Below are 114,016 nucleotides of genomic sequence, written 5' to 3' on the forward strand. Positions count from 1 at the left end.
GGTTTCCTTCGCACCTTGACGTGCCAGCCGCAGTCGACGTGGACGCAGCCCTCAGCGAGACAGTTGATTACTGGACCCGTTGGGGAGAACACTGCCGCCAGGATGGGGACTATGGGGGCGCGGTGAAGCGATCGTTGCTGGTGCTGCGTGCTCTGACGCACTATCAGACGGGCGGCATTGTCGCTGCCCCGACAACGTCCTTGCCTGAGGATTTTCGGGGTTCACGCAACTGGGACTACCGGTATTGCTGGCTTCGCGATGCCGCTTTGACGCTCGAAGCCATGCTGACCCATGGCTACGAATCGGAGGCACTTAAGTGGCGGAACTGGCTGTTGCGGGCCCTTGCCGGTGATCCGGAAGACATCCAGATCATGTACGGAGTGGCTGGCGAGCGGGATCTGCCGGAGAAAGAGCTGCGTCATCTCCCTGGTTACCAGAATTCGAAGCCGGTGCGGATCGGAAATGCAGCAGTCGACCAGTACCAGGCGGACGTCGTGGGCGAAGTCATGGTCGCCCTCGAAAGGCTGCGTCTGGCCGGGGGCAAGGAAGACTCCTTTTCCTGGGCGCTTCAGCAGGCACTCCTCGGCTATGTGGAAAAGCACTTTGATGACAAGGACTGCGGCTTGTGGGAGATTCGGGGCACCGCCGAATACTTCACGCACTCCCGGGTCATGATGTGGGCAGCATTCGACTGCGGCGTTCGGGCGGTACGGGACCACGGGATGTCTGGCCCCATTAAGCGCTGGGAGGAACTTTGCGAACGGTTGCGGGCCGAAATCATGGATCAGGGGTTCAACCGCGAGTTGAAGTCCTTTACTCAGACCTATGGAGGGCGACATGTAGATGCGGCTTTACTGGTCTTGCCTCAGGTTGGTTTCCTTGCTTACGATGACGAAAATATGCTCGGCACCGTTGCCCTTCTGGAAAAGGAGCTCCTGACTGAGGAAGGGTTGCTGATGCGATACCGTACTGAAACTGGAATCGACGGGCTTGAACCGGGCGAGCACCCATTTCTCGCCTGTTCCTTCTGGCTGGTGGAGCAATATGCTCGCGCAGGCCGCTGGGCCGAAGCCACAAGGCTGATGGACATGCTCTTGGGTTTCTCCAATGAACTTGGCCTGCTTAGCGAAGAGTATGCGGTGAAGGAGTCGAGGATGGCGGGCAACTACCCCCAAGCATTTTCCCATCTAGCCTTGGTTCGGGCCGCGGACGCAATGCACCGAGTGGATCGCCTCAGTCTCGCAGTCCAGAAAACCGCGTGAATGTGAATAACCGAAGGTCTCGTCAATTAGAGGGAGAGACGTACTAATCTCGGGCCTTGACGCCTTCCACCGGTCTTAGCGAGGGCGCCACGTTTGTTGAGCGTCAGCTTGATGGGACCGGTGTTGAACCCGACGTATCTGGTTCCGTAACTCTTGGCCACGGTCAGGCCGTGACCGAGATAGAACTGCTTGCTTGCGGCCACATCCGTGACGCCGAGCTGGAGCACGATCGCCTCGATCTGCCGAATGGCCGAACCGGTGCCCTTCTTCGATGAGTACGCGACCGTCCAGATCGTGCCGTCCGGGGCCTACCCCTTCAGCGATTGCAACGGGCCGCGGAAATCGTCGCCGGCGACGTCTCGTGAGCGGACAGTGCGGGCATGATTGCCGCGCACGTCGTGAAACGATAACAACGGAATTCTGTGGACAGGTGATTGGTCATCCTGGATCAGGTACCGGCGTAGCCCGCGTATTGCTACACCAGAGACTGGTGGTGCAGAGCCGGACAGACGTTTCGCCGCTTTCGGCCTGGTCATGTGCGAGTGTGCCTAAACAGCTCATGAGATGGGTGAAGGAGGTGTCGTCGCCGTGAAGTTCTTCTTTGGCGGGTGGGCCTCCCGGCCAGTGAATGCTTCATCCCTTGCAGGCGGCACTACCCACGACAACGGACGGGGCGAACCCGTCCCCGGCCGAACTCTCCCACGCGCAAAGAGAAACCACGTTCCCTCAGTGGGGGAGCGCGCGGTTGGCGTGGGGCGTTCATAGAAGGCCCAATTTGGGCTGTGCACATTGTGCACACTTTGCGTCTCGGACTGGGTCGTACAAGGGTCGGATCGGGCCGGATTCGACATGTTTCCGGGACTTCCCAACGTTTGCAGGGGAGGGAATGCAGTTCGAGTCCCACCTCGGGCACGCATTCCCCCTCGTCAGAGGGGTTTTGCTTTAACGTGTGTACATTGACCCTCCGCGGGTCTCTCTGACTGTGGCCGCGGCCTGTGCCTGGCGCCGCGGTGACCTATGAAGTTATGTGGGTGGCGGGATCAGGGTCCTGGCTGCTGGGCCCTCCGCCTGCAGGGTACAGGGCTACTTGTCCTCACTTTCTGGGTTGTTCTGATGGTCGTGGTTGGCCATCACTCATTCATGGCGATGGGTTGTGCTGACGACAGGACCAAGGCAATCTGGCTTCCAAAATCTTCGTCGGAAGGCTGCTTCCTTCGGGCGCCCAGCGTGCGCTCATCGCGTGTTTGTCCGGCCAAAGCCGTGTGCACGTTGTGCCCACTATGAGTTGGCGGGCGACTGTTCGGCTTACATCGTGATCCCGTTCCGCAGACTTTGTGGCTGATAGCAGTTCATGCGTCCGGCCATCCCTGGGTGCATGACCTGCAGGGATCCCGGGCGCAGGGGAGACCCCGGAAAGCCCACAACGGATGCTGGCGTGTGGGACCGACACTCGTGGGGGGGCCGCAGTGTTGTCGCAGCTCAGGGGGATTTGAGGTCCGGCGTGTGTACAGATTCCGGTGAAGCGTGGACGAAGCTCGCGCGTTTTCTTCGCTGTGCGCGGATTCACCAACGAGGCAAGCTCTCCCACGGGGAGGTCCGGCCCGGCACTTCGGTTCGCTGGAGCATTGGCCGATACAGCAGGCGGTGTGCCGCGCTCTGCGGAAAAAGGGATCCGTTACTTTCATTCGGCGGCGTGCTGACATGTGCTCGGAGCACGTGCATCCCGGAGGACCAGCAATTGTTGGAAGGCGTGATTGACGCGACCGTCATGGCCGGACCGATACTCGCTGAACGGCCGCCTTGAGATCCTCCGGTGACGGCAGGCCAGCCAAACCGCCGGCATGCCGATAGAGCCTGCAGGTCAGGGCTGGTGCTGCCGAAGATGGGAACAGATCCATCCCCGAGGCAATGAAAGACGGTGAGCCGTGGAAGCCCAGCGTCTGGGCTTGTTCCTCGCTGCCCAGCTCGACAACCACAACGTCGCCCTCGACGCCCTCGGCTGCCAGGACCTGGACGAAAAGGTCCAGGGCAGCGGCGCTGTTGGGGCAGTCCGCGATGATCCGCAGCTCGTAGTCCATGAGTTCATCATGGCAGTCCCCGGTACAGGTTTGCGTGAATACATCGAGGAATGTACTTTTGTGCCATGGAAACGCTCACGCAGGCACCGGTGCTGGCCCGGTTCGGGTACGCGGTCTCGGACCCGACCCGCGCCAGGATACTTCTGGCCCTATCGGATACCCCGTCTTATCCCTCCGATCTGGCGGATGCCCTGGGCGTGTCCCGGCAGAGCATGTCCAACCACCTGACATGCCTCCGTGGCTGCGGCCTGGTCGTGGCCGTCCCGGACGGGCGGCGGACCCGCTACGAGCTTGCGGACGCCCGGCTGGGTCATGCGATCAAAGACCTGCTGGGGGTTGTCCTGGCCGTGGACCCGGCCTGCTGCGCCCCGGACGGGGAGTGCTTCGCATGACGGCGCTGACGCAGGCGCCAACTTCGGAACGCCGGGCCGTACTGAACAGACGGATCCGGCTGTTCGCGGCCGCGACCATTACCTACAACCTCATCGAAGCCGTAGTGGCGCTCTGGGCCGGCAGCGTTGCCGATTCCTCTGCGCTGATCGGGTTCGGCCTGGACTCGATTATTGAGGTGGCCTCCGCCGTGGCGTTGTCGTGGCAGTTCTCCGCGAAGGACCCGGAACGCCGTGAGCACCTGACCCTGCGGATCATCGCCGTCTCGTTCTTCGCCCTGGCCGCGTTCGTGACCTTCGAGGCTGTGCGGGCTTTGACGGGCGGGGAAGAAGCCCGGCACTCCACCCCGGGCATCGTGATCGCTGCGCTGAGTCTGGCGATCATGCCGGTGTTGTCTTGGGCCCAGCGCCGGGCTGGACGGGAGCTTGGATCCCGGACGGCAGTGGCCGATTCCAAACAGACGCTGCTGTGTACCTACCTTTCTGCGGTCCTGCTGCTCGGCCTGGTCCTGAACAGCACGCTGGGCTGGTGGTGGGCTGATTCCGGCGCCGCACTGATCATCGCCGGTATCGCCGTCCGGGAGGGCATCAGCGCCTGGCGCGGAGAAGCCTGCTGCGCCCTTCCGCACACCGACGACACCCACGGCCATGGGCGTGGGCATGGCGAAGAAGACGATGACTACTGCGCACCCGTAACCACCGTGACCATCGCGGCAGCACCGGGAGCTCTTGCTGATGCTGAGCAGGAAGGTGCCTGCTGCGCCGGGTGCCAGTCCGATGCCAAGCCTGCGCCGGTGACCTTGACTCTCGGGACGAAACCGGTGAATCGTTGAGCGCCGTCTCGACGGCCCGGAACGTCCGGATCGCCGTCTGGACCATCCTCGCGGTCCTCCTGACCGCCGGCGTGATCTGGTACGCGGTGTTCACCGTGAACAGGCCCGCACCCGCCGCGCCCGCGGCAGCAACGGATGCGCAGCTGGTCAGGGAAGACAGCCACTGCGTCACGGCCCCCGCGTCGGAGAAGGCCCAGCTGGTGGAGTTCCTGGACTTCGAATGCGAATCCTGCCGCGCCGCCGAACCCCTCGTGCAGGAACTAAAAAAGGAGTACGGGGACCGGATCACGTTCATCCACCGGTACTTCCCGCTGCCCGGACACGCCAATTCCGGAACCGCGGCCCTGGCCGTGGAAGCCGCAGCCCTGCAGGGCAAGTACGAGCAGATGACCGCCAGGCTTTTCGCAACCCAGCCGCAGTTGGGGTGAACGGCAGGACTCCCAAGCCCCACTGTTCAGGACCTACGCCGAAGAACTCGGCCTGGACCTGGCCCGGTACGACACGGATGTCGCGGCCGAAGCAACCAAGGAACGGAATCCGCCAGGACATTGCAGACGGGAAAGCCCTCGGCGTGACCGGAACCCCCACCTTCTTCCTCAACGGGGAAAAGCTCACCCTGAACAGTGAAGAACAGTTCCGCAACCTGCTCGACGACGCTGCACGATAACCTCGCGCCGGTTCCCCGGTTCCCCGGTGCGAAAGCCGGTCCCGCGAAGACTAGAGGAACGCGACCGCCATCCCTTAACCGAAAAGGCTCCCTAAAACGCTGACGATACAGTATTCTCTTATTCCATGGAGTCATGGAATAAGAGCCCGGCGGGTGGGGAGAAGCTGGAAGTCTTCGATCAGCTCGCCAGGGTGGCGAAGGCGATGTCCAACGGCAAGCGGCTGGAGCTGATCGAATTGCTCGCCCAGGGCGAGCATCCAGTCGAAGAAATCGCGGCAAAGCTGGGGATGGGGGTGACGACCGTCTCGGCCCACCTGCAGCAGCTGAAGCAGGCGGGCCTGGTGGATACCCGGCGGGTGCGGACCAGCATCCTGTATCGGCTCGCGGGCGATGACGTCGCGGCGATGTATCTGGCCATCAAGCGTGTGGGCATGCTGCGTTCCCCGGCCCTGCGGGAGGCACTTGCGTCCTACCTCTCTCCCCGCGGCTCGGAGCCGGCCAGCACGATCGATCCGGCAGCTGTCACCTCCGAGATGACCGTTATCGATGTCCGGCCCCGGTCCGAGTACGACACAGCCCACTTCCCGGGCGCGGTCTCCATCCCGCTGGCGGAGCTGGCGGAACGCTACGGTGAGATCCCGTCAGGGAATCCCGTCGTGGTGTACTGCCGTGGCGAGTTCTGCAAACTCGCCCGGGACGCCGCGGCGTGGTTGTCTGCCCGCGGCATCCCGGCGATGGCCATGGACGAAGGCGTCATCGAATGGCGGGCCACACACCTGGTGGATCTCGATGCCACCGCGTGAGCCGATGGTGCTGCTCGGGGAGAGAATCCGCGCCGACGCAGCCGTTCAGGAAGTCCTGCACCGCCGGACCCTGACGGTGGTCGCCGCCAGCCAGGTCCTGGGCGGGGCAGGCCTTGCCGCCGGCGTCACCGTCGGGGCTTTGCTGGCCCAGGACATGCTCGGCGGGAACGCCGCCGCCGGTCTTCCCGCGGCCCTGTTCACCCTCGGCTCCGCACTGGCGGCCTTCCTGGTCGGCGCCGTCACCCAGCGCCTGGGCCGCCGGACCGGTCTGGGCCTGGGCTTCGCCGCCGGGGCCCTCGGGGCGCTCGGCGTCGTCGCAGCGGCCGTCCTGGACAGCATCCCGCTGCTGTTTCTGTCCTTGTTCATCTACGGGGCGGGCACCGCGACGAACCTGCAGGCACGCTACGCCGGTACCGATCTGGCTCCGGCGTCCCGCCGGGGCACGGCCGTCAGCATCGCCATGGTCTTCACCACCCTCGGCGCGGTCCTCGGCCCGAACCTGGTCGATGTGCTGGGCCGGTTCGCCGAAAGCCTCGGCATTCCCGCTCTCGCCGGCCCGTTCCTGCTCGCAGCAGCCGCATACGCCTCCGCCGGGGCCGTGCTGTTCGTCCTGCTCCGGCCGGACCCGTTCCTGCTCGCCCGGGAACTCGAGATTGCCACACCTCCACCGGGAACCTCCGACACCCCGCCCGCACCGGTCCGGGCGGGCACCGGGGTCTACGTGGGGGCCGCGGTCATGGTCCTTACCCAGATCGCTATGGTCGCCATCATGACCATGACACCGGTCCACATGCGCGCCCACGGCCACCACCTCTCCGAAGTCGGCCTCGTCATCGGAATCCACATCGGCTCGATGTATCTGCCTTCCCTGTTCACCGGCGTCCTCGTGGACCGCATCGGCCGCACCCCGATGGCCATCGCCTCCGGCCTGACCCTGCTCGCGGCCGGCCTCACCGCAGCTACGGCACCCGCGGACAATCTCGGGCTGCTCATCGTGGCTCTGGCCCTGCTCGGGCTGGGCTGGAACATGGGCCTCATCTCCGGAACCGCACTGGTCGTGGACGCCACCGTCCCCGCACACCGTGCCCGCACCCAGGGAGCCGTCGATGTCCTCATCGCCGTCGCCGGCGCCGGCGGCGGCGCGATGTCCGGGCTCGTCGTGGCCCAAACCAGCTATGCGGTGCTCTCGATCGTCGGCGGGGTCCTGGCCCTGCTGCTGATTCCCGTCATCTTCTGGGCCCGAACCCGGTCCGGGACGCTGGCGGCTGCCTGATCCCGCAGCCACAAACATCCTGACTGCCATGAAGCCACCGGGCAATCACGGTCGCGGATCCGGGGTACGGCTGGGTTGGCGGCAGAACCTGGCCCAGTTCGTGCTCCTCGTCGCGGTAAACACACGGCTACGCCAGACTCGAGGCAGCATCCCACGTTCCCGCCAACGCCGGCAACCACGCCCAGCTGACCAGCCGCGACGTGTTCATCCTCACCAGCTTCCGTGACAGGTCACTGTCGTCGGTCTGCCACGCCGGCATGGTCAACAACCTCAACGACGGCCTGGCCTGGGGCCTTTTCCCCGTCCTCTTCGCCTCTGCCGGGCTGGCCGTCGACAGCATCGGCATCCTCGCCGCCGCGTACCCGGCCGTCTGGGGAGCTGGGCAGCTCCTCACCGGCGCACTCTCGGACCGGATCGGGCGCAAACATCTGATCACCGGCGGCATGCTGGTCCAGGCCGCGGCCCTGGCCATGATCGCCGCCGGGCAGGGCTTCGGGATCTGGCTGGCCGGGGCGGTCCTGCTCGGCGCCGGTACCGCCATGGTCTACCCAACTCTTCTGGCCGCTATCGGAGACGTCGCCCACCCCCAATGGCGTGCCCGGTCAGTGGGTATCTACCGTCTATGGCGCGACGGCGGATTCGCCGTCGGGGCCCTGATCTCCGGAATCATCGCCGACACCCTGGGCATACCGGCCGCCGTCACCACAGTCGCACTTCTCACCGGCGCCTCCGGCATCGTCGTGGCCCTGCGGATGCGCAGCACCGACCACCTGCCACGGTGACGACCGGCTCCTGACCGGCCAAAACTTCATCCACGACCGTGTTAACCCCCTCGAAAATCCGGCACAAACGGTGCCAAAACAAAGCCGTTGACACCCCTCCCGGCCCGGCGTGTACTTGAATCGGCGCCTGTATTAACAGAAGCCAAGCCACGGAGCGGCCTGACCTTTCCGTGAGGCCGCCAAAGACGGAGGTCTAAAAATGGGACAAGCACGCGAGGCAATGGACCGCTTAACCGCAGCCGTGACGGCGAGGGACAAACAGACACAGGCAGCGTGTTACTCAGCTGATGCGGTGGCCTTCACGCCCGAGGAGGGCAAACTCGTTGGGCCCGAAGCCATCAGCAACTACCTGTCGCAGTTCGGGGAATCGTTCCCTGACATCACCTACGAGTACGCCGACAGGTACGAAGCCGGAAATGTGGCGATCGATGAGGGCTTTGTCGTCGGAACCAACACAGGACCGCTGCTCATGCCGTCCGGTGAAAGCCTGCCTCCCACCGGAAAGAGCATCCGGGTCAGGAGCTGCGATGTCGCCCACGTCGAAGATGGCCTGATCACAAGCCACCACTTCTACTTCGACCAGATGGAGTTCCTCGGACAACTCGGGCTGCTTCCCGAATCCCTGTCCAAGTCCTGAACCCGCAGGGCGGAGCCCGCGGCCGCGTTAAGTTCAGGGATGCAACGACGACGACCGGCAGGTCCGCCCTTCCCACCACGCGGACACCTCCCGGTCATCCCGGGCGCAGGACCGTCCTGCCCGGTCGGGGCGACCAGCCCCACCCGGACGTCAATGGAGAGATAAAGGTGACGGCATTGACCGGAGGTTCCCTGATCCGGCGCGGGAAGGAGGTCTACGAGAACCTCCCGCTGCCGTTCCCTGTTGTCGCCGCGATTGTCCTGGACCTCCTCCTCGCCAGGCTCCGTCCGGTGCCGCTTCCCGGTCCCCGCGCCCTCCACCGGACCGCGGGGGCGGGACTGCTGCTCGCCGGCGTCGGCCTGAATATTTGGGCGCTGGCTGAACGGCGGCACCGCACTACTGGCGCGTTCGCGCTGGAGCGGCCGGAGGACCTGGTCACCACCGGCCCCTACACCATCACCCGCCACCCGATGTACATCGGATGGTGGCTCATCCAACTCGGAGCGGGAACCTTGGCCGGCTCATCCTGGGTCCTCGCGACCTTGCCTGCCGAACTGCTGGTCGAGCACCGCGCTGTCCTGGATGAAGAGGCCACGCTTGCCGAGCTCTTCGGCCGCGCCTACCTCGAATACTCCGACAGCGTTCCCCGCTACCTCGGATCCCCCTTCCGGGCACAGAGCCCGTTCGATTCGAACAGCTGAAACTCCGCACCCAAGCGACCGATCCAGGGCCGCTGGCGACAACCTAAGAAGGCATTGCCGCACCGTTGCAAACCCCAATGGGAGAAGCCGATTCCAGAACAGAGTGTCGAAACCGTCGTCATCGGCGGCGGCCAAGCCGGCCTGGCCACGGCCTTCCACTTGGGCGGACGTGGCCGTGACTTCATCGTTGTGGATGCAAACCGCGACATCGGCGACAGTTGGCGGTACCGCTGGGATTCGCTGCAACTGTTCACGCCCGCCGGATTCAGCCACCTGCCCGGCCTCAAGTTCCCGGCGCCACGGGCAGACAGGCCGACAAAGGACGCAATGGCTGACAGGAGCCGAAATTGCCCTTGATCTTGCCAATCCAGATGACGCTGGGCACCATCGCTGGGTGTATCTCGCCGGCCGCGACGTTGGCTATTTGCCGGCGCTGGGCACGTGGACCTACCCGCTCCTGCGACTACTGGGCAGGGCAGGCTCTGAACTGTCCCAACGCGCCCTGAAGGGCGGAGCGGAACCAGTCGGCAGAATCCGCCCCGGCGCACTGGAAGCAGCTGGCATCACCCGGATACCGAATATCACCGGCTCGCAGAACGACTTCCGGTAACCGAAGACGGAAGGACCGTCAACGTGGACGCGGTGGTGTGGTGTACCGGGCTCCCTCCCGACTACCGATTCATCAAACTGCCCGTCTTCGACCACGCCAGCCACCTCACACACCTCAGGGACTTACCAGCGAACCAGGACTCTACGCCGTCGGCACACCACACCAGTCCTCCATCACATCCCACCTCGTTGGGGGTGTCGGCAAAGACGCCGAATACATCGTCAAACACATCACTGATGAGTTCCAACTTCGCCTTCGAAAATCCGCGCAACGGAACCCCCGGTGGAGGCGCCGCCTAACGACCCAAACAGAAGGGCCCGGTGCTGGGTGTGGAAGCATATCCGCAGTTGGCGATGAAAGCGGCGGCTCTGATGGAGTCTGTGGCTCGGTTCAGTCCGCTGATCGACGGCAATAAGCGGACTGCGTGGACGCTGATGGTTTTGATGCTCTGGATAAACGGCTGCCGGAATGACTTCATCACTGATGAGGCGTTCGATCTGGTCGTGGGCGTGGCCGCCAGCGATATCGGGTTGGGGACAGCGCGGGGATGATTGCCGCCCACCTCGTAGAACGATAGCCAGATATTTCTGTGGCCGAGTTGGTGATGCTGGGCTCACGCACCCAAAATGCTGTGCGTGTCCGCTACAGCCGGCGCGCCGGTCCTGGTGCGAGGCTGGATTCCCGCATCGCCGTTTTGGGGCGACATGACTTTGAGGTCCAGACCGTCGGTTTCGTAGGAGGTTCCGGGTTCAGCGGGAACGTTTTTGGGGCCATTTGGGTGCAGGGTGAGAAAACAGGCCTCGGTCACTGCGGCGCGGACCGTCCACCGGGAGATCTCGAACGCAGCGGCGGTTGCGGAGATGGCCGGGCCGGAATTGATGACCGCGTCCCCCAGATGAGCCGGAACGTGATTAGCCAACGCCCGTCGCCCGAACGTGCGAGGCGCGTCAGGCCCCGAACCAGCGGGCGCGTCGCACCGCGCCGAACTCCGCCTTCTCATCGGCGTACGCCGGCGACGGCCCCAGGAGCGGCGCGGTCGGCCCTCCGTCAGCGTGGAAATCGACGTCGACGCGACCGACGTCGCCGTGGCCGAACTCCAGGTAGCAGAGCCCGGTGCCCCCGGATGCAAGTCCGCCGGCGCCTCGGATGCTGCGAACGATGCCGTCCGCGACGACGTGGGCCGCGCTCTCGGCGAAGGTGCCGGCCTTCGGGATCCCGGTCTCGGCGCAGTCGCCGATCGCATACACCCCGGCGTACGGCGTTTGCAGCGTCACGGGGTCGACCGCGACCCAGCCGTCCCGCGCCAGACCCGCCTCGACGAGCACGTCGGGCACCCTGTGGGTCGGGATGCCAATGAACAAGTCGTACGGCTCGTCGTGGTCCTTGAACTGCGCGACCCGCGCGTCCGGGTCGATCCCGTGGATCCGGTGGCGTTTCGTGTACCCGATCCCACGCTCGGCCATCGCGCGTTCCAGCGCGGCCGATGCCTGGGGTGAGACCGGGATGGGCGACGGCTGCGGACTGACCAAGTGAAGGTTGCTGCCCTCGCGGATGCCGCGGGCGACGAGCCGGTCGTGGAGCAGCAGGATCGCCTCGTATGGCGCGGGCGGGCATTTGAAAGGGATGGAGAGCACGGCAAGCATCACCCGGCCGCCGCGGAACGCCGCCAGTTCGTCGCGCAGCCGCTCGGCGCCTGCGACCGTGTAGTACTCGAACCCTCCTTCGGCGAAGCCGGGTGTCGCGGCGAAGTCGTAGTCGGCACCGAGGGCGACAACGACGAAGTCGGGATCGTAAACCGCAGCATCGGTGACGACGTGCCGCGTCCCCGGGTCGATCGCGAGCACCCGCTCCTGGCGGAATTCCACGCCCGGCGTGCGGATCTCGCTGTAGAGGATCCGCACCTGTTCCGCGTTCTGGTGCCCGAAGAGGACCTCCAGCTTGGAGAAGCCGAACACGAAGGCGTCGTGCTGGTCGACGAGGGTGACGTCGACCTCGCCGGCAAGGCGCTCCGACAGTGTGCTCGCGAGTTCCAAACCTCCGAAGCCGGCGCCGAGGACCATGACGGTTGTTGTCATACACCTCATCTTGCGCTTTGGACGACCTTGCGTCCATGCCCGATGGGTGATGCCCGTCGAGCCGGTGGGCACCGGGTGCCGCCCTAGGAGCAGAAGACACAACACTCACAGGGCCGGGGGTTTGCTGGTTGCACCGCAGGCGGTGCAACGGTAGAAATAGACGCACGCGTTCGTCGGCAGAGACCGTATTTCCGTGCTGCCACAGTCCGGACATGTCAGGGTGCTGGTCAGCCGTTGGCTGCTCATTGGGCGGTTGTCGCAGTTCCGGTCAGGCGTTGAATCAGTTTGAGGCGGGCGGGTGTTCCGGGCCAGTGCTGGTCCAGTGGTCCTATGCCCGCTTTGCCGATGGTCGAGCGGAAGACCAGGGGCACAACGATGACGTCATCGGCCTATCCGATGACCGGACAAAATGACGGGCTCGCTTGGGGCCCGTTCCCAGTACTGTTCGCCGCGGCAGGCCTGACGGTTGAGAAGATCGGCATCCTCGCAGCCGCTTACCCCGCGGTCTGGGGAGCCGGCAGCTCGTCACCGGCGCCCTTTCTGACCGGATCTGGCGCAAACCCCTGATCGTCAGCGGGATGCTTGTCCAAGCCGGCGCATTGGCTATGGTCGCCGTCGGGCAGGACTTCTGGATCTGGCTTGCTGCAGCTGTGCTGCTCGGGGTCGGCACCGCCATGGTCTACCCAACACTTCTCGCCGCGATCGTTGATGTCGCCCACCCAAACTGGCGGGCCAGATCCGTCGGCACCTATCGGTTTTGGCGCGACAGCGGGTTCGCCGCAGGTGCCCTGATCTCAGGGATTTATCGCCGATGCTTACGGCCTAACCGCAGCCGTGGGGGGTCGTTGCCGCCCTTACCGGAATATCTGGCATCATCGTTGCCGTACGAATGCCGCATCGACCACAAACCCATGCACCTGAGACAGACACGTCCTCCCTGAGGAAGCAATAAGCCCCGCTCGGACTGCCCGGTCGTTGGTCAGCGCTTGAGTAACAGCGGGGGATAGTCCCCGTTCTGGGCGCGGCGCACGTGTTCCCAGCCCAGGGACTGCCAGAACGCGTCTTTGCCTCCGGGCGGGACGGGCGAACACCGTCCGGCCGGGAAGCTGTTGGTGCAGCAGGTCGATGGCCCGGGTGCCGAGCCCCTGTCGGCGGCGCCCTTCGGTGACTTCCATGAAGTCGATCGCTAGCCCGTCTGCCGCCTCCGGACCTCGTCGCCGGGATCCGGAGGCGGATGATCGACCACGATCATCCGGACGACTTTCTCGCCGCCCCGGTGAAGCTGTAGAAGAGGTCCGAGGGGGAGGCAACGATGGCTTCGTTGGCCTGCCAGCAGGCCTGGGTGAAGTGCTCCGGTGCCTCAAACGGTGAGATCACGGAATGCCCGTGCGGGGCCGACCAGTCCTGCCTGATCACCAGGTCATCGCTCACACGATCAATCTAGCCCCGGGCCGCTCCGCCCGTCCGGAGCGGGATGGGCTTTCCGGCCCGGGTCCGGCCCGCGGACCAGCCCGGCACCGCCGCGTCCAGGGCTTTTGTTTTGGCGGGGTCGCCGAAGCGTGCTCTGATGACTGGCAAAAAGGAAGATGGACCTCGCCCATTAAGCGACCGTGAGCACCTGCTGTGCGGTTGAGGCGGCACAGGCATTCGCACGGCAAGCCGTCGGGAATCCATGAATTCGCTGCGATCAGCCCGCAGGAGCTGGCATTAATCCACCACCAGGAGGACTCTCGCCGGTTCGCAGTCTTGGATGGACGCCGCTCATGAGTCCGACTGTTCTATAGGCAGCCCTGCCGCCTTCCACTCCGGGAAGCCCTCCTCCAGTCTTGTGGCGAGGTGCCCTTCGTCCGTGAGAAGCCGCACGGCCTCGTCCGCATACAGGCAGTATGGTCCGCGGCAGTAGGCGACAATTTGGCTCCCTTGGGAAACCTCGTGCAGCCGAGACTTAACGTCCGAGAAGGGCATGGAAAGCGCACCCGGGATATGTCCGGCCTTATACTCTTGCGCCGGCCGCACGTCCAGCACAACGACGTCGCCCTGCCGCAGCCGCAGCCGCAGTTCGTCGCGCGTGATCGTGCTCAGGTCGGCGCGATCGCCGACATAGGCACGGACGAGATCGCCCAGCTCCCGGGCGTGCGCTTCGGCTGTCTCCCGAAGTGCCCGCCACAGTCGCTCGACCGCCGTGCCGGCAAGGGAGTAGTAGATCCGTGTCCCGGAGCGTCGGGAGCAGACGAGGCCGGCTCGCAGCAGACGCTGCAGGTGCTGGGATGTGTTGGCCACAGTCTGGTGGATCTCTACGGCCAGCTCCTCAACGGACCGCTCGCCCTGCCCAAGGATATCGATCAGCTCCGCCCTCCTGCCGTTCCCCAAGGCCTTGGCAGCTTCGACGAGGGCATCGAAGAGGGCCTCCTTGTCCTGCTGGTCGGCCACTCGTGTCTCCTATTCAAGAGTTCTCTTGACAAGATTACCGTTGGGGGATTCTTATTCAAGTACCTACTTGAATAAGAAAGGGGTGGTGGCCGTGTCCACCATCCAAACTCCCCAAGGGCAACAGTCCCGCCTCCGGACAGGTGCCGCTCTCATGACGCTGGCTGGGCTGGCTTTCGTCGGTTACGCCGTCATCTTCCTGGTACTCAACTTCACGGACGCCTTCCTCGAACTCGGCATCGGCCCCGATCAAGTGGACAAGGGGAAAGCGGAGATCGAGGCGTTCAGCCCGCAGCTGTATCACTACATCAGTCATCTGCACATCGCGGTCAGCGGCTTCATTGCCGCGACCGGGCTGGCCGTTGCAGGCCTGTCCTGGTACGGGGTGCGCCGCGGAGAATGGTGGGCCTTCGTCACAGCCGTTATCGTTCCGGTCGTCGGGCTCGCCGTGGCCCTCCCCGCGCACTACCCATGGGGTCTTGCCACGCTTGGGCACCTCGGTCTGATCTACCTCGCCGTCCTCATCTTCCTGGTAGGGGTCGTGGTAGCCTACAGCGGAATGCGAAGCCCCATTACCACACACCACTGACACTCACACAACCGACTGAATCAACCTCCAGCGGCTACGACAACGACGGGAACCTGACCTGGCCTTGTTCCTGTCAGTGCTGCACGGCGCAAGCATTCCATGTGCGACCATTTGGTCACTGAGCCGGGCCAGGCGGTACGCGGGCTCTATGTCCAGAATTTCTGGACATGGCAGGTCTTCCATCTCATGCCACCCACGATCAGGTAGCTGACCTAGGACGTTCGTGCCATCCGGCAATGTCGTAGCATCTAATTTTGCCATCGTGGGCTCTTGGCGTGGTTGTGCTCTCTGTCAGTTCTAGGTGGGGGCGGGGCGCGTCGTGAGTGATGGGCTGATGCGTTCGGTGCTGGTGAACCAGGAGAGGAGTTGCGGGTCGATGGCGCCGATAACGGTTCGCATATTGACTAGTTGGGCTCGGACGTTGCTGTTGATGATGGGTTCCAGGTGGGCTACCCGGTTCCGGAGGTGGTAGACGCCCTCAACTGCCCGTTCGAGTTCGCGTGGTGTTCTGCGTAGGTGTGGAAATGCTTCGTGGAGTGCTTCGTCCCAGAGGCGTTGTTTGCCGGCGTCGTGGCGCCCGGGCAGGATGAAGCGCCAGGTTCCGAGGGACATCGCGGCAAGGATGTCTGCGTGGAGGGGGTCTCGTTGGCCCTGTGGTCTGCGTGTGGTCGATTTGAGTGCACGACGTCTGGCGTCAGGGATGTCGCGGCCGGCGACGCGGAGTAGCAAGGCGCTCGGGTCGATGAGCCAGTCTGATGAATGACTCCGGCCGGTGTCAGGATCCATCTGGGAGGCGTTCCAGATGCAGAGTTGTTCGTCCAAGGCGTTGCGGAGGACGACTTCGAAGACGTGCAGGGCTTCGTAGACGGCGCCTGAGAGGTCAATGTTCCAACGGTAGAGCCGAATCGCCTCATGCAGGGTGGGTGTCTCGCGGATGTACGGTGCCAGGCGCTCGAGGCTGATCCTGTGCTGAAGGACCAGTTCGATTGGTGTTTGGTGCGCTGCGGCCATAGGACTAAACTGTAGAGGAAGACAGGGGCAGGTTCCTTGTTATGGATTACTGAGGGTCCCGAGGCCAGGCGCCGCGGGGCCCTCAGCCGTACCGCGACCGCAACAATCCTGGTCGGCGGATACCTCGCGCCAGTCGCCAAGCGGTCCGTCAGCGACCCCTGCCTTTCGGCGCAGTGGGCCTCCTTCGCCAAGGGAACCGGAAAATGTCATAGGTCACTTTTAGTCTGATGTCAGCCCGCAAGTTGCGGGTCTAACAGCAGGAGGCCTCATGCTCGCCCGTACTACTCCATCAATCCAAGCGATCCGGACGTCCACCACAAGCACAGTGACTGCTTGAGTGGGAACCGGATTCCGGCGCACAACAAGCGCCCGGGAACGAACAATTACCCCCTGTGTAAGCACTGCAGGGACAAGTAATACCACGTGGGTGGTAGCGCAGGGTCGGCTACCACCCGCTTGGTAGTTTGCTGCTCCCTGATATTTTTAAGGCACATAGTCTCCCTTGGCCGGTATCTGCGCAGTGTCGGCAAGACTGGGGGAGGTCGATGACGTTCCAGAACCCCGGTGAGGCAACGGTCGAATGAGAAGACGGGTCATGCGAATTTGGGCCCTTCAGTCCATGAGGGGCTGAAGGGGTTTGGACCGGCCGTGAAGATCCTGGAAACCATGTGCGCCCCATGCCCTAAGCCAGTCCGTCATGTCCTCGGGAGAGACGTGAACACTTCCAGCCCTGAAATCCCATGCGTGGCAAAGAAGAACCACGTTCCCTCAATGGGGACGCGATTCTCGCTGGCGTCAGCTTTGCGATTTGGAGCGTTGACAATGTCAACACTTCGGGGCTTCGGACTGGGTCGTACTGGGGCCGGATCGGGTCGGATTCCGCATGTTTCCGGGACTTCCCTCTGTTTACAAGGGTGGGAATGCAGTTCGAGTCCCACCTCGGGCACAGCAGATCCCCTCGTCAGAGAGGGACACTTTGGGCCTGACGTGGTGGACGGGGTACACGCTTGTCCGAGAAGATCGCTTTGACGGGTGTCGGTCACGCCGTGTTTGTCGGTAGCCTTTCTTGTGGCCGGTTCCTCCCGTGCGTCGGGGCTTTCCGCTGTCTTAATGCTTCATGGGAGCGTCCGGCCGGGACGACATGACCGGGCAGGTTCCGGGGGAGTGGTGCACGGCTGGGCGATCGTTTTCTTCATACCCATTCATTTCGCTCGGGTGGGATGGCCTACATGACATAGCCGCTGAAATGTTCGGGTGTCATCCGATTGATTGTGCGAACCACCGGGGCCAGGTTGTTGCGCCGGCCCGTAGTGCCAAGCAGGGTCTGCTCGGCGACGGATAGTTCGTCGAGTCGTATTCCGGGCACCATTCCTGGGTCGAATGCCCGACCCGCAACACCGTAATCCATTCCCGCGAGGTCGCAATCCTGTTCGTGGACACCCGGCCAGAAGATGCCATCGCGTTTCCATCACGACATCCTGGGCGCCGTCGACCGGAAAAGCTACTTCACTCTTCCCGTATGGCGGCATCTGTCAGGTTAGCGCTAGGTGTCAAGAGCGCTGCCCCTCAGGCTGCCTTCCTACGGAGAGGGACCAAGAGCCCGGTTCCCTCACGCGGGCCACGGATTCTTTACTGGCTCAGGGGCGCGCTTCGAAGACGAAGAGTTCGGTTCCAGCGACTTCTTCGCCGTCATCGGGGGCGGCGAACAGGCGCAGCACGCCGCCGTCAGATTCGAGGGCAACCGGGTTGCGGGTCATCGAGTGCCCGGCGGTGGAGAATTTCTGGAAGGGGACCTCGTGGACGATTGTTCCATCTGTGAGGTCGGTCAGGGCGAGGCCGCCGAGCTCGAACGGGTTACCGTCAGCAGTCTTGAGGCTGGTAACACCCGAGCAGAGCTGGTGCCCGGCTCCGGCGTACTCGCAGTCCTGGTAGTCGATGAAGTGACTCGGGTTGGCCTGCGTCCCCAGGAGCCTGCCTTGGTTATTCCAAGTGAACAGCTTGCGGGAACCCCAGCTGACGCCGCTGATTCGGTTGGTCTTGCGGTCGGCGACCACACCGCCGACGTGGTCCGCCTGACGGAACTGCTCCGTGACCTCGTAGGTGTCTGGATCGATTGTGTAGACAATGGAACTGCTGTTGGGCCGGTACTCGGCCACGGGAACCCAGACCTTCTCACCGTCGAAGTCCGTGCCGCCCGGGTGGTAGATCGTGTCCTCACCCAGGACGATGTCTTTCAGCAGCTTTCCCTGCCGGTCGATGACGAAGACGTGGCCGCGGCCCTTGCCGGTAGTGCGGTCGTAGCCGTCGACGGGCGAGGGGAAGCGCACGGTCGGTTCAAGGATCTCGACGCTGCTGAGGAATATGTTGTCGCCGACCAGCGACATGCCCTGCGGGTGGAAGGTCGGGAAGTCCAGCTTGAGCTTCTGGACCTGGTCCCACTGGGTGTTGCGGTCCACCTTCGTGAAGGCCGCTGCTTCTGCCGTGAGGCCCTTAGGGGTTTGCCCGTTGGTGGCCCCAGCGGAGGTTCCGGCTGTCAGGGTGGCCGCTGCGATTGCTGCGATGGCCAGGACGCGCTTCATCTTCATGTCTGCTCCAAGTGCGTGATAGTAGTGGCCGGTGGCCGGGCCCGATCAAACTTAGGCGCCCGGGATGGCAAGACAGACAACGGCAGGTGTCGAGAGGGTGAAGCAAGCGACCCGGGCCGGGGACACCCCAACAATCGGCTTGACCAGCAGCGGGCAGCCCAGCTGCCGGATGGAGGAGTGCCGGACTGCTGGGATAGCCAGGAGCCCGGCACCGCGGCCGAGTCCTTCTAGAAGCAGGTTGGCACCGAACTGATCCTCGTGTCCACAAGTCCGGTCAACAGGGCCGCGTCGGACGTGGACATGACGTTCCCTGGAAATGTGTTGACCAGAGCGCGAAACTTCTGCAGATCAGCATCTCAAATCCTCTGGAATCGGCGCCGGGCATGGAGGGTTCCAGAGTCAAGAGGGACCGTTGCCCGCATCTGGTCCGGCACGTGGCGGGAATTTTCGTTCGGGGCCGGCGTTAGGTCTGAGTATGAAAGCAATCGTGTACCGTGCCACGGGCGATCCGTCTGTCCTCGAGCTCGTCGACCGCGAGAGCCGCGATCCGGCGCGCGGGGAAGTGCGCATAAGGATCATCGTGTCCGCAGTGAACCCCACCGACTGGAAGTCGCGCCGCGGCGCCAAACTGGGCGAGCCACTGCCCTTCGCGGAGGTCGTGCCGAACCAAGACGGCGCCGGAGTGGTGGACGCCGTCGGACCCGGCGTCGAGCATCTCCACGTCGGTGACAGGGTTTGGCTAGCCCTGGCTGCCTACCAGCGCGCCGACGGCGGGACAGCCCAGGAGTTCGCCGTCCTGCCGGCCGAGCGGGTCTTTCCGCTCCCGGAGAACGCCGGGTTCGACCTCGGCGCAAGCCTGGGCGTACCCGCGATCACCGCTCACCGGGCCCTGACCATCGCCGAGGACGGCCCGCGGCGGCTGCACCCGGGAACCTTGGACGGCAAAGTAGTTCTCGTCGCGGGAGGGGCCGGCGCCGTGGGCCATGCGGCAATCCAGCTCGCCAAGTGGGCCGGCGCCGTCGTGATCACGACCGTAAGCGGACCGGCGAAGGCTGCGCTGGTCACGGCCGCCGGCGCCGATCACGTCATCAACTACCGGGAAACCGACGCGGCCACGGAGATCCGCCGGATCGCTCCCAACGGCGTCGACCAGATCGTGGAGGTGGCACCCGCGCAGAACGCCGAACTCGACCTGGCAGTGATCCGCAACCGCGGCTCTATCGCGGTCTACGCCAACAACGGCGGTGACCAGATAAGCCTGAACGTGCGCAGGCATTTCAGCCTCAATGTCCGCTACCAGTTCGTGCTGCTCTACACCGTTGGCATGGCGGCGGTGCACGCCGCCGCCGAGGACATCAATGCGGCCATCGTCGACGGCGCCCTTCCGGTGGGAGAGGCCGCAGGCCTGCCGCTGCATCGCTTTGACCTGGCGGACACGGCTGCGGCCCACGCAGCGGTGGAAGAGAGCATCGTCGGCAAGGTGCTGATCGATGTGTCATCGGGCTAGCCGATAACGCATCGGGAGCCCCGCGGGGATCATTGCGCCGTGCAGCCGAGGAACTGAGCGGGTCGGACTGCGGAGGGCTAGTGTCCTGCGGCTGAAATTCGGTTCAGAAGTCGGCCGATGAAGGATCTGTTCTGCTGTTTTGGTCCGGGTGAACGGTGTAGGGCTGGACTTCCATCCGCTGATCCATTTGCGGATGTCGGACTCGAGCGCCTGGACGCTGCGGTGATCGCTGCGACGCAACAGGTCCTCGGTGACGAAGCTGAAGAACCTCTCCACCTGGTTTAGCCAGGATGAGTACGTCGCTGTGAAATGCATGTGGAACCGCAGGTGGTTCTGCAGCCACGCTTTCACAACAGATGTCTTGTGGGTCTGGTAGTTGTCGCAGATCAGGTGCACATCCAGGCTTCCTATGAATCGAACAATGTTCAAGTCCCAAATTCACCGGGCCAGCGTCACGCACTTGTCGGCGGGTGGCGGCGCCGCGCCAGGGTCACCATCAACGGTGTAAACAACCTCGGACTTGTCGGTGAAGCGGTCGACGTCCTCGCGAATCTCGATTTCCGCTTCGGCTTCCTGTATGCCGACGATGGTGCCGCTGCAGGCGCCGAAGCCGATGGGAACGAAGCCTGCGCGTTCGCACCGACCCAAGAGCGTAATCTGGTCGCCGTCGAGCAGGAAAGTGCGACGTTCGCCATTCGGTAGTGTGACAGGCCGGGTCGCGCCGACCGTGAGTTCGAGCATGCTGCCAAGCTCGGCGTCGGTCGGGCCGGAGATGGTGCCTGTCCCAATGAGGTCTCCTGGTAACAGGTTGCAGCCGTTGATGGTGTGGTGGGCCACCATCTGCGCCGGCGTCCAGTACAGGTACCGCGCGTTCGAGACGATGATTTCGACGGGCACTTCGGCCGCCGCCCGCATCTTGCTGGTCGATAGCAGGACGCGAAGGGCGACGTCGATGCCTCCGTCGGCCTGGTCTTGTCGGTTGAACAGGTAGGGCAGCGGCGTCGGGTCACCGTCAGGACGTTGCAGCGCTGGTGCGCGGAAAGGCAGAAGGGCCTCTGCGGTGACGACCCACGCAGACACTGAAGTTGCGAAGCTCTTGCTCAAGAATGGGCCGAGCGGGAACATTTCCCATCGCTGGACGTCGCGTGCCGACCAGTCATTGAGCAGCGAGAACCCCGCGATGTGGTCGGCCGCCCGGTCGATGGGAATCGAGGTTCCCTGGCGGTTCCCGGCTGCGATGTAGAACCCCATCTCGAGTTCGAGATCCAGTGCCTCGCATGGTCCGAATTCGGGAGCGGCGCCGGGACGCTTGGGCGGCTGTTGCCCGATAGGGCGATAGACCTCCGCGCCGCTGACATGCACCGAGGAAGCGCGGCCATGATACGCAATCGGGACCCATTTGTAGTTCGCGGGCAGCGGATCGTCGGGGGTCAGCTGTGCGCCCGCTGCTCGCGCGTGATGGATGCCGGCGTAGAAGTCGGTGTAGTTCGAAGGTGCCGTCGGACGGTGAAGTTGGCAGGATGTCTGGGCCTTCAGCAGGCTTGCCGCCTGCATCCGTGCGATGTTCCCGGACGGCCCGGAATCCAGAAGCGAGCCAGCGGCCTTGCGGAGGTCGTGCAAGGTGAGCTGCCCGAGGGCGAAGAGTAGGTTCAGCGACTGTGCGCGCACGGCCTCGACCGGAACCGACTTCGGAAGCAAGCCGAGCTCGTGGGCGGCGGTGAGGTCGAGAATCTGGTCCCCGATGGCCATCCCCACACGCGGAACGCCTCTCGCGCCTTCACTGAAGATCCCCAGCGGCAGATTCTGGATGGGGAAGTCGCTGCTTGTATCGTTTGCCGACGTCACCCAGCTCCTGCGAGCGGGGTCGTGCGTTTCGTTGAGCTTCATGGCTGTCTGGCTCTTTCTCGAAAGGTTGCCGCGGAGCCCCTGGGGAGTCCCGGGGCTCCGCGGCTCAGCGTGAGGTTGGGCGTTACGCGTTTCAGTGGTGGCGCGTCGCCAGCGCGTCTTGGTCTGCTTCCGGCAGCAGCACGCCGTTTTCGAAGGCTTGGTAGCCAGGAATCTCGACGAGGAACATAACCACGTCGGTCACGGGCTCACCGGTCGCGGAAGCCCATGCTTTTGCCAGCTTGAGCAGCAGTTCGCGCTTCAAGGCCTCGGGTCGTCGGCGGATCAGTCCGACCATGCGCGTTCCGCTCACGGGCTCGCCGGCCTGGTACAGGTTCTCGCGCGGCACTTCGGTGAAGGAGACGTTGACGTACTCGGCCGGCCCGCCGGTCACCTCGCAGTGCGTCGCGGTGATGGCCCGGGCAATTTGCGGCTTGTATTTCGAGCTGGTGCTGCCGGCGGTGACGGTGAACTGGTAGAACGGCATGGTTTGCTCCTGTTGAGTTGGGATTTAGGACGCGCCGAGCATGTCGACAGGTCACTCCGGCCTGTTGATGTCTGCGCTGGCTAGAGGTGCGCGGGTCTCTTTCGAGAGGGAAAGTGCTGCGAGCGAGATGGCGCAAAGCCCTGCCATGTAGAGCCCGACCGAGAACGGGCCGTAGCTGACGATGAGCTGGCTCGCGACGATGGGTGTCAGCGCCGCGCCGAGCACTGTTGCGATGTTGTACGAGAGGCCCGCGCCCGTGTATCGGTAGCGGGGAGCGAAGAGTTCCGGCAGGTAAGCGCCGAGCGGGCCATAGGCCAAGCCCGTTGCTGCCTGGAGGAGCACGATGCCAACGAGCAGGTTTGCCGCTGTGCCGCCTTGGACGATGGGGAAGAGGCAAAGCGAACTGACCAGGCAAAGGAGGTTTCCGATTAGGAGAACTCGCTTGCGCCCAATCTTGTCTGACCAGAGTGCGCCCAGGATAGTGGTCAATGCCAAGGACGCGCCACCTGCCATCCCGATGAGAAGCACCGTGGTCTTGCTCAGCCCCAACGTTTGCGTTCCGTAGGTCGCCATGTAAGTGATGCTGAGGTAGAAGAGACCGAACACAGCGATGGTGCTTCCAGTCGCAAGAAGGACTTCACGACGCTGCTCGCGAAACAGGTCGACTACCGGAAACTTGCCGGCGTTCTTTGCCACCTTCTTCTGGAACACCTCGGGCTCCTCGAGCGAGATGCGTATGACCAGCCCGACCACGATGAGCAGGGCGCTTGTCAGAAAGGGGATTCGCCACCCCCATGACAGGAAGGCATCGTGGCTCATCGTCGCTGAGGTGAGCAAGAATGTGAGGCTCGAAAGGATGAACCCGATCGCCGGCCCCAGTTGGGGATACATCCCGTACTTGCCTCGAGCGTTGACTGGGGCGCTTTCGGTGGTCATCAGGCTGGCGCCGGCCCACTCTCCGCCCATGGCGAGACCCTGGATGCACCGTAAGGCGACCAGGAGCACCGCGGCGAGCGGCCCTATCGCCTCTGCGGTCGGGAGCAACCCGATACCCACCGTCGCCAGGCCCATCAGGAGGAGGGTGGCCACCAGGGTGTTCTTGCGCCCCAGGCGGTCCCCAAAGTGACCGAAGAGGACGGCGCCGAACGGGCGGACTATGAATGCGACTCCGAACGTAGCCAACGCCACCGCGATAGCTGCAGCTGCCCCGAGCGAGGGGAAGAAGACCTCGTTGAAGACGAGCACGGCCGCCGTACCGAAGATGGTGAAGTCGTAGAACTCGATGACGGTGCCGACGGCGCCGGCCACGGCTATCCTCCCCATGCGTGGACTCACATTGGAAGCTGTTGTCTTGGAAGCTGTCATTTGTGTCTCATTGGAAGCTTTTGTCATGTCTGTCTCCTAGTGCTTGTGGGGCGCCGACTGGTCAGCTGTGGCTTGGAGCTTCTGGAGATGTGGCGGCAGCGCGTCCGCGAACTGCGCTTTGCCGTCCCCGAGGGAGAAGTCTTCTGGAGCCACTTCGAGCAGGCTGATGAAGACGTCCTGCGGTCGAACGTCTTGACGCTCTTGGAGCAATTCCGTGATTCGTCGGTAGAGGTTGGTCTTGACCTCCCGCGTTCGCCCCGCTGCGAGCGTTATCTGCACGGCGATGAAGCCGTCGGTGCGCTGGATGTCGTAAAAGCTCGGGTCGTAGATGAGCTCCCCGGCTTCATGCTGCGTGATGATTTGGAAGCGGTCACCGACCGGGATCCCGATGGTCTCGGTCATCGCGTGATGGATGGCGTCGGCGACGCCGTGCGCAAAAGCAGGGGTCTTCTTGTTGAGCGAAATTCGAACGAGCGGCATGTGAGGGTCTCCTGGGCTGTGACGCTCGCCACATCTCGGCGAGTTCCATAACCATAGTCCAAATAAACTCGGAGGAAAAGGGATAAAATAGATATTTCTCGTTTTGGTTGTGACTATCAGAAATATCCGATAGATTGGTGCCTTGACTTCGTACCACGCCATGTCGGGAGACCCAACGAGCCTTACCTTCGACGCCTACCGCCGCCTGCGAGTTGAAGTGCTATCAGGCCGGCTTCCGCCCGGCCGGAAGCTCAAGATTCAGGAGCTCGCTGACGAGATGAGCGTCAGCCCGGGCGTGGTGAGAGAGGCGCTCTCGCGGCTGTCGTCCGAGAGCCTCGTCGTAGCGATTCCTCAGCGGGGATTTCGAGTGGCGCCAATCACAGCTGAGGACGTCCACGACCTGACCGAAGCCAGGGTCGACATTGAGACGGCATGCCTGAAGCGCTCGCTTGCGGCGGGAAAGGTTGCCTGGGAGGCCGACATCGTTGCTGCGCTGCACCTGCTGAACCGCACCCCGCATAACACGGTGGATTTGAGCGGCCCCTGGACAGACGCCCACGCACAGTTCCATGAAGCTCTGGTTAGCGCCTGCGACAGCAAGTGGCTGTTGCGCGTCCGCGAGCAGTTATTCATTCAAGGCGAACGGTATCGGTGGATAAACATCCGGATGTCCGATGCCGACCGCGGGTTGCGCGAGGAGCACAGCGAACTGGCTGAAGCTGCGATTTCGCGGAACATCGGACTGACGTGTGAACTGATGGAACGTCACCTGCGGCTCACCGAGGAACTTACGCTTCGTTCTCTCGCCAGTGAGCTAGTGCCTGGTTAAGAGCCATATTGGCGTCCGAATACCGCTGTGCCCTAGAGACGGCCTGACATGTGAAACCAACAATTCGTCATGAGACTGGAGTTCCCGCAGCTACTTCCACTCCCGTTGTTAAACGCCGATAACCTGCCTTTCGTCACAACTGGGAAGTCCTCCTGCTGCCCGCTTTTGGAAAAGGAATGTGGCAAAAAGTAAGTGTGAACATTGATGCTCCTATTGAGGTCAATGGTCCGTGAGCCCCCCGTGCTGCGGAGGTTACCGGGGCCGGCCACTCCGGCCTCAAGGGTCTGCGATCGCTGCGCGACGGGCCTGCGGCCGCCCTTGACCCGGGAGCCTCTGCCGCCCCCGGTCGGGCATGCAGGGGCCGGGGCGCGCCGAGCAGACGGGGCTAGTGTGGTTGCGTGCCGCTAGGCCAACGCTCGGGCCTACCCGCGAGACGGAGCCTGTGTTGTAGAGGATTGGCAGTCGAGCCGGGTTTCGTAGTGGTGGTGGAGGTTGTTGTCGTGGCTGAGTCCGCGTTCGAGGCGGGACGGCGTGGTGGGCCAGAGGTGCAGGGCATCGGCGGCTTGCTGGAGGGTCAGGTGCTTGGTTATCCGAACCGTCCGCAGTGATCCGGGGTTCGGGGCGGGTTGCGGGTGGAGGAGTTGGTCATAGATTTCCCGGGCGACGTAGCGTTTGAGGCACCGCATGATTTCCTTGGTGCTTTTTCCTTCCTGACGTCTCCTGGCGACGTAGCTGCGGGTCCGGCTGTCGTAGCGCATCCTTACGAGGACCACGCGGTGGATGGCTTTGTTGGCCTGCCGGTCGCCTCCGCGGCTGAGTCGGTGGCGGGCGGTCTTTCCCGATGAGGCGGGGATGGGCGCAGATCATCGGCCCGGTGTTCACGCACGACACGGCAAGGGCGCGAGCGTCCCTGGCGGCGTTGGCCTCAGTGGGACGCGGGCCTGGTGCTGCCGAGTCACGGTGAACCCTTCCACGGCCCCCTCGGGGACGCTGTAGCCCCAGGCCCAGCACGTCCCGCGCTGAATCGACGCCACCACGCTGCTAGGAAGGTTTGACTGACCGTCCGTACGGTCATAAGATGGGAGGCATCCTTAGAGGTGATCTAATTTAGGAGAAGCAATCCCCATGCAGCTTGCCAACACGACAGCCATAGTAACTGGAAGCGCGTCGGGCCTCGGGGCTGCCACCGCGGCGGCCCTTGCAGATCACGGCGTCCACGTCTTCGGGCTCGACCTCCCGGGAGCACTCGAGTCTGCCCCGAGGACAGTCGGATCACCTACGTTGCCGCTGACGTAACAAACGCCGATCAGGTCCGTGTTGCCGTAAATGCAGCCGCGAGCACCGGAGGGCCTCTTCGTACAGTAGTGAATTGCGCCGGCATAGGGCCCTCGAAGCGGATCCTCGGGCGCCAAGGCATCCACGATATCGATCTCTTCGCCCGGGTGGTGACGATCAACCTGGTCGGTACTTTCACGGTCCTGGCGACCGCAGCTGAGGCGATTGCAGCCACAGATCCGGACGCATTCGGTCAGCGCGGGGTGATCGTGAACACCGCCTCAGTCGCCGCCTTCGACGGCCAGATTGGGCAAGCGGCTTACGCCTCCTCCAAAGGCGGGGTCGTCGGTCTGACCCTGCCTGCCGCCCGCGATCTGGCTCGGAACGGCATTCGGGTGTGCACCATAGCACCGGGCATCGTGGACACCCCCATGCTGGCAACGGTGGGCGAGGAGTACCGCGCCGCACTGGCCGCGAGCGTGCCTTTCCCTCAGCGTCTCTGTCGACCCGAGGAATACGCCCAGCTTGTCACAATGATCGCGGAACATGACTACCTGAATGGGGAGACCATCCGTATGGATGGTGCCCTACGCATGGCTCCGTCCTGATCCAGCCCTTGCCGGCGGGGGACTTGTACTCTATCCAAGCGAAAGAATGATGGACCCATGTTGATGATGACTGCTGTCAACCACCGGGCGGTTCCACTCGTTGGTGATGTACTTTGAGTGCCGCGATTGTCGGGCTCGGCATGAGCCAGTTAGGCAAGGTGTTTGGACGCACCTCCATGGACCTGGCTGGGGAGGCCGTTGTACGTGCCGTAACGGACGCCGGCCTGAGGGTAGGCGATCTCGACGGGCTCCTCCTCAGTGGCGGCATGGCAAACGACGTGACGCCACATTTGGCTATCGATCTCGGCCTGACTGAATTGAACATGCTGGCGGTCACTTCGACGTACGGCGCGAGCGCGGGGGCCATGGTGGCGGCCGCGGCTCGAGCTATCTCCGACGGGACAGCAACCGCCGTCGCGTGCGTCTTTGCCGATACCCCGCTCAAGGATGGAAAACCTTCCGCCTGGGGATCTCCCGTCGCCGGGCTTGAGGGGTACAGGGGCTGGAACATGGCAACCGGCGCTGCGACACCCAATGTGCTTTATGCCATGGCGGCTCGGCGCCACATGGAGATCTATGGGACAACGACGGAACAATTTGCCGAGATCGCAGTCGCCCAGCGCGCCTGGGCTGCCGGCAACCCCTTAGCGCAATATCGCGATCCGATAACAGTGGAAGACCACCACGCATCTCCCTGGATCGCTGACCCCTTGCGGCGCCTGGATTGCTGCCTCGTGTCGAATGGTGCGATCGCAGTGGTCGTCACTTCCACCGAGTTTGCGGCCGACCTCGCGCAGCCCCCGGTTCACGTCTGGGGGTATGGAGAAGGGCACCGACCGCGCCGTCTTGGGCGAGACTCGAGCTGGGGTTTGGAGACCGGGGCGACCGCATCCGGCCGCCAGGCGATGGCCAGGGCCTCGATCACTACTGCCGATGTCGATGTCGTGGAGCTTTACGACTGCTACACCTACACCGTCCTGGTTACCTTGGAGGATTACGGTTTCTGTGCCAAGGGGGAGGGCGGTGCCTTCGTCGAAGACGGCAGACTTGCTCCGGGAGGAACCCTCGCCGTGAACACAGGCGGCGGCCAACTGTCGAGCTACTACATGTGGGGATACACGCCCCTCAGTGAGGCGATCATCCAAGTCCGCGGACACGGCGGCGCGCGCCAGGCGCCGCGCAGCGATATCGCTCTGGTCAGCGGCAACGGCGGGATCCTCGAATTCCACTCGACACTGATCTTGGGAAAACAGGAGCGCAACGCATGAGCGTGCCAGTTCCAGTCGTCCGCCGCACTGCCGACAGCGCTGATTTTTTCGACGCTGCCGCCGCTGGTCGACTCCTGCTCCGGCGCTGCACAAGCTGCGGTACCTTCCGCGGACCGCAGGAGCCGCTGTGCCCTGCCTGCTTCATGGCCGACCACGAGCGTGTCCTGGCTTCGGGGCAAGCCACCTTGGTTAGCTGGTGTGTGGTCCATCGCTCGCCCCTACCATCGCTGCCCGCACCCTACGTGGCAGGGCTCGTCGAAGTTGAGGAGGGGCCTTGGTTGCTAACCAGATTGCTCACCGCGCCGGAGGAGGAGTTGGCCGTCGGTAGCGGGATCCAGATCTACGTAATTCCCGGTGCAGGAGAGGGCGAGGCTCTCGTCCTCTCCTGCACCCCGGCGTTTTCTACTCACCGACAGGCCGCTCCGGTTGCCTGACCGTCCCAGCGAACCGGATTGCCCGCTGGCGTCGGCTGAGCCCAATATCCGGTAATCGTCTCGGACTTTTCTACGTCAGGGTCGGCGGAGCATCCCATGGGTAGCGGGTAAAAACTTCAAAATCCTCGGCCCGTTCGATCATTTCGCGCGAGAAGGGACCCGCGGCGGAGATCCAGAGTATGGAATTGTCTGGCATAACGGCTTCAACTGTTCCCGAACGAACTGTCTTTCCGTAACGTCGTATCTCGACAAACTGCCCCAAAGTGCGCTGCCAATCGGGCTGCAAATGAAGATCCATGGGCTCACGTATCCGTTTCATGAAAGTGGAACATTGATCTAATGGATGGATAACTAGGCGCTCCCGCGTCGAGCGCGTCGACTGTAGGTGATCGGTCTAAGCCGGACCCGAAGGGAAGTAGGGGTAGGTTTGCTCTCTTTGCGTTCATCCACAGCACTCGCCACACCGTCGTTGGGTTCCGGGGAGGTAGGGACGACCAGTTGTCCAGAGTGTCCTTGATTGGTAATACCTACAAACCCGTAGGCGTGCGGCCCGGGCCTGGTTCGCCGGCATACGCCTGGGCGATTGACAGCCATTCCTCGGCCACCGGCCCTTCCGTGAGCAAGGCTGAGTCGTCTTTGTGCCGCCGCTGTGTCACGACGAGGCAGAAATCCACGGCCGGCCCGCTGACGGAGTTCACCGCGTCCTCCGGTCCCCACGCAAATTCGCCGCCATCTGGGGCGATCAGCCTAACGCGGACCGGTACATCAGGCACCTTGAGGCCCCGATTGGTAAAGGAGAAGCCGAGTGTCTTCACTCCCAGATCGGCAATGTGTCTGAGCCGGGCACTCTCCGGGTACTCCAGGCCGAGTGCATCCGCGACGTCGTGGCCGTGGGCCCATGTCTCCATCAGCCTCGCCGTGACTGCGCTAAGAATGCTCATATCCGGCCCGAACCAGGATATGCGGGCCTTGGGGGGCAGCGCCGCGAAGTCTTTCAGGAGGCGCGCTCGGGAACTCCGGAACCAGTCGAGTAGCGCCACGGGGTCCATGTCCCGGTACAGCCGGACCAGCCGGTCGGGAACATCACCACCCACGGCCAACAAGTCGGCCCGTAGCGCCCTGAACTCCTGAGCGCTAAGGGCCGCTAGCATGGCAACGTCGTCGAAGTACGCCAGATGGGAAATTTGGTCCCGGACTGCCCAGCCGTCGGCCGGTGTGGGCAGGTCCCAGTCCTGGGGCGCCAGTGAGGCCAGCATGGTTTCCACGGCCTTGGTCTCGGCCTCCAGATCCCCGAGCAGTACTGTCAACTGCGACATCAGGCCAGTCCTTCCTTCCAATCCGGTCTGTCCGGACGGGGCGGTCCGTCCGGATCATCCTATGATAATGACCGTACGGGCGGTCAGTCAACCTCTTCTCTATTGCGACTCCCAAAATTGACGCGCACCCCTTGCGTCCCGTGCCTTCTTTCTCTAGAGTGACCGTACGTACAGTCAAAGGAGATCAGTATGGCTTCGACCTTCACCAGCATGTTTGACCAGTTCGAGCGGAGAGCCGAACTGCACCCTGATGTAACTTGCTTGTCCTTCCAGGACCGTGCATGGAGCTGGGGGCAGATGAGGAACCGAATACTAAAAGCCGCCGGCGCGCTTGACGCCATGGGCGTCAAGGCCGGAGACCGGATTGCGTTCATTGACAAGAACCACGCTGCTTGTCTCGAGTTGACGCTCGCCGCATCGTTAATCGGGGCGTCGCACGTGGTCGTCAACTTCCGATTATCGCTCGAGGAGCTAAGCCACGTCCTTAGCGATTCGGACGCCAAACTACTGATCACCGGCCATGAATTCTTGCCCCAAATCCGCGGCATTCAAGACCAACTCCCCGCGCTGAAGCGGGTGCTCGTCCTTGGTGGCGAGAACGACGAGTATGAGGCAGTCGTGGAGGGCGCCCCACCTCTGGCAAAGAGGCACCAAGCTGAGCCGGACGACTGCTTCCTGCAGTTGTATACCTCTGGCACTACGGGCTGGCCCAAGGGCGCACTGCTGACGCAGAAGAGCATGTCTGCCCACAACGAGACCGTCCGGAACGCCTACGCCATGGATGAAGCCGCAGTCAATCTTGTAGCCATGCCGCTTTTCCACGTTGGCGGGACCAGTTGGGCGTTGGCGGGCATGGCGGCAGGAGCCCGCACCGTCCTGGTCAGGGAGGTCAACGCGGCCCACGTCCTTGACCGCATTTCCCAAGAGCAGGCCACTCATGCCTTCTTCGTCCCCGCTGTCATCCAAATGCTACTTGCAGAGGAAAATGTTGTGGCCGATACGGCCTCCCTGAGGGTTATCGGCTATGGCGGTTCACCGATGCCTGCGCCGTTGATGGAACGGATCCTGAACACACTCGACACCCCCCTGTACTCCGTTTACGGTATGACGGAAATGTCGGGGGTGTTCTGCGTCCTTGGCCCCGACGAGCATCGCGACCCGAAGCGCAAGTACCTGCACGCCTCGGCTGGCCGCGCCGTCCCAGGCGTCGAGGTCCGTGTCGTGGATCCGTCGACTCGCGAGGACGTGCCGACCGGCGACGTCGGGGAATTCTGGCTCCGCTCCGGGCAGGCAATGTCCGGGTACTGGCATCAGCCCGAGGCAAGCGAGGCCGCATTTGTAGACGGCTGGTTGCGCACGGGGGACGCTGGAAGACTCGACGACGACGGCTACCTGTTCATCGAGGATCGGGTTAAGGACATGGTCATCTCCGGTGGGGAAAACATCTACCCGGCAGAGGTTGAACGCGTGTTGGTCGAACATCCGGCCGTTGAGGAAGTGGCCATCATCGGCATCCCGCATCAGAAATGGGGGGAAACGATCCACGCCGTAGTCACGACAAAAGACGGACAAAGCACCAGCGAACGCGAACTGATCGATTATTGCCGCGAACGGCTGGCACACTACAAGTGCCCCACGGGCATCAGCTTCGTTCTTGCCCTGCCCAAGAACCCCACGGGAAAGCTGCTCAAGCGCAAGTTGCGTGAAGATTACGGCGGATTAGTCCCGCATGTTTCATGATTCTGGTCGCCCGGACCAACAGCGGGGCGGTCGGCTGCCGATGCGGCAGCTGCCACCGGTTGCTCCGTAAATGCACCGCGGGGATTCCAGCATTTGGCGTGCGACCAACGCCTCATCCGGGCGGCGGGTTCCGCCGGAGACCTTTATCGACCGACCCACCAAGAATCTAGAGGCACCAAGGTGTTCGACCAATGGAGAATTTCATGACTGACTACAGCCACCTGCTCTCGCCTATCACCATCGGATCGACGACATTGCGCAACCGGGTGGTAATGGGCTCGATGCACACCGGTCTGGAGGACCATTTCTGGGATCTGCCGAAACTGTCTGCTTACTTTGCCGAGCGCGCCAAGGGGGGCGTAGGCCTGATCGTCACTGGCGCTCACGCCCCGAACCTGGCTGGCGCAATGTGGCCCTTCGGGTCCACCAAGACCGATCGGATGAACGGCATCCTGCGCGGGGCGCTCTGGCCGTTCGGTTCCAGCATGACCAACGGACTCCAGTCCTTCCGCCATCGTACGATCACCGAGGCCGTACACAATCACGACGGCCGGATACTGCTCCAGCTCCTGCATTCGGGCCGCTACGGCTACACGCCGAAGAACGTCTCCGCCTCGGCGATCAAATCACCGATCAACCCGTTCACGCCCCACGCATTGTCCACCAGGGCGGTGGACTGGACGGTCACGGACTTCGCCAAGGCCGCGCGCCTTGCCCAGAAGGCGGGCTACGATGGCGTGGAAATCATGGGAGCTGAGGGCTACCTCATTAATCAGTTCCTCGCCGCCCGAACCAACCAACGTACCGACAAATGGGGCGGTAGCCCACAGCAACGGATGCGGTTCCCTGTCGAGATCATCAGGCGGATCCGTGAGTACGTCGGCAAAGACTTCATCGTGCAATACCGGATTTCCCTGCTGGATCTGGTCGAGAACGGGCAGAATTGGGAGGAGACCGTTGAGCTGGCCAAGCGCCTGGAGGAAGCTGGCGTCGATGTGTTCAATACAGCGATCGGTTGGCACGAGGCGCGGGTGCCGACGATCATCACGCAGGTCCCGCGCGGCGCTTGGGTGGACAACACCGCACGGCTACGCCCAGAGCTTGGAGTGCCGATAATCGCTTCGAACCGGATCAACACTCCTGAGCTCGCCAATCAGATCATCGCCACCGGTCAAGCCGACATGGTGTCGATGGCCCGGCCGTTGCTGGCAGATCCAGAATTCGTGAACAAGGCCGCCACCGGGCGGGCCGATCAGATCAACATCTGCATCGCCTGTAACCAAGGCTGCCTCGACCACGCCTTCGCCAAGCAGCGGTCCACGTGCCTCGTCAACCCCCGCGCGGGTTACGAAACCGAGCTGATTCTTGGTCCGACGCGCACGAAGAAGAGGATCGCCGTCGTGGGCGCCGGCCCTGCAGGCCTCTCGGCCGCCGTGTCTGCGGCCGAGCGCGGTCTCCACGTCACGCTCTTCGAGAAGAGTAATGAACTCGGGGGACAGTTCCGCCTCGCCATGCAGGTCCCTGGCAAGGAGGACTTCAAGGACACCCTGAAGTACTACGCCCGCAGACTCGAGGTCCTGGGCGTCACGGTCCGTCTGAACACCGAGGCGACCGGCGCCGACCTCGCAGAATTTGACGACGTGATTATCTCGACCGGCGTCGCGCCTCACGTCCCGCCGATCGAAGGCTTCGATCATCCCAAGGCGGTTTCCTACCCCGATGTGCTCAACGGCTCGGTCATTCCTGGTCGAAAGGTCGCAGTCATCGGCGCCGGGGGCATAGGCGTTGACGTGTCGATCTTCCTCACGCACTCCGAGGAGACGTTGGAGGAGTGGAAGGCGCACTGGGGCGTGGGTGACCCCAGGATCGATCGAGGTGGACTCACCGAGCCCAAGGCACGCACGCCGGAACGGGAGGTCTGGCTGCTGCAGCGCAAGACCACGCCCATTGGCAACGGCCCGGGCAAGACGTCCGGCTGGGCGCATCGCGCACACCTTAAGCAGTCCGGCGTTCACCTGGTAAATGGGGTCCAATACGACCGGATCGACGACGCCGGCCTGCACATCACCGTGGATGGCGAGAGTCGAGTGCTGGACGTCGATCACGTGGTGATCTGCGCCGGGCAGCGGTCCGTCCGAGATCTCTACGAGACCTTGGACACGGCCGGTCGCAGGGGCCTGCATCTTATTGGCGGCGCAAACGTTGCCGCGGAACTCGACGCGAAACATGCGATTCGGCAGGGAACCGAGGTCGCTGCAGCACTCTGACCAGGCACGGCGCCCTCATACCAAGCCAGGATGACTCCGTATGCCGTCGAGATGGTCTCTATTTGCTCTTCGGATTGCGGAAACAGCCCCGTAGATCAGCCCAGCGCTGTTCTACGGGGCTGCCGCCGTTCCGCTGGTGGCTGGCGCCATTTCCTTCTTTGCCTGCTCGGGAACATAGTGACTCCGCATCCGCGCGAATTCGTCACTCGATGGGATCTGATCTCTATGTGGCCTTCTTGCTCTGGTCGCTCCAGGAACGCATCAGGAACAAAACGGGCGCCGAAACCGTCTCTTATGACGGCTCCGGCGCCCATCCGCCAGTGATGTGGCGCCGGTCAGACGCTAACTCCGAGCTGAGCAAGTAAATCGCTCTGGTCATAGATCACTTTGTATTCCGCGATCCGAGCACCCTCGAATCGCCAGAACTCAGCGAGTTCCACACGTACGGAGGCGCCGGTGGGCGGCAGGGAGTTGCCGTCCGGGAAGGCGAGATCGCCATTGTGGGTCCCGGTGACCTCGACTATGGCGGCCAGTTCGTTGTCGCCACTGACAACGCGGCGCGGACGGTGTCGCAGGTCAGGGAACGCCGCGAAAAATCCGGCCATCCACAAGACAACAACTTCCGCGCCTTCCTGACGAAATCCTGAGGCGTCGATCACACAGCCAGGTGTCAGCGCAGCCTCGACCCAGTCAAAGTCGTGCTCATCCACGTGTCGAAAGAATTCCTCGACCCATGCGGTCCGGTCCATGACGGCTATTGCAATAGTGTTCATGCGTTCGTTGCCTTTCGAGTTGTTTAGTGCGACGAGTCGGACGGAATGAGGATGGGCTTGATCACCTTGCTCGCATGGAAGTCCTTGAGGGCATCTTCCAACCGATCGAGGGGATACTCGGTGACTAGCCGGTCGAATGGGAATCGACCGTCGCGCCACATATCGATCAGGTGCGGGATCAGTTGGTGCGGATCCGAGTCTCCCTCGATCACACCGGTCAGGGTGCGTCCCATGAGGAGATGGCCCTGGTCAATGGTGATGTCGTTATCGAGTGCCTGAAGTCCGACGGTGGCGCATACGCCGGGGGAGCGTAGGGACATGAGGGCCTCCCGCACGACGCTACCGAGCCCGACGGCCTCCATCGTGAAGTCGAGCCCGCCCGTCGCCTCGAGGATCTCCCACACTACGTCCTTGGTTGATGAAGGATTGAAAGTGTGCGTGGCACCCAGTTCGCGAGCCAGGGCTAGGCGGTCGTCGCTGAGATCAACGGCCACGATTGTCTCGCAGTTAGCAGCCCGTGCAGCCATCAGTCCCGCCAGGCCGACCGTCCCGATACCCCAGAACCCAATGCTCTGACCGGGCTGAGGGCGAAGCACGTTCATGACCGTCCCTGCCCCGGTGAGCAATCCACAACCGAGCGGTCCGAGCAGGTGCAGCGGAGCGTCCTTGTCGACCCGGACGGTGTTTCGGGCACTCGCGATGGCGTGGGTACCCCACGAGGACTGACCGAACCAGTTCCCGTGAATCTCACGCCCTCCTTGGACCATCGTCGTCGTGCCATCGAGCCGGGTGCCGAAATAGTTCAACGGTCCGGAGAGCACGCAGTAGGCGGGGTGGCCGCCGTTGCAGGCGGCGCAGTCGCCACAGGTGTCGAATGTCAGGACGACGTGATCGCCGGGAGCCAGGTGGGTCACTTCCGAGCCCACCTCCTCCACCACGCCGGCGCCTTCGTGACCGAGCACTGCTGGCATCGGAAGGGGCACGTTGCCGTTCAGGCCGGTGAGGTCGGTGTGGCATATGCCGACGCCCGCTATGCGGACCAAGACCTCATTGCCTTGCAGCGGTGTGTGCTCCACCTCCTGGAGTGTCGGCGTACCTCCCGGTTCGGTGAAAATCGCAGCGCGCACGATTCAGCCCTCCAAAGCCGGTACGACGAGGTCGTAAATCCGGCGGTCGAGCGAACGGGACAGGTCAACGTGCACAAACTTCTGCTCGGTGTACTCATCGAGAGCGTGGGGGCCGAGCTCACGGCCGATGCCGCTTTGCTTGAAACCGCCGAACGGGTACATGACATTGACCATGTGCCAGTCGTTGATCCACACCGTCCCTGCCTCGAGCTGACGGGCAACATCCATCGCGGCATCGACGTCTTCGCTCCAGACTCCGGCGGACAGGCCGTACTCGCTGTCGTTGGCGATGTCGATGGCCTCCTGGACGTCGGTGTAGCGGAGCACGCACAGGACGGGGCCGAAAATCTCCTCCCGGGCCACTCGCATGTCGTTGGTGACGTCGGTCAGTATGGTCACCGGAACCCAGTGTCCAGGACCGTCGGGAACCTCGCCCTGGAAAGCAATGGTGGCACCTTCCTTGGGAGCGAGCTCGATGTAGTACTCGATGCGGGCCTTCTGTTCAGCGGAGATGATGGGCCCCATGGCCGTGTCAAAGTCGGCTGGAGGGCCCACCTTCATCAGCTTCGCGCGCTCGATCATCTTCGCCACGAACTCGTCGTGGAGCGCGTCCGGGAGCAGTAACCGGGTGCCCGACTCGCACGCTTGTCCCTGATAGAGGCAGAACGCGAAGAGGGCGCCGTCGACGGCAGTGTCGATATCGGCGTCGGGCAGCACGATATTTGGACCCTTGCCGCCCAGCTCAAGAGTCACCTTCTTGAGGTTCTCCGAAGCCTGCTGTGCGATCAGGCGTCCCACGGCAGTCGACCCGGTGAAGGCGATCTTGCGGACATCGGGATGCGAAGACAGCCGCCGGCCGACCTCTTCGCCCTCGCCCGTTACGACATTGAGGACGCCGGGAGGTACGCCCGCCTCGTGGGCGGCGCGGGCAACCTCGAGGAGGGTGGCCGGGGTCTTCTCGTCCGGTTTGAGGACGATGCAGTTCCCCGCGGCGAGCGCCGGGCCGAGCTTCCACACGGCCAGCAGCATCGGGAAGTTCCATGGCACGATGCCTGCAACCACACCGATCGGTTCCCTACGGGTGATGCCCGCGGCCATCGTGGGATACCCAAGCATCGGCCCGGGGGTTTCAAAGGGATATGTGCGGGCCATGTCGGCAAAGTACTGCAGGTGGGAGATCGAGTAGCCGACGTGGAACGCCATCGCTTGCCGGACGGTCACACCGTTCTCAGCCACGTGCATCTCGACGAGGTCGTCCATGCGATCGTTGAGGATCTCGACCATCCGCGTCATCGTGGCGGCGCGGTCCTCGGGAGTCGCGTTGCGCCACTCACCCCGCTCGTGCGCCGCGACCGCCGCGGCCACTGCGGCATCGGCATCCGCTGCGCTTCCCCTTGCCGAGGTCGCCCACAGCTCCTCGTCCGCCGGGTTGATCAGGTGGTACCGGTCCTCCGTGTCGACCCATTCCCCGTCGATGTACATCCGGAAGTGCGGGACCTCCAGAACGGCCTCGGTCATCAAACCGCTTCCTTTTCAGCCACAAGCTCGCGGTAGATCGGGAAGACCGGCTTTGCTGCCGGAATCAGCTTCAAGATCTGCGTCACGGGTCCCTTGGCCTTGACCTGCCCCTTGGCCAGGCCTACGGCGACGTTGTATTGGCCACTCCAGAACTGGTTGCCATGGTCCGCCGACATCGACATCCGGACGTCCGGTGTGAGCTGGGAATCGCCTTCGATGACCTCGATTGCCGGCTCCTTGAGGACCACCGTGACGCTCGACGTCGGGTTGCTGTAATCGAGCCGCAGCACGATGTCGGCGGCGCGCAGTGTCTCGCCGACTCCTTCGACGCCGTCCGCGACCTTGAATACTCCGCCGAGGTACCTGTAAACCTCTGCAGCGTCCTTGAAATAGCTCATGTGGTCCTCCTGTGATGGAGCCGAGTTCTCGTTGCACTCGGCGTTGCACGAGTCACTCTCGCATAGACCGTACGTGCGGTCAATAGTCACGACGCCCGCCGAAACCTCCAACTTCGGCCGAGAGCTCTACTGGACCGCGCGCTCCGTCCCGGCTTTCATGAGGGTCGCACCCTCGGGTGAGGGTTGATGGTTCCTTCTCATAGCGCATCACGCTTGCCAGACGTCGGGCACGTCCCATACTCTGTGCAGATCAGTGACCGTATGAGCGGTCAAATTTAGAAAGATGCCTCAATATCGGAGGACGGCTGCAGCTGGCGTTGTTCCGGCGCCCATCAGGTCCGCTGATCAGCGCCGCGACGAAGCTCAGCCACCTAGCTCGGACGTGACCGGACAGGGCAGAGGAACTGGTGTGGGACGCAGAGCAGGAATCCAGCGTTCGCCAGAATTGCTCGAATCGCGACATGAGTCACTTCCTTCCTCACCGGGCATCATCAAAAGAGGGAGACGCAATGAATCGAAGTTTTGTATATAGGGCTACCACGGGTGCCGTTTCCTTCGCGGCGGCATTGCTGATGCTCGCCGCAGGCACCGGCGTGGCTTCGGCAGCGCTCCCGCTGCCGGCCGTCCCGGTGTTGCCGAAGCCGCCGCTGAGCGACGACGCGTTTTACGTCCCACCCTCGCCGCTGCCGAACGGCAGGCCTGGAGACGTGCTCAGGACCCGGGACCTTTTGCTGTCCGCATATCCGGACGCTCATGTTCAGCAGATCATGTACCTCTCGACCGACCCCCACAACAAGCTTGTGCCGGTGACCGGGATGCTGCTGACGCCGCTCTTCCAGAAGCCCGGAACGGACAACCCCGTGGTCGTGGGCACTCCCGGCACCCGGGGTCTCGACGACAGGTGCGCGCCATCGAAGCAGGCCAACCCGCTTCAGGCCAATCCGAGCAGCCCTGACTACGAGATCACCGAGTACCAACAGTTCCTGATCAACGGCATCTCCGTGGTTATCACGGACTACGAGGGACAAGGCACACCGGGAGACTCGTCGTACTTGGTCGGACCGTCGGAGGGTCGCAACGCGCTGGACGCGCTGCGGGCCTCCCAGTACGTTAACGGCTCGGGACTATCGACAAACTCCCCGTCCGGTATCGCCGGCTACTCCCAGGGCGGTCAGGCCGCCGCATGGGCGGCCGAGCTGCAGCCAACCTACGCACCTGAGCTTCACCTCCGGGGAGTGCTGGCCGGCGGCGTTCCCGCCGACATGCTGATGGAGGTCAACCACTTAAACGGCAACCCGACTGCGGGCGCTGGCTTCGCGCTGGCAAGCCTGGTCGGGCTGAACCACGCCAACCCGGAGCTCGACCTAAACAGCAAGCTAACGCCCCAGGGCAGACAGATCATCGACCACGTCAAGCAGTCGTGCATCATCGAGGACTTCGCCACCTTCGGCACGACGTCGATCGGTCAGGTCACCCACCCCGACGTACTCTCTGATCCGGCATGGCAGAAGGCCTACCAGGCCTCCCTGCTCGGGACGACGAAACCCGCCGCACCCGCCTATCTCTACCATGGCACGGCGGACACCATCGTCCCGATCGCCGAAGAAGACATGCTCTACCACAGCTGGTGCGCTCAGGGAGCATCGGTGCAGTACGAGGTCATCCCCGGCGCCGAACACATCTCCGCGTTCCTTATCGGGGCCCCTGCTGGGATTCAGTGGCTCGCTGACCGCCTCGCTGGCGAGCCTGCTGACGCCGGCTGCCACGACGTCAGCATCCCCTGACCTGCCGCGCTTTTGGTATTTCGAGGAAGCACCTGCCCCCACAGCTGACCCTGAACGCGCCGTCCAGGGTCAGCTGCGTGTGGACAGGAGGTTAGGCCGGGAAGTAGCACCTAACATTGCCTGGCAGACCTATGCATTCCTCCTCGCCCGAGGGCGTTGCCGCACGAAAGGTCAGAGGAGTTCGATGATCGTGGCGTTGGCCTGACCGCCAGCCTCGCACATGGTTTGCAGGCCGTAGCGGATTTCATGGCGGCCCATGTGGTGCAACATGGTCGTCATGAGGCGGGCCCCGCTCGCACCAAGCGGGTGACCGAGTGCGATCGCGCCGCCGCAGGGATTGAGGAGTGACTCGTCGGCTCCGGTCTCAGCCAACCATGCCAGGGCAACCGAGGCAAACGCCTCATTGACCTCAAAGGCTCCGATGTCCTCAAGTCGCAGGCCGCTTCGGCGCAGCACCTTTTCTGTCGCCGGGATCGGCGCCGTGAGCATCAACCGCGGGTCAGCCCCCGCAAGAGCCACGGAGTGGATTCGGGCAATGGGCCGCAGGCCGAGCTCTGCCGCCTTCTCGCTGGTCATCATGAGAAGAGCAGCCGCACCGTCGGAGATTTGGCTGGCGTTCCCGGCGCTGACCACCCCGTCGTCTTTGAACGACGTCTTGAGGCCCGCCAACGTCTCCAAGGTACCTCCGCGCCGAATCCCCTCGTCGCTCGACACCAGACCGTCGGCCGTCTTGATGGGAGCAATCTCTTCCGCGAACGCCCCGCTTTCCTGGGCAATCGCAGCACGCTCGTGGGAACGAAGTGAGAAGTCGTCCAGCTGTGTACGGGATAACCCCCACTGCTCGGCGATCATCTCTGCGCCGATACCTTGGTTCGGCACGCCGAACACGTCCTGGAACGACGGTGGGTAAGGTTGCTGCCCGGCCAGCGATGATCCCATCGGAACGCGTGACATCGACTCCACGCCGCCTGCAACGACAACGTCATAATGACCGGCGATCAGCCCCGCAGCAGCGAAGTGTACGGACTGCTGCGACGAGCCACACTGACGATCGATGGTCACGCCCGTCACGGACTCCGGCCACCCGGCCGTGAGTGCGGCCGTGCGCGCTATGTCGTAGGTTTGTTCACCGATCTGGCTCACGCAACCCCACAGCACATCGTCCACGTGTGCGGGATCGACTCCTGTTCGCTCGGCGAGCTGGGTCAGCACGTGGGCGGACAGATCCACTGGGTGGATCCCAGCAAGCCCTCCGCCGCGCTTTCCAATAGGTGTGCGGCTCGCGTGGACAATAACGGCGTCGCGCATGGTGACCTTCTTCCTGTCTGTAATTTATCTTGACCGTACGTGCGGTCAATAGTAGCGTGTAGAGGAAACGAAGCAAACCCTTTCTGAGAGGAAGGCGACATGATGTCCGCATTCACGATGCGCGACGGCGGGGCCGAACCCGCAGTCCTCACTGAGCGACGTGGCCGCGTCCTCCTCATCACCTTGAACCGGCCGAACAGCCTCAACGCGGTCGACGCCAGCCTCTCACGCGGACTGGGAGACGCCCTGGACGAGCTAGCACGCGATGCTTCGCTCTATGTAGGAGTCATCACCGGGGCCGGACGCGCGTTCTGCGCCGGCGCGGATCTGAAGGAACTGGCGGCCGGGCGCTCGGTACATGATTCCGAGCATCCCGAACGCGGCTTCGGCGGGATCGTCCGCCACTTCATTGACAAGCCCCTCATAGCGGCCATTAACGGCTTCGCGCTCGGGGGCGGCACCGAGATCCTCCTCGCCTGCGACCTCGCAGTGATCAGTGCAGAGGCCAGCCTCGGGCTCCCCGAGGTGAGGCGCGGGCTCGTCGCTGCTGCTGGCGGGCTGCTAAGGCTCCACCGCCAGATACCGCCCAAAATAGCGGCCGAGGCCATTTTTACCGGTCAGCCGATCAGCGCGGACACAGCGCTGCGCTGGGGGATTGTCAACCGGGTCGTTCCACCGGAACAGGTCGTGGCTGCCGCGCTGGAGCTGGCAGAGACAGTCGCCGCCAACGCTCCGCTGGCCCTGCGAGCCAGCAAGCGGATCATGATCCGAGGCGCCGGGAGTTCGGACTGGAGCCCCGAAGCGTGGGAGCTGAACGGCGAAGAGTTTGCGGCAGTGGGCGGGAGCAAGGACGCCCGTGAAGGTGCCAGCGCTTTCGCCGAGAAGCGGACGCCGGTCTGGAGCGGCCAGTGACCGGCATCCTCGACCGCTTCCGCCTCGACGGCCGCGTGGTGATCGTTACGGGCGCAAGCTCCGGCCTCGGCGCCGGGTTCGCGCAGGCCCTTGCAGAGGCCGGGGCCGATGTCGTTGTCGCTGCCCGGCGGCGCGGCCGGCTCGATGAGCTGTGCCGGGCTGTCGAACAGCGCGGCCGATCAGCCCTCGCCGTCACCACTGATGTTGCAGATCCCGAGCAGTGCGCCGCGCTGGTGGGGGCGGCCATGGACCGCTTCGGGAGGGTGGACGTGCTCATCAATAATGCCGGAATCGGAACCGCCGTCCCGGCCTTGCGCGAAACCGCGGAGGAGTTCCGGCGAGTCCTGGACGTCAACCTAATGGGCGCCTATTGGATGGCACAGGCAGCTGCCCGGAACATGCAGCCCGGCTCGAGCATCGTCAATATCGCAAGCACCCTGGCGTTCATAGCGCCGCCGGCCCCCCAAGCGGCCTACGCCGCGAGCAAGGCCGGCATTATCGGTCTCACACGCGACCTCTCGGCCCAGTGGGCAGGACGGCGTGGAATCCGGGTCAACGCCTTGGCGCCCGGGTACGTGGCGACCGAAATGACCGCGGAGGTGCCATCGGCAATGTTGGAGGAGTTCATCAAGGGGCGCAGCCCCCTGGGCCGGATGGGGACGCAGCAGGAGCTTGACTCCGCAATGCTGTTCCTCGCCAGCCCGGCATCGTCTTACATCACCGGAAGTACGATCGCCGTCGACGGCGGCATGTCGGGACACTAAGAGCAATAACAAGAAGGGGAATCATGAGCGATGTAGCTGATGGTCAACTGGCAGTAGCGGTAGACGTGGGCGAACTCGCCGCACGGACCCGCGCGTTCGTCCGGGAGGAGGTGATCCCGCACGAGGACCGGTCCGATGGCGATGTGACAGCGGCCGGCGGAGACGAGCTGCGGCGCCAACTACAGGCCGACGCCCGTGAACGCGGGCTCCTGGCCCCGCACGCAAGTGTCGAGTACGGCGGCCTGGGGCTGTCGATGACCGGACGCGCACGAGTCCTCGAAGCCGCCGGCTCGTCCGTTTTCGGTGCCTTGGCGATCAATGCCGCCGCACCGGACGAAGGGAACATGCATCTGCTGGAACAAATCGCCACCGGCGAACAGCGCGAACAGTTCCTCCGCCCACTGGTTGCCGGCGAGGTGCGCTCGGCGTTCGCGATGACTGAGCCCGCGCCGGGCGCCGGCGCCGATCCATCCGCGCTACGGACAACTGCCGTGCGCGTCCCCGGCGGCTGGCGGATCGACGGCCAGAAGATTTACATCACCGGCGCGGACGGCGCAGGCTTCTTTATCATCATGGCGCGTACGTCCGGAGAGCCCGGGGCGCGAGGCGGTGCGACAATGTTTCTCGCACCCGCCGACGCCAAGGGGATCGTGGTCGGCCGTCACGTGCCAACAACGGACCGATCAATGGTCGGCGGCCATTGCGAAGTGGCGTTCGAAGGCCTCACGCTGCCTGAGGACGCCGTGCTCGGAGGAGTCGACGAAGGATTCGCCGGCGCACAGGTACGCCTCGGACCGGCCCGCATGACGCACGTCATGCGCTGGCTGGGGGCTGCCGTACGGGCGCATGAGACCGCCGTCGAGTACGCCTCCGAGCGACGCGCCTTTGGCAGTACTCTTGGCGATCTGGGCCTGGCCCAGCACCTGATCGCCGAGAACGAAATTGAAATCGCCGCCACGCGGGCACTCTTGGACGTCGCCTGTGCGGCGCTGGACGCCGGGTCGCCGGCTGCGCAGGAAACGTCGATCGCGAAGGTCTTCGGGGCCGAGGCGATTGACCGCATTGTGGACCGGGCGGCCCAGTTGTGTGGAGGGATGGGCGTTTCCGCAGACTTTCCGATTGCCCGGATTGCACGAGAGGTGCGGCCGTTCCGTATCTACGACGGGCCGTCGGAGGTACACCGGTTCGCCATCGCGAAGCGCGCCGTGCGTCAGGGACGCGCTCGGGTCGCGACACGGGACGGTGTTGCGTGAGCTCGACGCCGCACTTGGACTTGGAGGCCCTGGGCCTTTACTTCGATGCATTCGGGATCCAGCGGCTCGGAGCCCTGCAGGGAGAGCTGATCTCCGGCGGACGCTCGAACCTGACGTATCGCGTCACCGACGGCCTGACGTCATGGGTGGTGCGTCGCCCGCCTGCCGCAGGACAGACAACGTCAGCGCACGACGTCATCCGGGAGGCCCGGGTGGGACGCGCGCTGACGGGCACCGTGGTGCCGGTGCCGCCGGTCGTCGCACTGTGCGAGGACACGGCGGTGCTCGGGGTCCCATTCACGGTCACCGGGTGGGTCCAGGGCCGGATCGTCCGGGACAGGGATGAATTGGATGCGCTCAGCGATACTCAGGTTGGGGCTGTGTGCTCTTCCATGATGGACGTCCTCGCGGGACTTCACGATGTCGACCCGGCAGCCGTGGGTCTGGAAGGATTCGGGCGCCCCGAGGGTTTTGTGGCCCGGCAGGTGGCGCTGTGGCGCAGGCAATGGGACCGGGTGCGCACCCGTGAGCTTCCCGACGTCGAGCGCCTGCATGCACTGCTTTCAGAACGCGTCCCCGACTCCCAGGCATCGGGCATAGTTCACGGCGACTACCGCATCGACAATCTGATGCTCGACGACGGGAATCCCGCGAAGATTAAGGCCGTCCTTGACTGGGAGCTCTCCACGCTGGGAGACCCACGAACGGACGTGGCATTGATGTGCATCTACCGGCACCCGGCACTTGACGTTGTTTTGGGACTGCCTGCAGCCTGGGCTAGCCCGCGCATTCCTTCCGCCGACGATCTGGCACAGGCCTACGCCGACCGCTCTGGGCGGGACCTGGGCGATTGGCCGTTCTACCTCAGTCTCGCCGCGTTCAAACTAGCCGTTATCTCTGAGGGCATCGCCCACCGGGCCCACGCCGGTGCTGATGCCAGCCGGAACGCGGCGCAGGCGGCGGAGGCCGTCCCTGACCTGATCAGCGCAGGGCTTGCCCACTTGCGGGCCTGACGCCAGCACGCAGGATTACGACTAAGAACGGCCCGGCCGCGAGTTTCTTGGATTCTAGGGGTCGTTGCAACACCTGTTGGTTAGGTGGTTAGTAGTAAATCACGTAGACGCTCGGCTGGAGTATTCCAGCCGAGCGTTTTGCGTGGGCGTCCGTTGAGTTCCTGTGCGACGTGTTCGAGGTCCTCAGGCCCGTAGACGGACAGGTCGGTGCCCTTGGGGAAGTACTGGCGCAGCAGCCCGTTGGTGTTCTCGTTCGAGCCGCGTTGCCAGGGACTGGCGGGATCGCAGAAATAGACGGGCATGTCGGTGGCAAGAGTGAAGGATTTGTGGGTGGCCATTTCCGCGCCCTGGTCCCAGGTCAGGGAGCCTCGCAGATGCTCCGGGAGGGTGGTCATGGTCTTGATGAGTCCGTCCCGGACAGTTTCGGCGGTGTGGTCATGTGGCAGGTGGACGAGCATCACATAGCGGGTGGTGCGTTCGACCAGGGTCGCGATCGCTGACTGGTTGTAGGCGCCGGTGATGAGGTCCCCTTCCTTACGGTGTTGTTGTGGGTGATTTCGGAGCTGTCGTAGTGTTTCGATCACCCTCGGGTGGTGGGTATGGCACAGATCTCCCTGCCGCTTGGACGGCTCACTGGGAATGGCCGCCCGCTGCCCGCCGATGACTCGACCGCTGATTGAGACTTACGACATTGATCGTTGGGTAAGGACGTGCCGGCGTGGTTATCGACAGGGCCAACGGAAACTGGAGCCGATCGAAGGGACCGAAAGACATGACGGCATTTTGGGTAGGAATCGACGCGGGCAAAAGTGCGCATCATTGCGTCCTGATCGACCAGTCAGGGACGGTGCTGCTCTCGAAACGGGTCGAGAACGACGAAATCGTGCTGCTCGACCTCATAGCCACGATCGCGGAGATCGCGGCCGGTGCTGAGGTCTGCTGGGCCACGGATCTGAACGCCGGCGGCGCAGCCCTGTTGATTGAGTTGCTGGCCGCGCACGCGCAGCCTCTGATCTATATCCCCGGACGGATCGTGCATCACGCCGCAGCGACCTACCGAGGGGATGGCAAAACCGACGCGAAAGATGCCCGGATCATCGCGGACCAGGCACGCATGCGCACCGATCTCCAGCCCGTGCGCGATGCGGACCAGATCAGCACGGATCTGCGGCTGTTGACCGCCCACCGAACCGATCTGGTCTGTGACCGGGTCCGGGCGATCAACCGTCTCCGGGCCACCTTGCTGGAATACTTCCCTGCACTCGAGCGGGCGTTCGACTACTCCAAGAAGGCCCCCCTGATCCTTCTGGGCGGCTACCAGACCCCCGAGGCCATCCGACGGATAGGTCTGACCCGGCTCGCCGGCTGGCTCAGAAAACGCGGCGCCCGGAACAGCGCCAAGATGGCAGCGAAAGCCCTTGAGGCAGCGAACTCCCAGCACACGGTCCTGCCCACGCAATCCATGGGCTCGGCACTCGTCGTCCGCCTGGCCGAGCAGATCAGCGCCATCGATGCAGAGATCGCCGACGTCGATGCCCAGATCACGGACCTCTTCCGGCAGCATGAGAGCGCCGACGTTCTGCTGAGCATGCCGGGATTCGGCCCCATACTTGCAGCAACTTTCCTCGCGAACATCGGCGGCAACCTGGACGGCTTCGACTCCGTCGACCGGCTCGCCAGCGTCGCCGGCCTTGCGCCGGTCCCACGCGATTCCGGACGGATCAGCGGCAACCTGCACCGACCCCGGCGGTTCAACCGCAGACTCCTCCGAACCTGTTACCTCGCCGCCCTCTCCAGCCTGAAAAACAGTCCCGCATCCAGAACCTACTACGACCGGAAACGCGGGGAGGGAAAGTCACACAAACAGGCGCTCATCGCCCTGGCCCGACGCCGCATCAACGTCCTCTGGGCCATGCTCCGCGACCACGCCGTTTACCGAGAACCAGCCACCGTCAGCGGCGTCCAGGCTGCTTGACAACAGCATTGAGATTCCCAGTGGCCTGGCACGGCGCGATCCTCGATCTCGGGCGGGCGCTCGGAAATCATGATCATCGGGTCCACGAACCTGGGCGTGCGTTGCTCGCCGGTGCGGTGGGGTTTGCGGCGGGTCCGGCCGGTGCGCAGCGCTGCCTGGATCTCGCGTTTGAGTCCGCCTCTGGCCTGGACATACAGGGCTTGATAAATCGTCTCTGGGCTCACACGCATCTCCGGGTTGTCGGGGAACTCTTCGACCAGCGCGTGGCTGATCTGCTCCGGAGACCAGCGTAGGAGCAGCTTGTCCTTCACGTAGTCACGGAGGTCCGACTCGCCAGCGAGTTTGGCCGTCTTGGGCCGCGCCCGCCGGGCAGCGGCATTCCGATGCGCCCCGTGCGGCAGGTAGCCCATCCGGGGATCGGTATTTCGGCCCAGCTCGCGGCTGATAGTTGACGGCGAACGGCCCAGGGAGTGGGCGATCGACCTGACCGAGGAACCGGCGGTCTGCAGGTCCCGGATCAGCTCCCGTTCCTGCACGGTCAGGAACCGCGGATCGATAGATTTCTCCAACGCTGATACCGGTACGGGGACCAGGGCCGTTACGGCGGGAGGGGTCATGGTGGTCACACCACGTTTGTAGTCGACGATTCGGCCATCCGGGTAAATGCGTCGGCCGCCGGACTTACGGATTCCCTGGTCCCACTCTTCGGCGGTCCGGAGATGTATCCCGACCGCTGCGGCAGCTTTCCGCCGACTCACGCCGGTCTTGCGCAGCCGGAAGTACTCATCCCGCCCTGGGTGAGGACCCACCCCCGTTTTGCCATAACTTTTCAGCCCGGCTTTACGGACCCAACCGGCACACGTTGCCGGATGCAGTCCCAACTCCCGTGCAGCCTGCGTGGTGCTCTTGACGCGGTCGAACACGACGAAGAACTGAGCCTTCTGTGCAGGCGTGTATTTCCTCTGGTCAGCCTTCCGATCCCGTGGGACCCGCTCGGCGAGCCGAGACTTATGGACCCACTGGTAGCACGTCATCTGCTTGAAGCCGAGCTCCGATGCGGCCGCGCTCACACTCCCACACCGATCCAACACCGAAAAGAACTGAGCCTTCTGCTCCGGCGTGTATTTCCTCCGGCCGGCAGCTTCTTTCGTTAAAGACAACACGGTCGTTGCAACTCCCAAAAATTCTGGGTGTTGCAACGACCGCTAGAACCCGCCTTTCTCGCAGCCGGGCCGTTCTTAGTCTGCCCACCCGGTCCGGGTGGGCAGATGCTCATTCGTGTCGGGCGGACGCCTGGGCCGTGCGCAGGCTGTTCTTGTCGAGTTTCCCGACGCTGGTGCGGGGGATACTCGTGGTGAACGTCCAGCGTTCCGGAATCCACCACTTGGCGACGCGGCCGAGGAGGAAGGCGGCCAAGTCCTCCTGATTCACGGACGCGCCCTCTTCCGTAACGACGAACGCGTGCGGACGCTCCTCCCACTTCGGGTCGGGCACGCCGATCACGGCGACCTCCCGGACCGCAGGGTGCTCGGCGATGGCGCTCTCGAGTTCTACGCTCGAGATCCACTCACCGCCGCTCTTGATGCCGTCTTTCAGCCGGTCCTTGAGCTCCACCCAACCGCCAGGGTGGATGACCCCCTGGTCTCCGGTGCGCAACCAGCCCTCCCGGAACTTGGTGTCGTCATCCAATGCGATGTACGCGCCCGTGATCGTGTTGCCGGAGAGTTCCACCTCGCCGATCGAGGTTCCGTCCCATGGCTGGACGGCGCCGTCGAAGCCGACAACCCGGGCATGGACGCCGGGCAGTAGGCGCCCGGTCCGCGTGGCCCAGGCGGAGGCGTCCGCGTCGGCGGAGCCGGCGGGCGGGCGGGAGTAGGTCAGGAGCGGGGAGGTCTCCGTCATTCCCCAGCCCTGCAGCAGTGTGACGCCGTTGTTCTCGAGGATCTCGCGGGAGAGGGCCTGCGAGAGCTGCGAGCCTCCCGAGACTGCCACCCGGAGAACCGTCAGGTCGACGCCGTGATCGTGGGCGTAACGGCCAAGCTGGCTCCAGATCGTCGGGACAGCCGCGAGCATGGTGGGACGGGTCCGGTGGATCATCGCCGCGAGGTGCGGAGCCTGGAGGAACCGTCCGCTCATGACCAGGCCCGAGCCGGCCCACCATGCGGCGTGCACCCAGCCCCACGCATTGGCATGGAACATCGGGACGACAGGGAGAGCCCGGTCCGCGTCAGAGAATCCGTAGACGCTGCCGGTCGAGATCATCAATGTATGGAGCACTGTAGAGCGGTGGCTGTACGCCACGCCTTTGGGTTCGCCTGTCGTCCCCGTGGTGTAGCAGAGAACGGCAGCATCGTCCTCGTCGATCTGCGGGAACACGTCAAGAGGCGCTGCGGCCGCGACCAGCGTCGCATAGTCGTGCACGGCCACACCATAGGTGGCCAGCTCCGCCGGCGCCTCTCCTATGACCACCACGTCGGTGATGCTGGGCACCTGGGGCAGGAACTCCAAAAGGAGCGGAACCAAATCGGCGTCGACGATGACGGCGCGGTCTCCGCCATGCTGCGCTATGTATGCCAGCTGCGAGGAGTGCAGCCGGAGATTAAGGGTGTGGAGGACCGCACCCATCGAGGGGATCGCGAAGTATGCCGCCACGTGGTGCGAGGTGTTCCAGCACAGCGTAGCGACTACCTCGCCCTGGCCGATGCCGAGACCCCTCAGGGCACCAGCCAGACGGCGGCCCTCGGCAGCGACGTCCGCGAACGTGCGGTCACGGTAGACGCCGTCGACGTAATCGGTGACTGACGCTTCGCCATGGCAGCGTTCGCCATGCTCAAAGATGTCCGCGATGGACAGTGGGTGACGCTGCATCGTTGCACGCATCTCTTCCTCCTTCGGATGGGCTCCGTCACCGGACCCGGATAAATGGAACTCACAGACCGTATGAACGGTCAATCAATATTTCGACGCCGGATCCCTCCCCTTCTGCAGGCAGGAAACGCGGCGGGTCCGGCGGCCCTGGTAAGCAGGGGACTTGCTCAGGTGGGCAGATATATTGACTTCAGCGAGGTGTAGGAGCTGAGGCCCTCGGGCCCGAGCTCCCGGCCAATCCCGGAGGACTTCACTCCGCCGAACGGCGCGCCGATGTCGAGGTCGAAGAAGTTGATCCCCACCGAGCCAGTTTCGACGCGTCGGGCAAGCTCGAGCCCCTGTTCGACGTCCCGGGTCCAGATCGTGCCGCCCAGGCCGTACTCAGAGTCGTTTGCCAGCCTGACGGCTTCGTCGAGGCCGTCGTACGGGAGTACGACGAGGACAGGGCCGAAGATCTCCTCGCGGACCGGAGTCGCCTGCGGCTTGAGGTCCGCCAGCACAGTCGGCTCGACGTACCATCCCACGGGGAGACGTTCGGGGCGGCCCCCTCCGGCAACGACTCTGGCTCCCTCCCGACGGCCGGCTTCGATAAGCCCCTCGACCCGCTCACGCTGACTACGGCTGACCACCGGACCCATTTGCGTGGCCGGGTCCAATGGATCGCCAAGCCGCATCGAGGATGCGAGCTCAGCGACCGCGTCGACGACCTCGTCGTACCGGCGCCGCGGCGCAAGGATGCGCGTGCTGAGATAGCACGTCTGTCCGTTGTTGAGCAGGCTTGCCCACGAGAGGCCGCGCGCAACCTGTACTAGGTCAGCGTCGTCGAGGACGATGGCGGCGCTTTTACCACCCAACTCCAGGGTGACTGGCCGCAGCAACCTGCCGCAGACTTCGCCGATCGCTCGTCCCGCCGCAGTCGAACCCGTGAAGGCCACCTTGTCGACCCCTGGATGCGCGACAAGGTAAGCACCCACGTCCCGACCCCCAGTGATCACATTGAGAACACCGGGCGGGAATCCGCATGCATCGGCAGCGTCAGCAAGGGCAAAGGCGTCCAGGGCAGTCTCGGGTGCGGGCTTGACAACAACCGTGCATCCTGCGGCCAGGGCCGGAGCGACCTTGAACATCGTTAGTGATTGTGGAAAGTTCCACGGGACGACCGCAGCAACGACGCCTATTGGTTCTCGTCGCACGACGGTCGTACGTTTGCCGTTGGCAGAGGCACGTCGTTCCTCGGTCGCGGTGACCTCAGCGAGATCTGCGTAATAGCGCAGCGTAGTTGCGGGCCCTTTGCCCTCTGCAACCTTGGCGACGCTGATGGGCATTCCGTTGGAGCCGCTGACGAGGGCGGCTGTTCGGTCCCCGATGGCCTCCAGTTCGTCGGCCAGTCTCCGCATCCATTGCGCTCGCTGGGCACCGTCCATGCGTGCCCACGCCGAGTTCCGCAGGGCTTCGCGTGCCGCATCGACGGCCGCATCGACGTCGGCCGTGCCACCGCTCGGGGCGACGCCGAAAATCTGCTCGGTTGATGGGGAGATGACACTGGTCATTTCGGAGGAGCTCGAGGCGCGCCATGACCCGCCAATGAACAGCTGTGTCCGCTCGCGTTCGTTGGCTGTCATGCCGCCTCCCCAGGAATCAGGACGGGCTTGATGGTTGTACCACTCGCCGCGTCAGCTTCGGCGGCGTTGATGTCGGACAGTGGGTAGGTTGTCATCATGCGCTCGATCGGGAATCGGCCGGCCCGCCATAGGTCGAGGAGCCGTGGAATGTCAACGCGGGGCACGGCGTCGCCTTCGAGGATACCAACCACGGTTCGTCCGGTGGCGAGTACATCGCCCGGAAGCACCAGGTCGTCCGCTACGGCCGTGACCAGGCCGAGGACGCCGCGCGGGCGCAGCGATTCAATCGCCCCGGTGATGAGCGCGGAGACGCCGGTAGTATCAAGTGCCGCGTGTACACCGAGGCCGGTTAGCGACCGGATCTCCCGCCGGATTTCACGGCGGATGTCGGCCTCCGGATCAGGGTGGATAACGTCGGTCGCGCCCATCTCGAGGGCGAGGTCCAGCCGAGAGCGGTGCCGGTCAACCACGATGATCCTCGTGGCTCCGACAGCGGCTGCGGCCATGACCGCGGAGAGTCCGACCGCTCCTGCTCCAAAGATGGCGAAGGTGCTTCCGGGCTCAACGGGCAGGACGTTGAATACGGCGCCCGCCCCTGTCAGGGCTCCGCAGCCCAAGGCTCCGAGTAGTTCGAGCGGGCAGTCCTCGGGGACTGGCACCACGTTTGAGCTAGCCGTAACCGCATGGGTCGCGAAGGACGATTGGCCGAACCATTGTGCGCCGATCGGCTCGCCTGCCGCGTCCACCGCGCGCAGGGGGTCAGAATCCGAGCGACCTACAAGGTTCCGTTGCCAGAAGTCACGACAATATGCAGGGTGCCCGGCAAGGCACTCGGCACAGTGAGTGCAGTGGTCGAAAGACAGCACCACGTGGGCGCCCACCTCAACATCAGTGACGCCGGGCCCCAGGGCTTCGACCACACCGGCACCCTCGTGTCCCATCACGAGGGGGAGTACGGAGCGGTAGCCGTTCCGGCGGGGCAGGACGTCCGTGTGGCAGAAGCCGGCTCCGACGATGCGTACGAGGATTTCTCCGTGTCCGGGTTCGCGAAGCTCCACCTCCTCGATGGTGAATGGGGTATGGCGTTCGCGGAGCACGGCGGCTCGGATCTTCATGGAGTCTCCTGACATTGTCATGGTTGTGGTAGGCGGAGATTGTCGTCGGCCACTGCTGCAGGGTCGTTATGCGGGCACTGCCGCGCCCGTTCTTTCCTGATGCCGTCCTTCGGCTACGTGGCTTAGGGCGTCGCGCACAATCGCGGCCGGATGACCAGCAGGGTTGCTCAGTTCGGCCAGGCTGCTGCGGTCGGTCAGCAGGCTCCCCAGGACCAGGTCGACGAAGGCGCTTGCCACGGCCTCCACCGGCTCGGGACCGTCAGGTCGGAACCAGGTCCAGGCCCACTGAGCCGAGCCGAACATGAGCAAAGTGTCGACGCCGACGTCGACCGGACGGAAAAACCCTGCAGTCAGACCCGCCTCGACGATCTCGCGTACAAGGACGAAGTAATCCTGGCGGAGCCGCGCGCCGGTGGCCATCGACTCGTGGTCGGCGAAGCGCACCGCCTCCCGCTGGAATGCGACCGTCGGGGAGCGGTCGTAGTCGTGGTAGATAATGAAGGCGTGCAAGGCTGCGGCCAGTTGTTCGGGAGGAGTTGCGAGATGCTCGATCATGTACTCCAGCTCCGCGATGCGCTTGTTCATGTAGTTCTCGTGAAGGGCCGCGAGGAGGCGGTCCTTGGTGCCGAAGTGATGGACAATGGTCCCTTTCGAGATCCCGAGTTCCGCAGCCATCGAGCCGAAGTTGACGCCGTCGTACCCCCTCTCGGCGACGTGACGGGTAAAGGTGTCGAGGATGTCGTCATAGCGTCCCGGTCCAGGCATTGTTTGGCTCCTTGGTCGTCCGATTACTTGGGTCCCGGCGCAGGTCCGGGACATTTCAAGTCTACGGCGGGTGACCGCACAGCCGGTCAAGGCTCGAGCCGTTCTCGAAAGTTGCGCTTGAGCGCCTTGCCAGTGGCATTGCGCGGCAGTGCTCCCAGGAAGGTGACGCGCGTCGGACACCTGTAGGGCCGCCCGGTCACCGTTCTCGGAAACGCTGCGCTCCACGAGCTCGAAAATGCCTGATGTGGGTAAGGCCATGCTCAACCTCCTTGACTGTACGTACGGTCAGCCTAGAGAATTACCTGAGATTTTGCAAGATATTTGACTGACCGTCCGTACGGTCATAGGATTAGTGGTGTCCTTGGCCGCGATCTGATGTTGGGTCGGGTGCTTGATCAACCTCTTCGGTGAAGGAGCCGTCCAGTGTCTGTGATCCCTCGCGATTTTCTGTCGCCCTCGATCTATGCTGATGGGATACCCCACTTCGAGCTCGGTGAGCTCCGGCGTGAGCATCCTGTTGTGTGGGTGGAGGAGCCCGCTACCGCTACGTTTGCTGGCGGCAAGGGCTTTTGGCTCGTGCTTAACCACGCTGACGTCAGTCACGTTTCCCGTCATCCCGAGGATTTCTCCTCTTCGCGGGGCACCAGCTTCCTGCGTGATCAACGGCCCCGGGACGTTGCGGTGTTGCGGCGGATGATGCTGAACATGGATCCTCCCGAGCACAGTTCGTTGCGGAAGATTGTCAACCGTGCGTTCACTCCGCAGGCGATCAGGCGCCAGCTATCGGATGCGATCACGCGGCACGCCAAGGGGGTCGTGGATTCGGTGGCTGAGGCAGGTTCCGTTGACTTCCTTGCCTCTGTCGCGGCCGAGATGCCGTTGCTCGTCTTGGCCGATGTGCTTGGTATACCGGCCGAGGACCGGTCGTTGCTTTATAGCTGGACGAACCGGCTGGTCGGCCTTGACGACCCCGAGTACGGTGGTGATCCGCAGGCCTTCCTCTCGGCATTCACGGAGATGTTCGCCTATGCGCGGAAGGTTACGGAGGAGCGTCGTGCCCGGCCCACCGATGATTTGTGGAGCACCGTGGCCAATGCCGAAGTCGACGGCGAAATGCTGACGCCCGATGACCTGGACCGCTTCTTCCAGTTGCTTGTGATTGCCGGCAACGACACGACCCGGAACCTGATCGCGAACACCATGCTGACCCTGTCGAGGCATCCGGACCAGTTCAACCTTCTGCGCCAGGATCTCTCGCTGCTGCCGGGCGCCATCGAGGAGGTGCTGCGTTTCAGCCCTTCGGTCATCCAGTTCCGGCGTACCGCGACCCGTGATCTCGTCCTGGGAGGCCAGCAGATCGCCGAGGATGACAAGGTGATCATCAACTACGCCTCCGCGAACCGGGATGAGACTGTCTTCACCGACCCCGATCGCTTTGACATCAAACGTGACCCAAACCCGCACATCTCTTTCGGGGACGGGACACATTACTGCCTCGGTGCGAATCTCGCCCGGCTTCAGACCCGGGTCCTGCTCACCGAACTGTTCGAACGGCTGCCCGACATCGAGGTCACTGGCGAACCGGTGCGCATGCAGTCAAGCTTCATGAACGGCATTAGGCATCTTCCCGTGGAGTTCACCCCCGTGCGGGCCCACGCGCCCCGGCCTGCGTTGCTGGCGCCTGGGCCCACACCCCCGGCGGGCTGCCCCGCTGCGCCCCAGACCCCCGCCGCAACAGAGACTCCCGAGGCAACAGAGACTCCCGCGGCGGTTGAGGCGTCCGCCGCCGCCGAGGCGTCGGGCCAAGCCCATGGCACCCCACTACTCGTCCTCTTCGGGTCAAACTTCGGAACCGCCGAGGATGTCGCTTTGGACCTCGCTGCGGCGGGACGCGACAGAGGCTTCGACGTCAGTGTCGCATCGCTCGACGAGGCGGTCGATGCCCTGCCCACGGCTGGTGCCGTGCTGGTGACGACCGCCACGTACAACGGAACGCCACCGGACAACGCCGTCGACTTCGCGCAGTGGATTGGAGAGAAAACGCCGGATCTTACCGGAGTCCGATTCGCCGTCTTCGGGTGCGGCAACCATGAGTGGGCTGCGACTTTCCAAGACTTTCCCCGCTTCGTCGATGACCGGCTGCAATCCTTCGGAGCCTCACGGTTCCACCGGCGCGGCGAGGGGGACGCCGCCGAGGACTTCGACGGCGCGATTGCGGCGTGGGAGCAGGAACTCTGGCCCAGGCTCGCCCAGGAATTCGGCCTCAACCTCGCCGTGGACGCGCCCATATCCGAGGCTGTCCTGCAGATAGAGTTCCTTCCCGCTGACCGTCCGAGTCCGTTCGTCCGGTCACTGGGAGCCCAGCCGATGCGGGTCCTGGACTCCCGCCTGCTTACGCAGGAACAGAACGCTGTTGACGTCCGGCCTGTGCGCCACATGGACCTCGAGCTGCCCACCGACGTGACCTACGAGGCCGGAGACCATCTCGGGGTCATTCCACACAACTCGCCGGCGCTGGTGGACCGGGTGACAAAGCGCTTCGGCTTGGACCCCGGGTCCTGGATCCGGCTCACCGCAACGAATCGGCCCTCATTCCTGCCGGTAGGGGAGCGGCTGACCGTTGGACAACTCCTCACGGATTACGTGGAACTACAGGACGTCGCCAGCCGCCGCGACATAGAGCGGCTCCTTCAGCACACCGAGTATCCCTGGAGCAGGGAGCGCCTGGAGAAACTGCTGGACACGCAGACATACCGCGCCGAAGTGCTCGACCGAAGGCTCTCAGTCATGGACCTCCTTGAGGAGCATCCAACATCCCGGCTACCGTTCACGGCCTTCCTCGAACTCCTCCGGCCGCTCGCGCCGCGTTACTACTCAATAGCATCATCGTCGGCGGTCCAGCCAGGTGTCTGCTCGATCACCGTCGGTGCCCTGACCGGGCCAGCCCGCTCCGGGCACGGAACGTTCGCCGGCACCTGTTCGAACTATCTCTTCGAGCAGGGCACGGACCGCGTAATCCACGCGTTCGTCCGGGACACCGCGAGTCCCTTTCGGCTGCCTGCCGATCCATCAACACCCTTGCTCATGATCGCCTCGGGCACCGGGATCGCACCGTTCCGCGGGTTCCTCCAGGAACGTGCCGCAGCGAAAGTGGCAGGAACTGACCTCGGTCCCGCCCTCCTAGTTTTCGGCTGCCGCCATCCGCAAGGGGACCTGCTCTACGGCACCGAACTTGAGAGGTTGGCGGCGGCCGCCGGCACGGACATCGCTTTTGCATATTCGCGAGTGGAAGGCCTCCCGCGGATCTACGTGCAGGACCGTCTGACCCAGCTCGGCGCGAAAGCGCTCGACCTCATTGACCAGGGAGGGGCTGCATACATCTGCGGTGCGACAGCAATGGCCGACGGCGTCCGCACAAGCATGCTCGAACTGCGCAGCGGACTTCGGGGCGACAGCGCTGCGGATGCCGAGGCATGGCTGGGCACGCTTGTTGGACAGGGGCGATGGCTCGTCGACGTCTGGGCGAGCGGCTGACCAACACGGCAGGAGAACGACCGTGGAGTGCGGCGGGCTTGATGCTCATCAGATACCGACCTTGCCGGCCGGTTAAGTCAGACAAATGGAAGAGAGTAAACGTGACACGTATCGGGATCGTGGCCGAGTTGGGTCGTGAGACGAGGGTGGCGGCGACGCCTGTCACCGTCAAACAGTTATTGGATTTAGGCTACGACGTTGTGGTCGAAAAGGGCGCCGGGGAATCTGCGTCTTTCCGTGATGATGCTTATGCCCAAGCGGGTGCCCTTATTGTGGGTGCCGATGAGGCGTGGGGGTCTGAGGTGGTGTTGCGGATCAATCCGCCCACTGAGGATGAGATCGGCCGTTTGGCCGAGGGGGCGACGCTGATTGGGTCGTTGAGTCCGGGTTTGCGGCCGGAGTTGGTGGAGGCTTTGGCGGCGCGGCCGATTACGGCGTTGGCGTTGGATGCGGTGCCGCGGATTTCGCGGGCTCAGTCGATGGATGTGCTTAGTTCGATGGCGAACATTGCCGGGTACCGGGCTGTCATTGAGGCGGCACACGAGTTCGGCCGGTTCTTCACGGGACAGGTGACCGCGGCGGGCAAGGTTCCGCCGGCGAAGGTGCTGGTAGCCGGTGCCGGTGTCGCGGGTCTGGCGGCGATCGGGGCCGCGAGCAGCCTCGGCGCGATTGTCCGCGCCACGGATCCGCGGCCTGAGGTCGCTGATCAGGTGAAGTCCATCGGCGGAACCTACCTCAAAGTCGAGGTCGAGGAGGAGATGAAGTCCTCCGACGGGTATGCCAAAGCCACGTCCGAGGCCTACAACGCCCGTGCTGCGGAGATCTACACGGAGCAGGCAGCGGATGTGGACATCATCATCACCACGGCCCTGATCCCCGGGCGTCCGGCACCGAAGCTGCTCACGGCCGGGGACGTGGCCGGCATGAAGTCCGGCAGCGTGATCGTTGACATGGCCGCCGGGCAGGGCGGGAACGTGGAAGGCTCGGTCGCCGGGGAACGCATCGTCACCGACAACGGCGTCGTCATCCTGGGCTACACGGATCTTCCGGCACGGTTGCCGGCCCAGGCGTCCCAGCTGTACGGCACGAACATGCTGAACCTGCTCAAGCTCCTCACGAAGGACAAGGACGGCCAGCTCAGGATCGATTTTGACGACGTCGTGCAGCGCTCGGTGACGGTGGTCCGGGACGGGGAGAAAACCTGGCCGCCGCCACCGGTCCAGGTCTCCGCCGCACCGGCAGTGAAGACGGACGCCGGGACAGCCGCCAACAATACGGCGCCGAAGAAACCGGGCCTCAGCCCTGCCGGTAAGGCCGGGCTCTTTGCCGCGGGGATCGCGGTGCTGTTTGGGATCAACGCGGTGGCTCCGGCGCCGCTGCCGCAGCACTTCACGGTGCTGATGCTTTCGATCGTGGTCGGCTTCTATGTGATCGGGAAGGTCCATCACGCGCTGCATACCCCGCTGATGTCCGTCACGAACGCGATCTCCGGGATCATCGTCGTCGGGGCGCTGCTGCAGGTCACCTCGGACAACATCGTCATGCAGGTGCTCGCCGCGGTCGCGGTCCTGCTGGCCAGCATTAACATCTTCGGCGGCTTCGCCGTTACCCGGCGCATGCTCGCGATGTTCTCCGCCGGGAAGGCACGTTCATGAGCGCCATCACCGAAGCAGCAGCAGGAATCGTTACGAGGAGCCTTACCGTGTCTGATACCGTCTCCGGTCCGTTGACCGCCGACTCCATTGCCGGCGCCGCCTACATCGTCGCGGCCCTGCTGTTCATCCTCAGCCTTGCCGGGCTGAGCAAGCACGAGAAAGCCCGGTCAGGGGTCATCTACGGCATCACCGGCATGGTCATCGCCCTCGCAGCCACCATCTGGCTGACCCTCCAGGGCGCCTGGGGCACCGGCGCGGGCCTGACCGGCCTGGTCCTGCTCATCGCCGCGGTACTCGTCGGCGGCGCCATCGGGCTCTGGCGCGCCCGCGTCGTGGAAATGACCGGGATGCCCGAGCTCATCGCCCTGCTGCACAGCTTCGTAGGCTTCGCCGCGGTCCTGGTGGGCTGGAACGGCCACCTCGAAGCCCCCGCACTGTCCCCGGACCTGACCGCCATCCACCACGCCGAGGTGTTCATCGGGGTGTTCATCGGTGCGGTCACCTTCACCGGCTCCATCGTCGCGTTCCTGAAGCTCTCGGCCCGGATGAAGTCCTCGCCCCTGATGCTGCCGGGCAAGAACGTCATCAACCTCGGCGCCCTCGCCGCGTTCGTCGCGCTTACCGTCTGGTACGTCAACGACTCCCAGCTCTGGCTCCTCATCGTCGTCACCGCCCTGGCCCTGGCACTGGGGTGGCACCTGGTGGCCTCCATCGGCGGGGGCGACATGCCCGTGGTGGTGTCCATGCTCAACAGCTACTCCGGCTGGGCAGCAGCAGCCGCAGGGTTCCTGCTGAACAACGATCTCCTGATCATCACCGGCGCCCTCGTCGGCTCCTCCGGTGCCTACCTGTCCTACATCATGTGCAAGGCCATGAACCGGTCCTTCATCTCCGTCATCGCCGGCGGCTTCGGCATCGCCGCCCCCGCCGCGGCCGACGCAGAGTACGGTGAGCACCGCGAAATCACGGCCCAGGCCACCGCCGAGATGCTGACCAACGCCTCGTCCGTGGTCATCACCCCCGGCTACGGCATGGCCGTCGCCCAAGCCCAATACCCGGTCGCTGAACTCGCCCACCAGCTGCGCGAACGCGGCGTGAACGTCCGGTTCGGCATCCACCCCGTCGCCGGACGCCTGCCCGGACACATGAACGTCCTCCTCGCCGAAGCCAAAGTCCCCTACGACATCGTCCTGGAAATGGACGAAATCAACGAAGACCTCGGCGACACCTCCGTAGTCCTCGTCATCGGCGCCAACGACACCGTCAACCCCTCAGCCGCCGAAGACCCGGGAAGCCCCATCGCCGGCATGCCCGTCCTCCGCGTCTGGGAAGCCGAAAACGTCATCGTCTTCAAACGATCCATGGCCGCCGGCTACGCCGGCGTCCAAAACCCACTCTTCTACCGCGACAACTCCCAAATGCTCTTCGGCGACGCCAAACAACGCGTCGAAGACATCCTCCGCGCCTTCTGAGGGGGCGGCACCGCGGCATTCAGTTCGTTGATCCGGTGCACAACCGCTGATACCCGTTGTGCCCGATACAACCCACGTGATCAGCTAACAGACGATCAGCTACGAAGCGAGAAAAGACCATGTCCATAAGTCGGATTCCTCACTGCAACGCTCTTCAGAACGCCGGCCGATCCCTTGTTCGCGACCCTTACTTCCGTTCAGAAACGGCACCAGTTCCGCCCCCGTTCACTATTGACGAACTTACTGCGTCCCCCTGGGTCGGCCTCTATTTCAGGGACGAATTCGTGCGCCACCAGGATGGCGATGGCTGAGGGGCCGGGCATCATTCTCGAACGACTCGAATTGCCGGGCCTCTCCCGAGGCCTCGAAACCGCCCTGAACGAAACCACTGACATCTACGTGCTTTTCTAACGGGAACAAGCTGCCCCTCAACTTGCGGTGGAGCGCCCGACGGTCACCCGGACCGTCAATTATCGCAACGCTGATGGTGCTCCACCGCAGCCCACGGCTAGCCCGAGGACTGAGTCGCCCTAGCGATGAACCAACACTTACTACACAAAAGGCCAGACACTATGAGAATGCTCATTATCGGACCGCCCGGTTCCGGAAAAGGAACGCAGGCGGAGCGCATTTCCATGCGCCTTGGCGTTGTGACGATTTCCACCGGCGATACCTTCCGGGCGAACGTGAAGGGCGGGACGCCGCTCGGCGTCGAAGCCAAGAAGTACCTTGATGCCGGGGACTTCGTTCCGGACAGTGTCACCAACAAGATGGTGCGGGACCGGCTCAGCGAGCCCGACGTCGGGAACGGCTTTTTGCTGGACGGTTACCCCCGCACCACCGCCCAGGTGGACTACCTCGACCAGATCCTGGCCAAGGCAAACGAACGGCTCGACCTTGTCCTTCAGCTCACAGCCGACGACGACGAACTTGTCCACCGGCTGCTCGGCCGGGCCCAGGATAAAGGCCGAAGCGACGACAATGATGTCGTCATCCGCCACCGCCTCGACCTGTATCACGAACAGACCGAAGCCGTCGTGGCCAACTACGCCGAACGCGGAATCCTGACGCGGGTTGAGGGCAGTGGCGCCGTCGACGAAGTCACCGACCGGCTAATGCGTGCCGTTAGCGCCAGCTTTAGTCCCACCACCCTGATGCCCGCTTTCCCGTAGCCTTGACGTCCGCGTATGGACGGACTGTTGAAAGAAGGAACCAATGAGTCTGCCTTCGATTACTCTGACGGGTCACGCCCAAAAGGAAGCGTGGCAGAACAAGGTTCTTCCGCCCGTGGAGCGGATCAAGGAGGACGTGTGGTCCATCCCCGTCCTGTTCCCTGACAATCCCATGCGCTAACGCTGAGCTATTTGCTCTTGGGGGACGGTGACGCGGTTCTGGTCGATCCAGGCTGGGACAGTGATGCCGGTATGGATCATCTGACAATCGGTCTGCGGCATGCCGGCATCGGTCTCACCGATCTGACGGGCATCGTTGCCACGCACTACCATTCGGACCATTTAGGTATGGCGTGCCGTCTGCGCGCGGCATCGGGAGCATGGATTGCTCTGGGCGACCGGGAAGTGCGCCGGCTCACCGCGTCCGACGACCTTGACCGTGTCTTGCTCAGCGACCGCGAGGAGTTGACGTCATGGGGAGTGCCCCGGGCAGGCTTGCCGAGGTAGCCATGGACCGTCATGGGAGCCGCGCATCGTGTTGACATGACCGCACGTGTTAGCGGCCATGAAAAACTGCCCATAGGCGGCCAGTGGAACTGCCCGCCGGTGGCCATGAGATCTGCCCACTTCCTTACTGAACCGTGCTCAAACATAACCGGGACCTCCCAAACCTCACATGTGGCACTACCATTGCAACGCTCCACGGGCCAACAGTCCACGAGCACCGTCCATGGCAACCCACGGACCCTGTGAAACAGAAGGCCCCGGCCTTCACTTCACCGTCAGAACCCTTCCCAGCCCGTCCGGACAAAGGCCAATTCCGCCGGGCCACAGGCCCCCGCAGCGCCGCCCTGACACGAGGGATACGTGTCATATCAGGCCGGCGCTGCGCGGCCGCCCGGCGACAATGGGCCGCTCCGGACGGGCGGGAACTGAACGCCTCACTTCATATCGTCTAGACGCCACAGCGGCTGAAAACCCACCGTCAGCACGTCATCATGAACAGATCAATGCCGACCTCAAAAGAGAGCGTGCTGGCCCATCTGCCCATGGGTATCTTCGCCGCGAACTCGGTCTGGATCGCCGCGCTTGTGGCACTGGGCTCGAGTTTCGTCGATGGCTCGACAACTCCGCCGGCACCGGCGTCGTCGAGCCAGCCGACGGCGGAACGGCCGAGCGGGACCGCCCCGCCAAGCGCAATGGTGCTCTTCCCGGCATGTCGAGCCAAGGCATTTGCCTCCGTCTGGCGTCATGGTGGTGAGTGTCGCGGTGGCGGGGCTGACGTTTGTTACGAGGCGACGGCTACGTCACTGTCCGGGGGTGCCGCTACAGACCGGGTGTCAGGATTTGGAGCTGGGTCGACCAGGGATATGGCTAAGAATGGATTTGGTGAAGCCGCCATCGACGCAGATGTCTTGCCCCGTGACGTAGCCCGATAGCGGGCCTATTAGAAACTCGATCACGTTCGCAATGTCCGTTGGATCTCCAATTCTTGCCAAGGGGATGATGTTTTCCCTTGCCTTCTTGATCTGGGGATCGGCGTACATTTTTTCGGTCATCCGCGTGTGGGTCATGCCTGGGGAGACCACGTTGACTCGAATTCCTTCGGGTGCCCATTCCAGCGCGAGTGTTTGGGCCAGCATCGTCAACGCGGCCTTGCTGGGGCTGTAAGCGCCTGATCCAGCGTGTGGTATCTGACCAGACATGGAAGAGGTGAAGCAGGCGGATCCGCGGCTCTGCCTCAAATGCGGGTGGCTTGCTTTGGCAAGAAGCCACGCGCCGCGAAGGTTCACGGCGAACATCTCGTCCCAGTCTTTAAGGGACACGTCGCAGATGGCGCCAGGGTTTGCGATCCCCGCGTTTGCTACTAGTGCGTCCAACCCACCGAACTCCGCTACCGCTGCTTCTACCAATTTACCTGGCACTTCTGGGTCACCGATGTTGCCCGCCAAAGCGATAGCGGTCCCGCCCATTGACTGGATTGAACGAACGACTTGCTCCTGGTTGCCGTTCGAATCGTGTCCTGCCACTGCAATCATCGGGTGGACGCCACGAGCCAGAGCCGCTTCTGCAATTCTCACGCAGGTAGATGCTCCTATGCCGCTGCTTCCGCCACTTACCAAAGCTCTCATCGCACATACTCCTTTATCAGCGGTTCACATAAGAAATTTCTGCTGCGAAATTTCATAGAATCAGGACCTGCCAGGTTGTTGGGTGGTGCAGATCCATTCCCAATGTGAACTATTACAATTTTTCCTGTAGGTCTTCGACTACCGTGCCGCGATCTCAAACTTGGGGCTAGTTTGCCAGTTCCCAGCCTTGATCTTTGAGGTCCTGCATCGCTTTCTTGAATTCTTGCACGGGGTTCTCCTCGCGAATGATCTCAAGAACAACGTTATTGACTCCGCACGTTTCGTTGACGGCGTTGCCCAGTCCCTTCCAGTCGATCACTCCGGTGCCGATCGGATCGTGACCCCAGGTCTCCGTGCCCGTATCAGAAATATGCGCTAGTCCAATTGATCCGTGATGGGAGAGCAAGCTCTGTACGGGATCTTCTCCGATGTAGGCAGCGTTGGCGACGTCGTACACAATCTTGACTGCGTCGTCGTTGATGGTGTTTACGACGCCTGCCAAGTCCTGGATGGTTGGAGTGAAGCAATAGGGAGTGTTTTCGAAAAGTAGTCGTGTGCCGGCCTGTTTAGCCAGTGGGATGAGATTCTCCAGGCTCTCGTACATCCACCCGTAAACCCGCTCCAGCGAAGGTGAAATCATTGGGCGTCTTGTGCCAGGGGAGATGACAACCTCGGGGACATCCCAGGCTGCGGCCAGGTCAATCACCGATTTGATGTGCTCGACGCTTTTGCGACGCATATTGGCGCCGGGGCTGGCCAGGTTGATGTCATAGCCGCCCGCGTTCAGCGACCTGATTTTGGCGCCGTAGTCATTGAGCCTTGCATAGCTTGCTGAACGCTCCGAACCTGACATTTCATCCGGCCAGCAATGGGGTGAACTGATGGGAACTTCAAACGTTTTATACCCGTTGGTGACCAATTCAGCTATCGCATCAATTGCCGTCGATGACCATAAATAAGAAAAGGTGTTAATAATAATTTGGTTCATTTGAAGGTATCCTTTCAGTTCTTCGCCTATGGAGAAGAAGCGTTCATTCATAACGCATTGTCAATCGCGCTCTGGGGGTCGTCGGCGCGGGCAAGGCGGCTCGACGAGACCTCGCGCAGCCACGCCCCTTCTTGCCCAGGCGGGCCGCCGGACTAGTTGGCAATTAGTGTGCCTACCGGGATCGCACAGCCTCGTCTGCGGCCTGCGGAGTGCTCAGGAGCAGGCGTTCGCCTTCGAGTACCTCGGGGTCGGCGGGAGCTACGGTGGCTCGGGCGGCGCGGCTGCCGGTCTCCGGGAGGGTGAAGTAGACGATGAGGCTGAGGGCGACAATGGCGATCATGTAGACCGCGACGAGCATTGGCTGTCCGGCGCCGACGAACGCAGCGGCGATCAGCGGCGCGGTGCCACCGAAGACGGCAATCACGATTTGGTGTGCGAAGCCGATGCCCGATACCCGTACCGAAGCTGGGAACAGTTCGGCCTGGATGGTTGGATAGACCGACTGCCAGATACCGAGAACAACCCACCCGGACGCCGATACCAGGACGTATACCCAGAAGCCCGGCTGGTTCAGCAGCAGGAGCATGGGGTAGAAGAGAACGATCATGCCGATGGCGCCGATGATGGGGAAGATTTTGCGTCGGCCGAGTCGATCAGAGAGCGCGGCGCAGGTCGGAACGATGATTACGAGCAAGGCCAGTCCGATAACACTCCCGGCCAGAGTGGAGGACAGGTCCCGGCCGGTGGTGAGCTTGGCGTAGGTGGGAAGGAAGGTGGCCCAGGTGTAGTAGGCCACGGCCGGGGCAGAGAGCGCTGCTGCCTGCAGCAGCGCCTTCGGGTGTTCGCGAAGGAGTTCCATCAGGCGGGCCGCGGCGGACTTGTGATCCACGAGGGACTCTGCCTCAAACTCAGGGGTCTCCTCTGCCCGGGCCCTCAAGATAAGGCCGACGATGCCGAGGATGCCACCCACGACGAATGGGATGCGCCAGCCCCAGGCGGCGAGGTCGGCGGGTGAATAGGATGATGTCACCAGTGCCGCGGCGCCAGTCGCTACGAGGGTCGCAAGGCCGCTCGCCATGTTGGTGAAGGAACCGAACAGGCCCCTCCGGTTCGCTGGAGCGTGCTCAACCATGAACGCGATGGCGCTCTGTCCCTCGCTACCGGCCGAGATGCCCTGGATGATGCGTGCGACCAGAAAGAGAACGGGCGCAGCGTAGCCGATGGTCGCAAACGACGGCGTGAGGCCGATGATGAGCGAGCCGAGCGCCATGCCGGAGACGGACAGCGTCAGGATGAGCCTTCGGCCGAAACGGTCGGCCAGTGGAGAGATGATGATGCCGCTGAGCGGGCGTACAACAAACCCGACGGCGTAGGCGAGCAGTGCCGCGATCAAGGAGGCGAACGGGGAATCACTTGGAAATATTTGTGATGAGAACACCGCTGCCAGGAGCCCGTAAATGTACCAGTCGTACCACTCCACGAAGTGGCCGATCGTGCCTGCAACGATGTTGTGGCGGCTGCGGCCGGGCGCTTTGGGATGATCGGAAGGGTCCGGGCTGCGGAGGGCATCTTGCGAGGTCTTCATTGAACTCTCCATATTTTCACGTTTGTTGCGGACGGGTATTGGACGATTTCCCGGATACCTGATTTCCCGGACACCTGATGGGGGTATGCGGGAAATCGTCCGGCTGTAACTCGGCTCGACGGACAATCGACCGCCAAGACCAACAGCCAGAGCAGCTTGCAGCGGGGCAGAAGCTGATCCAGGCTCCCCATATTTCATAAATGAGATCGGTTGCTGAGATCGGTTGCAAGCAACGATACGGATGAAAAGTGATCCTTGTCAACGTCTCGTGGGCTCGCGGCGCGGATATCGAAGACAGGCCTCCGACTCAGTGCCTAATCGCCTGACGGGGTTCACGTCAATCGACCGGAAGGGGCGCCTCATTGTTGAAGTCCTGGAAATGCACTCCTGACCAGGCGCACTCCAGGCTGCCGTATACCGACCAGTAGTCATCCCAGTGGGCAAGTTTCCACTGGTCTCGCTCCAGTCCGCGGCGGGTGAGCCGCGTACGTAGAAGGTCTTGAGGTACCCGGACCCGTATTACGGTGATCGCCGGCGACGGCCATTGGAATTTCTCTGCCATGCGTCTCAGATAGTCTGGGTCTCCGAAATAGGCTCCAAAGGGAGCGTCAAGGACCACTGACCGGCCGAGACGCAGGTTTATCCCCGCCACGTCCATCAGAGTCTGGTACTCGAGGGGCAGCAAATTTCGGCGATAGTAGTCGTTGGACTCGCGGTCGCTGGGATCATGCCCGGTAGCGGTCAGCGCGAATTCGACGAAGCGGCCACTGACCCGGTCCTTGTCCAGGTACGCAGCCCCGTGCTCTTGTGCTGTTTGCTGGGCAATCGTTGTTTTCCCTGAGCCGGCAGGACCGATGACAATGAAGACTTTGGGGGCGGTCATTGGCGGGCCTCTGCTACAGCTGACAGGAACTCCTTGGCGGCCTCGGTGACGCGGGAGAAGTCGCCATCGGGTTGCCATGCTTTCGTCACGTAGCTGCCCACGCCGACGCCGGCCACGCCTGCCGCGAACCATTCGCCCACGTTCTCTACGGTTACGCCGCCAGCCGGCATGATCGGCAGATGCGCCAGCGGAGCCAGCACGGACTTCGCGTAGGAGACTCCGCCGGCCTCTGTCGGGAAGAGCTTGATGATGTCGGCGCCTGCTTCGGCGGACTCAAGGAGCTCGGTTGGTGTATAGGCGCCGCTGATTGTCGGCACCTGGTACCGGTTTGCGGTACGGATCATCGCGGGGTTCAGCTGAGGACTGACGAGGAACTGAGCGCCGGCCCGAATGCATTCATACGCTGAGTGCTCGTCCAGCACTGTTCCGGCACCGATTGCCACTCCGGTGGAGCCGTGTTTGGCCGCGAGCCGACGGATCACGTCGACAGCGCCTGGAATTGAAAGCGTGATCTCGAGTGCCCGGAAACCTCCTTCGATAGCAGCTTCCGCAACGCGCTCGGCAACCTCCGCGTTCTCCAGCCGCACGATGAGGACGGCCCCTGACTCGTGGATGGTTTGCAGGGTGCGGAGTTTCTTGTGCATGTTGGCCTCTCTCTGGCCGGGTATCTCTTACTTCTTGAGCGACCCGACCCCTTGTTGGTGTTTAGTTCCGTTGACAAACTCTCCCACCATCCATAGTGTTATTGCAACCGATCTCAGCAACCGATCTCATGCAAGGAGGTATTGCGGTTGACTTACGTACGCACAATCATTCTTGGTGCTTCCCATTGGCATGTTCCGCTCTGCGCGCCGGCCATTGCCGAAGTGCACGAGGTGATCGGAGTCAGTGACGAGGATGTATCCCGCGTGCAGGTGCAGGACCTGGCCGAAGGCTGGGGGGCGCCGGTTGAAGCCGACTGGCAGAAGCTGGTTGATCTCCCTGATGTCGGACTTGCATATGTCTTTGGTCCCCATGAGGGTATGGCTGAAAAGTGTTTCGCCTTGATCGAGCGCAGTATTCCGTTCGTCGTGGAAAAGCCATTGGGCACTTCCCTTGACGAGCTTTCTGCCGTACGTCAGGCCGCCGAGGCTGCTGGCGTGCCTGTCACTGTCCCCCTGGTCCAGCGCGGCGGACCCACAGATCAGTGGCTTGCCAAGGCAGGACGGCCCGCTTACCAGCGAACCTCATTTATTGCTGGTCCACCATCCCGGTATCTCGATAATGCCAATCCCTGGATGCTCGACCCGGTCAAGGCGGGCGGGGGGTGTCTGGCGAACCTGGGTCCACATTTTGTTGAGCTGTTCCTCAGGGGCAGCGGCGAGACTGCAGCACATGTGGACTCCCGGCTCTCATCGTTTCTTCACAGCCAGGCTGTCGAGGATCATGCCACCCTCATCATCACGACGCCGGAGGGACGCGAAGCCATAGTGGAAGTTGGCTATGCATTCCCTGGCTCGCCGCTTAAGCGCTACTGCAGCTTCACCTCGGTCGGTGAGGCAGGATTCGCCTCAGTTGATTCGGACGGTACAGCTACGTTCACGGCATTGGATGGCAGCACGGAGGTCGACAAGATCAATGTGGATAGCGACCCTCTTTACGATCCGTTTGTGCGGAGCGTCGCCCGGACGCTGGATGATGGATTCCGGGGTCTGCCGACGCTGGCCCAGCTCGAAGACGTTATGCGCCCGATTTGGCAGGCCTATGACGACCAGCACGGAGGAAGAGAACATGCCTGATCTGAGTATCGACGTCGTCGCGAAGGCTGCCGGTGTCCACCGGTCCACCGTTTCCCGGGCATTCTCCCGGCCGGAAGCCGTGAAAAGGGAAACGCGTGAACACATCCTCAAAGTTGCCGAAGGGCTCGGCTACACGATGAGTCCACTCGCCCAGGCTCTTCGGACCAAGACCAGCACATTCATCCCGCTGATCGTTCCTGACATCACCAACCCCTTCTTTGCAGAACTTGCCAAGACGATGACGCAGGCAGCTGACGAGCGCGGATACCAGCTGCTGCTCTGCGTCACCAACGGGGACCCGGCCAAAACCGACGGATACTTCACCGCCATGCAGGCCATGTATGCCCCCTTCGGCATCGTCGCGCCCTCCACGAAAGTCGACACCGAGGCCATGAAACGCTTCGACTTCGGCCACAAGGTCGTGGTGATCGACCGGGTTGAAGGGGACGATGCCGTCCCAACGGTCACCGTCGACAGCCGCCGCGGAATCATGATCGCCCTTGAGCACCTGCACTCTCTGGGGCACACCTCGATCGGCTACGTATCCGGCATCGCCGGAACGCACACCGCCCAGGACCGGATGGACGCTTATCTGGAGCTGTCCGCCGAGAGCGGCAGCGCACCTGTCGTGCTGGACAGCGGGTCGGATCTGGATGCGGGCACGCGCGGGGCAGAACATTACCTCGAGATGGACAATCCTCCAACGGCAATCATCGCGGCCAACGACATGGTGGCCTTTGCGGTCATCTCGGCACTCGGCCAACGTGGTGTACGGGTACCGGAGGACGTGTCGGTCATCGGCTTCGACGGTCTCGCTCTCGGCGCCCGGTTCAACCCTCCTCTGACCACGGTTCGCCAGCCGATCGCCGACATGGGACACATCGCCATCGAACTGGCTGAGAAGCAGAACATTGACGGCTCCGTGGACCACATCGTCCTCGAACCTCAGCTTCTGGTCCGCGGTTCCACCTCTGGACCACGCAAATGACCAGGGGACAGGAGTCAACGCTCCGGCGTCTGCCAGGGCTCCAGCACACAGACCACGTCGGCCTGACAGTGCCAAACCTGGAGGAAGGCATCCGCTTCTTCGTCGAAGTCCTCGGAGCTGAGGAGCTCTACCGCTCCGAACGCGGGCCCGACGAAAAATTCATGCCCACAAACTTCGAAGTCCCGGCAGATGCCAAGCTCACGCTCGCAATGTTGCGCCTGCCACCAAACCTGAACATCGAGCTTTTCGAATGGAGCAGCGCTGAGCGGCGTGATACCCCGCCGCGGCACTGCGACGCCGGCGGCCACCACCTGTGCTTCGTCGTGGACGACGTCGACGAAGCGATCGCAGTGCTGCAGGCAACACCTGGAGTACGCGTGCTCGGTGAGCGCAAAGAAGTCGCCGGTGACAGCCCCCGAGTAGCCGGCAATCGCTGGACCTACTTCATCACGCCTTGGGGATTGCTGATGGAAATCGTGGATCGATCCCGCGTCGCAGCCCCGCCCCGGCTGGTCGGTCCCACGGACTGGGCATCACCTCCAAACATTTCAGAAAGGACATAAACAATGCGGTTAGCCGGTCACACACTGGGCACCCCGGACCACACGGTTCCCCAAGCACTTGATCTTTTCCGAGCCGCAGGGCTCGATGCCGCCGAAGTCATCTACCAGAATGACTACAAATCAGGATTGCCGCTAGGTGACCGGCGGGCCGCCACGGAGGCTCTCAAAGCGGCCGAAAGCGCGGGGGTACCCATCGTGGGTCTGACGCCTTACACAACGGCCATCAACTCACTGGTCGATGCGGAATGGCGCACAGCAGTCGATGAATTCCGTGGCGCCATAGAGACCGCGCACCTGCTCGGCGCTGACCGGGTCCGTGTCTATGCTGGTTCGTGGCACCCTGGGGACAACGACCACGCGGCGCGTTGGGTAAAACTGCGTGAAGCATTGGAGGCCCTCGCGCCCGAAGCAGACCAGGCCGGGGTTCGCCTTTGCGTGGAAAACCACTTCGGCACCATGACCCAGACCGCCGCAGACACCGCTGCCCTAGTCCGGGAAATTGCCCATCCGGCCGTCCGCGTTCTCTATGACCAGGCGAACCTGACATTCACCCACGACGAGACGTTCGAACAGGCCCTCGCTGTTCAAGGTGACCTGATCGGTCACGTTCACGTGAAGGACCTCGTCTTCACGGATCCTAACGCGGCTTTCCGCGCAACTGAAACGGCCCGGGTCAACGCTTCCGAGCGGGCCGTCCGATCCCGCGTCGTCGGAAGCGGCGTCGTTCCATGGTCTCAAATCCTCGCGGGGTTGCTGCGGCATGGCTACGACGACGTGCTGAGCATCGAACTCGAGTACCGTTGGCACCCGCAAGACCTCCCCGCGCCCGCGGATGGATTCCGCGAGTCCGCCGCCGTCCTGCGCTCAATGCTTTCCGGTCTCGCTGAAGTGAGGAACGCCTGATGAACACCACCACCCGTCTGCGCGTCGGAGTTGTCGGCGCGGGAAATATCGCCACCATTGCCCAACTGCCCACCCTCGTCCAACGCCATGATGTCGAGTTGGCCGCGTTGGTGTCCCGGCGTGAGGACCCGGGCAGCCTGGTCCGGCGCTGGGGCTTCAACGCCGCCTACAAAACGGTGGAGGACATGCTGGCCTCCCAGGAGCTGGATGCAGTTTTCGTCCTGACGCCACGCTCCGAGCACGCCCACGCCGTCCAACTGTGCCTGGACCGCGACGTCGACGTATTTTGCGAAAAGCCCCTGGCTCCGGCAACCGAGGAGGCAGAACGTCTGGCGGACCTCGCCGATGAGAGAGGTCGCATCCTGATGGTCGACTTCAACCGCCGCTATGCGCCCGTCTATACCGCCGGTCGGGAAGTCTTTGGCGCCAAGGGCGCCACCTTCTGCGTCGCCCAGAAAAACCGCCCCGGATCGGAATACCGTGCGACATTCGAGAACGCCATTCACATGGTTGATCTCCTCCGCTGGTACTGCGGCGGCGAGCCGGTGGACGTGGCCGCGCACGCCGCCGGTGACGACCCTTGGGAAGAAGACGGCGTCGCAGCGACTATCCGCTTCAGTACCGGGAACACAGGCGTCCTGATGGCAGCCCGTACGGCGGGTGCATGGAACGAAAAACTGGACGCCTATGGGGACGGAAAGACCGTCGAAGTCAGGGCACCGGAGACGGTTTCGACCACTGTCAAGGGTGTCACCACATCGCGGGAACTTAGCGCCGAGGCCTATGGCTGGGCTACTGCGACAGACACTCTGGGATTTTCGGCCGCCGTTCATCATTTCCTGGACCGGGTTGCTGACAGGGCGCAGCCGCTTACCTCAGGCCGGGAAGCTGTCCATACCCAACGCTTGCTTGATCGGATTCTCGCTGCCGCCGGTTTGCCGACAGAAGAGCAAGCCGGTCGGGAATGGGCCAGCCACGCAGTAAACGGAAGCTAACAACCAAACGAGCTCGCCCATTCTCCACTGCACGTCCAGTCCTTGATGCGGGCACTGTGAACCGTGGCTTGAACAAACCTGCTGAAAATACGGAGGTGCAAACATAGCTCCATTTCGCCTGCGTCAGGGCAGACCATACATCGGGGGAGCGGGGAGACAGCCGTTACGGGGCCGGCTCACCGCGCTTGCCGGCGTCCTGCTGGTTGCGTTCAGCGCCAGGGAAGCGGTTTCGGCGGTGTCCCCGCTCCTTGGGCCAATAAGCGAGGACCTTCCCCTCGATGCGGTGACGACAGGGATTCTTGGGATGCTGCCGACCGCCGGCTTCGCAGTGATGGGCTTCCTGGCTCCGCCGCTCCTCCGGCGTATCCAGCTGGAACACCTGCTACTGGCCTCGATCCTGCTGACAACACTTGGTCAGGTCGGGCGCGCACTGGGATGGAACATCCTGGCATTCTTGGTGTTCACCTGGATCGCCATGCTCGGGATCGGGGTGGTCAATGTGGTGATTCCGCCTCTGCTGATGAAGTACTTTCCCGACAAAACCGGGATCCTCGCAACGCTCCACATAACTCTGTTGGGCGCCGGCACGGCTGTTGCCGCCCAATCTGCCATACCCCTGGGCAATCTTTATGGCTGGCGGTTCTCCATCGGCATTTGGGCGGCCGTCAGCGCGGTCGCTGCGATGCCTTGGCTGATTCTTCTTGCAGGCCAGCGGAGTGTTGCCCGCTCCAAGACACCACCAGCCCACGATGGGCCGTCTCCTCCTGCGAACGCGATCAAACCCTGGCGATCATCAATTGGCTGGGGTGCAGCACTGATCTTCGCTGGTTGCTCGAGCAATACTTTTGCGGCGCTCAGTTGGCTTCCGGCTGTTCTTGTCGACAGAGGAATGAGTCAGGAAACCGCTGGATCCATGTTGGCGCTCTATTCAATCCTCGCCGTGCCTGTCGCCCTGATTGTGCCTCTGGTTGTGGTGAGAATGCCTCGGCCGCTACCCGTCGCAATCCTGTTTGTCCTCGCATTCGCCATCGGTTACGGAGGCATCATCTTTGCTCCACCAGCCTCTGCAGTGGCCTGGGTCGTCATAGCTGGACTTGGCCAAGGCGTGTACTCCTTCGCGTTCACGATGATCAATAAGCGAACACGAACACAATCCGGCTCGGGGATCCTATCCGGGTTCGCCCAGGGAGTCGGCTACGCCCTCGCGAGCGTTGGCCCGTTCCTTTTTGGGCTCCTGCATCATCCAGGGGACGGCTGGCTGCCCTCGTTTGGCATGCTCGGAGCCTGGCTCGCGGTGCTTTCGGTAGGAGCCGTGATGGTCAACAAGCCACGCCTGCTCGAAGACGCCTTCCGGGTGGCACACCCAGGCGCCAACGAAGCAAGAAACTGATGCATAGCCCGACTGCAGCAAAATCATAAAACCAAAATGACCTGCGCCGACAACCGAGAACGCCTGGCCCCCGAAACCCGAACCACGTAGATCCTTGACAGACCCTTCTTGGGACCCTAGGTTTATTGCAACCGATCTCAGCAATCGATCTCACTGACACTAAAAGAACGTAACCGATCTCAAGGGAGAGACTTTATGGTCACCTGCTTCGTCCCCGGCAGCATCTTTGGCGGCCCGACATCATGACGGCGACGGCACATGCCCCGCGCATCGCCGTCGTGGGAGCGGCCGGCTGGGCCGGATCACGGCATGCGCGGGCATTCGCCGCGGCAGGTGCCAATGTCACCATCCTTGTGGAGATGAACGAGCGCGGCGTCGCCCTCGCTCAGGAGCTCGGCGCACAGCTGGTGCCCACAACCGCGGAACTCCACCCCGAACATCTGGACTTGGTAGTCGTAGCATTGCCCACCACCATGCAACCGGCCATATGCGCAGATCTGCTGAATAGGGGATTCCGAGTGTTGACTGAAAAGCCGGTGGCCGCAGATGCCCAGGGTGCTGCCGTCCTGGCTGCCGCTTCCGGCGTGAACGAGCGGCTCATGGTCGGGTATACGCTCCACCAACATCCCGCCGCGGCACTGGTCTCTCAATGGATCAGGAGCAAGAACGTGATCGCCGTTTCTGTTCGTTCCGTCGCCCATAAACAGAACGTCCACTCATGGCGCGCTGACCCGAAGGAGGGCGGCGTCGCTGTAGTGAATGGCATTCACGCCATCGAATTAGTCTCATCATGGTTCGACGGCGACCCAAAAGTACTGGCCAGCAGCGCCAGCAGCAGCCTCTATGGGTCGCAGGTGCCGGAGCACGTCGTCTCCACCCTCGAATTTCCTGATGGCGTCATATTCACCATGCAGAGCTACTGGTCTCCCTGGCAGGAGCCTCAAGGACTCAATCAGGGCGACTGGAGCCTCACCATCGACGTCCTGGCCACTGAGGGCCGGATGTTATGGTCCAACGACTCCCTTCACGTGTGGGAGCGTGACGGCGGCCAGTACGTAAAGACCTTTGACCCCTCCGACCTCTTCCTTCGCCAAGCAGAGGCGGCGCTGAAGTTTTGCACGGGTGGAACCCCTGCAGTCACCTTCGCCCAGGCACGCCGCGCGACAGAAATCGCCGATGCAGTCCTGGCAGCGGCACCTTCCCGCGCTGAGGATGCGGTCTCTCCCCGGAACATCTCAAAAACCTGACCGTCGACCGAACAACCATAACTAAGGAAATAGACATGAAGCGAGCAACCCACGGCCGGACCGCAGGAGAACCGCGGCGCAGCCGCATCCTGAGTGGGGAGAACCGATGAGCCTCAAAGACCAGGTGGTTCTGGTAACCGGATCGAGCGGGGGAATCGGCGATGCTGCTGTCAGCGCATTCGTAGCCGCAGGCGCCCTCGTCGTCGGCGCTGACCGTTCCCCCAAGGAGGACCAGGCGCTGGGGGCCTTCTATCCTCTCGACATCACGTCCGAGCAACAATGCGCAACGGTTATCCAGGACATCAAAGCCAGATTCGGCCGCATCGACGTCCTCGTCCATGTAGCAGGCGTGCTCGGCACCACGCCGGACATTATGGAGACAACCACAGAAGAGTTCGACTCCATTCTGAGGATCAATGCCTCTGCAACGTTCTCGATGGTACGAGAGACAGCAAAGTCAATGCTTGAGTCCGGCACGGCCGGCGCCATCGTGGTCTTATCCTCCGTCGCGGCCAAAGAAGCACGCCTGAACTACCTGCCTTATAACGCGAGCAAGCTTGCAGTCCTACACATCATGTGGTCATTCGCAGAATTACTCGGGCCTCAGGGCATCTCCGTCAACGCCGTCGCACCAGGCCCGGTGAACACACCCATGTGGGCACAGTTTGCCAAAGATTCAGGCCCGGATGCGGCTGCCAACCGGGCGAAGAGGGCAGCGCAACTGCCGATGCGCCGGTTTGCCGAACCCGACGAAGTCGCCCGCGCCATCCTTTTTCTGACCGATCCCGACAACCGCTACATCACCGGAGTGTCTCTCGATGTGGCTGGCGGAGCACACCTGGGAATAGGAACCTGAACCCCCTGTACCGTGCCTCGCAGTCGAGAGGCCATCACGCGCCTTTTGCGGGTGGCAACCCAGCGTACACATACGCCAGGCAAACCCAGCGCCGACCCCTCAAGCTGTGTCTGAGCAACCCCAGCGAAATTTCAGTCCAAAACTATGAGGAGAAGCCTATGTCCGTTCTTTGGTCCCAGTTCAAGCCTTCGGGGATGTTTAGGCGGGAGAAATGAAAACTGCGATTCGACATCATCACACTGCCCTGCACGTTGCGGACATGGAGCGCAGCGCACGGTTCTACGTGGAAGGGCTTGGCCTTGTCCGCTTGAAAGAATGGACATCGGGCCCATACGTCGGCGAACTTTACGGCCGTCCGGACGTTAAGGTCAAAGCACTAATGCTCTCAACGGGTGACGGTACCTTCAACTTGGAGCTGGTCCAGGTTGAAGATCCGCCACCGGCCGTTAACCCATCAGAGGCGCAGCCGGGGACTGCACATCTTGCTTTTACCGATATTGACCTGCGCAAGGTTTACGCCAGAATGACAGCGCTCGGGTACAGCGCTTTGTCCGAACCGGTCGCACCCACGTCGGGCCCGGTTGCAGGAGGCTTGCTGATCTACCTGCTCGATCCAGACGGAAATCGTGTGGAGCTAATTCAGCCGCCAGACTGGCCGCCAAGCGACAACTCTTGAGCTATCCGCACCCGGGTAAAGATGCTCGGAGTGCCTAGCGCCAGCTAACCAGACTGGGCAAACCAGGGGAAACAGCGCATGGAACGAGGAGCGCGGCTTTAAGATTCCGGAAGGGGTCCTCCACTCATCAACCGAGCCTTGAGTCTTTTCGATAGCAATGACACCTTTGCCGAGAAGGCCGATATATTGGCAAGTCCGTGGCACGGACTTGCTGCGACACCTGATGGTTTGGCTCGCGTGAGGACAGAAGGCGTCCCCCGTGCGTGCTATCCCAAGAGCAGCCGACCTTCAGCGGCTGGCACGGCAACATGACTCAAACTCTGTCCTTTCGCAAAAAACGGTACACGGACGCGGACTGCAGTCTGGTCCTCGCCCTCTTAAACGGTGAGCACGTTTTAAGAGGGCGAGGTAGTGGTACCTGTTCGGGAGCCGCTTGTGGTGGGCGAGCAGTAGGCTGGGCCTGTGTTCGGCATATCGACTGTTTGGTTCATGATTCAGCGCTTCGTGGGTGAGGGGATCTCCCCGACGCGTCGCAAGGTTGCTGCGACACATGCAGGAATGGTCTAGGGAGCGCTGCCAGGCTTCGCGCAAGATGTGGCTACCCCCTGCATCCCTGAAGCTCCTGCTATTCGGCCCGCGGCATCACGCGGATGGCAGTTGGATCCCATCGTGTGGGGGGTGAGATCTGGTTGCTCGTGGGACCGTAGGAGCACTTTGAGAAGCCATGCCCGTATGCTCGGGTCCCTAATGAACTCTGCCGTTTCGTAGGGGTTCATCGATTGAGTTACGGGTTGCAGATGATCCTAACCTCAGCAGTGCGGGTGAGGTAAGGCCTGCCGAAATAGCCGAACAGGGTTCATAGCTGGAGTGGATGCCTGCCTTAAAGGTCCAGGACCTTTTTGAACTGCTTTTTTGTTTCGCTTGGCAGCAACCTACCCAGATTCTCAAGTTCGAGCCCAGCGCCGACCCTCAGAGGGGACTTTGCAATTGCCGGTCCGCCACTCAAGGCGACGAGACACCCCTTGTTTCCGCAAATACACGGAAAATCTACGCCGCGTTGAATGGGGATGTGTCCAATGGCGCCAGCAGTGCCCTTGATTCCGCGAAGCGGAGTACCACGGTCAATCAGCCCTGCGCCAATGCCGGTGGAAGATTCAACAGCGATCATTTTCGTCGCGGCAGGCCTCAACAGGTGTTCGCCGTCCCCCAAGAGCGGGAGGCGACGCTGGCTTCGTGGCGGAATTCGAGCTCATTTCCAGCGCCAGGTCTCAAGACGGTCTCCGGAGACGGCGATTTAAGGCCGTCGTAGCCCCATCCTGAGGCGAGCTTGCCGTCTTCGTCGAGGGGAAGATTGGCCCACTGGCCGGTGGGCAGGGCGTTCGGGCGGTGCATTGGTCAGGCTCCTTCGTTGGCGTTGGCGTTGGCGTTGGTGTTGGTGTTGAACGAGCGCATTCGGCCCCCGCGGGTACTTAAGACGCGGGCTGAGGGGCTTGTCAGAGTTTAGGGATTGCAGTTCCGGTGAGTTGGTCGCGAAAGGGCACGCCACATGACCGCTTGGAAGCGGCCATGTGGCGTGCCTTTCTGGGTTGGGCCTGGGCAGCAGAACTTTTGCTGTAGTTATCCCTTGACACCACCGGACGTCATGCCGGCAACAAACCAGCGCTGGAAGGCCAGGAAGATTGAGAGAACGGGGATGAAAGCAACGACGATGAATGCAGCGAAGAGTCCCCAGAAGCTACCGAAGCCCGTGGTTATATACCGCACGATGCCGTTCTGGACGGTCTTCATGTCTTCTGTGGTGGCGAGGACGGTGCCTACAAGGAAGTCGTTCCAAACGAATACGAAGATGAAGATGGCTACAGCAGCGATACCGGGACGGATGAGTGGGAGGATGATTCGCCACAAGATCTGTATCCGGGAGCAGCCATCGATTGCGGCCGCTTCCTCAATCTCGACGGGTATGTTTTCGATGAAGTTGCGAAGAAACAGGATGGTCTGTCCACAAATGATGGCCGTGTAGACGACGATCAGCATCGGGTACGTGTTGATTAAGGCGGTTTTGACGAACATGGAGTACAGCGCGATAAAGACCACGATTGCCGGAACCATCGATAGCACCAGGATCCCGGTCATGAGAGTTTCCATGCGGCGGCTTCGGTATCTGGTGGCAACGTATGCTGCCGGAATGGAAATCGCCAACGCGAGGGCGATGGAACCGCCAGCGTAGATGAGGGAGTTAATGAAAAACCGGATGTTCGTTGAAGTCAGCAGGCCCGCATAGCCCTCGAATGAGATCGGGTCCGGAATCCATCTCGGCGGGAACTCAAGGGTATCCGAGGCCGTTTTCAGCGAGGTGGATACGATCCATGCGACAGGCGGCAGAACGATCGCAGCTGAGAGGGTGACGTATGCCCAGGCCGGAACCGCCCGAAGGACCGCGCCGACGCGGCCTTGGCGTCGTGAAGTTGTGGTGCTCACAGGCTTTCCTTCCGTCGGAAGCGAATCGCGACAAGAGTGAGGACAATATTTACGGCAAAAAGGAGGATAGCCGTTGCTGATGCCCCGGAGAGATCGAACTTGTCGAACATCTGGTTGTATACCCGCATTGACAGCGTCTCGGTCGATCCGATGGGACCACCTCGTGTCGTCACCAGGATGATGGTGACCATCTGTACATAGAGCATGAGTAGAACGATCACCACGGAGACGATGGTGTTGCGCAGGTGAGGCAAAGTGATGTTGACAAATGCGTGCCGGATCCCCCCGCCGTCCACTTTGAGGCTTTCGTACAATTCCTCTGGAATGGTTTGAAGGGCGCCGAGAAAGAGAAGCATGGCTTGCGGGTAGGACCACCACGCTGTCATCAGAGTCACGGCAACGAGCGCACTATTCGGGGACGAGAAGACATCAGTAGGACCGAACCCTAGGGATTTGGTGATAGCTGAGGCCGGCCCGTAATTGGGGTTGAGAAACCAAAGCCAGATTGTTCCTGCTGTGGCCTGGGACATAAGCCACGGCAACAGGAAGAGGCTGCGGACGGAGCGCTTGAATCGGTGCAGGTTGTTCAGCACAAGTGCAGACAAGAGTCCCGCGGGCAATGCAATGACCAGCGCCCCGAGCGAAAATACAAGGGTTGTCCAGATGCGGGCGGGCAGATCGGAGTCGGAGAACAGCTTGGTAAAAGAGTTCAGACCGGAGAATTTTCCGATCTGGTAATACGAAGTCTCGTGAAGGGCTGTCCATGCCGTGTAGATGAGCGGTCCAACAAATACAAAGAGGAACACGGCAGTGACGGGGACGACGTACAACCAGACCATGCGGTCCTTACGAGCCCGGCGGAGAGCCTGGATGCCTGTGGGTGGAGTGGCCGTCTGAGATGAAGTGCGGGTTGGGCTGTTTGTTGACATTATCTCTCCCTTCCGGAGGGAGCCTGATTTTTCAGGCTCCCCTCGGAATGTTGGGGGCTATTTCTTGTTGGCCGCATCCTGGGCGGAACGGATAAATTCGCTGCCCGATGTACCGTTGAGGGTCAGTTTCTGTCCGGCCTGGGAGAGCCCGGTGGACAGCGAGGTCCAGTTATTGGAGTATGTGCGGGGTTTGCTGTTGCTCTTGACGTAGGCGGCAATGTCGTTCACCGTTTTCGCTTCGGGCGTGGAGAAGAATGGCTGCTCATAAGTGGCAGCGCGTGTGGGGACCTCGCCGCCGGTGGCCATCTTTGCGCCGGCTTCGGGACCGGTCATGTACTCGATGAACTTCCAGGCCGCCTCTGTGTGCTTGCTTCCCGAGCCTATTCCCAGAGTCCACCCGATGGTGGTGCCGGTGGTGTCGCCAGTAGACGCCTTTGGCAGGGAGGTCCACTTGAGGTCCGGGTTCTGCGAGGCGAAGGAAACGGCTCGTTCCGTGCCGAGGACTGCCATTGCGACAGTGCCGCTGGCCATGCCGTCTGCTACGGTGCCGTACGTATCGGAAACGACATTGCTACCCAGAGCCTTTGCGTCACGGAGTTTGCTCAGGAAGTTGCCAAACTCCTCGCCCTTCTTTGTCGCAAAATCTGCCTGTCCGTCCCCAGTCCATATTTCCTGATCAACCTGCGTCATGAAGCAGTTGAAGAAAGTGCTGATGATGGCTGAATTGTCAGTGTCCGAGAACCCGGTTCCGAACCCGGTGAACCCAGCTGCGACAGCTTTTCGTGCAACGTCGACGACTTCCTCGTAGGTGGTTGGAGTGGCCGCACCGATCTGAGAAAGAATTTTCTGGTTGTAGTACAGCGCGCAGGTGCGGTATTCATAGGGCACCGCGACCTGCTTGCCGTCAGGTCCAGCGAGAGTGTCGGTGGGGCGAAGCCAGTCAGTGACCTTGGACGCAGCATCAGGCAGCGGCGAGTAGACGCCGGCGCCGGCCATTTGGGGGACGAGCGGGGTGAACATCTTAAATACATCCGGCGCCTGACCGGCCGCTGCTGACTGCGGCAGCCTGTTCAGCATATCGCCCAGAGAAACCACCGAGAGATTGATCTTAATGTCAGGGTTTGCCGCCTCGAAATTGGCAATGTTCTCCTTCAGGGCTTTTGAGCGCGGATTAGCCTGGCTGGGATCGAGGAAGTCCCAGTAATTGATCGTCACCGGCCCTCCAGATTCCGGAGTTGAGGGGGAGCAGCCGCTGAGGGCAAGGCTAGCTACGACTGCTGTGACGAGCGCCAAGCCCCATCGCTTCTTTATCATGAATCTCTCCTGTGTGCTGGGTTGCTGATGCGGGAGCATGCCGTACTCAAAACGACGCCTGCTGAATGTGGGGCTACCGAAGGTCCGGGGATGAGCCAGTTGATCATCGAGTCTCTCCTTTGAGATCGGTTGCATTGACGAACAGTGAGATCGGTTGCTGAGATCGGTTGCAATAAACATAGGACTGCAGGAAGGCTCTGTCAAGGATTCTTTTAGTGCGGATCTAGGGGGCCCGGAGTTCTCGATCGTCATCGAATATCGTGTTTGTGTTCTGCTGCGATCGGGCTCTATCCGCTTCTTGCTTCCTTAGAGGGCGTGCCAGCTCCCGTGTCGGTGTGCGGATCTAGGAAATCCCTTTAGTCACGTGCGCGGCTGCAACCTGGACGACGTAGCCAGCGAACTCATGGCCGAGGCTATGAGGCCCTGTTTCTCCCATGATCGGGTTCGCGTAATCCTGAGGTACGGGTGCGTCTTGTTGAAGCGCCAGGTCCTACTGGCTCTACCTCATCGCCATCGAGTTTCTCGATTATCATTCCCGACTCGACGCCTTCCTGCGCGATTCATAGCAGCTCCGAAGTTGCTTCTACCACGCGGCCAGTTCTGAAGTATGTTCCATTTCGGCGGACTTCCACAGTTGCTCCCCGCAGGTCGGACCAGTCATGGAGACGGTGTGTATACGTTGTTCGTGCCATGAAAATCCTGTGGTCGACGTTGGCCGTCCATGCGGTTGGATGTCCTGCTGGTGAACTCATGTGGGTCCTTGGCTGTGCTGGTTACTTCGAATCAGTGGGATTGGTGGCGACCGCGGGCGGGATATCCTGCGGCGGCACGGCTGACAGTTGGTTGCAAGAGCCGAAGAGTGGCTTGGTATGTTGTGCCGCTGGCTGTGTGCTTGCCAACCGGATAGGTATCACTACTCGCAAGCGGTTACTATGCGGCAGCCCAGGGAAGCGCCGCTAAACAATGCAACTGAGAGGTATGTGTTCGCAGGAGCTTCAGCGCACTTCTGTGCTCTGTGCTGTGGCGCGTCTCGCCGATTTTGGGGCGATGGCTGTTGGGACGGTGCGGGCGGCGACGGCCAGGGTGAGGGCTGTTGCGAGGCTAAGAATCGTCCAGGAGCAAATTCCCCTGCCGGGGAGGTCGGTGATTGCAAGCCAGCGGATGGAATAGTTCGCGGTTGCAGCAACGGGAAGGTGAACACTCAAAACATTTGCGTGAAGGGAAGCTTGCGGTACTCGGCGAGGAGCATGAGCTGCATCAGCGCCATGATCAACAGCACGCCCGTTAGACCAAGCTGGACGAGCCCCACGGGTTCTGGATGTGACAGCATCCAGGCAATGTTGCCCGTTGCGGGCGCGGCGAGATAGGCGGACAGTCCGGTTGTAGCGGCTGGTGACAGCTCGCCGCCGGTCATCAGGCGGACGGTGACCCCAGTGAGCGAGGAGCTGCGCGGCGACGATGGCAAGGGCGGTAATGAAATCTATACACAGCCAGGCGCCCCATGGCGGCAGATACTGGCTGTAGTGGGACGAAAGCAGGATCCCCACGAGCGGGATGAAGGAGGTGAAGGGCCACGGCGGGGTCACCCCGCCACTTCGTGTCGCAGGTCTGCCCGGAATGCTCCTTTCCGGCGGAGGCCCCGAAACACGTAGACGGCGCTCAGGATCATCCACAGAGAGCCGGCTGCCCCGTAGAGGATTTCCTCCGGCCACATCGGGGATCCGAGAGAGCTCCTCGCGGCGGACCAGCCGCCGCCAAGACCGGCAAGCCCCAAGGGAATGCCGAAGCGGCTCAACGCCTGCATTCCCGAAAGGGGTGCCGGGGGCAAGGCGCGATCCTGAGCGGCTGGCGTCAGGGCAAGGGCGGTGCCGGTACCAGTCATGTTGTCAGAGCGCCCGGTTGGTGGGGGAAGATGAGCAGCGTGCTCGTGGCCGTAGCGAGGAGTTCTCCGTTGGCGGTGCTGAGGCGGCCTTCGGTGAAGATCACCCGCGAGCCGGTTTTTACGACTGACCCCTCTGCGCGAAGAGCACCCTTCTGGAGCGTGATGGGTCGCAGGTACTTGACCGCCAGATCGATAGAGGTGTAGCCGATCCCTGCTTCCAAGGTGCTGTGTGCTGCGCAGCCGAGCACTGTGTCGAGGAGCGTGCAGGCCAGGCCGCCGTGCACCATTCCGAGGGGGTTGTAGTGCGCTTCTCCCGGCCAGCACTGGAACTCGACGTGTCCGTACTTCGCATCGACGAGATCGAAATTCATGAGGGAAGCGATCGGCGGCGGCGCAATGCTGCCGTCGCGGAGGCCGGAAAAGTAGTCCAGACCCGACAGCCGTGGCAGCTGTTCGAGGGCGATTGCCGGATCAATCCAGGTGAATGTTTCCGTGCGTTGCGCCGAGGTGTTGGTTGACACCGGGGTTTCCTCCCTAAGTTATCTGCAGGTCTTCAGGGTTTGTCGCGGTCATGCCGGGGCCTGGGTTGCCAAGGCAGGGTACAGATCCGAGATCGAACCGGACAGGCCGAGCTTCACTCCGGCGCTGATCTCGTCCACGATGACCTCGTACTCACCCTGCTCGAGCCCATCGAACGACTTCCGCGCGACTTCCTCGGGGGAGATCTTCGGGGCATTCACGCCCTCGGCCATGGCTGTGTCCATGTAGCCGAGGTGAACACCAGTGACTTGCGTGCCTTGGGGGGCCAGCTCCACGCGGAAGGAGTTGGTCGCCGACCACAGCGCGGCCTTTGACGCACTGTAGGCGCCGGTGAGCGCGATCCAGCTGAGCACCGAGTGGATATTGAGGACCGCGGAAGTCCCGCTGGCGGCGAGCACCGGTGCGAATGCCCTCGTCAGGGCGACCGGTCCGAAGAAGTTGGTCTCCATGACCTCACGGATCTTCTCGTCAGGGAGTGCCAAGAACGTGTCCGATTCGACGCCTATGCCGGCGTTATTGATCAGAACGCTGACGTCCTGGCCCTGGGTAACGGCGGCCCGGATCGAGTCAGGGCTGGTGACATCGAGGGCGAGGGGGACCACCCGGGAGTCGTTCCACTCTTGCGGGCGGCGGGCCGTCGCATACACCTTCGCAGCACCTCGGGCGAGGGCCTGTTCGACGAGCTCGCGGCCCAGGCCCCCATTTGCACCGGTAACGAGGACGACGGCGCCAGATAGCAGTGGCATGGATTCTCCTGATCCCAGATAGGCGGCGACGCGGTTGTCGCGACCTCAGAACATCAGAGTAGACGAGTGAGTTGGATTTTCCAACTGACTTGTATACTTGAAGAAAGTACCGAAAGCAGGTGAACGATGAAACGGCCGACCGACAAGGCAGTAGATGCGCCCAGGGCGTGTTTCATCGCGGCGGGGCTCGACGTGCTCGGGGAGCGGTGGGCGCTGCTGGCGCTTCGCGAGATGTCCTTGGGCGTTCACCGGTTCGATCAGATCGCGCGAAATACCGGCGCGTCCCGCGACATCCTGGTGGGCCGACTCCGCACACTTGAAAGCCAAGGCGTGATCGAGCGCGTCCAGTACTCCGAGCGCCCCCCGCGCTACGAGTACCACCTCACAACCTCCGGGGCCGAAGTCGCGCCCATCCTCATTTCACTCGCAGCGTGGAGCAGTACATGGATGCGCGACGAGACACCCCGTGCCTCTTACCGGCACAGTTGCGGGGCCGACCTGAAGCCGGTGGTGTCTTGTGCGGAATGCGGTGAGGAGTTCACCTCAGGAAGTCTGATGCTGGGACCGCTTGTGTCGGCGGCCGGTACGGACCCGGCATCTGACCAGTAAGAACAAGAACCAGCCAGCGGACGACGCCGGTACCTCCCGCCATCGTCCGCTGGCCATCGTTGCGCCCGGCGTTCCGCCGGTCTGATTCCTTGGAATCAAAGCCTTAGATTCCTTCTCGAAGCAGACTGACGACGGTATCGCGGTGTCGTAGGGCGAAAGTATGTAAGGAGCATATTGCGTTTGAATGTGACAGCAAGCGCAATTTCAGAATAGAGGCCGACACATGCAAATCATTGTTACCTCTTTCTACTTCTGATATGTTCATCGCTGTGAAAACGATGATGTTTGGCACTGGTAACGATGTTCAACTCGAAATGCTTGCCGCGGTTCCTGCTGGCGCGGCCGGGCCTCGTACTGCACTGCTCTTTGTGCATGGCCTCGGTCATGACGCCGCATGCTGGCACAACTGGATGCGCACAGCTTCCGAGGAGGGCTATGCGACGTACGCGATCTCGCTCAGGGGTCACGGTGGCAGTGGAGGAAGCCTCCGTTCGGCGCGGCTGAAGGATTATGTTGAAGACGTCCTTCGCGCGGTCGAGGCTGTCGATGCTGATGAGCTCGTCTTGGTTGGGCACTCACTGGGTGGCCTGGTCGTGCAGCGGGTGTTGGCACTGGAGCCGGCGAAGGTGAGCGCGGGCGTGCTTGTTGGCTCAATCACTTCCGGTCCGGCCTTCGGGACGGTTATCTCGGTGCTGAGAAGCCATCCCTGGCAGGCGATGCGGTTTCTCGCGGGTCGAAGCCTTCGGCTGCCGCCGGACATGCTGTTCGAGCGGATGGGCACTGAAGAGGCGGCGGCGATTTCCCGATCCCTTTGTGGTGAGTCACCCCGGGTCCAGTACCAGTTGCTTTTCCATCTCCCGTCGAGGCTGAAGTCTGAATATCCGCTTCTGTCCGTCTACAGCAAGCACGACCGCATGGTGCCCGTGCGGTCAGCGCGCTCAACCGCACGACGCTATGGCGCCGATGTGCGGGAGCTCGCCGGGATTGGGCATGACATGATGCTCGACGGCGGCTGGGAACAGCCCTGGGGCGTGATCAGTGACTGGTTGAAGACGCTGCGGGTCGAGGCGGTCTCCGATGAAGGGAGGCAAGGTGGTTGAGTGCAAAGACATCGGATTCGAGGCCTACGGGGGAGTGCTTGTAGCGGGGAATAATTGGATACTCCGAAAACCATTGCTTGAAAGAGCTGTATGGCCTAAGCTTCTTTCAATCACAGAGTTCACCTTGTGTCCCCGAACACACTTGAAGGTTCGGTTGCCATGAGCAAGGCGCAGGGGAACAACCTAGACGGCAACCGCTCCCAGAAGGCTGCGTGCCCCGATCCACGAGCACTACGAGCTTCGCATCAGCTCACGCACGCCAACGACGGCGTGCATTAGAAAGGCGAACAACATGGCAATAGCCAACGAGGCGTCAAAGACGACCGGCCTCCGGACCTCGGCGTCCTCCCGCTTGACCGTTCAGGAGTTACTCAATCAAGCGCCGCTGGGCAACAGGCGGCGCGTGATCATCCTTCTCGGGTTCCTGACCATGACCCTGGAGGGAGTTGAAATCGGCCTGTGGGGATTTATCTACCCCCAAATAGTCACCCAGTGGGGTACCTCGCTGGCAACGGTGACAACCATGGTGACACTGGGAGTTGTGGGGCTCACCGTCGGTTCGATGGTTGCCGGCCCGCTGTCCGACCAGATCGGCCGAAGGCTCCCGATTATCGTAGGCACGGCAGGATTCGGGCTCGCCACCTTAGGTGGCGCACTGGCACAAAACGACCTGACGCTAGGAATCTTCCGGGTGGTGGCGTGCCTGTTCCTCGGAGCTGTGATGCCCCTGGTCATCACGCTCGTGGCCGAGTTCGCGCCTGAAAAGCGGAAGGCCGCCATTGTGGCCATCACGTTCACCGGTTTCCCACTGGGAACAGTAATCACCGGCTTCCTGGCATCAACCATCATTCCCACCCTGGGCTGGCATTGGCTGCTCGGGACCGGAACACTCCTTGCCTTGATCCTTCTGCCAGCACTGCTGTGGGGCCTGCCGGAATCCACCGTATTCATGATTCGACGGGGAGGCCGGACAGAAAACGTGACGAAGGTGCTGAGTGCCATCATTCCCGGTTTCGACATGAAGACGGTGGATCTGACAGGTGCGGTCCCCAGCGGCGGTGCCAAGCCGGTTGGCGGCGTCAGGGCGGTACTGTCCAAGAAACTTGTGGTTGTATCGCTGCTGATCTGGCTTTGCTACTTCATCTGCGCCGCAGTGGTTTATATGTTCCTGAACTACCTGCCGCTCATCGTCAAGCAACTTAATATCGACGCCGCTGGGACAGGCAATGTGGTGTCGATGTTCGGCCTCGGCGGTGTGATCGGGGCTTTGGCCATCGGTTTTGCCATGGAGAAGCTGGGCAAATATGTATCCCTCGGTGCGGCCTTCACGCTGGCCGCCGGAGCCGCCTGGATCCTGGCGTCAGTCAACCTGACCCTGCCCCTTCTGCTTGTTCTGGGCTTCACCATCGGCGTTGTGCTGGTGGGTGCCAACAGCGGCATGAACGCACTGAGTACATCGGTTTTCCCCACCGAAGCCCGCGCAACCGGTGTGTCATGGATGCACAGCTTCGGCAAGGCCGGTTCCATCGTCAGCGGTATGCTGGGTGGCGTGATGCTGGGCGCAGGATGGGGCGTGGACCAGATCTTCTTCGCCCTGGCCATTCCGCTCCTGGCGGGAGCTGCGGCCGTGGGTGCAGTCAGGGCGATGACCATACGCCGTTCACGTGCCGACTCATAAGGCGGCTTGCATTTACCGACCCTGATCGTCGCATGGTCACTGGACCGCAGCGATACAGAGTCCAATTCGAGCCACCTTGCTCCTGCTCCAGAGCAAGGTGGCTCGGCTGTTTGCGGAGCCAGCCGGAGAACAGTTTCGGTGAACACAAACTTCCGGACCGGATACCGGCGGTCATGCAAGCTGAGTTTTAGGGCCGGTGAACCGTCTGGGGACCCTACTTCTCCTACCTCATCTTGTTTGCCTCAGGCTGCCGTGATGGGCACGAGGATGTGGGCGGTGAGCCTTTCGGGGGATGAAGGCGGCCAGGGGCAAAGGTCCTTCGGGAGCCAGGGGCAAGGTCCTTCGGCAGCCAGGTAGTGGCTGCAGGAAGGGGTTCACGGATGTCCACCATTCCGGCCGCTCGGGCAGCCCCAGCCATTTTCCGGGACTGGTCCCTTGGTAATAAGCGGTCCCAGGAACGCTTGGGCGATACTTTTGCCTTTCGGCCGTTCCATACGTAGCCGTCTTAGTCCTTTGCCTCGGCGTTGAAGGAGTTAGTCTCTGTCTCGAGGTCGATGAAGAAGCGGCGGAACGTTTCGCGCTGGACAGGATCGATAGGGAGCTGCTCGGATGCTGACCGACAGTGTCTGAACGTCTCCTTCTCGGCCACGCGAGGTGTCATGGATCATCAGGTGCCGGCGGAAGAAGCGAGTCGCGTCCCGCACAGATGCTTCCGTAGTCTCATGAACGAGGACCTGGAACAAGTACCCGGGCTGGAGTTCGCAGCCCAGACCTCGTGGGGACATCCTCCGGAATAACAGGCGCGGACCCTCCACGGTAAAGCTGCTCCGGGCTCGCTTACCGCGTGCCACAGTCATGCCACACTGGCCAGCGCTCTGAATACCCGCCATCGCTTCCGGGGGCTCCATCCAGAGCCCGCCCAGGAACAGCAGCCACGAGAGCAGCCACCTCATCGCTGGACAAAGGTTTGGCCGCTTGCTCGCTCGGCGAGAACAGCATAAGGGAGACACAAAGCCTCCGGGTGGAGCAGAACTCACAAGTCCCGCTCCACCCGGAGGTCTTCTTTATGTCTCCCCAGCACGCCGCAACCATTTCCCACAACCCAAGCCCCGGCGTCGGGCATTGAGTTAGACGCGTCCGCGCCGGATTTGCTGAGGTCGCGGTGTGCCGAAGCGTCAGCGCCGTCTCTTGGCCGGCGAACCATGGACGAGCGTCCGTATTCCGATGCCAAGGACAAAAGCCGTGGCAAGGCCTAAGAGGGTCCAGGAGATGAGTTCCGAGCCGGCGACGCCGAGGGTTCCGAGCCATCTGATGCCGTAGTTCGCCGACGTTGACACCGGGAAGGTGAAGATCCAGAACGTCAGCGAGAACGGCAGGCTGGCGTACTGGGGAATCAGAACCACCTGCATCAGAATCATCATGAGGAGGATTCCCATGAGTCCTAACTGGATGATTCCGGAACCGTCCGGGCGGATGACTATCCAGGCAACGCAGGCCGTTGCGGGGGCGGCCAGGTACCCGGCCAAGACGGGCTTCAAGTCGTCCGGCATTTCAATCCCCGCCATGAAGCGCACCGTCACCACAGTCCCGATCATCAGCCAGAAAAAACCACCGGTTCCCCACGCAGCGATCGCCGCTTGAGGCCATCCCATGGTGGAGAAGCCGATGCTGGCGATGAAGGGACCTGCAGCAACGGGAAGCAGGTAACCCGGGTGAACCCATTCCAGGGTCACTCCGCCGGTCACCCAATGGACCAGAAGCCTGGCTCCAAGGAGCGTGAGAGCGAGGATGAAGAACAGGCACAGGGCAGACCAAAACAGCTTGTTGTATTCGATGTAGTGACTGCTCAGGAGGATGCCCACCAGGGGAATAAAGGACGCCGACGGCCCGGTTCCGGGGTGTCCCAGTTCCTTATTGAAGTGTCCCTTGGTCATGGACCGGAAACTTTTCGCCAGGTACCAGACAAGCAGGACGGACCAGACAGCCGCACTGATCGCGTAGAAGACTTCCGCCGGCCAGGCAGGGGCCTGAAGCGTCAGGCGGGCCGCCTGCCAGGCACCCCCCAACCCGGTGAAGCCGAGGGGAATGGCAAACAGGTTGAAGGGGTGCGTTGGAGGCTTTGGCGGAGGTTCAGTGAGGAGATCGGGCTCGTTTGCTTCCGAAGCCGTGGCAACGGGCCCCATCGTGGGCGCCTGGCTGCTGGTCAACTGAGCAGTTTCAGGGCCGCACCCCACAGCGCACCGGGGTTTATCCGGTCAGGATGAAGCGCAAGCATTGCCGAGAAGAACTCCTCCGGCGTTGGTTCCTCGGCCAGGAGCTTTGACGCGTCCAAAAGGTACCCGCGGGTCTCTTGGATCTGTCCGGGCAAATCGGGCAATGCGGGGTTCTTGTGCCCGGCCACCACGAACTTTGGCTCGAGGCTCTCCGCGATATCAAGCGCTCGCAGCCAGGCTTCGAGACCCCCGTCCTGCGACTCGGTCAGGTAGGGGTGGACCCCGTTATAGACGGCGTCCCCGGCTACCAGGAGCCCGATGGAGGGAACGAACAGCATGGTGGTGTTGTCGGTGTCAGTATGGCCCACTTCAACAATCCGCAGTTCATGACCCTCAAGTTCAAAGGACCCACTGTCGATTTGCTGGGTGACGGTGGTTGTGGGCGGAATCTGGTCCGGGAAAATCGAGTCCCAAAAGGAGGAGCGGAACCCAGGGGACCCGTGCGTCTCCATTTCCTGGAGCGTGCCCGGGGTTGCCAGTACTGTGACGCCCGGAAACCGCTCCGCGAGGGGACCTGCGCCGAACCAGTGGTCACCGTGGCCGTGGGTGATGTAAATGTGGCTAAGTGTCTTTCCCGATGCCTCGATCCAGTCCCCGACCCTTTGTGTCTGTTCCACCGTCATGGGCGGGTCAACCAGCACCGCGTTCTCATGTCCGGAGATCAGCGTGGAGGACAGCGGGGACCAGATGCGCGGGTCCCCGTTCGGGAGTGTCCCTCGTCCTGTTTGAGGCAGGGTGCCGGAGACGAAGACGTCGTAAGTCAGCTCGGTTGTGGGTGCCATAGTATGTGTCACTTTCCCTGAAGTTCGTGGTGGCTTAGAGATGCTGCAAAAACCAGCTGAGGGCGGCGGAACTTGAGTCTTCAAAGTTTTCGACGTAGGGCTCGAAGTGGCCCCCTGGCAGCATCACCAGGGATTTGGGCTCCTGGGCCTGTTCGTAGGCTTCGAGGGCCAGGTCCGTGCCGGTCAGTTCATCGTCAGCGGCCACGATGAAGAGCAGCGGCTTCGGCGACACCCTTGAGGCCCAGACCCCGGGTTCGTAGAGGCGCGCCGCCCGGGTGGACTGCAAGGTGACGGTGTTGTCCCAGCCGTATTCTTCCGGGCCGGGTTGCGTGTAGAAGCGCAGGGCGGAGGGTAGCCGGTATGCGGCAGGCTGGCTTGGATCACTGCTCACCACTGCGATCATTCTGGGTGCCTTGCCGGCGGCCTGGTCCCGTTCGTCGTCGATGAAGGACTGTTCCAGCGCCGTCTTGGCATCCCCAACCGCGCGCCTGGATCCGGCCACATGGCCGTTGATGGCGGGCACCTGGGAGACCACTGCTTTCAGCCGCTGTTCCGTGGCTCCCAGAACCAGGGCGTGCCCGCCGGAGTAGCTTGAGCCCCACAGGCCTATCCGGGAGGCGTCTACCTCGGGCCTGTTCTCCAGATAGGTCACCGCGCGGCGCCAATCCTTGATCTGCTGCCAGGGATTGATGTCGTGGCGGAGTTCCCCCTCGCTGGCGCCGAAATTCCGGTGGTCATGAACCAGGACCACAAATCCGTTGTCGGCAAAGCGGGAGGCATACGCAGCGAGTCCGTGGGCGCGTGTGCCGGCATAGCCGTGGGCCATGGTGATGGCGGGATGCGGCCCTGGCCCATCCGGGAGGTAGAGCCAAGCGCGAAGCTTGATGCCACCCTCGGCCATAAATTCAACATCCAGTCGTTCTGCCATGAGTCTCTCTTTTCTCTCCAGCGCTCGCGGCCGGGTAGGTGTGAAACCGCGGGAGCCACGCCGCGCGCCGCGGGGAATCTTGTGACGAATCAGTTGCGTGGTGGTTAAGGGCCTGAGCCTTGGCTTTCCAAGGGGAGCCCCGAACTTTGCCGGTGCAAGATGTGAAATAAGCGTACACGTTTAGACTATGTCCTGCAACGATTTTTGGGCGTATGCTCCTTTCACGGCCCCAGGCCGACCCCATTCCCAGATTTCTCACCTATGCACGGCGAAAGGCAAAACGATGGCAGGCAGTTTCATCTATGACGGGATCCGCACCCCCTTCGGAAAATTCGGGAAGTCATTGGCGGGCATCCGCCCCGACGATCTGGCCTCCCATATCATCCGGGAGGTAGTCGACAGGCAGCCGGGGCTGGAAGCGCACAGGATTGATGAGGTGATTCTGGGCAACGCCAACGGTGCGGGAGAAGATAACCGCAATGTGGCGCGAATGTCTGCGCTGCTCGCCGGGCTTCCGACGTCGGTGCCTGGCGTTACGGTCAATCGGCTGTGCGGTTCCGGCCTCGAGGCTGCCATCCAGGCGAGCCGTGCTGTGGAAATTGGAGATGCCGACCTGGTTGTCGCTGGCGGGGTTGAATCCATGAGCAGGGCGCCCTGGATCCTCGCAAAACCCGAGCGGGCCTTTCCTGCCGGCCCGGAAACCCTCCACAGTTCGACCCTGGGCTGGCGCATGGTCAACCCCAGGATGAACGAGGCCTGGACCATCTCCAACGGCGAAACGGCAGAAAACCTCGCCGACAAGTTCGACATCTCAAGGACAGAGCAAGACCAGTTTGCCGTTCGCAGCCACCGGCTGGCCGCGAAGGCCTGGTCCGAAGGCATCTACGACGACGAGGTGGTGCCCCATCCGGATTCACAGCTCCTCACCGACGAGGGTGTCCGGCCCACCACCTCGGGGGAGGCCTTGGCCGGTCTGGCTCCGGCATTCCGTCACGGGGGTTCAGTCACTGCAGGCAATTCATCTCCGCTCAATGACGGCGCAGCAGCCATGCTCATCGGCCGGGAGGGCGCCCTGGAAACGGAACCCCTGGCGCGCATCGTTTCACGCGGGGTGGCTGGCAATGATCCAGACATCTTCGGCATTGCGCCCGTCGAGGCGGCCAACCAGGCCCTGGCCCGGGCAGGGAAGACCTGGGCCGACGTCGATGTTGTGGAGCTCAATGAAGCCTTCGCGGCCCAAAGCCTGGCATGCCTGCGGCTGTGGCCTGACCTGGATCCGGAGAAGGTGAACATTCACGGTGGCGCGCTGGCTGTGGGACACCCGCTGGGCGCGTCCGGCTCCCGCGTCCTGATCCACCTGGCACGGGAACTGAAGCGCCGCGGGGGAGGGGTTGGAGTGGCCGCCATTTGCATCGGGGTGGGGCAAGGCCTCGCTGTTGTGCTGGAGCGCTAGTTGCCGTCCCTGATCCGGGGCGTGACCGCCATCTTGAGGCATTTTCAAATTCTGGATCAATACTCTTGAATGAAATAGGTAAGATGGGTACGCTTACTTCAGCTGATTCTACAAAGCTCTAACACTTCCTCCCCCGAAGGCCGCACCGATGCAGCCTCAGGTCGCGTTTTCCTCTTGGGAACGCCCCCACACACTGACAGGGAAAGATACAGGCCCTCCATGATCATCAATAGCGCGGATCTCGACGCCACAGACTCCTACAAACTCCTCATCGGGAGCATCATTCCCCGGGCCATCGCTTGGGTGAGCACCATCTCCGAAGAGGGTGTGGCCAATCTTGCGCCAATCTCCTTCTTCACAGCGGTGGGACGAAAGCCGCCCATGGTGTCCATCTCGCTGCAGCCTCGCTCAGACGGCACGACACTCAAGGACACGTTCGTCAACATTCGCGAAACGGGCAACTTTGTTGTCAACGTGGCCACACTTCCGCAGGCTCACGCCCTGCACTCCTCCGCCTTCGAATTCCCTTCGGGAATCGACGAGTTTGAGGCGGTGGGGCTCGAAAAAGAGGCTTCGGAGGCCGTCACGGCACCCAGGATCAAAGACGCCCCTATCGCGATGGAATGCATCGTTAACCGCATCATTCCCGTGGGCGACATGAACGACCACGTCGTCTGGGGCGAAGTGGTCCGCTTCCACGTCAAGGACGAGCTGTACCTGGAACGGGGCCGGATTGACACTGCGGCGGTCACGGCTGTGGGCCGGCTGGCGGCTGAATACACCCTGGTGGAAAACGTGTTCACCACCCCCCTTGAGGACGACCTTCTCAAGTCCAAACACAAGCAGCGCATGGCACGCCTGGACGGTCAGCCGGATGATTGGTCGCCAATTAATACAGCAGCCTGGTCGCCGTCCGGGTCCACCCTCACCAAGGAGCAGTAAGTGACTACCGTAATTGAGCAGTTGCAGGAGCAGGATCCCTCCCTGACAACCACTGGCAGCGGCGATGTGGCCGTGCTTTTCATCCACGGTTTCCTGGACGATCAGACTGTTTGGGACGACGTCGTCTCCGAACTCGCCACCGCGGACGCCCAACTGCTGAGGCTGGACCTGGCAGGGATGGGCGACCGGAGCGGGGATGAGGGCCCCTACAGCCTGCAGCGGTACGCCGACGACGTCGCTCGCGTCGTGGCTGGGCTGGACAAGCCCGTAGTACTCGTCGCGCAAAGCATGGGAACGCTCGTGGCCGAGCTCGTGGGTGTCCGCCACCCGGACAAGGTGCTGGGCGCAGTATTCGTTACGCCCGTTCCCTTGGCAGGGACGCACCTTCCCGAGGAAGCTGTCAGCTCGTTCCGGCAGCTCGGTGGCGACGTAGAAGCACAGCGCGGGGTTCGGATGTACCTGGGCGGCGGGCTGAACGAATTCGGGCTGGACAAGCTCACCTACATAGGCAGCCGCATCCGCCCGGAGGTGGTGACCCACCTCGTTGACTGCTGGAACGAGGGGATCCCGGACGCCCCTGAGAAGAGTGAATTTATCTCACCCGTATTAATAATCCGCGGTGAAGCCGACGGTTTCGCCACCGCTGAACTGGTATCTTCGGCGGTCGCCCCACGATTCCAGCACGTGAAGGAGGAAGTACTCAGCGGGGCGGGCCACTGGCCCCACGTCCAGCAGCCCCAGAACGTGGCCGGACTCATCGGCCGGTTCCTCCAAGAAATTTCTGAAGGATCTGCCGCTGCACCCGGCGGGGCCGGCGCTCAAGGCTGGATCAACGCCTTTGCCAGCAAGTCCGCGGACGACTTTGGTGAGGCCTTCCACCGCGACGTTGTCCTTGAGGCTTCTGTCATTCGGTCTCCGATCACCGGCCGGGAAAACGTCAAAACGGTGATGAGCGCAGCCAGCTCCATTTACGAGTCCCTCGAGTTTACGCAGCAAACCATTAATGGTCCGCGCACCTATCTTGAGTGGCAGGCGACGGCGTTCGGCGGACTCAAGCTCTACGGGGTCACCATCCTCACCAAGGACGAGAACGGTCAGATCGTCTCAGCCGCCATCCACCACCGCCCCCTTGACGCAGCGCTCCGCTTCTCGGCTGAACTCGGTAAGCGGATCGGGAAGGCCGTGGGTGAATCCCGTTTCTACTCCGCCGACTGAAAACTGCGGCACTCAGCCGATTCCAACTACTTCCTCAACGAAGGGCCTAAGCCAATGACCCACCTGACGTTCACTGTCCAGGATCAGATTGCCACCATCGTCCTGGACAATCCGCCCCAGAACCGAATCGACCTTCAGATGGCGGATGAACTTTCCGAAGCTATAACCGCCATCGGCAGCAGTGACGCCCGCGTGGTTATCATTCGGTCTGAAGGCGCGGACTTCAGCTTCGGAGGTGACATCATGACGTGGCCGGGCGCCGAAACGCGGGAACTGCGTGCCTTGTTTGAGCGCTACATGTCAGTCTTCAACCAGCTCGAATTGCTGCCGATGCCGGTCATTGCCGAAGTTCAAGGTCTTTGCTTCGGAGGTGGATTTGAACTCGCTCTCCGTGCCGACCTCATCTTTGCCGCAGAGTCAGCGGAGTTCGGGCATCCAGAGCAAACTCTTGGCATCGTTACCCTCCTGGGCGGCATCTACCGGGTGGCAGAAAGGGCAGGCAAGGCGCGGGCAGCAGAATGGGCCATGACCTCGGAAAAAGTGCCGTCGTCGGAAATGAGCCGCGCCGGAGTAGTGAACCGCGTCATTTCCGAGGACAAGCTCCGGGAGGAAGTCTTGGCGTTTGCGCAGCGAATCGCTACCGGTGCCACGCGGGCATACGCTGCGCACAAGGCGCTGCTGAGGACCTGGTCGCTGGGCGGCGTCGCTGCGGCAGACCAGGCCATGTTTGATATCGCCATGCCCTTGTTTGAACGCGAAGACACCCAAGTAGGGCTGAATTCGGCAGTGGAAGCCCTTAAGACGGGACGGCCGCGGCCCGTGTTGGAATTTCAAGGCCGCTGAGGCCTTTAAGCTAGTGGTTGGCCAGATGCCCTGGAAGTTGGCGGAAGAGGATGCAGTGAGCGACTGGAACGCGACGCAGCGCTATGACATGGAAAGTGCTCCTGGGGGGCTCGGTTTTGTGCATGACCTGCTCAACACGAAATCCGCTGGAAAGCCCCGAAGAACCGACTTATTGCTTGACCTTGGACTCGCCCAGGGCTGGGTGGATGCGGGGCTGAAACAGTGGGCGCTGGCAACCGGCAGGCGCTATGTCGAAGTCAAACTTACGGAACGCGACCTGGAACATCTGCGGTACTTTCGTGATGAACTTGCAGGCACGCTCAACGCCGAAGGGGACCCCGCTTCCGTCGTCAGTTCCGACGTCGACGCCCTGCCCACAGTCTGGACAACCGCCACGTCCCTGAAGCTCAAATCCAATGGAATGGTCCAGGCAGAACCGCAGGGAGCGGGAGCCGGGCACATTGAATCCCTGGCCATGACAGAGATTTTCCAGGCCCAGCTCGCGGGAACCTGGCACCGGCTCAAACTATGCCGCAGCGAAAAATGCAGGGTTGCGTTCTTTGACCGTTCACGCAACAACAGCGGCGTTTGGCATGACGTGAAGATCTGCGGCAACCCGGCGAATCTCCGAGCGCACCGGGCGCGAAAACATGAATCAAAGCTCGTGAATTGACCCCATCCCTGTTCGTGGATGAGCAAGCTGGCAGGGGGAGGTCTATTCGCTGACCGGGCTATCAATCCCATCAAAGGACCTCAATGCAAGCCTTACCTCCGGACAATTCTGACCGAATCACCGAGTACGCACATTCCGATAGGTTGGTCACCGCCGAATGGCTTGTGCAGCACATGGCTGATGACAGGCTGGTCATCGTGGAGTCTGACGAGGACCCGCTGCTCTATGAAGTGGGCCATATACCGTCGGCAGTGAAAATTGATTGGCATACGGACCTGAACGACCAGGTGATGCGCGACTATTTGACGGGCCAGGAATTTGCCAATCTGATGACGTCCCGCGGTATTTCACGGGACAGCACCGTTGTCATTTATGGTGACAAGCACAACTGGTGGGCCGCCTATACCCTCTGGGTATTCAGTCTCTTTGGCCACCCTGACGTCCGATTGCTCGACGGCGGGCGTGAAAAGTGGATCTCCGAAGGACGTCCTCTCGAGACCGCGCCTGCGCCCGCGCCCGCTCGGACCGCAATGCCGTATCCGGTGGTCACGCGCGACGACGCGTCCATCCGGGCGTTTAAGAATGACGTCCAGGAACACATCGGGCTACCCCTGATAGACATCCGCAGCCCTGAGGAATACACGGGTGAGCGCACGTCAATTCCCGATTACCCGCAGGAGGGCGTCCTTCGCGGCGGGCATATCCCGGGGGCGCGCAATGTCCCGTGGGCGCGGGCTGTTTCCGACGACGGGACGTTCCGGCCCCGAAGGGAACTCGAGGAGATCTACTTCAGCGAAGTAGGCCTGCGAGCCGACGATGAAGTCATCACCTACTGCCGCATTGGCGAGCGTTCAAGCCACTCGTGGTTCGCCCTGACTTTCCTGCTCGGCATGGACAGCGTGAGAAACTACGACGGCTCATGGACCGAATGGGGCAACGCTGTACGGGCTCCCATAGCGGTAGGTAATTGAAGTTCCTGTTTGAGTGAGTAGTCCGGCTACTGTCTCTCCCGAATCCATAGCTGGCCGGTCTACGCCCACACCTCCAGCCTCGGCCACCGTAGCTGACTAGGCTTGGTGCCAGGAGTCACCAGCAGCCCGCGCCGTTACCTTTGTTCGTAGCCGGATCCTGTGTGCACGATAAGGGTGTGTTGGCCGGTCGGTTCCCGGCATGGTTTCTGCCCCCAGTCGTTCATGAGCCGGGGGTGTTGTCACCGGACCGGCTAGGCAGGAGGCAAAGTGGAACCGTAGGTGTGGCGTGAAGCCGAACCTACGGCAGGAAATAGCCGCCTTTCGGGGACACCCGCGCCTATCGTAGAAGGCCGATATCGAACGTTTTGTCACAATGGGGAAGCCCACCTGGGGTGGGTGGCAGTTCTTGTGGCCGGGTTCTCCTCTCTTTGGGCGGGTAACTGTGAGTCAAAGCGACCGCCGTCGATCCCCGGAATAATGGTGTCGAAACTGGTGTTCTCGAACCTCAGCTTCAGGCCGAGTTTCTTCGCCACCAGGCGTGCGATGTCAGGGTTACGCCGATTGGGGTCACATTGTCCTCGGCGAGGAAGGTCGTTGGCGGAAAGTGCAGATCCATGGCCACCGTCAGTTCGCCCTTGTCCTTGTAGGACTGCGGCAAAAGCGCAACGGCAGCCTGGTCAGGCTGGACACCCTCGGAAATGTCGGCGGTAGAAGACGTGGTGGAGCCTCCACTGGTGTCAATGCCGCCGCCGCATGCGCTCAGTGCTAACAGGACTGCCAACCCGGCAACTGCAATCTGGACTCTGTTCCTGGCCTTCATGACCGCTTCCTTTGGAGAGACGAGCCAATTGACACTCGTGGTTTGAGGCGGCTGGACCCCAAAACAGTTGTACTTTAATGCAACCACTTTCACCGTCCGTCGACAGAGTGTTTTCGGAGTATTCCGTCCTGCCATCGCTTGCTCAGACATGTAAGGACAACTGACCGCTTAGTGTCAGGAATTTGCGCCTTTTTCTGCCTTTTGGTCCTTACGCGGTTACTTCACCCAGCCGGCGGTCCTTCTGCGGACCAGACAGCAGCTTTCGTGACCTGGGACGATAACGCTGAATTGACACCTCCACGCGTCACGCCGGAAAACCGTCCCGTTTCCTCCGACGACGCAGGCGGGGCAAGTGCCCATGCTGAAAAAGGGGCTTGCACCGGCCGTCGTTGCGAAGCGCACCTAGCGCGGCGTCCCGGCTGTCGCTGTAATTGCCTCGACCATCGGCGGCCTCGTTGCAACGCTCGTGAACTTCATTGCGCCGGGTTCGGGAATTTACGACTTCATCATGAATTCAACCGGGCTGGTCGCCCTGTTTGTGTACGTATTTATCGCAGTCACCCAGTGGCGCCTGAGAAGCAGGATGACCGCTGAGGAGTGTTCGAACTTCAAGCTCAAAGTGGCGATCATGATGGTCAGCGACGCCGGCGGCACGCAGGTGTTGACGAGCTTCACCGCGGCCGGCCCCTGCTAGCGTTCCTGCCGCTCACGACGGCGGCGCGGGACTTCCGCTGCTGCGGCAACATTGGCGAGGTGGCCAGTTGGGTGCGCGCCGGCGTCGGACTTTCAGTTCCAGCCAACCGTCACTGCACATGGTTGAGACCGGCGCCAATACTGGCGCCGGTCTCAACGATGGTGTGATCCGGACCGGCCCGGCCTGCCCCGCTGGGTCAGGCCGGCGCGCTCCCGGAGTGAATACTAGGCAGTGGTGCGCCGCGCCACGTTGTAGAAGCGGATGTTTTCGTATTCTTCCAGGCCTTCGGAGCTTCCCTCGCGTCCGAGGCCGGACTGCTTGATGCCTCCGAAGGGGGCGGAAGCATTGGACGGTACGCCTTGGTTGATACCCACGATGCCGGTCTCTAGACGATCGGCGACATTGAGGGCACGGTCGAGGTTCTCGGTGAAGACATAGCCGGCGAGGCCAAACTCTGTCGCGTTGGCCCGGGTGATTGCCTCGGCTTCTGAGCTGAACCGCTGAATGGCCGCGATGGGGCCGAAAATCTCGGACCGGGCAACGTCGGAATCTTCCGTGACGCGGTCCAGGACGGTCGGGGCGAAGAAGTTGCCTGCCGAGTCGTAGCCGTGGCCACCGGTCAGCAGTGTGGCGCCCAGGCTCACGGCGTTCTCGGTGTACGCCTGCATCTGAGCGACTGCACGGTCATCGATCAGTGCACCGAGTCCGGTCTGCTGTCCGAGGCCGCTACCGACGGCGACCTGGGCGAAGCGTTCGGTGAGCGCGGCGACGAAGTCATCGGCTATCCCGTCCTGGACGTAGATGCGGTTGGCTCCAATGCAGGACTGTCCGCCGTTGCGCAGCTTCGCGGCAAACGTTCCCTCCACGGCCCGCTGAAGGTCAGCGTCGTTGAAGACGATGAGCGGTGCGTTACCGCCGAGCTCCATCGAGCTGCGGAGCACATTCTGGGAGGCAAGCTTCAGGAGCTGACGGCCCACCGGCGTTGACCCGGTGAATGAAACCTTCCGGACCCTTGGGTCCAGCAGGACGGCTTCGCTGAACGCCCCTGACTTTGAGGTGGTGATGACCTGGATCAGTGCTTCAGGCACCCCGGCCTCGATGGCGAGCTGGACCGCAAAGTATGTCGTCAGGGGAGTAAGGGTCGCAGGCTTGATGACGACGGGGCATCCTGCTGCCAGCGCCGGTGCGATTTTTCGGGTTGCCATGGCCAGCGGGAAGTTCCATGGCGTGATCAGCACCGCCAGGCCCACGGGGGAGCGGCGGGTCAGGAGGCTCGCGCCGCCGTCCGGGGTTTCCCGGAAGTTTCCTGCGGGGCGCACGGCCTCCTCGGCGTACCAGCGCACGAAGTCGGTGCCGTACTTGACCTCGCCGCGGGCCTCTGCGAGTGGCTTGCCCATTTCGCGTGAGATCAGGTGTGCGAGGTCTTCGGTGTGGGCAACGAGCTTGTCGTACCAGGCGTGCAGCACGTCGGCGCGCTGACGAAGGGTGCTGTTTGACCAATCAGCTCCCGCGCCGTCGGCCTTCCCCACAGCTTCCAGTGCAGCCTCGACATCAGCGTCAGGGACGTGGGCTATGGTCTCGGCGGTGGCGGGGTCCTGGACAGCGATGCCCTGGCTGGGCAGGTTGATGGACTGGATAACGGCATCCGCGTGCCGGAGGCTGTCGGCGTCCGCCGTAATCAGCGGCATAGCGACGTTGGTTGTAAGGCTCATTGGTTCTCTCTTTCGGTTAGGGCTTCCTCTAAGGGACGTTGTTCCGGGGATCAAGGAGTTCGGCAAGGTGGAGGCTCTTGCGCTCGGGTTCCAATTGCTTGACCTGCATCGCACAGCTGAAGCCGTCTGCAAGGACAGGTGTGTCCTGGGAGGTTCGGGCGAGGGCCGGAGCCAGTGCCTGTTCCGCTACCTTCATGGCGATGTCATAGTGGGTGGCTTCGAAGCCGAAGTTCCCGGCGACCCCGCAGCAGCCGGTTGCCTCGGTGACATTGGCGACGCCGAGGGCGGCCAGTGCCTTGCGCTGGACTGTAGCCCCGAAGGTCGAGTACTCGTGGCAGTGGGTCTGCACAGTCACGTCCGTGGGTACGGCCGGTGGCGCCCAACCTGCGTCAACCCATTCCTTCACGGCTTCGGCGAAGCTGCGGATCCTGTGGGATACGCGTTCGGCGGCCTCGGTGCCGAGCAGTTCCGGCGCGTCCTTCTTCAATGCGGCGGCGCAGCTTGGTTCGATGACGACGATCGGTGCATCGGTGCCGTCATCGAGCTTCGCCACGGCCTTGCTCATGAGCTTCTTCGCGGTGCCGAGTTGACCGGTGGAAATCCAGGTCAGGCCGCAGCAGGCATCCGATTCGCAGCCGACTTGCCTTCCCGTGCTTTCCATGACCCGGGCTGCTGCCCCGGCCACTTCGGGCCTGAAACCCTTGGTGAACGAGTCAACGAACAGTACTGCGTCGGCTGTCTTGGCGGGGGCGCTGTACGGGGCGAGGGCGTCGCGAAGCATCTTCCGGGACGCGAACACCGGCATATTCCTCTTGGTGGTGAGGCCACCCGCAGCGGCCACGACCTTCCCAAACGGGCTTGCCAGGACGGCATTGACCAGCGGGCTAATGCGGGACGTTAGCTTCAGCCACCTGGGCAGCCACCCGAGGGAGAAGTGCGACATGGGCCGAAGCCTCCCCTCGTAGTAGTGCGAGAAGAACTCCGATTTGTAACTGGCCATGTCCACGCCTGCGGGACAGTCGTTGGAGCAGGCCTTGCAGGCCAGGCACAGGTCCAAAGCCTCGCGGACATCTTCAGACTTCCAGCCTTCGTCGACGGTCCGGGCACCCCGGACCATGTCCTGGAGCACCCTGGACCGTCCCCGCGTTGAGTCCTTCTCGTCCCCTGTGGCGCGGAAGCTGGGGCACATCACCCCGCCGGAGTCTGAACGGCATCTGCCGACGCCGATGCAAGCCTGGACGGCATGTACCCAGGGGTCGGCCCCTGCCGCGGCTGCCTCGACGGGCCGGAGCTCGAAGTGCGTTCTCCACTCACGCTCGGGGACGCCCTCGAGTGCCAGGTTGGCGTCAAACGGATCCGGATCGGTGATGGAACCCGGATTCAGGATCCCTGCCTCATCCCAAAGCCTGCGGTATTCCTCGAACGCGGTGAGCATACCGGGGGAGTACATCTGCGAAAGCAGTGCCGAGCGGGCACGTCCGTCGCCGTGTTCTCCGGACAGGGAACCTCCGTGGCGGACCACAAGTTCGGCGGCGGCCTGCGTGAACTTGCGGAACACGCTGCGGCCTTCTTCCGTGCGCAGGTCGTAGGTGATGCGGATGTGCATGCATCCCGCCCCAAAGTGTCCGTACATGATCCCGGTCAGCTCATACTCGTCCAGGAGCGTCCGGAAATCGGCCAGGTAGGCTGCAAGGTTCTGTGGGGCAACGGCGGAGTCCTCCCAGCCGGCCAGGGATTCCCCGCCGCTGGCGGGCCTTGACGACAGCCCTGCGCCGTCTTCCCGCACCCGCCATAACGTAGCGCGTTCGGTAGAGTCCGGAACGGCGCATCCGTCCACCAGGCGGCCGTTCCCGGCCAGCCTTTCCAGCAGCAGAGCGGCCAGACGGGCCACTTCGTCGGGGTCGTCGCCGTCGAGGTCCACGTACAGGAACGCCTTGCCCCGGGGAAGCGCCAGGACGGAGTCGTCTCCGCGGCGCAGCCGCATGGTATCCACGATGGCCTCATCGATGCCCTCGACAGCTGCCGGCGAGAAGTCAAGGATGGTCTCGATGTCCTTTGCGGCATCGACGACGTCGGCATAGCCTAGGCAGACCAGCAGCGCACTGGATGGCTTGGGGACGAGTTTCATGCGGGCGCGGACGACGACGGCACAGGTTCCTTCGGTGCCGACCAGTGCCCTGGCAACGTTCAGGCCGTTCTCCGGCAGCAGATTGGCAAGGTGGTAGCCGGAAACCTGGCGCTGGATGCGGCCAAGTTCACGGCGGAAAGCAGCCAGGTTGTCCTGGGCGAGCCTTTTGAGGTCTTCGCCCAACTGGAACGCTCGAGATACGGAGTAAGCGTCGGACGAATTGGTGGCCCGGACGCCCTTATCTGATGCGGTGAGTAGGGCGCCGTCGGAGGTGACGACGTCGATCTCGTGGACGTGATCGGAAGTCCGTCCATAGCGGACCGAGTGGTTGCCGCAGGCGTCGTTGCCGATGGTGCCACCGATGGTGGCACGGTTTTTTGAGGACGGGTCGGGGGCGAACGTGAGGCTCTCGCCCGTTGCGCGTTCGGTTTCGCGGGTGAGCTGGGCAAGCACAACGCCGGCTTCGACGTCTGCCGTTCCTGTCTTCTCATCGATGGTGATGATCCGGTTCATGTGCCGCGAGAAGTCCAGCACGATTCCCGGGCCGATGGCGTTTCCAGCCATGGACGTCCCGCCGCCGCGGCTTATCAGCGCAGTATCGGTTTCCCCGCACGCCGCCATGACGGCCACGACGTCGTCGACGCTGCGCGGAAACACAACACCAACAGGCGGGATCCGGTAATTGGACGCGTCGTAGGAGTATGCGGCCAACCGGTGTCCCGAGGCTTCCATGGGCACACCCGCGGCCTTAAGCCTTTCCAGGATCGGTGCATGTTCCGGGGGGGTGAACTTTGAATGCATGATGCGCTTTCCACTTGGTCTTTCATGGAACGGTCTTGATGAATCGAGATGCCACCGAGGGGGAGTGCCGGCGGGAAGTCCACCCATGATCGGTAGCGGGTGCTGTGCCGACCTAGTGATCTCGGGAGGGTTCTTCCGAGATTCTGGTGCTCAGGAACGCTTCGGCGTCGTTCAAATGGGCCGCCCAAAGCTGCAATGCTTCTTCCGGGATGCCGGCGATCAGGGCATTCAGAAGAACGGTATGTTCATCGTGCAGCGTGGACACTTGGGGGTACCGGGGGCGAAGAAGTGCCATCAGGAGGCGGATCTCTGTGGAAATCGTTTGAAAGAGCCTGCTCAGCCTTGGCGAGTCCGCAGCTGCCACGACTGCCGCATGAAAGCCCATGTCAGCTTGTGCCGCTGTTTCCCAATCCTGGTCATCCCTGACTTCGGAAAACCTCGCCAAGGATTCCCGGATCGGCTTCGTATCGGCGCCTTGGCAGACCGACCGGACCGCCTCAAATTCGATGAGTCGGCGCACGCGAAATATGTCGGCGACGTCCTGGACGGAGAAACGACGGACCCTTGCACTTTGCCCGGTTTCGCGTTCCAGGAAGCCATCAGCGATGAGGCTCTGTACCGCAACGCGGGCAGTGGGCCTCGCAACGCCCAACTTCTGGGCAACGTGGCTGTCCTTAACTCGTGCTCCCGCTGAGTAGTCTCCGGCCAGGAGGCTGCGTTCAAGCCGGACACGGACGGCGTCGGCAACTGTCACCACTTCATTGATCGTCACCCTAAAACTGTATAACAGCTATACACTTTTTCCGAAGACTTGGCGACACTCAAGGTAACCCTGACCACGACGCGAGAAGCGCAATGTTAGGCCACAAGTCGGGGATTTGGGACAGAACCGTTACTCGGCAAGGCCTGTAGGAGGGCAGAACAAAGAGCTGCCGCGCCCCTGTCAAGGGAAGCGCGGCATTGGTTTGGCGTTGGTTTAACTTTCGGCGCGGAGCGCGTTTTGGAACTGACGGACCGTCTCCTGACGGAAGCCCTCGATGTCACCTTCCAAAGCAAGTGCAGCCAGTCTCTCGTGCTCAACGGCGATTTCATGGAGGTCGCTGTAAGTCCGATGGTCGACCGAGAAGTAGAGACGCAGCTTGTTCTCCCAACCGTTCCACAGGGCGTGCAGGGCGGCGTTCCCCGAATATTCGTAGAAGAGCCTGTGAAAGCGAAGGTGAGCGTCAATACTGGCCGGGATGTCGTTTGTGTCCGTGGCCCGGTAAAGTTCCTCGATGGTTTGCTTCAACCGAAGCCGCTCAGGACCGCGCAACGTTGCGGCCGAGAGCTCAGCAGCGTATGGCTCAACAAGCAAACGGATAGATGCGATCTCGGCGACATCGCGAGCACTGACCTCCACTACGAAGGATCCCCGGAAGGGGATCTTTACGACCAGCCCCTCCTCTTCAAGCCGGGTCAAGGCCTCACGCAGGGGGGACCGACTGATTCCGAGATCGGCAGCAATGTGCGTCTCGCGCAGTTGCCCGCCTGGAGGCACAGTTCCGTCCAGGATGGCTGTACGCAGCACGCTGTAGACGCCGTCCGGCGTCGTCGTCCGCTGTTCTTGCCACTTGAACTTGCGGTCCATCGTGCCGCCTCTCTTGTCGATTGTCGATTATACAGGGCGCCCGTCGTGGCCCTGCGGCCAGGGCTAGACGTCAGACGCTGATGGTTTTTCCTGCTGAGTTGCAGTGAGGTCCTCAACGGCTTTTTGCATATGCCGCTTGATGGCCATGAGGAGGCCATGCCTGTCGCCTGCCTTCAAGAGATCCAGGATGCTTTGGTGTTCCTGTACCAGAACGTCCATCCTTGGGTAGAAGACTTCCAAGTCGAAGATACACATTCTTGATTCAGCCGCGAGTGTCTTGTAGATACGGATGAAACGGGAATTTCCCATGCCGGCAACAAGGGCTGAATGGAACTGCATGTCCAGCCCTGCCATGGTCTGCCAGTCGGAACCGGCCACTTGCTTTGCCATTTCGCCTACAATTTCCTTCAGCACTCCGCAGGTGTCTTTGATCTGCTTCGGGCTGCTGTCCAACAGCCTGGTGGCGGCGGCGCATTCGATGGACTCACGAACCGCGTAGATCTCCCTAAGGTCATGCGTTTCGACCTCTTTGACGAACACTCCGTAGTTGCGCCGACTGATCAGGATCCCTTCCTGGCTCAAACGCTGTAGTGCTTCCCGGAGAGGACCTCTGGATGTGTTGAGCTGGTTCGCCAGGAGGGATTCGTTGAGCTGTTGCCCGGGGCGGATGGACCCCTGGACGATTTGTTCCCGCAAGTGGTCAGCGATCACCTGCGCCGTGGGTCTTCCCTCGAGTGCAAGCAGTCCTTCTGGTGCCGCCATTGGCATCCACTCATCTCACGTTTCGGCATACTACGGGTTGTCTAGATTGCTGTTGCGGTGCTGGCTGACGGATTGGCCCAGCTCGTCTCAAACCTGTCCGGGCGTACGAATTCCAGGCCTCCGAGTGACTGTTTGCCGAGCACTTCGTACGCGGCAATGTGGCCGTACCCGGTGGCATTCTTGAATCCGCCCCCTGAGAAGCCTGTGGCGCAATAGATCTTGCTTGACTCGCTGAGCCATCCCAACAGCGGGTTCCGATCCCCGGTGTAGAGGTCCGGGAAGGCGTCTGAGCGAACGATGTTTGGGATCAGGCCGGGGAAGAACTCCTGAACCGTCTCGGTGGTTTCGGCCATCTCAAAGTCCGTCAGGTCCCTTGGCACCGAGTCAGCGGCGGGGGTTGGTGCCCCACGCCCGTCAAGGGTGGCCTTGACCGTGACCCCGTCGACGGAGGGTGCCCCATACATGGAGCGGCCTTCGTAGATCCTGCTGAAAATGGGGAACCTGTCGGGGGTGAACTGGGCTGCGTCGCGGGCAACGAACCAGGACAGAAAAATCCTGCGTGTTTCCGTGTGCGCCTTCAGATAGTCAGGCATAAGCCGCTGCGACCAGCCCCCTGAGGAAACAATGACCCGCTCGAAGGTCCACGAGTTTTCTCCGGACGTGACAACAACGCCGTCGTCAGTTTCCCGGATGCTGCTGACAGGCGTATTGCTGAGGACGGTTGCGCCATTGGCCTGTGCTGCGGCGACGGCCGCGGTGACGGCACGGTCGGTGCGCAGAGCACCGGCGTTCGGGTCGTAGACGGCGCAGTCATCGGCCCGGAGGTTGTGCTGGGGGTAGCGTTCGGCCATGGCGTCCCTGTTCAGGATTTCGTGGGCAGCCCGGTTGGTTCGGGTGGTTTCGAGGAGGTTGCGGATGTATGGGCCGTCGGCGGTGCCGATGGAGAGTCCGCCGCAACGGATGAGGATGTCCTGTCCGGTTTCCGCTTCCAGTTCGGCCCAGAGATCCCGGGAACGCTGCAGGATGGGGTAGTAGTCGGGGAGACCGCGGTAGATCATGCGGAACAGGCGGGTGTCGCCACCTACCGCGCTTCTGGCGTGACCAGGTGACTGCGCCTCGAATCCGACCACGGAATCGGTCAGGCGCGATGCCTGCCAGAGGGCCATGCTGCCGATGCTGCCCAGGCCAATGACGGCGAGCTTTCCGTCCATGGTCAGAGCACCTGTTCAAGGAACGCTTGCGTGCGGGGTTCCCGTTTGTCCGCGGCCTGGACTTTGTTGAGGGTCTTCATGGTGCTTCCCTTCGAATGGGTTCAGGTGAAAGTTTTGGTTGGTGCGTTATTCGTGAAGTCCAGCGAGTCTGCTGCCGAATCTGGCCAGGAGTGAGGTCTTGGTGGAATCCCTGCGCTCTTCCCACTGGTCAGCAATTCCGAACAGCCGGTACATGCCGTGAACACCCAGCCAGCGGATGGGCTCACGTTCCCATTTCCGTGCGCGGTACCCGACCCAGGGAAGTGTGGTCCGTTCTGATTCTTGTTCGAAAGCCAGCTCCACGAGGGTTCGGCCGCCAACGTAAGCTGCCGTGACGCCGTGTCCTGCGTAACCGGTAGAAGATCCGATTCCGGACGCTTGGTCCCAATGCACGCCGCCGTTCCAGTCACGGGTAACGCCCAGGACTCCGGACCAGGCATGGTCCACTTCGAACTGGATACCAGGGAAGAAGGAGCGAAGCTTCGTAGAGATCAGGTCGACAGTGGACTGCGCAGTTGAACCGGTGCCCCCTGTGCCGGAGCCGTAGCTGTACGGCACTCCCCGGCCGCCAATGGCGATGCGGCCGTCCGCTGTTCGCTGCGAATAGATGAACGTGTGTGCGGAGTCGCTGAGGCACTGCAGCCCGTTCCAGCCAATCTGCTGCCACACCTCCTCCGATAGCGGCTTGGTCACGAGCATCGAGGAATTGATTGGTATCAGGGTCCTGCTGCCAAGCAGTTGCCCGGAATATCCCTCGGTGCAGACGAACGTTTTGGCCGCGGTCACCCGCCCGTTGTCCAGGGTGAGGGTATTGCCGTCGATGCTGCCTACCCGGCTGCCTTCGTAGATGCTCACCCCCATGGAAGTCAGGATGTCAGCGAGACCGTAGGCAAGTTTCGCCGGATGAAGGCGGGCGCAGTGCTTGTAGAAGAGCCCGCCGTGGACGGTGGATATGTTGATCTCGTTTTGGAACTCGTTCCGGTCAAGCAAATGCACATCGTCTTCGGTCAGCCCATACTTCCAGTCGGCATCACGCCTGGCTACCAGCCGGCCAAGCCCCGCCCTGGTGTGGGCAGCGACGAGCGCGCCGGCCTTGTTCTGGTCCGCATTAATTCCCTCGGTCTGAAGAATATCCAGGACGGAATCGACGCCGGCGACAAACTCCTGCTGCAAGGCACGGCTCGCCTCGACCCCGCCCCCGGATACACGGGCAAACGTGGCACGGTTTCCGGGAGGCATTGCCGATAGCCAACCGCCGTTCCGTCCGGACGCGCCGTAGCCTATCTGTTCTGCCTCAAAAACCGCGACGGAGAGTGACGGCTCGAGCTTCTTGGCGAAGTATGCCGCCCAGAGGCCTGTGTAGCCGCCACCGATAATTGCCAGATCTACTTGGTCCTGACCTGTGAAGCGGGGGTAGGTTGGCCTGTTGTCCGCCAGTCCGGCCATCCAGAAGCCGAGCTCTCCGTTTCGGGGGGTTGCCGCTAGGGCTTTCATAGTTGTCCTTCTTTGTGTTGGAACCGTTGAGCTAATAGGACGGCCGGGTCAACACCCAGACGCTACATGGCCTGGGTGTTTAGAACGCGGTGTATCCGCCGTCGACGGGGAGGACCGCTCCGGTGATGTAGGAGGATTCCGACGACGCCATGAAAAGTATGGCGTCGGCGATTTCTTCGGGGGTGGCGAGGCGTTGGAGCGGGATCTGCCCCTCGCGCTGGGCGCGGTAGGCCTCGGGGTCGTTCCTGCGTTGGAACGATGCTTCGATGACCGGGGTGGCGGTCAGGCCCGGTGCGACGACGTTGACGCGGATGTTGCGGGGGGCCCATTCAATCGCCGCTCCCTTGGCGAGCATGATGAGGCCGCCCTTGGCCGCGGAGTACAGGACTTCATCGGGCTTGCCGACCATGCCGAGCCGCGAGCTGACGAGGACGAACGAGCCACCCGTAGCGGGCATCAGCGGCGCGAAGTGCTTCATCACTAAGAAGGCGCTGAGCAGGTTGCTGTGGAGTACGTTTTTCGCATCCTCGTACGCCATCTCCGTGAGCGGGCCGCTGACCTGCAGGCCGTGGTTCAGGACGACGACGTCGACGGTGCCGAAGGACTCGGCGGTCTGGCGGGCCAGGCTTTCGACGAACGCCTCGTCATTGAGGTCTCCGGGGACGTACAGGTCATCGGGCTGGGCGCTGTCGAGTTGCTCCCTGCGGCCGGTGAGCAACAGGCGGGCGCCCTCGCGGCGAAAGTGGGAACATATTGCCTCCCCGATTCCGCTGTTGGCTCCGGTTACCAGGGCCGCGGTCTTATCAAGTCTCATATCAGTCACTCCATCGTGAGTCAGGTTGCTTGGGTTGTAGCTAGGGGGCGGGACTTGCCGTCCGCGTCGGTTAGTTAAGGAATCCGCGGGCATCCACAGGCCACCGCTCCAGCGATGTGCCCGCGCTGTCGGTGACGATGTACTCCTCGAAATTGACCACCACCGGGCAGACGTGGTTGGGGACCACTGGAAGCACGGTTCCGACGCCCGGGCGGAAGTCTCCAGGGGGCAGCGGGAGGAATCCGTGGTATTCGTTGAGCTTGGACAGCACAGCGTTAGTGCCGGCAATGCCACCGTAGCCGCGCTCGGGGCTGCCTTCGCGGCCAAGGGCTTTGGTGCCGATATCGAGGATGACCTGATCGGGAACCCAGTCGCTGACCACGGTGCCGGCGACGAACAGTGCGATCTGATCCTCGGTGCAGGCTCCGAGCCTGGTGTTGTTGAGATCGTTGAACACGTATTCGCCGGGCCGGATTTCGGTGATGACGCTGCTGGTGGAGAACTCCACGGTGGGAGTGGACCCGGCGCTGACCACCTCCGCGGTGACCCCAGCTGCGCTGAGGCTGCGAACCGCGGCAATGAGCGCGGCGTCCTGGTCCTGGGCCGCACCCCTGCGGGCGTCAGGGCCGGCGCTGCCGTGACCCGGGTAGGTGAAGACGCCTACCGGTACCAGGCCGCGGTTGCGGGCGGCGAGGGCGAGGTCGCCCGCGGCCTCGGCCGGCGCTCCGGAACGACGGGCGCCACATTCGACCTCGATCACGATCTGCAGGCGGTCCGGTTCTGCGCCCATCGCGTCGGCGAGGCCATTGATCGCCGCGACGTTGTCGGCGCCTACCCGCAGCCGGGTGGTCTCGGCGAGCCGCCGGATCCGCCTCCCTTTCGTTCCCGAAGGCCAGATCGGGTAGGCGAGGAAGACATCGTCGAACCCGGCCGCCGCGAAGACCTCGGCCTCACCCACGTTGCCTGCGGTGATTCCGACCGCTCCCGCCTTGACCTGGCGCCGACCGATTTCCACACACTTGTGCGTCTTGACGTGCGGCCTGACGTCGAGGTGGTGCCGGGCGGCAAAGCCCTGCATGCGGTCGATGTTGTCCTGCATCACGTCGACCAGCACGATCGGCGCGGGAGTGTCAACTCGCTCTACGAGAGCCTCGAGTGCTCGTTGAATGCGGTTCACGCTGTACTCCTCATGATTCTGTCGATAAATGGTCGAGGGTAGCGATGCTGACTTTCCTCGAATGTTGACTGTGCGGGGTCCTGAGCACGCCGCCGTCGCCCCGTAACTAAACGGCCGTGCAGACCATCTGAATCTCTACAGGAGTGTTGAGCGGCAGCCCGGCCACACCGATCGCGGTACGGGCATGCCGTCCGTTCTCGCCCAACACCTCGATGAGCAGTTCACTTGCGGCGTTGGCGACCCGCGACTGCAGACCGAAATCAGGCGTACTGGCCACGAAGACCAGCATCTGCACGATCCGGACCCGGTCCAGATCTCCCACTGCCTGCACAGCTGCTGCGAGGCAGTTGAGCGCGGCATGGCGGGCGAGCTCCTGCGCTGTCTCCAGCTCGACATCCCGGCCGACAATGCCCTGGCCCAGCAGCTCACCGTCCTTGAAAGGCAGCTGGCCGGAGATATGGATGCAGGAGTCCACCGCCCGGTGGTCCACGAAGTATGCGTTACTGGCAAGGCTGGGAAGTTCCAGACCGAGGGCCCGGAGCCGATCTGAAGCCGAGCCGGCCTTGGTGACGCTCATCTGTACTCAGGTCTCTCTTACGAGGCAGCGGGACGCGGCAGGCCGAACAGGACGGGGAGGTCGGCGATGTCGGTGATCCGCTCATAGCCGAGCCAGTGCTCGTCGTGCTCGAAGCCCCGGTCCACGTACACCTTGTTCTTGATCCCCATGATGGCCGCGGGTCGCAGGTCGTACATCGGGCTCGCAGAAACGTGCACAATCTCCTCCGGTGTCGCGCCGAGCTTGTCGAACATGTACTCAAAGGCACGGAGCCGTGGCTTGTAGACGCCCATCTGCTCGGCGCTGATGACGACCTCGAACGGGGCCTTGAGGTTCTCCGCGAGGCGGACAGCATGCGCGGTGTCGCTGTTCGTGACGATTACGAGCGGGACGTCCTCGGCCAGGCGGTTCAGTGCCTCGGTGACACCCGGGTACGGGCCCCAGGTGGGGATGTGCTCGTAGACCGCCCGCGCGTCAGCCGCACGGAACTCGAGGCCGAGCCGACGCGATGCACGTTCCATCGAGTCGGCGACAATCTGGTGGAACGGCTTGTACTCGCCCGTGCACTCGTCGATCCGGTACGCCTTGCAGGCCTGCAGGAAATCATCGGCGATCTCGACCGGCAGGCGGTCGCCCAAGACCTCACGGATCGCGTCGTTGATACGGAACTTGATGAGCGTTCCGTTCATGTCGAATGTAACGAACTTCGGTTTGGTTTCGAATGCCATGAATCCTCCAGTTATTGGATGCTCGTCGATTGTCGACGAAACACTTTCGGGTGATGCTGTCGATTGTCGACAATACTGCCTCCGTTGGTAGATTGTCAACGATTTGCCCTTACCTTAGACATTCGCCGTGGCATGGTTTACGATTGTCAACAATTGACAGCACGGCAAGAAAGGTAAAAATTCTATGCGTCCATACATCTATGTGCCCGCCGCCACCATCACTGGCGAGCTCGAGCCCAACGGCCACCGTCCCGGCTACGACTCGGGTGACCCCAAGACATCAATCCTGAAGTTCGACACCGCCATCAAGACCGGTGTCTGGGAGTGCCAGCCCGGAGGCTGGGACGTCACACCTCGCGAGGACACCGAGGTGTGCTACATCGTGAGCGGCCGAGCGACGGTTACCGACGCCGCCACCGGCAACAGCTACGAGATCTCCGGCGGCGACGTGATCGTGCAGCCCAAGGACTGGTCCGGCCGCTGGGAGGTCACCGAGACCATTCGCAAGGTCTACACTCACGGCTTCGACTGAGCGCCGTCTCACCTGGCCACTGACGATCGGGCCGCACCCTCAACGGGGGTGCGGCCCGATCGCGCTTTCGGCACCACGGCGAGGGGTGACCCGCGGGCTCCTCCGGAGAGCCGATAACCGTTGGTGGCTGGGCTCCTATCTTCAGCAGACTTCGCCGAGAGGGCTTTTTCAGACGGTCTGGGACGCTTTGATGGCCTGCATGACGCGGTCGGTGATTCCGTCGATGCCGTCGATGCCGCCGATGCCGTCCACCCGGGTCAGGATGCCGCGTTCCGCGTACTTGGCCACAACGGCCTCGGTCTGCCCGTGGTGCAGGTCCAGGCGGTGGCGGATGACGACTTCGTTGTCGTCGCTTCGGCCTGTTTCCTTGGCACGGCCCAACAGGCGGGAAATGAGTTCCTCGTCGTCGGCGGTGAGCTGGAGGACAACGTCGAGGCGCTGGCCGCCTTCGGCGAGTATCCCGTCCAGGAAATCCACCTGCGCTGTGGTGCGGGGGTAGCCGTCCAGCAGGAAGCCTTCGTCGACGGCGGAAGATGTCGCCGGTCGAGATCGCAACGACGCCGAGGCGTTCCGAGATGCGTTCGGCCTGCGTACCCTTGCCGGAACCTGGAGGTCCGATGATTAACGTTCTGGTCATCGCATTAGTCCTTCGTTGTGGCGCGGCTCTCGCTGCTCGGTGATGTGCTTGCTGGTCTGGGACGAGGCTGACCGAGAACAGCAGGAGACGACCTTCAGCTAGAAGGCGGAGGATGTCTTCGACGCGGGCTTTGGCGTCGCCGAAGAGCATTTGGGAGTTGTCGCGGTAGAAGAGGGGGTTTGGACTCGCTCCGTAGCCTGCGGCCATGGAGCGTTTGAAGACGATGACGTTTTCGGCTTCCCAGACGCGGAGGACGGGCATTCCGGCGATGGGGCTTCCCGGGTCTTCGGCGGCGGAGGGGTTGACGGTGTCGTTCGCGCCGATCACGAGGACCACGGAGGTGTTGCCGAGGTCGTCGTTGATTTCGTCCATTTCCAGGACGATGTCGTACGGGACTTTGGCTTCGGCGAGGAGCACGTTCATGTGCCCGGGCAGTCGCCCGGCGACCGGGTGGATGCCGAACCTGACGTTCTCAGTGGTCTGGTTGGCACGCAAATCCTGCCGCGCCTGCGCGAACTCGGCATCGGATTTGTCCCGTATTAGGGGTCGCTATCTGTCGGAATACAAGAAAAAAATCACGGTTCGGACCTATCGTTGATTGTTGACAATTGCTAGACTGGCTATGTGCACTACCAACCGAGGCCGGTACCCGCCGGCCCTCTCATTGAAGGAAACGTCATGAAGAAACGTCGCCCGGCTGCTTCGACTCTCGTGCTCGATGAACCATCACGAAC

The 114,016-nt window shown here is 62.6% G+C and carries 104 protein-coding genes and 11 pseudogenes (1 of these 115 cut by a window edge); 54 read left to right on the forward strand and 61 right to left on the reverse strand.

Annotation, left to right across the window (positions count from 1 at the left end; genetic code table 11):
• Positions 1–1,262: the 3' portion of a glycoside hydrolase family 15 protein gene (locus tag NIBR502772_RS11745; protein WP_371706662.1), read on the forward strand. The gene continues 19 nt to the left of window position 1, outside the view; 1,262 of the gene's 1,281 nt are visible here — the last part of the coding sequence; its start codon lies off the left edge, out of view; its stop codon occupies positions 1,260–1,262.
• A gap of 56 nt (positions 1,263–1,318) precedes the next feature.
• Positions 1,319–1,537 (forward strand): hypothetical protein, encoded by a 219-nt coding sequence (locus NIBR502772_RS11750; RefSeq protein ID WP_141140319.1) that lies wholly within the window; start codon positions 1,319–1,321, stop codon positions 1,535–1,537.
• Between the two features lie 1,491 nt (positions 1,538–3,028).
• Here NIBR502772_RS11750 and NIBR502772_RS11755 read toward each other — a convergent pair.
• Positions 3,029–3,340, reverse strand: a complete 312-nt coding sequence (locus NIBR502772_RS11755; protein ID WP_141140320.1) for a hypothetical protein — start codon at positions 3,338–3,340, stop codon at positions 3,029–3,031.
• Positions 3,341–3,405: 65 nt separating this feature from the next.
• On the opposite strand from NIBR502772_RS11755, the gene NIBR502772_RS11760 reads away from it, so the two are divergent.
• From NIBR502772_RS11760 to NIBR502772_RS11810, 11 genes and pseudogenes are all read left to right on the forward strand, one after another.
• On the forward strand, positions 3,406–3,732 hold the full coding sequence (locus NIBR502772_RS11760; RefSeq protein ID WP_141140321.1) for a helix-turn-helix transcriptional regulator: 327 nt from the start codon (positions 3,406–3,408) through the stop codon (positions 3,730–3,732).
• A complete protein-coding gene (locus NIBR502772_RS11765) occupies positions 3,729–4,562 on the forward strand; it encodes a cation diffusion facilitator family transporter (protein ID WP_141140322.1) in 834 nt (277 codons plus the stop codon). The genes NIBR502772_RS11760 and NIBR502772_RS11765 overlap by 4 nt, the downstream gene beginning before the upstream one ends.
• Positions 4,559–5,229, forward strand: a pseudogene (locus NIBR502772_RS11770) (DsbA family protein). Before NIBR502772_RS11765 ends, NIBR502772_RS11770 begins: the two are co-directional and overlap by 4 nt.
• Before the next feature lie 125 nt (positions 5,230–5,354).
• The gene (locus NIBR502772_RS11775; RefSeq protein ID WP_141140323.1) at positions 5,355–6,032 is read left to right on the forward strand and encodes a metalloregulator ArsR/SmtB family transcription factor; all 678 of its coding nucleotides are present in this window, start codon (positions 5,355–5,357) and stop codon (positions 6,030–6,032) included.
• Positions 6,019–7,305, forward strand: a complete 1,287-nt coding sequence (locus NIBR502772_RS11780; RefSeq protein WP_141140324.1) for an MFS transporter — start codon at positions 6,019–6,021, stop codon at positions 7,303–7,305. Before NIBR502772_RS11775 ends, NIBR502772_RS11780 begins: the two co-directional genes overlap by 14 nt.
• A 119-nt stretch (positions 7,306–7,424) precedes the next feature.
• Positions 7,425–8,087: pseudogene (locus tag NIBR502772_RS11785) on the forward strand (MFS transporter); the annotation flags it as partial.
• Positions 8,088–8,286: 199 nt separating this feature from the next.
• Positions 8,287–8,724: an ester cyclase gene (locus NIBR502772_RS11790; RefSeq protein ID WP_141140326.1), complete on the forward strand. Its 438-nt coding sequence runs from the start codon at positions 8,287–8,289 to the stop codon at positions 8,722–8,724.
• Between the two features lie 167 nt (positions 8,725–8,891).
• On the forward strand, positions 8,892–9,425 hold the full coding sequence (locus NIBR502772_RS11795; RefSeq protein WP_246848481.1) for an isoprenylcysteine carboxylmethyltransferase family protein: 534 nt from the start codon (positions 8,892–8,894) through the stop codon (positions 9,423–9,425).
• 159 nt (positions 9,426–9,584) lie between these two features.
• A complete protein-coding gene (locus tag NIBR502772_RS22770; protein WP_246848797.1) occupies positions 9,585–9,782 on the forward strand; it encodes a hypothetical protein in 198 nt (65 codons plus the stop codon).
• A 37-nt stretch (positions 9,783–9,819) separates the two neighbouring features.
• The gene (locus NIBR502772_RS11805; protein ID WP_141140329.1) at positions 9,820–10,035 is read left to right on the forward strand and encodes a hypothetical protein; all 216 of its coding nucleotides are present in this window, start codon (positions 9,820–9,822) and stop codon (positions 10,033–10,035) included.
• A 320-nt stretch (positions 10,036–10,355) separates the two neighbouring features.
• On the forward strand, positions 10,356–10,586 hold the full coding sequence (locus NIBR502772_RS11810; protein WP_246848482.1) for a type II toxin-antitoxin system death-on-curing family toxin: 231 nt from the start codon (positions 10,356–10,358) through the stop codon (positions 10,584–10,586).
• Positions 10,587–10,648: 62 nt separating this feature from the next.
• Here NIBR502772_RS11810 and NIBR502772_RS11815 read toward each other — a convergent pair whose 3' ends face one another.
• From NIBR502772_RS11815 to NIBR502772_RS22965, 3 genes are all read right to left on the reverse strand, one after another.
• Positions 10,649–10,954, reverse strand: coding sequence for a hypothetical protein (locus NIBR502772_RS11815; RefSeq protein WP_141140330.1), 306 nt, complete (start codon positions 10,952–10,954; stop codon positions 10,649–10,651).
• Positions 10,955–10,982: 28 nt separating this feature from the next.
• Positions 10,983–12,110 (reverse strand): NAD(P)/FAD-dependent oxidoreductase, encoded by a 1,128-nt coding sequence (locus NIBR502772_RS11820; protein WP_141140331.1) that lies wholly within the window; start codon positions 12,108–12,110, stop codon positions 10,983–10,985.
• 105 nt (positions 12,111–12,215) lie between these two features.
• Positions 12,216–12,356 carry a GDCCVxC domain-containing (seleno)protein gene (locus NIBR502772_RS22965; RefSeq protein ID WP_305775663.1) on the reverse strand — a complete coding sequence of 47 codons (141 nt, stop codon included), beginning with the start codon at positions 12,354–12,356 and terminating at the stop codon, positions 12,216–12,218.
• 159 nt (positions 12,357–12,515) lie between these two features.
• Between NIBR502772_RS22965 and NIBR502772_RS11825 the strand changes: the two are divergent.
• A pseudogene (locus tag NIBR502772_RS11825) lies at positions 12,516–13,062 on the forward strand (MFS transporter); the annotation flags it as partial.
• 296 nt (positions 13,063–13,358) lie between these two features.
• On the opposite strand, the gene NIBR502772_RS11830 reads toward NIBR502772_RS11825, so the two are convergent.
• Entirely contained in the window at positions 13,359–13,541 is a 183-nt protein-coding gene (locus tag NIBR502772_RS11830) for a hypothetical protein (RefSeq protein WP_141140332.1), read from the reverse strand.
• 330 nt (positions 13,542–13,871) lie between these two features.
• The gene (locus NIBR502772_RS11835; protein WP_141140333.1) at positions 13,872–14,540 is read right to left on the reverse strand and encodes a metalloregulator ArsR/SmtB family transcription factor; all 669 of its coding nucleotides are present in this window, start codon (positions 14,538–14,540) and stop codon (positions 13,872–13,874) included.
• Between the two features lie 91 nt (positions 14,541–14,631).
• Between NIBR502772_RS11835 and NIBR502772_RS11840 the strand changes: the two genes are divergently transcribed.
• Entirely contained in the window at positions 14,632–15,126 is a 495-nt protein-coding gene (locus tag NIBR502772_RS11840) for a hypothetical protein (RefSeq protein ID WP_246848483.1), read from the forward strand.
• Between the two features lie 297 nt (positions 15,127–15,423).
• Here NIBR502772_RS11840 and NIBR502772_RS11845 read toward each other — a convergent pair whose 3' ends face one another.
• Together NIBR502772_RS11845 and NIBR502772_RS11855 are read right to left on the reverse strand one after the other, a co-directional pair.
• A complete protein-coding gene (locus tag NIBR502772_RS11845) occupies positions 15,424–16,137 on the reverse strand; it encodes an Abi family protein (RefSeq protein WP_141140334.1) in 714 nt (237 codons plus the stop codon).
• A 1,637-nt stretch (positions 16,138–17,774) separates the two neighbouring features.
• Entirely contained in the window at positions 17,775–18,722 is a 948-nt protein-coding gene (locus NIBR502772_RS11855; RefSeq protein WP_141140335.1) for a DUF6454 family protein, read from the reverse strand.
• A 475-nt stretch (positions 18,723–19,197) separates the two neighbouring features.
• Between NIBR502772_RS11855 and NIBR502772_RS11860 the strand changes: the two genes are divergently transcribed.
• A complete protein-coding gene (locus tag NIBR502772_RS11860; protein WP_141140336.1) occupies positions 19,198–20,229 on the forward strand; it encodes an NADPH:quinone reductase in 1,032 nt (343 codons plus the stop codon).
• Here NIBR502772_RS11860 and NIBR502772_RS11865 read toward each other — a convergent pair.
• The 5 genes from NIBR502772_RS11865 to NIBR502772_RS11885 form a co-directional block, all read right to left on the reverse strand.
• Positions 20,218–20,625, reverse strand: coding sequence for a transposase (locus tag NIBR502772_RS11865; protein ID WP_168223532.1), 408 nt, complete (start codon positions 20,623–20,625; stop codon positions 20,218–20,220). The two genes, NIBR502772_RS11860 and NIBR502772_RS11865, sit on opposite strands and share 12 nt — an antisense overlap.
• 42 nt (positions 20,626–20,667) lie before the next feature.
• Positions 20,668–22,116 carry a fumarylacetoacetase gene (gene fahA, locus NIBR502772_RS11870; protein ID WP_141140338.1) on the reverse strand — a complete coding sequence of 483 codons (1,449 nt, stop codon included), beginning with the start codon at positions 22,114–22,116 and terminating at the stop codon, positions 20,668–20,670.
• Positions 22,117–22,207: 91 nt separating this feature from the next.
• The gene (locus NIBR502772_RS11875; protein ID WP_141140339.1) at positions 22,208–22,600 is read right to left on the reverse strand and encodes a tautomerase family protein; all 393 of its coding nucleotides are present in this window, start codon (positions 22,598–22,600) and stop codon (positions 22,208–22,210) included.
• Positions 22,601–22,651: 51 nt separating this feature from the next.
• Complete coding sequence (locus NIBR502772_RS11880) at positions 22,652–23,923, reverse strand: MFS transporter (protein ID WP_210412284.1); 1,272 nt, start codon at positions 23,921–23,923, stop codon at positions 22,652–22,654.
• A 78-nt stretch (positions 23,924–24,001) separates the two neighbouring features.
• On the reverse strand, positions 24,002–24,445 hold the full coding sequence (locus NIBR502772_RS11885; protein WP_141140341.1) for a tautomerase family protein: 444 nt from the start codon (positions 24,443–24,445) through the stop codon (positions 24,002–24,004).
• Between the two features lie 142 nt (positions 24,446–24,587).
• Between NIBR502772_RS11885 and NIBR502772_RS11890 the strand changes: the two genes are divergently transcribed.
• Positions 24,588–25,274, forward strand: coding sequence for a GntR family transcriptional regulator (locus NIBR502772_RS11890; protein WP_141140342.1), 687 nt, complete (start codon positions 24,588–24,590; stop codon positions 25,272–25,274).
• Positions 25,275–25,696: 422 nt separating this feature from the next.
• On the opposite strand, the pseudogene NIBR502772_RS22625 reads toward NIBR502772_RS11890, so the two are convergent.
• Positions 25,697–26,131: pseudogene (locus tag NIBR502772_RS22625) on the reverse strand (transposase); the annotation flags it as partial.
• Between the two features lie 268 nt (positions 26,132–26,399).
• Between NIBR502772_RS22625 and NIBR502772_RS11900 the strand changes: the two are divergent.
• The 3 genes and pseudogenes from NIBR502772_RS11900 to NIBR502772_RS23090 all read left to right on the forward strand — a co-directional run bounded on the left by NIBR502772_RS11900 (position 26,400) and on the right by NIBR502772_RS23090 (position 28,859).
• Positions 26,400–27,157: pseudogene (locus NIBR502772_RS11900) on the forward strand (SDR family NAD(P)-dependent oxidoreductase).
• Positions 27,158–27,270: 113 nt separating this feature from the next.
• Positions 27,271–28,425, forward strand: a complete 1,155-nt coding sequence (locus NIBR502772_RS11905) for a thiolase domain-containing protein (RefSeq protein WP_246848484.1) — start codon at positions 27,271–27,273, stop codon at positions 28,423–28,425.
• On the forward strand, positions 28,422–28,859 hold the full coding sequence (locus NIBR502772_RS23090) for a Zn-ribbon domain-containing OB-fold protein (RefSeq protein WP_141140343.1): 438 nt from the start codon (positions 28,422–28,424) through the stop codon (positions 28,857–28,859). The genes NIBR502772_RS11905 and NIBR502772_RS23090 overlap by 4 nt, the downstream gene beginning before the upstream one ends.
• A gap of 70 nt (positions 28,860–28,929) precedes the next feature.
• Here the strand turns inward: NIBR502772_RS23090 and NIBR502772_RS11915 are convergent, their stop codons facing one another.
• The gene (locus NIBR502772_RS11915) at positions 28,930–29,157 is read right to left on the reverse strand and encodes a hypothetical protein (protein WP_141140344.1); all 228 of its coding nucleotides are present in this window, start codon (positions 29,155–29,157) and stop codon (positions 28,930–28,932) included.
• A 229-nt stretch (positions 29,158–29,386) separates the two neighbouring features.
• On the reverse strand, positions 29,387–30,175 hold the full coding sequence (locus NIBR502772_RS11920) for a TIGR03084 family metal-binding protein (RefSeq protein WP_141140345.1): 789 nt from the start codon (positions 30,173–30,175) through the stop codon (positions 29,387–29,389).
• A 189-nt stretch (positions 30,176–30,364) separates the two neighbouring features.
• Here NIBR502772_RS11920 and NIBR502772_RS11925 point away from each other — a divergent pair, with 189 nt between their 5' ends.
• Together NIBR502772_RS11925 and NIBR502772_RS11930 are read left to right on the forward strand one after the other, a co-directional pair.
• On the forward strand, positions 30,365–31,915 hold the full coding sequence (locus NIBR502772_RS11925) for a long-chain-fatty-acid--CoA ligase (RefSeq protein ID WP_210412285.1): 1,551 nt from the start codon (positions 30,365–30,367) through the stop codon (positions 31,913–31,915).
• Between the two features lie 203 nt (positions 31,916–32,118).
• Complete coding sequence (locus NIBR502772_RS11930) at positions 32,119–34,182, forward strand: NADPH-dependent 2,4-dienoyl-CoA reductase (protein WP_141140346.1); 2,064 nt, start codon at positions 32,119–32,121, stop codon at positions 34,180–34,182.
• Positions 34,183–34,517: 335 nt separating this feature from the next.
• Here the strand turns inward: NIBR502772_RS11930 and NIBR502772_RS11935 are convergent, their stop codons facing one another.
• Genes NIBR502772_RS11935 through NIBR502772_RS11950 form a run of 4 tightly spaced genes read right to left on the reverse strand, consistent with a single transcriptional unit; the run spans position 34,518 to position 37,998 of the window.
• Positions 34,518–34,955 carry an ester cyclase gene (locus NIBR502772_RS11935; RefSeq protein ID WP_210412286.1) on the reverse strand — a complete coding sequence of 146 codons (438 nt, stop codon included), beginning with the start codon at positions 34,953–34,955 and terminating at the stop codon, positions 34,518–34,520.
• A 23-nt stretch (positions 34,956–34,978) separates the two neighbouring features.
• The gene (locus NIBR502772_RS11940) at positions 34,979–36,082 is read right to left on the reverse strand and encodes an NAD(P)-dependent alcohol dehydrogenase (protein WP_141140347.1); all 1,104 of its coding nucleotides are present in this window, start codon (positions 36,080–36,082) and stop codon (positions 34,979–34,981) included.
• A 3-nt stretch (positions 36,083–36,085) separates the two neighbouring features.
• Positions 36,086–37,600 carry an aldehyde dehydrogenase gene (locus NIBR502772_RS11945; protein WP_141140348.1) on the reverse strand — a complete coding sequence of 505 codons (1,515 nt, stop codon included), beginning with the start codon at positions 37,598–37,600 and terminating at the stop codon, positions 36,086–36,088.
• Complete coding sequence (locus NIBR502772_RS11950) at positions 37,600–37,998, reverse strand: SCP2 sterol-binding domain-containing protein (RefSeq protein ID WP_141140349.1); 399 nt, start codon at positions 37,996–37,998, stop codon at positions 37,600–37,602. Before NIBR502772_RS11950 ends, NIBR502772_RS11945 begins: the two co-directional genes overlap by 1 nt.
• A 509-nt stretch (positions 37,999–38,507) precedes the next feature.
• Here NIBR502772_RS11950 and NIBR502772_RS11955 point away from each other — a divergent pair.
• Positions 38,508–39,782, forward strand: coding sequence for a lipase family protein (locus NIBR502772_RS11955; RefSeq protein WP_168223533.1), 1,275 nt, complete (start codon positions 38,508–38,510; stop codon positions 39,780–39,782).
• Positions 39,783–39,953: 171 nt separating this feature from the next.
• Here NIBR502772_RS11955 and NIBR502772_RS11960 read toward each other — a convergent pair whose 3' ends face one another.
• On the reverse strand, positions 39,954–41,090 hold the full coding sequence (locus tag NIBR502772_RS11960; RefSeq protein ID WP_141140351.1) for a thiolase family protein: 1,137 nt from the start codon (positions 41,088–41,090) through the stop codon (positions 39,954–39,956).
• Positions 41,091–41,189: 99 nt separating this feature from the next.
• On the opposite strand from NIBR502772_RS11960, the gene NIBR502772_RS11965 reads away from it, so the two are divergent.
• From NIBR502772_RS11965 to NIBR502772_RS11980, 4 genes are read left to right on the forward strand one after another with little or no spacing between them, the layout of a single operon-like run.
• The gene (locus tag NIBR502772_RS11965; RefSeq protein WP_246848485.1) at positions 41,190–42,002 is read left to right on the forward strand and encodes a crotonase/enoyl-CoA hydratase family protein; all 813 of its coding nucleotides are present in this window, start codon (positions 41,190–41,192) and stop codon (positions 42,000–42,002) included.
• The gene (locus NIBR502772_RS11970) at positions 41,999–42,766 is read left to right on the forward strand and encodes an SDR family NAD(P)-dependent oxidoreductase (RefSeq protein WP_141140352.1); all 768 of its coding nucleotides are present in this window, start codon (positions 41,999–42,001) and stop codon (positions 42,764–42,766) included. Before NIBR502772_RS11965 ends, NIBR502772_RS11970 begins: the two co-directional genes overlap by 4 nt.
• A 23-nt stretch (positions 42,767–42,789) precedes the next feature.
• Complete coding sequence (locus tag NIBR502772_RS11975; RefSeq protein ID WP_141140353.1) at positions 42,790–44,019, forward strand: acyl-CoA dehydrogenase family protein; 1,230 nt, start codon at positions 42,790–42,792, stop codon at positions 44,017–44,019.
• The gene (locus tag NIBR502772_RS11980; protein ID WP_210412287.1) at positions 44,016–45,032 is read left to right on the forward strand and encodes a phosphotransferase family protein; all 1,017 of its coding nucleotides are present in this window, start codon (positions 44,016–44,018) and stop codon (positions 45,030–45,032) included. The genes NIBR502772_RS11975 and NIBR502772_RS11980 overlap by 4 nt, the downstream gene beginning before the upstream one ends.
• Positions 45,033–45,112: 80 nt before the next feature.
• Here NIBR502772_RS11980 and NIBR502772_RS11985 read toward each other — a convergent pair.
• Positions 45,113–45,565, reverse strand: a pseudogene (locus tag NIBR502772_RS11985) (IS30 family transposase); the annotation flags it as partial.
• Positions 45,566–45,804: 239 nt separating this feature from the next.
• On the opposite strand from NIBR502772_RS11985, the gene NIBR502772_RS11990 reads away from it, so the two are divergent.
• Positions 45,805–47,007: an IS110 family transposase gene (locus NIBR502772_RS11990; protein ID WP_141140354.1), complete on the forward strand. Its 1,203-nt coding sequence runs from the start codon at positions 45,805–45,807 to the stop codon at positions 47,005–47,007.
• Between the two features lie 14 nt (positions 47,008–47,021).
• Here the strand turns inward: NIBR502772_RS11990 and NIBR502772_RS11995 are convergent.
• The 6 genes and pseudogenes from NIBR502772_RS11995 to NIBR502772_RS12015 form a co-directional block, all read right to left on the reverse strand.
• A pseudogene (locus tag NIBR502772_RS11995) lies at positions 47,022–47,765 on the reverse strand (IS30 family transposase); the annotation flags it as partial.
• Positions 47,766–48,050: 285 nt separating this feature from the next.
• Positions 48,051–48,170 (reverse strand): annotated as a pseudogene (locus tag NIBR502772_RS23095) (hypothetical protein); the annotation flags it as partial.
• A gap of 109 nt (positions 48,171–48,279) precedes the next feature.
• Positions 48,280–49,887: a long-chain-fatty-acid--CoA ligase gene (locus tag NIBR502772_RS12000; protein WP_141140356.1), complete on the reverse strand. Its 1,608-nt coding sequence runs from the start codon at positions 49,885–49,887 to the stop codon at positions 48,280–48,282.
• Positions 49,888–50,042: 155 nt separating this feature from the next.
• The gene (locus NIBR502772_RS12005; RefSeq protein ID WP_141140357.1) at positions 50,043–51,497 is read right to left on the reverse strand and encodes an aldehyde dehydrogenase; all 1,455 of its coding nucleotides are present in this window, start codon (positions 51,495–51,497) and stop codon (positions 50,043–50,045) included.
• Complete coding sequence (locus tag NIBR502772_RS12010; RefSeq protein ID WP_141140358.1) at positions 51,494–52,612, reverse strand: NAD(P)-dependent alcohol dehydrogenase; 1,119 nt, start codon at positions 52,610–52,612, stop codon at positions 51,494–51,496. Before NIBR502772_RS12010 ends, NIBR502772_RS12005 begins: the two co-directional genes overlap by 4 nt.
• 66 nt (positions 52,613–52,678) lie before the next feature.
• Positions 52,679–53,377: a TetR/AcrR family transcriptional regulator gene (locus NIBR502772_RS12015; RefSeq protein WP_141140359.1), complete on the reverse strand. Its 699-nt coding sequence runs from the start codon at positions 53,375–53,377 to the stop codon at positions 52,679–52,681.
• Between the two features lie 423 nt (positions 53,378–53,800).
• Here NIBR502772_RS12015 and NIBR502772_RS12020 point away from each other — a divergent pair, with 423 nt between their 5' ends.
• From NIBR502772_RS12020 to NIBR502772_RS12040, 6 genes are all read left to right on the forward strand, one after another.
• Positions 53,801–56,911 carry a cytochrome P450 gene (locus tag NIBR502772_RS12020; RefSeq protein ID WP_141140360.1) on the forward strand — a complete coding sequence of 1,037 codons (3,111 nt, stop codon included), beginning with the start codon at positions 53,801–53,803 and terminating at the stop codon, positions 56,909–56,911.
• A gap of 101 nt (positions 56,912–57,012) precedes the next feature.
• On the forward strand, positions 57,013–58,566 hold the full coding sequence (locus NIBR502772_RS12025) for a Re/Si-specific NAD(P)(+) transhydrogenase subunit alpha (RefSeq protein WP_141140361.1): 1,554 nt from the start codon (positions 57,013–57,015) through the stop codon (positions 58,564–58,566).
• A complete protein-coding gene (pntB, locus tag NIBR502772_RS12030) occupies positions 58,563–60,038 on the forward strand; it encodes a Re/Si-specific NAD(P)(+) transhydrogenase subunit beta (protein ID WP_246848486.1) in 1,476 nt (491 codons plus the stop codon). Before NIBR502772_RS12025 ends, pntB begins: the two co-directional genes overlap by 4 nt.
• Before the next feature lie 578 nt (positions 60,039–60,616).
• Positions 60,617–61,210: an adenylate kinase gene (locus NIBR502772_RS12035; RefSeq protein ID WP_141140362.1), complete on the forward strand. Its 594-nt coding sequence runs from the start codon at positions 60,617–60,619 to the stop codon at positions 61,208–61,210.
• Between the two features lie 43 nt (positions 61,211–61,253).
• Positions 61,254–61,391, forward strand: coding sequence for a hypothetical protein (locus NIBR502772_RS22415; RefSeq protein ID WP_168223534.1), 138 nt, complete (start codon positions 61,254–61,256; stop codon positions 61,389–61,391).
• A 17-nt stretch (positions 61,392–61,408) separates the two neighbouring features.
• Entirely contained in the window at positions 61,409–61,717 is a 309-nt protein-coding gene (locus tag NIBR502772_RS12040) for an MBL fold metallo-hydrolase (RefSeq protein WP_246848798.1), read from the forward strand.
• Positions 61,718–62,195: 478 nt separating this feature from the next.
• Here the strand turns inward: NIBR502772_RS12040 and NIBR502772_RS12045 are convergent, their stop codons facing one another.
• The 6 genes from NIBR502772_RS12045 to NIBR502772_RS12070 form a co-directional block, all read right to left on the reverse strand.
• The gene (locus tag NIBR502772_RS12045) at positions 62,196–62,438 is read right to left on the reverse strand and encodes a hypothetical protein (RefSeq protein WP_141140364.1); all 243 of its coding nucleotides are present in this window, start codon (positions 62,436–62,438) and stop codon (positions 62,196–62,198) included.
• Positions 62,439–62,550: 112 nt separating this feature from the next.
• Positions 62,551–63,291 carry an SDR family NAD(P)-dependent oxidoreductase gene (locus NIBR502772_RS12050; RefSeq protein ID WP_246848487.1) on the reverse strand — a complete coding sequence of 247 codons (741 nt, stop codon included), beginning with the start codon at positions 63,289–63,291 and terminating at the stop codon, positions 62,551–62,553.
• Between the two features lie 217 nt (positions 63,292–63,508).
• Entirely contained in the window at positions 63,509–64,330 is an 822-nt protein-coding gene (locus NIBR502772_RS12055; protein WP_141140366.1) for a sugar phosphate isomerase/epimerase, read from the reverse strand.
• A gap of 172 nt (positions 64,331–64,502) precedes the next feature.
• Entirely contained in the window at positions 64,503–65,915 is a 1,413-nt protein-coding gene (locus NIBR502772_RS12060) for an MFS transporter (RefSeq protein ID WP_141140367.1), read from the reverse strand.
• Between the two features lie 337 nt (positions 65,916–66,252).
• Positions 66,253–66,798, reverse strand: coding sequence for an AAA family ATPase (locus NIBR502772_RS12065; protein ID WP_141140368.1), 546 nt, complete (start codon positions 66,796–66,798; stop codon positions 66,253–66,255).
• The gene (locus NIBR502772_RS12070; RefSeq protein ID WP_141140369.1) at positions 66,795–67,442 is read right to left on the reverse strand and encodes a bifunctional 4-hydroxy-2-oxoglutarate aldolase/2-dehydro-3-deoxy-phosphogluconate aldolase; all 648 of its coding nucleotides are present in this window, start codon (positions 67,440–67,442) and stop codon (positions 66,795–66,797) included. The genes NIBR502772_RS12065 and NIBR502772_RS12070 overlap by 4 nt, the downstream gene beginning before the upstream one ends.
• A gap of 147 nt (positions 67,443–67,589) precedes the next feature.
• Between NIBR502772_RS12070 and NIBR502772_RS12075 the strand changes: the two genes are divergently transcribed.
• The 9 genes from NIBR502772_RS12075 (at position 67,590) to NIBR502772_RS12115 (ending at position 76,194) form a co-directional block, all read left to right on the forward strand.
• Positions 67,590–68,576 carry a Gfo/Idh/MocA family protein gene (locus NIBR502772_RS12075; RefSeq protein WP_141140370.1) on the forward strand — a complete coding sequence of 329 codons (987 nt, stop codon included), beginning with the start codon at positions 67,590–67,592 and terminating at the stop codon, positions 68,574–68,576.
• On the forward strand, positions 68,569–69,564 hold the full coding sequence (locus NIBR502772_RS12080) for a LacI family DNA-binding transcriptional regulator (RefSeq protein WP_141140371.1): 996 nt from the start codon (positions 68,569–68,571) through the stop codon (positions 69,562–69,564). Before NIBR502772_RS12075 ends, NIBR502772_RS12080 begins: the two co-directional genes overlap by 8 nt.
• Positions 69,561–70,127 carry a VOC family protein gene (locus NIBR502772_RS12085; protein WP_141140372.1) on the forward strand — a complete coding sequence of 189 codons (567 nt, stop codon included), beginning with the start codon at positions 69,561–69,563 and terminating at the stop codon, positions 70,125–70,127. Before NIBR502772_RS12080 ends, NIBR502772_RS12085 begins: the two co-directional genes overlap by 4 nt.
• A 3-nt stretch (positions 70,128–70,130) precedes the next feature.
• Positions 70,131–71,030 carry a sugar phosphate isomerase/epimerase gene (locus tag NIBR502772_RS12090; protein WP_141140373.1) on the forward strand — a complete coding sequence of 300 codons (900 nt, stop codon included), beginning with the start codon at positions 70,131–70,133 and terminating at the stop codon, positions 71,028–71,030.
• Positions 71,030–72,025: a Gfo/Idh/MocA family protein gene (locus tag NIBR502772_RS12095; RefSeq protein WP_141140374.1), complete on the forward strand. Its 996-nt coding sequence runs from the start codon at positions 71,030–71,032 to the stop codon at positions 72,023–72,025. Before NIBR502772_RS12090 ends, NIBR502772_RS12095 begins: the two co-directional genes overlap by 1 nt.
• A gap of 199 nt (positions 72,026–72,224) precedes the next feature.
• Positions 72,225–73,415, forward strand: a complete 1,191-nt coding sequence (locus tag NIBR502772_RS12100; protein WP_246848799.1) for a CynX/NimT family MFS transporter — start codon at positions 72,225–72,227, stop codon at positions 73,413–73,415.
• Positions 73,416–73,657: 242 nt separating this feature from the next.
• Entirely contained in the window at positions 73,658–74,662 is a 1,005-nt protein-coding gene (locus tag NIBR502772_RS12105; RefSeq protein WP_141140376.1) for a Gfo/Idh/MocA family protein, read from the forward strand.
• A gap of 106 nt (positions 74,663–74,768) precedes the next feature.
• Complete coding sequence (locus NIBR502772_RS12110) at positions 74,769–75,518, forward strand: SDR family NAD(P)-dependent oxidoreductase (RefSeq protein WP_141140377.1); 750 nt, start codon at positions 74,769–74,771, stop codon at positions 75,516–75,518.
• Positions 75,519–75,729: 211 nt separating this feature from the next.
• On the forward strand, positions 75,730–76,194 hold the full coding sequence (locus tag NIBR502772_RS12115) for a VOC family protein (RefSeq protein ID WP_141140378.1): 465 nt from the start codon (positions 75,730–75,732) through the stop codon (positions 76,192–76,194).
• 880 nt (positions 76,195–77,074) lie between these two features.
• Here the strand turns inward: NIBR502772_RS12115 and NIBR502772_RS23100 are convergent.
• The 8 genes and pseudogenes from NIBR502772_RS23100 to NIBR502772_RS12155 form a co-directional block, all read right to left on the reverse strand.
• On the reverse strand, positions 77,075–77,362 hold the full coding sequence (locus NIBR502772_RS23100) for an ROK family protein (protein WP_141140379.1): 288 nt from the start codon (positions 77,360–77,362) through the stop codon (positions 77,075–77,077).
• Between the two features lie 87 nt (positions 77,363–77,449).
• A pseudogene (locus tag NIBR502772_RS12125) lies at positions 77,450–77,586 on the reverse strand (sugar phosphate isomerase/epimerase); the annotation flags it as partial.
• Positions 77,587–77,811: 225 nt separating this feature from the next.
• Positions 77,812–78,672 (reverse strand): carbohydrate ABC transporter permease, encoded by an 861-nt coding sequence (locus tag NIBR502772_RS12130; protein ID WP_141140380.1) that lies wholly within the window; start codon positions 78,670–78,672, stop codon positions 77,812–77,814.
• The gene (locus NIBR502772_RS12135; RefSeq protein ID WP_141140381.1) at positions 78,669–79,511 is read right to left on the reverse strand and encodes a carbohydrate ABC transporter permease; all 843 of its coding nucleotides are present in this window, start codon (positions 79,509–79,511) and stop codon (positions 78,669–78,671) included. Before NIBR502772_RS12135 ends, NIBR502772_RS12130 begins: the two co-directional genes overlap by 4 nt.
• A 147-nt stretch (positions 79,512–79,658) precedes the next feature.
• Positions 79,659–80,894 (reverse strand): ABC transporter substrate-binding protein, encoded by a 1,236-nt coding sequence (locus tag NIBR502772_RS12140; protein WP_246848488.1) that lies wholly within the window; start codon positions 80,892–80,894, stop codon positions 79,659–79,661.
• Positions 80,895–82,116: 1,222 nt separating this feature from the next.
• Positions 82,117–82,329 carry a hypothetical protein gene (locus NIBR502772_RS12145; RefSeq protein ID WP_141140382.1) on the reverse strand — a complete coding sequence of 71 codons (213 nt, stop codon included), beginning with the start codon at positions 82,327–82,329 and terminating at the stop codon, positions 82,117–82,119.
• Positions 82,330–82,793: 464 nt separating this feature from the next.
• Positions 82,794–83,318, reverse strand: a complete 525-nt coding sequence (locus tag NIBR502772_RS12150) for a PaaI family thioesterase (protein WP_141140383.1) — start codon at positions 83,316–83,318, stop codon at positions 82,794–82,796.
• A gap of 48 nt (positions 83,319–83,366) precedes the next feature.
• The gene (locus NIBR502772_RS12155) at positions 83,367–84,083 is read right to left on the reverse strand and encodes an SDR family oxidoreductase (protein WP_141140384.1); all 717 of its coding nucleotides are present in this window, start codon (positions 84,081–84,083) and stop codon (positions 83,367–83,369) included.
• 126 nt (positions 84,084–84,209) lie between these two features.
• Between NIBR502772_RS12155 and NIBR502772_RS12160 the strand changes: the two genes are divergently transcribed.
• From NIBR502772_RS12160 to NIBR502772_RS12170, 3 genes are all read left to right on the forward strand, one after another.
• The gene (locus tag NIBR502772_RS12160) at positions 84,210–84,692 is read left to right on the forward strand and encodes a helix-turn-helix domain-containing protein (RefSeq protein ID WP_141140385.1); all 483 of its coding nucleotides are present in this window, start codon (positions 84,210–84,212) and stop codon (positions 84,690–84,692) included.
• 257 nt (positions 84,693–84,949) lie between these two features.
• Positions 84,950–85,792 carry an alpha/beta hydrolase gene (locus NIBR502772_RS12165; RefSeq protein ID WP_141140386.1) on the forward strand — a complete coding sequence of 281 codons (843 nt, stop codon included), beginning with the start codon at positions 84,950–84,952 and terminating at the stop codon, positions 85,790–85,792.
• A gap of 292 nt (positions 85,793–86,084) precedes the next feature.
• Positions 86,085–87,470, forward strand: a complete 1,386-nt coding sequence (locus NIBR502772_RS12170; protein WP_141140387.1) for an MFS transporter — start codon at positions 86,085–86,087, stop codon at positions 87,468–87,470.
• 505 nt (positions 87,471–87,975) lie between these two features.
• On the opposite strand, the gene NIBR502772_RS22420 is transcribed toward NIBR502772_RS12170, so the two are convergent.
• The 4 genes from NIBR502772_RS22420 to NIBR502772_RS12185 all read right to left on the reverse strand — a co-directional run bounded on the left by NIBR502772_RS22420 (position 87,976) and on the right by NIBR502772_RS12185 (position 91,453).
• Entirely contained in the window at positions 87,976–88,131 is a 156-nt protein-coding gene (locus tag NIBR502772_RS22420) for a hypothetical protein (protein WP_168223536.1), read from the reverse strand.
• A 514-nt stretch (positions 88,132–88,645) separates the two neighbouring features.
• Positions 88,646–89,677, reverse strand: coding sequence for a TDT family transporter (locus tag NIBR502772_RS12175; protein ID WP_246848489.1), 1,032 nt, complete (start codon positions 89,675–89,677; stop codon positions 88,646–88,648).
• Positions 89,674–90,525 (reverse strand): MBL fold metallo-hydrolase, encoded by an 852-nt coding sequence (locus NIBR502772_RS12180; RefSeq protein WP_141140388.1) that lies wholly within the window; start codon positions 90,523–90,525, stop codon positions 89,674–89,676. The genes NIBR502772_RS12175 and NIBR502772_RS12180 overlap by 4 nt, the downstream gene beginning before the upstream one ends.
• Before the next feature lie 34 nt (positions 90,526–90,559).
• Positions 90,560–91,453, reverse strand: a complete 894-nt coding sequence (locus NIBR502772_RS12185) for an alpha/beta hydrolase (RefSeq protein ID WP_141140389.1) — start codon at positions 91,451–91,453, stop codon at positions 90,560–90,562.
• Positions 91,454–91,736: 283 nt separating this feature from the next.
• Between NIBR502772_RS12185 and NIBR502772_RS12190 the strand changes: the two genes are divergently transcribed.
• From NIBR502772_RS12190 to NIBR502772_RS12215, 6 genes are all read left to right on the forward strand, one after another.
• Positions 91,737–92,906, forward strand: a complete 1,170-nt coding sequence (locus NIBR502772_RS12190; RefSeq protein WP_141140390.1) for a thiolase family protein — start codon at positions 91,737–91,739, stop codon at positions 92,904–92,906.
• 219 nt (positions 92,907–93,125) lie between these two features.
• On the forward strand, positions 93,126–93,848 hold the full coding sequence (locus tag NIBR502772_RS12195) for a flavin reductase family protein (protein WP_141140391.1): 723 nt from the start codon (positions 93,126–93,128) through the stop codon (positions 93,846–93,848).
• On the forward strand, positions 93,849–95,063 hold the full coding sequence (locus NIBR502772_RS12200; RefSeq protein ID WP_141140392.1) for an alpha/beta fold hydrolase: 1,215 nt from the start codon (positions 93,849–93,851) through the stop codon (positions 95,061–95,063).
• Between the two features lie 54 nt (positions 95,064–95,117).
• Positions 95,118–95,906, forward strand: coding sequence for an enoyl-CoA hydratase/isomerase family protein (locus NIBR502772_RS12205; RefSeq protein WP_141140393.1), 789 nt, complete (start codon positions 95,118–95,120; stop codon positions 95,904–95,906).
• A gap of 25 nt (positions 95,907–95,931) precedes the next feature.
• Entirely contained in the window at positions 95,932–96,579 is a 648-nt protein-coding gene (locus NIBR502772_RS12210; RefSeq protein ID WP_141140394.1) for a CGNR zinc finger domain-containing protein, read from the forward strand.
• Positions 96,580–96,662: 83 nt separating this feature from the next.
• Positions 96,663–97,550, forward strand: a complete 888-nt coding sequence (locus NIBR502772_RS12215; RefSeq protein WP_141140395.1) for a sulfurtransferase — start codon at positions 96,663–96,665, stop codon at positions 97,548–97,550.
• A gap of 368 nt (positions 97,551–97,918) precedes the next feature.
• On the opposite strand, the gene NIBR502772_RS23105 is transcribed toward NIBR502772_RS12215, so the two are convergent.
• Together NIBR502772_RS23105 and NIBR502772_RS12220 are read right to left on the reverse strand one after the other, a co-directional pair.
• Positions 97,919–98,083, reverse strand: a complete 165-nt coding sequence (locus NIBR502772_RS23105) for a hypothetical protein (RefSeq protein ID WP_371706663.1) — start codon at positions 98,081–98,083, stop codon at positions 97,919–97,921.
• A complete protein-coding gene (locus NIBR502772_RS12220) occupies positions 98,062–98,370 on the reverse strand; it encodes a hypothetical protein (protein WP_246848490.1) in 309 nt (102 codons plus the stop codon). Before NIBR502772_RS12220 ends, NIBR502772_RS23105 begins: the two co-directional genes overlap by 22 nt.
• A 466-nt stretch (positions 98,371–98,836) precedes the next feature.
• On the opposite strand from NIBR502772_RS12220, the gene NIBR502772_RS12225 reads away from it, so the two are divergent.
• A complete protein-coding gene (locus tag NIBR502772_RS12225) occupies positions 98,837–99,064 on the forward strand; it encodes a hypothetical protein (RefSeq protein ID WP_246848491.1) in 228 nt (75 codons plus the stop codon).
• A gap of 224 nt (positions 99,065–99,288) precedes the next feature.
• Here the strand turns inward: NIBR502772_RS12225 and NIBR502772_RS12230 are convergent, their stop codons facing one another.
• The 11 genes from NIBR502772_RS12230 to NIBR502772_RS12280 all read right to left on the reverse strand — a co-directional run bounded on the left by NIBR502772_RS12230 (position 99,289) and on the right by NIBR502772_RS12280 (position 112,113).
• On the reverse strand, positions 99,289–100,776 hold the full coding sequence (locus NIBR502772_RS12230; RefSeq protein WP_141140397.1) for an NAD-dependent succinate-semialdehyde dehydrogenase: 1,488 nt from the start codon (positions 100,774–100,776) through the stop codon (positions 99,289–99,291).
• Positions 100,777–100,804: 28 nt separating this feature from the next.
• The gene (locus NIBR502772_RS12235; protein ID WP_141140398.1) at positions 100,805–103,705 is read right to left on the reverse strand and encodes an FAD-binding and (Fe-S)-binding domain-containing protein; all 2,901 of its coding nucleotides are present in this window, start codon (positions 103,703–103,705) and stop codon (positions 100,805–100,807) included.
• A 112-nt stretch (positions 103,706–103,817) separates the two neighbouring features.
• Positions 103,818–104,477, reverse strand: coding sequence for a GntR family transcriptional regulator (locus NIBR502772_RS12240; protein WP_141140399.1), 660 nt, complete (start codon positions 104,475–104,477; stop codon positions 103,818–103,820).
• A 204-nt stretch (positions 104,478–104,681) separates the two neighbouring features.
• On the reverse strand, positions 104,682–105,332 hold the full coding sequence (locus NIBR502772_RS12245; RefSeq protein WP_141140400.1) for a GntR family transcriptional regulator: 651 nt from the start codon (positions 105,330–105,332) through the stop codon (positions 104,682–104,684).
• A 63-nt stretch (positions 105,333–105,395) separates the two neighbouring features.
• Positions 105,396–106,094, reverse strand: coding sequence for a GntR family transcriptional regulator (locus tag NIBR502772_RS12250; RefSeq protein ID WP_141140401.1), 699 nt, complete (start codon positions 106,092–106,094; stop codon positions 105,396–105,398).
• Between the two features lie 41 nt (positions 106,095–106,135).
• Positions 106,136–107,305: an FAD-dependent oxidoreductase gene (locus NIBR502772_RS12255; protein WP_141140402.1), complete on the reverse strand. Its 1,170-nt coding sequence runs from the start codon at positions 107,303–107,305 to the stop codon at positions 106,136–106,138.
• 126 nt (positions 107,306–107,431) lie between these two features.
• Positions 107,432–108,838 carry an FAD-binding oxidoreductase gene (locus tag NIBR502772_RS12260; RefSeq protein WP_210412289.1) on the reverse strand — a complete coding sequence of 469 codons (1,407 nt, stop codon included), beginning with the start codon at positions 108,836–108,838 and terminating at the stop codon, positions 107,432–107,434.
• A 79-nt stretch (positions 108,839–108,917) separates the two neighbouring features.
• A complete protein-coding gene (locus NIBR502772_RS12265) occupies positions 108,918–109,652 on the reverse strand; it encodes an SDR family NAD(P)-dependent oxidoreductase (protein ID WP_141140403.1) in 735 nt (244 codons plus the stop codon).
• 70 nt (positions 109,653–109,722) lie between these two features.
• Positions 109,723–110,829, reverse strand: coding sequence for an alanine racemase (locus tag NIBR502772_RS12270; RefSeq protein WP_141140404.1), 1,107 nt, complete (start codon positions 110,827–110,829; stop codon positions 109,723–109,725).
• 106 nt (positions 110,830–110,935) lie between these two features.
• Positions 110,936–111,406 (reverse strand): RidA family protein, encoded by a 471-nt coding sequence (locus tag NIBR502772_RS12275; protein WP_141140405.1) that lies wholly within the window; start codon positions 111,404–111,406, stop codon positions 110,936–110,938.
• A gap of 17 nt (positions 111,407–111,423) precedes the next feature.
• On the reverse strand, positions 111,424–112,113 hold the full coding sequence (locus NIBR502772_RS12280; protein ID WP_141140406.1) for a haloacid dehalogenase type II: 690 nt from the start codon (positions 112,111–112,113) through the stop codon (positions 111,424–111,426).
• Positions 112,114–112,297: 184 nt separating this feature from the next.
• Here NIBR502772_RS12280 and NIBR502772_RS12285 point away from each other — a divergent pair, with 184 nt between their 5' ends.
• On the forward strand, positions 112,298–112,645 hold the full coding sequence (locus tag NIBR502772_RS12285) for a cupin domain-containing protein (protein WP_141140407.1): 348 nt from the start codon (positions 112,298–112,300) through the stop codon (positions 112,643–112,645).
• Positions 112,646–112,813: 168 nt separating this feature from the next.
• Here NIBR502772_RS12285 and NIBR502772_RS12290 read toward each other — a convergent pair.
• Positions 112,814–113,282: pseudogene (locus NIBR502772_RS12290) on the reverse strand (adenylate kinase family protein).
• 99 nt (positions 113,283–113,381) lie between these two features.
• Positions 113,382–113,756 (reverse strand): annotated as a pseudogene (locus tag NIBR502772_RS12295) (NAD(P)(+) transhydrogenase (Re/Si-specific) subunit beta); the annotation flags it as partial.
• Positions 113,757–114,016: the final 260 nt, after the last annotated feature.

This window comes from Pseudarthrobacter sp. NIBRBAC000502772, from assembly GCF_006517235.1.
Lineage (GTDB): Bacteria > Actinomycetota > Actinomycetes > Actinomycetales > Micrococcaceae > Arthrobacter.

Coding starts and splice junctions, on each gene's coding strand:
- NIBR502772_RS11755 (WP_141140320.1), bottom strand. CDS start 3,340: ATGGACTACGAGCTGCGGATCATCGCGGACTGCCCCAACAGCGCCGCT.
- NIBR502772_RS11760 (WP_141140321.1), top strand. CDS start 3,406: ATGGAAACGCTCACGCAGGCACCGGTGCTGGCCCGGTTCGGGTACGCG.
- NIBR502772_RS11765 (WP_141140322.1), top strand. CDS start 3,729: ATGACGGCGCTGACGCAGGCGCCAACTTCGGAACGCCGGGCCGTACTG.
- NIBR502772_RS11775 (WP_141140323.1), top strand. CDS start 5,355: ATGGAGTCATGGAATAAGAGCCCGGCGGGTGGGGAGAAGCTGGAAGTC.
- NIBR502772_RS11780 (WP_141140324.1), top strand. CDS start 6,019: ATGCCACCGCGTGAGCCGATGGTGCTGCTCGGGGAGAGAATCCGCGCC.
- NIBR502772_RS11790 (WP_141140326.1), top strand. CDS start 8,287: ATGGGACAAGCACGCGAGGCAATGGACCGCTTAACCGCAGCCGTGACG.
- NIBR502772_RS11820 (WP_141140331.1), bottom strand. CDS start 12,110: ATGACAACAACCGTCATGGTCCTCGGCGCCGGCTTCGGAGGTTTGGAA.
- NIBR502772_RS22965 (WP_305775663.1), bottom strand. CDS start 12,356: ATGAGCAGCCAACGGCTGACCAGCACCCTGACATGTCCGGACTGTGGC.
- NIBR502772_RS11845 (WP_141140334.1), bottom strand. CDS start 16,137: ATGGCCGCAGCGCACCAAACACCAATCGAACTGGTCCTTCAGCACAGG.
- NIBR502772_RS11855 (WP_141140335.1), bottom strand. CDS start 18,722: ATGAAGATGAAGCGCGTCCTGGCCATCGCAGCAATCGCAGCGGCCACC.
- NIBR502772_RS11860 (WP_141140336.1), top strand. CDS start 19,198: ATGAAAGCAATCGTGTACCGTGCCACGGGCGATCCGTCTGTCCTCGAG.
- fahA (WP_141140338.1), bottom strand. CDS start 22,116: ATGAAGCTCAACGAAACGCACGACCCCGCTCGCAGGAGCTGGGTGACG.
- NIBR502772_RS11875 (WP_141140339.1), bottom strand. CDS start 22,600: ATGCCGTTCTACCAGTTCACCGTCACCGCCGGCAGCACCAGCTCGAAA.
- NIBR502772_RS11880 (WP_210412284.1), bottom strand. CDS start 23,923: ATGGGGAGGATAGCCGTGGCCGGCGCCGTCGGCACCGTCATCGAGTTC.
- NIBR502772_RS11885 (WP_141140341.1), bottom strand. CDS start 24,445: ATGCCGCTCGTTCGAATTTCGCTCAACAAGAAGACCCCTGCTTTTGCG.
- NIBR502772_RS23090 (WP_141140343.1), top strand. CDS start 28,422: ATGAGCGTGCCAGTTCCAGTCGTCCGCCGCACTGCCGACAGCGCTGAT.
- NIBR502772_RS11915 (WP_141140344.1), bottom strand. CDS start 29,157: ATGGATCTTCATTTGCAGCCCGATTGGCAGCGCACTTTGGGGCAGTTT.
- NIBR502772_RS11920 (WP_141140345.1), bottom strand. CDS start 30,175: ATGTCGCAGTTGACAGTACTGCTCGGGGATCTGGAGGCCGAGACCAAG.
- NIBR502772_RS11925 (WP_210412285.1), top strand. CDS start 30,365: ATGGCTTCGACCTTCACCAGCATGTTTGACCAGTTCGAGCGGAGAGCC.
- NIBR502772_RS11930 (WP_141140346.1), top strand. CDS start 32,119: ATGACTGACTACAGCCACCTGCTCTCGCCTATCACCATCGGATCGACG.
- NIBR502772_RS11935 (WP_210412286.1), bottom strand. CDS start 34,955: ATGAACACTATTGCAATAGCCGTCATGGACCGGACCGCATGGGTCGAG.
- NIBR502772_RS11945 (WP_141140348.1), bottom strand. CDS start 37,600: ATGACCGAGGCCGTTCTGGAGGTCCCGCACTTCCGGATGTACATCGAC.
- NIBR502772_RS11950 (WP_141140349.1), bottom strand. CDS start 37,998: ATGAGCTATTTCAAGGACGCTGCAGAGGTTTACAGGTACCTCGGCGGA.
- NIBR502772_RS11955 (WP_168223533.1), top strand. CDS start 38,508: ATGAATCGAAGTTTTGTATATAGGGCTACCACGGGTGCCGTTTCCTTC.
- NIBR502772_RS11960 (WP_141140351.1), bottom strand. CDS start 41,090: ATGCGCGACGCCGTTATTGTCCACGCGAGCCGCACACCTATTGGAAAG.
- NIBR502772_RS11965 (WP_246848485.1), top strand. CDS start 41,190: ATGATGTCCGCATTCACGATGCGCGACGGCGGGGCCGAACCCGCAGTC.
- NIBR502772_RS11975 (WP_141140353.1), top strand. CDS start 42,790: ATGAGCGATGTAGCTGATGGTCAACTGGCAGTAGCGGTAGACGTGGGC.
- NIBR502772_RS11990 (WP_141140354.1), top strand. CDS start 45,805: ATGACGGCATTTTGGGTAGGAATCGACGCGGGCAAAAGTGCGCATCAT.
- NIBR502772_RS12000 (WP_141140356.1), bottom strand. CDS start 49,887: ATGCGTGCAACGATGCAGCGTCACCCACTGTCCATCGCGGACATCTTT.
- NIBR502772_RS12005 (WP_141140357.1), bottom strand. CDS start 51,497: ATGACAGCCAACGAACGCGAGCGGACACAGCTGTTCATTGGCGGGTCA.
- NIBR502772_RS12010 (WP_141140358.1), bottom strand. CDS start 52,612: ATGAAGATCCGAGCCGCCGTGCTCCGCGAACGCCATACCCCATTCACC.
- NIBR502772_RS12015 (WP_141140359.1), bottom strand. CDS start 53,377: ATGCCTGGACCGGGACGCTATGACGACATCCTCGACACCTTTACCCGT.
- pntB (WP_246848486.1), top strand. CDS start 58,563: ATGAGCGCCATCACCGAAGCAGCAGCAGGAATCGTTACGAGGAGCCTT.
- NIBR502772_RS12035 (WP_141140362.1), top strand. CDS start 60,617: ATGCTCATTATCGGACCGCCCGGTTCCGGAAAAGGAACGCAGGCGGAG.
- NIBR502772_RS22415 (WP_168223534.1), top strand. CDS start 61,254: ATGAGTCTGCCTTCGATTACTCTGACGGGTCACGCCCAAAAGGAAGCG.
- NIBR502772_RS12055 (WP_141140366.1), bottom strand. CDS start 64,330: ATGAACCAAATTATTATTAACACCTTTTCTTATTTATGGTCATCGACG.
- NIBR502772_RS12060 (WP_141140367.1), bottom strand. CDS start 65,915: ATGAAGACCTCGCAAGATGCCCTCCGCAGCCCGGACCCTTCCGATCAT.
- NIBR502772_RS12065 (WP_141140368.1), bottom strand. CDS start 66,798: ATGACCGCCCCCAAAGTCTTCATTGTCATCGGTCCTGCCGGCTCAGGG.
- NIBR502772_RS12070 (WP_141140369.1), bottom strand. CDS start 67,442: ATGCACAAGAAACTCCGCACCCTGCAAACCATCCACGAGTCAGGGGCC.
- NIBR502772_RS12080 (WP_141140371.1), top strand. CDS start 68,569: ATGCCTGATCTGAGTATCGACGTCGTCGCGAAGGCTGCCGGTGTCCAC.
- NIBR502772_RS12085 (WP_141140372.1), top strand. CDS start 69,561: ATGACCAGGGGACAGGAGTCAACGCTCCGGCGTCTGCCAGGGCTCCAG.
- NIBR502772_RS12090 (WP_141140373.1), top strand. CDS start 70,131: ATGCGGTTAGCCGGTCACACACTGGGCACCCCGGACCACACGGTTCCC.
- NIBR502772_RS12095 (WP_141140374.1), top strand. CDS start 71,030: ATGAACACCACCACCCGTCTGCGCGTCGGAGTTGTCGGCGCGGGAAAT.
- NIBR502772_RS12105 (WP_141140376.1), top strand. CDS start 73,658: ATGACGGCGACGGCACATGCCCCGCGCATCGCCGTCGTGGGAGCGGCC.
- NIBR502772_RS12110 (WP_141140377.1), top strand. CDS start 74,769: ATGAGCCTCAAAGACCAGGTGGTTCTGGTAACCGGATCGAGCGGGGGA.
- NIBR502772_RS12115 (WP_141140378.1), top strand. CDS start 75,730: ATGAAAACTGCGATTCGACATCATCACACTGCCCTGCACGTTGCGGAC.
- NIBR502772_RS23100 (WP_141140379.1), bottom strand. CDS start 77,362: ATGATCGCTGTTGAATCTTCCACCGGCATTGGCGCAGGGCTGATTGAC.
- NIBR502772_RS12135 (WP_141140381.1), bottom strand. CDS start 79,511: ATGGTCTGGTTGTACGTCGTCCCCGTCACTGCCGTGTTCCTCTTTGTA.
- NIBR502772_RS12145 (WP_141140382.1), bottom strand. CDS start 82,329: ATGACCGGCGGCGAGCTGTCACCAGCCGCTACAACCGGACTGTCCGCC.
- NIBR502772_RS12155 (WP_141140384.1), bottom strand. CDS start 84,083: ATGCCACTGCTATCTGGCGCCGTCGTCCTCGTTACCGGTGCAAATGGG.
- NIBR502772_RS12160 (WP_141140385.1), top strand. CDS start 84,210: ATGAAACGGCCGACCGACAAGGCAGTAGATGCGCCCAGGGCGTGTTTC.
- NIBR502772_RS12165 (WP_141140386.1), top strand. CDS start 84,950: ATGTTCATCGCTGTGAAAACGATGATGTTTGGCACTGGTAACGATGTT.
- NIBR502772_RS12170 (WP_141140387.1), top strand. CDS start 86,085: ATGGCAATAGCCAACGAGGCGTCAAAGACGACCGGCCTCCGGACCTCG.
- NIBR502772_RS22420 (WP_168223536.1), bottom strand. CDS start 88,131: ATGACACCTCGCGTGGCCGAGAAGGAGACGTTCAGACACTGTCGGTCA.
- NIBR502772_RS12180 (WP_141140388.1), bottom strand. CDS start 90,525: ATGGCACCCACAACCGAGCTGACTTACGACGTCTTCGTCTCCGGCACC.
- NIBR502772_RS12185 (WP_141140389.1), bottom strand. CDS start 91,453: ATGGCAGAACGACTGGATGTTGAATTTATGGCCGAGGGTGGCATCAAG.
- NIBR502772_RS12190 (WP_141140390.1), top strand. CDS start 91,737: ATGGCAGGCAGTTTCATCTATGACGGGATCCGCACCCCCTTCGGAAAA.
- NIBR502772_RS12195 (WP_141140391.1), top strand. CDS start 93,126: ATGATCATCAATAGCGCGGATCTCGACGCCACAGACTCCTACAAACTC.
- NIBR502772_RS12205 (WP_141140393.1), top strand. CDS start 95,118: ATGACCCACCTGACGTTCACTGTCCAGGATCAGATTGCCACCATCGTC.
- NIBR502772_RS12210 (WP_141140394.1), top strand. CDS start 95,932: ATGCCCTGGAAGTTGGCGGAAGAGGATGCAGTGAGCGACTGGAACGCG.
- NIBR502772_RS12215 (WP_141140395.1), top strand. CDS start 96,663: ATGCAAGCCTTACCTCCGGACAATTCTGACCGAATCACCGAGTACGCA.
- NIBR502772_RS12220 (WP_246848490.1), bottom strand. CDS start 98,370: ATGAAGGCCAGGAACAGAGTCCAGATTGCAGTTGCCGGGTTGGCAGTC.
- NIBR502772_RS12230 (WP_141140397.1), bottom strand. CDS start 100,776: ATGAGCCTTACAACCAACGTCGCTATGCCGCTGATTACGGCGGACGCC.
- NIBR502772_RS12235 (WP_141140398.1), bottom strand. CDS start 103,705: ATGCATTCAAAGTTCACCCCCCCGGAACATGCACCGATCCTGGAAAGG.
- NIBR502772_RS12245 (WP_141140400.1), bottom strand. CDS start 105,332: ATGGACCGCAAGTTCAAGTGGCAAGAACAGCGGACGACGACGCCGGAC.
- NIBR502772_RS12250 (WP_141140401.1), bottom strand. CDS start 106,094: ATGGCGGCACCAGAAGGACTGCTTGCACTCGAGGGAAGACCCACGGCG.
- NIBR502772_RS12255 (WP_141140402.1), bottom strand. CDS start 107,305: ATGGACGGAAAGCTCGCCGTCATTGGCCTGGGCAGCATCGGCAGCATG.
- NIBR502772_RS12260 (WP_210412289.1), bottom strand. CDS start 108,838: ATGAAAGCCCTAGCGGCAACCCCCCGAAACGGAGAGCTCGGCTTCTGG.
- NIBR502772_RS12265 (WP_141140403.1), bottom strand. CDS start 109,652: ATGAGACTTGATAAGACCGCGGCCCTGGTAACCGGAGCCAACAGCGGA.
- NIBR502772_RS12275 (WP_141140405.1), bottom strand. CDS start 111,406: ATGAGCGTCACCAAGGCCGGCTCGGCTTCAGATCGGCTCCGGGCCCTC.
- NIBR502772_RS12280 (WP_141140406.1), bottom strand. CDS start 112,113: ATGGCATTCGAAACCAAACCGAAGTTCGTTACATTCGACATGAACGGA.
- NIBR502772_RS12285 (WP_141140407.1), top strand. CDS start 112,298: ATGCGTCCATACATCTATGTGCCCGCCGCCACCATCACTGGCGAGCTC.